The following is a 115,343-nucleotide window of genomic DNA, read 5'->3' as shown; positions in this document are numbered from 1 at the left end:
AAAATGGGTAAATTAACAAATTCCCTTAAGGCCACGACTAAGCAACTGAGTGAGATCAAGCGTGGCATTCATAAAATGCAAGAGCTAGGTCAAGAATTAGCAGACAATACCTTGACTGTGGCGGAAGCAGGACTTCGGACTGGTTACGCTTATGCTAAAGCGGAATTAGAGACAACTAGTGCACAGACAAACCAAGTATTATCAGAACCTCACCAAGCTTTGCCATCCACTTTTACTCCCCTAGATGCACATCAATTAGAAAATTCAACTTACTGGACAATAGAATTACTTAAATCTCGCTTCGGCAGTTATCAAGCAGCAACTAAACATCTTAAAGACGTTCATGGGGTTTCAGTCAAACAGCGTGGTTGGCAGCATGTTGTAGCAGCCTTCAACAAGGGTGTAGACAATAGGGATAAGCTCCTAGAACAGCGGGTTGCTCAGCTAGAAGAAGTTGTATCTCTGCAAAGGCGAGAGATTGCTGTTTTAGAAGCAAGGCTTGATGAAACGGTTGTCCAATTGAAAAAACTAACAGCCACAGTTAAGCAGTTTGTCAAACCTTAACAGGTGAAAACTACTAAGATTTAGCCCCCAGATTGAGTATGAACAAGTAGTGTGGCGATCGCTCTGCTAATGGTAGGCTGCTAACGGTTGAGTTGCTGGTCTTATGCCTGTTTTTGCTGAGATACAAAATGCCAACGCCTTGATTGTGGGTGCAAATGGAGGTATTGGTTTAGGGTTTGTGCAGAAGTTGTTACAGGACGATCGCGTTGCCAAAATCTACGCCACCTATCGTCAACCGAAGTCTGCAAATGAACTATTGGCGCTAGAACGCGAGCAGCCTGAGCGGTTAGTTTGTCTCCCGCTAGACATTACAGATGAAGTTCAAATTGCCGAATGTAGCGATCGCATTAGAGGCCAAGTAGACAAACTACATTTGGTGATCAACTGTGTCGGCATTTTGCATGAGGGGGATTTGCAGCCGGAAAAGAGCTTGCGCCAAATTAATTCCGATCATTTAATGCGCTACTTTCAGATCAACAGTATTGGAGCGGTGCTTCTGGCTAAGCATCTATCGCCTTTGTTCGCTCATAGCGAGAGAAATGTCTTTGCCACGATCTCCGCCAAAATTGGCAGCATTGGGGATAACCAATTGGGCGGCTGGTATGGCTATCGGGCCTCTAAAGCCGCCTTGAATATGTTGATGCGGACTGTCGCGATCGAATATAAGCGCAAAAGCCCCAATACGATTGTAGTGACGCTGCATCCTGGCACCACTGATACTCGCCTCTCCAAACCATTTCAGCGGAATGTGTCGCCCGAAAAACTGTTTTCAGTAGAGCGCACTGTTGCTCAGTTGTTGGCTGTGATGGAAAATCTAGAGCCTAAAGACAGCGGCGAGTTTTTCTCCTGGGATGGTAGCCGCTTGCCTTGGTAAAAGCTTGGTAAAACCAGGCTTGGCGTATTCAGCATTACAACCAGGTTTTACGAGTGAACAATTCTCTAGATAGAATCTTGTCTCTGCCTGTAGTGGAAGTTAGGGCTAGCGATCGCCACTACGCTGCATAGAAGTAGCTGCTAACAAAGGTTTCACTATGCAAACGAACACCTCTAACTTACTTCAGCGCCTTGACGGTGCCGAACGACTTTTTGCCATGATTCTTGGTGTAGTCTTTTTAGCCGTTGGCATTGCTGGATTTATCCCCGGCTTGATTGCTATGCCAGTGGTGGCGGGGGATGCACCGCTCCATGTTCCCGACTTGTCTTTCCCAGATGGGTATGGCAACGTCTTTGGTCTGTTTCCTACTAACTTCCTGCATAACGCGGTTCATATTGCGGTCGGTGTTTTAGGTTTGGCTGCTGCCACCAGTTTCTCTGGATCATTGGTGTTTAACCAAGGGTTTGCGATCGCTTATATTCTGATTGCCATTATGGGCTTGCTGCCAGCGACTAATACCACTTTTGGCCTCATGCCTATCTTTGGTAACAACGTTTGGTTCAATGCTCTGACTGGATTGGCTGCCGCTTATTTTGGTTTCATTAAGCCCCTCAAAGTTCAAGAGCAGATCACTTCTGCACCTAAAGCGTAGGTATGAGATAAGCGCGAAATAAATACAAGATAGGTAATAGGTGCGATCGCTATCTTGTAGAGTTTTCAGCATAAAGCTTTTGATTTTATTTCAGTTGACTTAATCAACTCTTCTTTTTAACTTTTCTCTCCCTCCGCTCTCCCCGACAATAAGTTTGTGGGAGAGATTTTCTATGCTTCATCGAAAGAAGGAATTGGGGCGATTTGAGGCAATAAATTCTTTGGAAAATTTGTCTTTGCAGCGTAGGCTACATCTCTGGATTGATGAGTTGCCTCAGCGGAATCATAACAATGTAGGGGCTATTAACAATTCTGCAAGCGTTGCGCTGTAGCCAACTTTGCAGATAAAGAAAGTGATGGAAGGAAGTATGACTGATAATCAACAAAAACGTGCCCTAGGAGCTTTTTCTACTCGTTCAGCGGTCGAAACTGCGCTCCATGAGTTGCAAGCTACTGGTTTTCCGATGAATCAAGTGTCTGTGATTGCTAAGAACGCAGACGAAAGCCAAGAAGTGAGTGGCGCTCATATGCAAAGTCAGGTTGGCGATCAAGAAGTCGGAGCGGGAAACGCCACTGCTTCTAACTTGGCCTATGGTGGGGCTGCCGCTACAGTGTTATTGGGTCTGACCAGCCTCAGCATCCCTGGAGTTGGTGCCGTATTGGCTGCAGGTACCTTAGCGGCTTCTCTGGTGGCTAGCGTCGCAGGTGCTGGGATTAATGCCGCTTCAGCAAATAGCGTAGTGCAAGCGATGGCTGCGTCAGGAATTGCTAAAGAGCAAGCTGAGATCTACAGCGATCGCTTGTTGCGAGGTGATTATGTGGTGCTAATCGAAGGGAGTGATGCCGAGATTCAGCAGGCAGCAGATGTCCTCAGTCAGAAGAGTATTCAAGATTGGGGCATCTACGCAGCAGCAAATGCTTGAGTTATGCTTTGGGTGTTCCTAGGCTAATCGCACACGAGGCTCAGTAATCGTGACATCAGATTCAGCTAAGTTTGGCGAACAAACCCTCAATAAGATGGCGACTATGGCGATCGCTAGCATGATTAAGGATGCCGAAGAAGTGGATGTCCAGATCAAAACCGATGTGAGCAAACTAGCTCAAGGGCAAGTTGATTCGATCGCCATTAAGATCCAGGGTTTATTGATGCAATCTAGCTTACGTCTGGAGGAATTTTACCTCCAGATCAATCGAGTAGCAGTTAAGCCTTTCAGTGCAATGTTCGGCAAAATTAAGCTGATGCATCCGGCTGATGGCACGATTCGCGTAGTCGTTAACGAAGCTAGTCTCACCCAAGCTCTGAATTCTGCCTCGGTGCGGAAGCAGTTGCCATCGCTGCCCCAGCTGACTAAAACTCAGGCAGGAGATCACTCAATTCAGCAAGTGAAATGTTATTTGCTGAGTGATGGCCATCTGGCTTTTAACGTGGGCTTGAATACACCAGATCCATCACTGCCGTCTATGTCTTTTACAGCGACACCTGAGATTGGCAACGATGGGCAAGCGATTGTGCTGCAAAATCTATCACCTGTGGATCATCCAGGCTCTTTGGCTGAAATCACGACGGCTTTAGTGGCTCAAATTAGTGACCTCCTCAGTTTGCCTGAATTTAAGCATCAAGGTATGTCTGTGCAAATTCAGCAACTGGAGGTGGTCACTGGCAAGTTAAGCTGGGAAGCGATCGCTTCCATCGATCAATTTCAGTCTACATAAGATTTGCCTCCCTCTATCCTTAGATTAAAGCTTTATCTTGTAACCTCCTTCTAATCCGCCTGCATCCCTGCTATGACTCACTTTGGTATTATTTGTCCGCCCTATCCGGGGCACTTGAACCCCCAAGCAGCCCTGGGTCGAGAGCTACAAAGTCGGGGGCATCGAGTGACATTGCTGCAAATCCCGGATGTTGCTCTCAAAGTTCGCTCGGAAGGGCTGGAGTTTTACCCGCTTGGAGAATCTACTTATCAACCTGGATCGTTAGCCAAAACGTTTCAGCAATTGGGGCAGTTGAGTGAAATGGAGGCGCTTAACTACTCTGTGGATTTTTGCCAACAGGTGACGGAGATTATTTGTCGGGATGCGCCAGGGGCGATCGCTGAATTAGGCATTGAGGCTTTGCTAATCGACCAGTTAGAACCAGCCGGAGAAACGGTAGCAGAAGGCTTGCATCTCCCTTTTGTGACTGTTTCCTGTGGTCAAGCAATTCATCGACGAGCAGATGTACCTCCTTTTTTTACGCCTTGGCGCTACCGAAAAGCTTTGTGGGCCAAGCTTCGTAATCAAGTCGCCTACTACATGCTAGACCGCAACTGCCAACCAATTCTCGATACCATCAACCACTACCGCCAGCAGTGGAATTTGCCACCTTATCAGGGCTTATATTCCACCTCAACTCGCTTGGCTCATGTTAGCCAACAGCCTGCGGCCTTTGATTTTCCTTGCCCCAATTTACCCATAGACTTCCACTACACTGGGCCTTTTCGCAATCCGTCTCCCTGTGGCGTTAATTTTCCGTTTGAGCAGTTGACGGGACAGCCACTAATTTATGCCTCATTAGGAAGCATCCAGAACACTAAAGCTGCCCTGTTTCGGGCGATCGCGGCGGCTTGTGAAGGCTTAGATGTGCAACTCTTAATTGCCCATGGAGGTGGCATCAGTGCAGAAGATATCCAGAGTTTCCCTGGTTCTCCTTTGGTGATGGAGTATGTGCCGCAGGTAGAAGTATTAGCCAGAGCTAGCTTAACGATTACTCATGGTGGTCTCAACACAGTTCTTGATTCTCTCACTCATGGTGCGCCTTTAGTGGCGATTCCCATCACTTTCGAGCAACCCGGAACAGGAGCGAGAATCCGCGAAACAGGAGTTGGAGAAGTATTGCCGTTGAAGCGTTTGAGGGTAAAACGTCTAAGAAAAGCCATCCAACGAGTTCTCACCAAAGAGTCCTATGCCCAGAATGCTGCTAGAGTTCAACAGTCTATCCGTGACTCAGGAGGTGTGCACAGAGCGGCTGAGATTATCGAGCACGCTGTGAAATCTCAGGTGCGAGATTTATCTGAAGTGGCATCTCGTGTACCTGCGAATGTTCTACCCAGTGCCCAAGCAACGTTGTCAGAAAAGTAGATTGCTGTGGTTATGGATAGAGACCGCCTCCAGAGACTAAAAGAAAATGCTGGTAAACGTTCAATCGCTTGCCAGCATTCTACCTACAGCTCCAAAACTTCTTGGCACTCTACAGAAAACGCAGAAAACAGAGACTAGCCATGATGTTGTTTAAACAAAGCGGCCATTCGACTGCTTCCGTCTAATGCCGATCACTGCGGGCTTGGGTGGGCCTTCGGGATTTCCCTGGATATTGCTGGGCCAGTTGCTTCCCCGTAACAGCGATCGCCGTTGAGTGAACAGAGTACCGTCCAAATTCAGCATCTCAATATCCCGGCTGAGAGGTACTTGAGGGCTAAACGGACAATCTTCCCCAGGATGCTGTACCGAAAGAATTAAGGTATCTCCCACAAAAGTGGGTCCTGTCATTTCACAGCGGAAAGGACCGTAGGCGAAGGGCACCACTGTTCCAGCATCTGGGCCGCTCATGGGAATGAAGAAGAGCCAGTTGTTGCCAAACACACCAATCAAATTAGAAGTCTGGACATTTTTGTTGGAGTCGGTTTGGCTCGGTGCGGTTGCCCCCACCACGCTATGCTCGATCAGGAGTGGATTTGCGGCTGCCCCTACATCAAAACCATTGTGAGCGGCTGTAGACATATCGGTGACACCCCAGACATTCCCTTGACTGTCAAAGGCAAGGTTATCCACATTGGCAAAGCCATCACCATTCTCGGTGCCTGCTTCTCCCCCCTTGGCTAAGCGCTCCCAGCGGAAAGAGGTGCCCGTGCCATCAGCGCTGTTCTCTATAATCTTGAACAGTTCGCCGGAAGGTTGGTCGTCTCTAACGTCAGGGCTGTATTTGGAGACGACAAAGATGCGGGAATCCGGATAGCCATCCCCACCTGGAGCCCCGTCGGTATAAGCGATGAAGACTTCTTTGGTGCGGGGGTGAACTTCGATGTCTTCGGGGCGGGCTGTGGGAGTCGCTCCGATCAAGTTGGCGGCTAAGAAGGCATCCACCAAAACCGCTCCTTGACTGGTGTAGAAGTCTGATAACTTCTTGTTCCGGTAGTCAGGCAAGAATGTCGCTTCGTTGGTTGTTTCAACGTTGAGCGAACCTCCACTGCTGGTTTGTCCCGCAATGCCACTGCGCTTGGGTAGCGGTAAACGACCATTTCTGGTAGCAGTGCCCAAAGCCGCAATCTCAACCGAGGCGAGCACAGAGGGAGAAATGGGGTTGGTTGGTGCATTCAGCAGCAGCGGAATCCATTCTCCAGTGCCATTCGAGTTGTAGCGGGCCACATACAAAGTGCCATCTTCAAACAGGCGACTGTTATTTTTGTCGTTAGGAGACGTGACTCGGCCACTGCTGACAAACTTATAAGTATGGCCACCTCGGCGATCGTCGCCCATGTAACCCACTAATTGCTTGCCCGCTTCCACTCGCATCGCAATGTTTTCGTGGCGGAAGCGACCCAGCGCCGTGTGCTTGCGGGGACGGAAATCAGGATTTGCTGGATCTACTTCTACCATCCAGCCATATTTCTCACCCACTAAGCCAAAGGCCTCGCCCGTGGTGCCTGGAGTGTAGCTGGCTTGAGTACCATTGGGTTGTACCGCTTCTGTGACCCCGACAAAGAAAGCTGCCGCTCCTTGGAAGTTTTCCTCCGCCGAAAGCACCGTGCCCCAAGGTGTAGTGCCACCAGAGCAGTTGAAGCCTGTACCAATAATCTTAGTTCCTAACCCGTCTGTACTGAGGTTGAAGACCTGAGTGGCAGCAGGTCCCGTACCGAGTAGATAGTTTTGATCGCCTTGCTGATAGCTCTGAGTGCCCCAGGCTGTGATCGCTTTGTATGTGTCCGATCGCTGGCTGTTGATTCCTAAACCAGATAAACCATGCAGGCGGCGGTTGTTGGCATCTCCTTTGACGACACTAAAGCGATCGCTACGGCTTTGACGAGAAATCCGGACCACAGAACCGCCGATGTTATACAGAAACTCACCGAACAGTTGCAGGTTTTTGGTGTTAGGCAAATCTTGGCCCACAACTAACGGATAAGAGCTAGGCGTTGCCTGAACATCAGCGGGCGCTTCTGGAGCCAACCCAGAGAAGGGGAAGGAAATATACTCGTGGTTAACCCAGAGATAGCCATCACTCAAACTTCGGTTGGTAGGGATGAAGGCGGTGTAGTCATTGTTGTAGCCAAAATAGTCTTCTGGATTGGGGAAGACGCGATCGCCCCAACTCACAATGATGTAGCGCTCATACTCTGGCGGCACTACCACATCGTCTAACACGGTGTAGCTAGTAAGCCTGGTGTCAGTCGTTGGATTTAAAGTCTGACCTTGATTAATTCCTGTCGGTAGGTAGCTGGGCTGCTCTTGGTAGATAGGCAGAGGATGCGGTAAGCGTAGCGGGGTTAGTTTCAGAGGTTGAGCTGCTTCAGCAACACTAGTGTCAGTGCCAAATAGTTTATTGCCGAGGGTAGGAGCCAGCACGGCAGCACCAGCACTGCTCCCGAAGAAAATTAGCAGTTGTCTGCGGGTGAACTTGGACATGAAACTCTCTCTTTAAGGATCACTAGGAACTTTTGGGCTCAAAGCATTCTTCGCATCCAAGCTGAGCTGTGACAGGCAAAAACCAAGGTTGGGTGGTTTATTGACTGGCCCTCATTGGCTTACTCAATCCGTATTTTTTACGAATTGGGCGCTTGTAATTGATACATTTATTTGCCCCTCAGAAACCATATCTTGAAGAAATTAAGGTCAGTTAATCTTCGGGTTAATGAGGACTTGAATTTCTATTAATAACTTCTTAATATGCGATCGCCCTTCAGCAGGCCCTTCCGGCAAGAACCCATATCCATTTCTTTAGATAGACTAACTTTTGCTGTAACTATTCCAAAAGTGTGGTGTTTGATAATAAAGGCAAAACTTGACTTGGCATTAATTCAAGATTAATCAGCTTTTAACCCATTCATCCTTTATTGAGGAGAGGTAAGTAAAATTGCTGGCATCATTTTATTCAAAAACCCATGATCAAAAATACTTTCAGTTTTACGGCGCTCGTTCTTCTAACCAGCCTGGCTTTTCCTACAGCCGGGAAAGCAGACGTGGTTAACGGTAGTTTTGAAGAGGGTTTTAAAGGTTGGGAAACCATTGGTGAAACAACGATTGAGACGGAGCAATTTGGCAGTGGTCCAGTAGAAGGCAAATCCCAAGCTTTCTTGTCTACTGCTTATCAAGAGTTACTTGGTTTTGATACCCAAGGAAACGAGATTATCGGGGGTGATGCCGCGATCGCATCTTTTGTCACAGGCTTTGAAAACTTGGAAGAGTTTTTGAATCTACCCTCATCTTTTTTGTCCGACAATACTTTGTCTAGTCTGGCAACCGGAGAAATTATTGAAGGCTCAGCAATTAAGCAAACTTTCAAGGCTAACGCAGGCCAATCGCTCACCTTTGCCTGGAATTTCCTGACTGAGGAGTTTACTCAGGCAGTTGATAACAGCTCTTTTGAAGATTTCAATGATTTTGCTTTCGTGTCTCTACAGCGCCGATCTGACTTAAATACTGTGTTGCTTCCCTTAGCCGATACCCTGAATAGCTCTTTTCAATTTGCTAACCATAGCTTGTTCTTTGGGGAAACTGGCTTCCAGGAGTTCTCCTACACCTTTGAGCAATCAGACACTTACACCCTCGGAATTGGAGTCGTTGATGTGGGGGATGGCGACTTCGTTTCTGGGTTACTTGTGGATCAGGTAGATGTACCTGAAACAAGCCCAGCCGTAGGTTTAGTGGCCTTAGGTGCTTTAGGTAGCTTATCCATCATGAAGCGTCGTTGGAAAAACAGCTAGAGTCCAAAATTGATCTGGTGCCTGATCGATTGCCGCAGGCGTTAGGAGCTGAGAACGGACGACAACAGCTCCTAACGCAACAGTTGGCAGTAAGCTGGTTTACGGCACTTGTATCAATCCATCATGGCAACGATTAACGATAACTACCTCAAGCTCAAAGCAGGCTACCTGTTCCCTGAGATCGCTCGCCGAGTCAATGCCTTTGCTGAGGCCAATCCAGCAGCAAAAATTATTCGACTGGGGATTGGGGATGTCACCGAACCCTTACCTGAAGCTTGTCGCGCCGCGATGATTCAAGCGGTGGAAGACATGGGCGATCGCAGTGCCTTCCGAGGCTACGGTCCAGAGCAAGGCTACGCTTGGTTGCGGGAGAAAATTGCTCAGTTCGACTTCCAAGCTCGCGGTTGTGACATCAGCGCCGATGAGATTTTTATCTCGGATGGCTCGAAGTGCGACACAGGCAACATCCTAGATATTTTTGGCGACAACAATATCATTGCAGTAACGGACCCAGTCTATCCCGTCTATGTCGATACCAATGTCATGGCAGGCCATACAGGCGCAGCCAACGACAAAGGCGAGTTTGAGGGCTTGGTGTACCTCCCTGTCACCGCAGAGAATAACTTCACCGCTGAGATTCCCACTCAGAAGGTAGACCTAATTTACCTGTGCTTCCCCAACAACCCTACAGGCGCGACTGCTAGCAGAGAACACCTCCAAGCTTGGGTAGACTACGCCAAAGCCCACGGCTCGATCATCTTCTTTGATGCTGCTTACGAAGCCTTTATCACCGATCCAACCATTCCTCACTCCATCTACGAGATCCCTGGAGCCAAGGATTGCGCGATCGAATTCCGCTCCTTCTCCAAGAATGCTGGCTTTACCGGAACTCGTTGTGCCTTGACTGTGGTGCCTAAGACCCTCATGGCTAAAGCCGCCGATGGCTCGGATGTAGAACTGTGGAAGCTGTGGAACCGCCGCCAATCCACTAAGTTCAATGGTGTATCCTACATTGTGCAGCGAGGGGCTGAAGCGGTTTACTCAGAAGCAGGCCAAGCCCAAACTAAAGCGCTCGTCAGCTTCTACTTAGAAAACGCCAAAATCGTTCGCGAGCAACTCACTGCCGCAGGATTAGCGGTATACGGTGGTGTGAATGCACCTTATGTGTGGGTGCAGACGCCCAACAATCTCTCTAGCTGGGACTTCTTTGATAAATTGCTACAGACCTGCAATGTCGTCGGCACTCCTGGTTCAGGCTTTGGAGCTGCGGGTGAAGGCTACTTCCGCATTTCTGCCTTTAACAGCCGTGAAAACGTAGAAGAAGCCATGAAGCGCATCACCGAGAAGTTCAAGGCATAATCAATCCAGCCAAGATATAGGTAAGGCGATCGCGTACATCCATCAACGCAAGATGCCTAAATTAGACTCGGCACATTCAGTCTAAAAACTGAGGTGGGCACTATCCAGCCCACCTTGTAGTCCCCGCAACTTAGCCAGAGATAGCAATCCGCAACAGGTTACAAGAACGGGTTGTAAGGATAAGAGAAAAAGCCGTAGGCAGGCTTAAACCTTTGGCTAGCAAGTTTCAAGGTTTCATACAGAAGTACATGCAGAAATGACAGTAAATTACATAGAAATGTAACTTTTCTGCCTTGCCATCCAGTATTTCTACAAGACTATGATGACTGAGTACTGAATATTTCACGACCTAGCATGAAGCAAGCTGTATTAGATTGCTGTTTAAGCAATGTGGAGGGGTGGATATGGACGTAAGCCTGATTATGTCTAACATCTTGAATCCACCAGTGCTGTTTTTCTTCTTGGGAATGACAGCGGTTTTTGTGAAGTCAGACTTGGAGATTCCGCCACCGATTCCCAAGCTCTTTTCACTGTACTTGCTGTTTGCAATCGGCTTTAAGGGAGGGGTAGAACTTGCTAAAAGCGGTCTGAATCAGGAAGTATTCCTGACAATGCTAGTAGCGATCGTGATGGCGTGCTTAGTGCCCATCTACACGTTCTTTATTCTGAAGATTAAGCTTGACGCTTATAATGCTGCCGCGATCGCTGCAACTTACGGCTCGATTAGTGCCGTCACCTTTATTACCGCTAGCTCATTCCTACAACAACTAAGTATTGACTTTGATGGCTACATGGTGGCTGCCCTAGCTCTGATGGAGTCTCCAGCGATCATTGTGGGATTGATCTTGGTCAATCTCTTTACTCAGGATCAGACAGAGCGTGATTTTTCTTGGCCTGAAGTTTTGCGAGAAGCATTTCTGAATGGTTCAGTTTTCTTGCTAGTTGGTAGCCTGATTATTGGCTTTTTGACGGGGGAGCATGGCTGGAAAGTCTTATCTCCCTTTACACAGGATATGTTTTATGGCGTCCTGACCTTCTTCTTGCTAGATATGGGTTTAGTCGCTGCCAAAAGAATTAAAGATTTAGAGAAAACTGGTCCATTTCTGATCTCATTTGCCATACTGATCCCAATACTTAATGCTGGAATTGGACTGCTGATTGCCAAGCTGATTGGGATGCCTCCAGGAAATGCCCTCCTATTTTCTGTGTTGTGCGCTAGTGCCTCTTATATCGCTGTGCCAGCCGCCATGAGGTTAACGGTTCCAGAAGCTAATCCGAGTCTATATATCTCTACGGCTTTAGCTGTGACATTCCCCTTTAACATCATTTTCGGCATTCCTTTGTATTTGTACGGGATCGATTTGCTATGGAGATAAGATCATGCATGTGGTAAAAAAAATTGAAATTTTTTCAGACTCCGTAGAGTTAGGCAAAATCATTAGCGCCTTGGAACGAGGCGGGGTTTCTAGTTACACCGTGATTCGTAATGTAGCAGGCAAGGGAGTGCGTGGCGGCGTATTTGATGACTCTGCCGTGACGATGTTAGACAACGCTTATGTCATCGCGTTTTGCTCGCCTGACATCCTTAAATCTGTTGTGGAAATTGTGCGACCTATTCTGAATAAGTTTGGGGGATCTTGCTTTATTTCCGATGTGATGGAGATCCGCACTATGAAGTGTGTGTCTTCTCTATAACAGGGCGATAACAGGGCGATCGCCTGTTAGTTGATTGCTAAAAATAATCAGTCATTCGTGAAGAAAGGTGAGAGACGCGATGAAACAAATGAGTCAACGGACGAGTCGCCGAGAGCTATTAAAGCTATTTGGAGTCGGTGGAGTTGGCTTGGTCGCTGCGACAGCTACTAGCTTGAGATATGCTGAGCCTGCCTATGCCGATCAGTCCACCGCTGAGACTGAAAATTCTGAGGCAGTGAGTTCAGAGGCGGCATTACAAAGACTGCTGGATGGCAATCAGCGGTTTATGCAGCAAAAACGGCAATACCCGCATCAAGCAGCGGGAGATTTACAGGCAGTGGCAACGGTACAGCATCCCTTTGCCACTTTGCTGACTTGTGCTGACTCACGGGTACCTGGAGAAATTATTTTTGACCAAGGTATCGGTGATTTATTTGATGTGCGTGTTGCTGGCAATGTCGTGACCCCAGAGGTCTTGGGCAGCCTAGAGTATGCGGCAGCTCTCTTAGGAACTCGCTTGATTATGGTGGTTGGGCACGAACGCTGCGGCGCTGTGACAGCGGCGATTCAAGGAGGGGCGCTTCCGGGCCACGTCAGTACGTTTGTCAAAGCTATTAAACCCGCACTGGCCAGCATTAAAACTAAATCGGCTGATGTCAATCAGCAAATTGATCAAGCGGTGACTGCGAATGTGCAGTATCAAGTTGAGCAGCTAAAGCAAAATTCTAGTGTGTTAACCCAGCTAGAGTTGGAGCGCAAGCTAAAGATTGTGGGGGGACGATACGACCTGGATACAGGAGCCGTGACTCTCGTTACCTAAGATTTCTCAACAAATTTCATCGTTCAGCGTAGGCGATCGCCCTTTGAGTTGGAGGTGGATCGCCTACGCTCTTTTGTAGAGGCAAATTTGTCAGAACTGGAAGGCTAGCAGGCTCAAAACGCTACTGAGGCCGAGATGCACTTGCGAGCAGTTGGGATACGTCTGCGTGCAGCAAAGCAATCTCTGGCTCCTGTTGGATAGCGCGATAGTACCGCTTTTCTAACGTGGTCCTCCCATCCTGAGCAGGTCGCAGCATTTGGCGAGCTTGACTAAGCAGCTCATTAGCGGCACCGACTGTAATTGGCTCCTTCGCACTGAGGGCTTCATCAATCTGAACAATAAATTGAGAAATGGGACGGAGCCAGCTAAACCAGTCGTGATTTACAACCAGCTGAAAGTACTCACCCTTGGACTGGATGCGGCCAAAGAACTGCTCATAATTAACCCGTTCAAACTCTAGTAGAGCTTTGTGTAAGCGTAGTAGAGCAGCACGAACTTCCCGTAATCTTTCAATGCTGTTTTCTAGGGGTAAATTGTACACAGACATTGGTAGTGGCTCGATAAACACTGCTTTGATCTTGGCACATTCCGACGGGTCTAGAGGGAGGTTTTCCCTACAGTCCTACTACCTAAACTCGCATGGTTCAAGACTGATTAGAAAGGTTCATTGGGAGAGAAAACCCACGAACAGCAAGGGTAAAAGAATCAGGGCAGATACGATCAGCAATAGAGTTCCAGGTTCGAGCTTGATGATATTTTTCTCAGGATTTGGCATTGTGTTGCTTTCCTTCGCGATCGCCATATTGTCACAGCCTACCTGATCCTGGCTGGCCAATTCAGCGCCGTTAGGTTGAAAAGAATCGAGTGACCTCAGGCGATCGCTCAACTTGCTTAACCGCAAATCAGGTAGGCTAATCTACGGGCGATTTTGTGGCGATTGTGCGGCAGCTAGCCCACGCTAATGCGCAGAGGAGGGTTGAGGTGATGAGGCAGCTTTACTTCTTAGTTCCGGGGACAGGCGGCAAATTTGCCTGTGGTGGGCTGTGGGCAGAATTAAAGACTCTCAATCTCGCTCAACAAATTTGCTCTGCTGAAGTCGTTACGTATCGGCAGCGGGAAAACACCACGCTGTTTTTAGACGATGTGCTACAGCAGAAAAACTTAGAAGAGATTATTTTTGTCATTAGTTGGGGCTTTGATGTCGGGAAATTGGCTACTAGGCTCAAACCCTATCATGTGATTTATCATGCCCACAGTTCTGGTTATCCGTTTAACCTGCCGCCTGGGATTCCGATCATTACCGTGAGTCGTAATACGATGGGTTATTGGGGGCAGCGATCGCCGAACTCGTTAATTTATTACCTGCCCAACCAGATTTCTGATCAGTTTCAAAATCTCAATCTTGAACGCGATATTGATGTGTTGGTTCAGGTGCGAAAATCTTCAGAATATCTGCTACAAGAACTCATTCCAGCCTTGCAACAACAGTGTCATGTTTGTGTGGTTGATTCCTACGTCGCAGATCTAGATAAGCTGTTTAATCGTGCCAAAGTCTACCTCTATGACTCTGCAGAATATTGGGCGCAGCAAGGAGTAAGCGAAGGATTTGGCTTGCAGCCGATGGAGGCAATGGCTTGTGGCTGTCAAGTTTTTTCCAGCGTCAATGGTGGCTTATCCGATTACTTGGACCCTGGATTTAATTGTCATAAAATTGCTGGCTATTCCTTGGAGTACGACGTGCAACGCATTCTTAAATTGGTTAAGATGGCAACACCAATTAATTTGTCAGAGCAGTTTTTCTCTGAGTATCGTACTGCGAATATTATTCAGCGTCTAACAGTGATTTTGCAAGAAGCTAATGAGTTTTTTGATCACAAGCAAAATCACTCCTCCAATATTCCTAGCTTGACCAAAACGCGAGTTAAAACACTGCAACTACAACGCATCTGGAGCAAGCTAAAACAGAAATATTTTCGGTAGTCGTCAGCAAACTGATGTGGATGGTTGCAGTCGTTTCGATCTTAACCCTTCGTATTTAAACCTTCGCGTTAAGTTAGAGATATTGCCAGCCCTGGTCAACTCAATCTTTCCATCTTTGGTGCCATGTCCCAACCCACTCCTACCCCAACCGCATCCAGCGAAGTCAAGCCCCCATCTGTTAGGACGGCAAAAAAAAAGCGTAGAGCTCTGCCACCCAAACTGATCATTCAATTTGGGAAGTTTACCTGGAGTACCATGTGGCACCTGATGATGTCCCAACTGGCCCCTCGGAATCAATCGGGAGCTTATGTGCGACCCAGCAGCCAATTTCGCAACTTTATTAGTACAGCGATAGACAATCCTTACCAACCTGCAACTGGTCGCTACAAACTCTATGTGGGACTAGGGTGCCCTTGGGCGCACCGGACTCTCGTGGTACGAGTCCTCAAGCAACTCGAAGATGCGATCGCGATCACCATTGTCTCTCCTTCCCCCACGGAGGGAGGTTGGGTACTCAACCAACCAGAGTTAGGATGTCGCAGCTTGGCAGATCTGTATGAACTCGCGCAACCAGGTTATAGCGGACGCTGTACGGTTCCGGTGCTTTGGGATACGGAAACCAACACTATTGTGAATAACGAAAGTGCCGAGGTCATCGTGATGTTGAACTCGGAGTTGAATCAGTTTGCTCAACAACCAGCTTTGGATCTCTATCCCTCAGATCTCCAGAAAAAGATTGATGCTTGGAATGAGAAAACCTATGACGCTGTGAACAATGGCGTGTATCGTTGCGGTTTTGCCCAAACCCAGGCTGCGTATCAAGAAGCTTGTGAGGAGTTGTTCGGAGCTTTAGATGAGATTGATGCGGCTTTAGAAACGAGCCGTTATCTCTGTGGCGATCGCGCAACTTTAGCAGATGTGCGTTTGTTCACTACCTTATTCCGCTTTGATGTAGTGTATTACGGGCTGTTTAAATGTAATCAGCGTCGAATTCAAGACTATAAAAATTTAGGGCCTTATTTGCGCGACCTTTACCAACTTCCAGGTGTAGCAGATACCTGCAATTTAGAGGCTGTAAAGCAGGACTACTACGGCAATTTGTTTCCACTCAATCCTGGTAATATCATTCCTCTAGGGCCTGATATTACCAATCTCCGGGAGCCGCATGGCCGCGATCGCCTCTTTGAGTAAATCTCTAAAAGAGAGATAGCCCTAATACTTGCAGCAACCAATAATAGCTACCCAAGGTAAGCAAAATTGTCAGCCCAAAGGGTGTCAGCAAGAAGTCTACAAACTCTAATACAACTAACAGTGACTTCAGCAGTCCTAAAGATAGTTCCATCGCATTTCCTTGGCAAGTTAGCGCTTAAAGTAAGAGAGATAAATAATAAAAGATTCATCTAAAGATATTCTTTCCTTCACCATGCCAACTGTTCCCATGCTGTCGCAGTACCCTCAAGGGTGATTTTTCGGTCACTATAGCCTGGTGTCTGCTCTCCCAATGGAGTGAAATGTTACAATTCTGGTTTTTGAAACTTTCATGATAGACCGCGATCGCCCTACCTCAGTTAATTTTGCTTCTCGTCAGATTCGTTTGTGCCTGGATACTGCTGATCCAAAGCAGTGGCAGATTTGGTTACCTACAGGTCTGTTTTACGGCATCACTACCAATCCGCTGTTGCTAGAGCGATCGCAGGTGCCTTGTACAGTGGAGCAATTAAAACTGTTAGCTGAGCAAGCTTTCGCCCTAGGAGCCCAGGAAATCCAACTGCAAACGTGGGGTGATACTGTAGAGGCATTGGTGAGTACAGGCCAACGCTTGGCAGCAATTGATCAGCGAGTCGTGGTGAAGGTTCCGATGACCCAAGTTGGAGCGACAGCGGCAGCACAGTTAATAGCAGCAGGCATTCCCATCACTTTGACTGCTGTTTATGCAGTCCACCAAGTTCTGATTGCTGCGGCGCTAGGAGGTGCCTATGCGGCTCCTTATTTGGGTCGGATTAATGATCTGGGCCGCAATGGACGAGAAGATTTAGTGGCAATGCAGCGATCGCTCGCTGGGATTAACAGTGCCACTCGTCTCCTAGTTGCCAGCATCCGCAGTGTAGACGACATCACCTTTCTTGCCACTCAGGGGTTAGATACGTTTACCTTCTCTCCCGCGATCGCCGCCGCCTTTTTTGAAGTTGCTGCTACTGAGCAAGCCGCCACAGATTTCCAGCAAGCAGCATTACGCATGGGAGCCAACTAGCCGGATTACGATCGCGTTTCTAACGGTCCTCGCGTTACCCCTAACTGATTTTGAAGTCGTAATTCTCGCCAAAGTTGGGCACCCGTGATCTCTCCTTGCAGCAGTTGTTGATAGCGCTGGATGGTTTGTGCGACCTGCTCTGACGCTTCATTAACAAACTCAATTCGGAAGTGCCGCACTCCTAGCTTCAGGAGATGTTGCACATATTCAGCTCCAGTTTGGGCTGTGCCATTGAACACAGTGTTACGACAGCCCGCATCGGCTTGCAAGATATGTTCTGTGCCAACGCGATCGCGTAGTGTTACTTCATGTTCCTCACAAGGTCGGCCACAGTTGGTATAGTCCGTGCCCTCAGAGAGAAACGCGCAGAACACACAATGCTCCATGTGAAACATCGGCATATGTTGATGCACAGTCACCTCAAACCAATCCGCAGGGCAGCTAGTCAGCAGCGCTTCTAGCTGAGCCATGTTCAAGTCATAGGAAGCCGTGAGACGCTCCAACCCATAGCGCTGCTTGAAATAGCCTGCGGTCAAAGGATTGGCAACGTTGAGAGAGAAGTCACCAATACAGCGATCGCCTCCAAAAAATTGCAACTGGTCGTAATTTCGCACCAGATAACCATCCGCATCGCAAGCTTTCACCTGTTGCAGAATCCAGTTCTCCCCAGCTTTGGTAATGCGCGGTGGGGCGACATAGATACAGGGAAAAAATGAAGAAGCTTTTTGATTCTTCTCCTTCCTCACCATTTGAACTGCGTCTCGGTAAGCTCTTGGATCTTCAAATTCGCAGTAAAGGGTTTGAATTCCTGCCGCCAAAGCTGCTTGTAACTGTTTCAGGTTTCGGACTAGAACTACAAGTTCGGGTGTTTGTACCTGTGAATTAGCCTGAGCTTTGAGCGTAGAGAGAGGTTGAGATAATAGCTCTTGCCAAGAAGCGGGCGATCGCAACTGCCAACGTTTGGGTTGTGCTCTCAATTCCTCTAATTGAACTACCATCTCCCGCCGCAGCCGATTCAATTCGCTCACGGGCAGCATCACGTTTCCAGTTATGTGGTTGGTTAGTCCTCCTAGCTCGAATGGAGTGTTACCCAGCCGCCCTAATTGTTCTTGCAAGCGCTCTGTGGTCAAAGGCTTGTTGTGGGCTTCTACCAATGACATGGTGGATTCCACCTGAACCACATGCCCCAATCCATCACGGGCGATCGCAATTAGGGGTTGCCCGACCTCACCATGAACTTCCACCTGAATAGGCCGCTGAAATTGGGGATGCTCGCCGGAATAAGTTTGACGGATCTCCCGGTCGAGTTCGGGGTCATTGGTTTTCCAAACGCGATCGCCCACGTGAATACGGCGGAGGTTCAGAGCCTCGCGACCGAAGGTTAATGTAGCTTCTGGTCCGCGCAAATCAACAGTATAGATCCGCCCCCCTTCTTCCTTGGCTTCGGGATGACCACTGTCAAACACAATGCCATCTCCAGGTTTCACCGGAGCTTCCAGCCGCACTGTAATCTGCTCTTGACGGATACGAGTGATTTCGCCCAAATACACTCCCCGTTTCTTGCCAAAGCGAGCATGCACGAGTTCTTGATTATCAATGCCTCGAAACCAGCCCGTCGAAAGCCCCCGCGAGAAAGCCATCTCCAAGTTGTAATGGTCTTGATCTCCTCTTTCGGTTAGCTGAGAAACTTGTCCGTTCCCCCCTTCCTTCTCAGGGAAAGGGGCTAGGGGGTTAGGTTCTCCCAGATCAGCCATAACGCGATCGAGAGCTTCACGGTAGACGCGGGTGACATTCGCCACATATTCCGGCGCTTTCAGACGGCCTTCAATCTTGAGGCTAGTAACTCCCGTTTTTACAAGTTCTGGCAACACATCCAACCCTGCCAAGTCTTGAGGGCTGAGTAAGTATTTGCGATCGCCCAGATCCACCGTTTGCCCATCGGCAATCAGCTCATAGGTCATGCGGCAAGCTTGAGCGCACTCACCCCGGTTGGCCGAGCGTCCCCCTAGTGACTCACTAGTTAAGCACTGACCTGAATAAGCCACACAGAGCGCCCCATGCACAAACACTTCCAGCGGCAACGCCACTTCTTGCTCAGCAATCTGGGCTTGAATTTTGTTGATTTCTTTCAGAGAGCATTCCCGCGCCAACACGACCAAGTGGCAGCCGAGATCTTTGGCGAATTCCACTCCTGCGGCGCTGGTGACGGTCATTTGAGTGGAGGCGTGAATGGGAAAATCGGGGGAGAGATGCCGAATCAGGCGACAGATCCCTACATCTTGCACGATCGCTGCATTCACTCCAGCGGCAATGATAGTGCGGAGATACTGCTCAGCTTCGGTGAGTTCGTTGGGAAAGATCAGGGTGTTGAGCGTGACGTACCCTTTCACGCCGCGTCGGTGCAGAAACTCCATCAGCTTTGGCAAGTCAGCTTCGGTGAAGTTTTGCGCTCGCATGCGGGCGTTGAAGCGATCTAAGCCAAAATAAATCGCATCAGCTCCATTCTCTACAGCAGCTTTGGCACAGTCCCAATTTCCCGCCGGAGCCAGCAGTTCGGGGCGGTGAAAGGTAGATGAGCTACGGTCAGTGGCTGGGTGAGCAATATTCATGGGAACTGGCACGAATCAGATGGCGATCGCCAACCGCGAGGGAGTCTTTAGCCATCATATCGTTGTTAGTTTTGAGTCAGGGGCGATCGCTGAGGATTGTTAATTTGAGATTGCGCGATCGCCCTTTGACTAGTTTGGCTAAGCTGCACCCTGATTGCATGGTGGAACTACAGGTTGGTGACCACGCCTGCAAATTTCAGCAAATCAACCATTGTGAACTTGCCACCGTTGCCCAAGGTTGGCTGCCATGCCGGGTCTTGCCGCACGTAGGAATGCCGATCTCCTTCTAGCAGACCAATAAACACCTCAGCCACAATGCGACCCCCTACTGGACCCAAACGCTTGCCATCATCACCGAGCACATCCGCTTCTCGCAGAATATAGAACCACAAAGGAGTCCGAGTCTCCAATTGATAGGGTTTGAGGTCATCTAAATCTCCTGGGGAGAGGATATCTTCTTTCATGGCCTTGGCTACCCGCTGTCCTGACGGCATACTGAAGGTAAGTTGCCGTAGCAAGTTGCGCTGGGCCAATGATTGCGGCTCTGCACCCGGAATTCCGGGCAGGTCAAAGAGCACCGAAGAAAGCTGAGTATCAATTTTTTTGTTGGGGCGAACTCGCTTATCCCCAAAGTCAAAGAAGGTTTGCCAGTCGATAAACCGACGTGCCGCGCGTTTGCCACCCCGTAAGTCATTGGGGTCAGAGGCATCTGAACTGGGTGAACCTTGCCGTCCATCATCAAAGATTAAGGCGATGAATTGACCGCTATCGTCTGCCTTGGGGCCAAAGTTAGCGCGGTAGCTGGGGCGCACCTGAGAATGTCCAAACCGATAAGCTGCGACAGAAAACTCAACCGGGATAAATGGTAAATTGCGCCAATCGTAGAACTTCCGTCCTTTATCCAGTACCTTCTCCACTATTTTGTGGCCGACTGTGGCAGGGAGAAATTCATGGATAATAATCCACTGGTAATGCCATCGTACCAAGCGCTGGGCCTCGGCAAATATCTCCATTGGGTTGGACCAACCCGTTTTTGCTTTCACATGATCCACCACCGCATTATGGAACTTGAGAAACGCTAGATGGAGCTGCGAGACAATCAGGTTTTCATCGTTGCGAGGATCGCCAATCAAGGCAGTATTCTGGCTATTTCGTGGCAAATCGAATTTTAGTTTGCCATCACGAGCGATCGCATCGGAGCCAGGAATCGGTTCTACCAAGAATTTGATGCCCCCACCGTTGCTGGATTGGTCGTACAGGTGAGGCGAGGCATTTGGCCCAGAACCATATAGATTATCGAGTTCTAGGAAGGGTGCCCGGAAGTTGGCGATCGATTCCGGGTCTTGTTGTCGCTCTAGGCTGGAAGTTGTATCAAAGGTCATATCATGATCGAGGAACTGACCCAAAAACGTGATTCCAGCCGTCAAATTAGGATTATTAGGATTCTCTACATTCTTCGCTGGGTTAGTGATGAGACCGACTGGATCGTCTAGATCGTCTTTGGGGTCCATAATGCCACCCTTTTTGCCAATGTCCTTCAGGACTTCTCGGAGCTGGGGGCTATCCATTGCAAAAGGGGGAAGTGAAGGAAAAAGCCGTCCGAACTTGCCTTGGTCATAGTAAGTGGAGCGAGGAGGATTCTCACCACCGAGAGGTATCTGCCCATGACGAGTCATAATTTATTCTCCTAATGTTAGATCTCTATTCAAAATTTGCTGTTGGGGGGTTGCCCTCACCCGAATCAGCGAAAAGTGTATCGAATCTAACTATTTGGACTCAGAAAAAACAAAATCATGACAAGTCTGCACAGTTTTTAACGCTACGCAAACTCCCTGGACCTGCCACTCACCTGCCACAAAGTTATATTAAATTTGTCTGCTCAGCAGCGATCGCTTCAGGCGCACATTTCCCTTTCAACAGATAAGTGTTCATCTCTCCTTTTCCCTTAATGGCGATACTGCCCCGCTCCTCAAAAACATACTGCTGTTTCAAGCACTCATATGTAGTCTCGCTGACCTGAATCTCTCCTGGTAAGCCTTGGGATTCCATGCGACTGGCGGTGTTGACGGTATCTCCCCATAGGTCGTAGGCAAACTTTTTCAGGCCAATGATTCCTGCCACTACGGGCCCAGTATGAATCCCTGTCCGAATCTCTAGCGTATGGCCTGTCTGAGTGTTGAGCTGCTTCAGCGCTTGGTGCATTGCCAAGGCCATTTGGGCGATCGCGGAGGCATGATCGATGCGGTGTTGGGGCAGCCCAGCCACCACCATGTAGGAATCGCCAATGGTTTTAATTTTTTCCAGCCCATGATATTCGGCTAACTCATCAAAGCGGGAGAAGACTTGGTTGAGCAGATTAACCACCTCAGACGGTGACATTTGGGTTGAGAGCTGGGTAAAGCCGACAATATCGGCAAATAGCACCGTCACTTCCGCGAAACTATCGGCGATCGTTTGTTGTTGTTTGAGCAAGCGCTCAGCAATGGAGGGAGGGAGGATGTTGAGGAGTAACTGTTCCGATCGCTGTTGTTCTTGTCTGAGCCTGTACCGAGTTTGGAATTCAGCTTTAGATAGGCGCTCATAGAGATACACCACCAAAGTTGACATGAGACAAATCCATCCCATGTCGAACAGAAAACCTGTGGCTGAGATGTTGGCAGGCAAAAACTGCTGGCTCACAAGCCAACTGGTCGAAAAGAAGAAGGCATAGGCTCCCAGTTGTGAAAGGAGATGGAGCCGCCAGCGAAACGGAATAATTGTGGCTTGAGCAAAGAAGGTAATTGTCCAACCCTTGAGATCCGGAATGAGCACCGGATCGAGCGCTGAAGGGACATTGGTGAGCATGGTTATGGACCAGGAGAGTCCCAGAAAGGCGATCGCTTGCTGGCGCTTTCCGACAGGCAATTGCAGCCAGACCAGCCAGCTCGCCATGCTCAATGCTGTCAGTAAATTCTTGAATACAACCGCATTCAAGGAGCGATCGCCCAACATCATCTGGATTAGGTACAGCCCTGTCAACCCTGAAAAGTAGAGCAGTCCCAAACCCAAACCTAAACTTAAACGCTTGTACAGAAAGCGCCGTCGCCACGCCCAGTAGTTATTAAACTCCACCTCGCTAGGCGCTTCCAGTAGGGTGGGTAACCATTGCCTGAACTGGTGAATGAATTTTCCCACGGGCTTCTTCACACTCTTTGGCTCTCCAATTGGATGGGTCCGCTACCACCCTAAATATTGGCAGTATTCCCAACTCAAAACCCTATAGATTCATTTCCGGGCCATCCTCGGAGATACTAGAGAAGTAACTAGTACAAATTGGCTGCACCAAGCCAGGTATCTAGCCGTTTTCTAAAGGATCGAGTCCTGTGTCACTGATCGCTGCGATTGAGACTGTCTTTCACAATCCTCCCATTCCCTTTGAGCCAGCCAAACACTCTCTAAAGGCTTGGGCGACTTACTGCCTTAGAGATCGGGGTTTTAAGGTGGTGTATGCTCAAAATGCTGACTTTGCGATCGAACCTCGTACTGGGGAAAAGCTCTACTTTAAGGTCAGCCAGAGTGAACCCGAAACTGAGGATACTTGTGGTTGGATTGTTTGGAACAGCTCCACTAGCCAGGCAACAGTAATTCCTCCTGCCTCAGCTTAAGCAGGGTTTAGGCTGGGGCGATCGCGCACTAAGCAAGCTTACGAAAAATCATTAGATGTTGTTGCGGTAGTAAGTTTTTGGTTTCTTGCCAAACTAACCCTACCGCCTGCATCTCTTTTTTGACCTGCCGCTGAGTCATTTTGTGGAGCGCTTTGATCGCAATCAGGGGATTCTCACCTCGGTATTCTACGAGTACCACTCTGCCGCCAGGTTTGAGCGATCGCGCCAGGGCCGTCATCATTTCTTGAGGATACTCAAATTCGTGATAAGCATCCACCATTAACGCCAGATCTACGCTGGCAGGAGGAAGATGCGGATCTTGCACCGTGCTGAGAACAGGTTCAACGTTGGTTGCTTGGTTTTCCTGCTTAAGAAAGTTGAGGATGTCAATCATCTTCGGTTGCACATCAACCGCCAAAACTTTCCCGGTTGGCACCAACGGACTGAGCCGAAAACTAAAGTAGCCAGTGCCCGCTCCAATATCTGCCACTACATCCGACGGTTGGAGATCCAGCGCTTCTACAACTCGTTGCGGTTGCTCTTCCCAACTGCGACTAGAACGCTCTAGCCAAGCGGCTCCCTGATGGCCCATCACCTGAGCAATCTCTCGGCCCATGTAGATTTTGCCGATGCCGTCAGAACGGTGGCGATCGCGCTGCTGGTAAACACTGGCAACATCTGCACTAGCGGCAGGCGGGGGACTGGCAATGGCGAGCCATAACCCCAAGCCGATGATGACCAGAAACGCGATCGCTCGTTTAACAAGAGCTTTTGATAGCAGAGGGCGATCGCTAACGCCACTCACGCTCATACTTTAGATGCTTCAGCCTCGAGTGCTTCTGCCTCTGAGGCACGTACCTCACTGACCACCTCATAGGTTCTCAGGCTCGGCGGACTGACAAAGAGAGGTAGCAGTTTCTTCAGGATCGATTTATAAGCATCGTTGACGTTGGCTTTCATGCTGTCTTCGCTATCCCAAAGAATCACCGAGATGCCTTTATCAGTGCCTTGTTCTTGCAGCAAATAAGCTTCCTTAAACCCTTCCCCGTAGGTTGAAACTGCTTCGTCATAGAGGCGTTTCGCTTCGGCAAAGGTGCCCGCATGGAACTCGCCAATCGCAACTTGGGCGATGCGATGGTTTAAACAGTCGTTGAAATCTGTCATGGTAACTTTCGCAGTGAAATCAAAATTTAGATTTGGACAGGGATAAAAATAGATGCTGGCCCAGCCTTCTAGAACCTTCTGGCTCAGCGCAACCCCACCAGTCTAATGTGGTGTAATACTAGCAATCATCATTCCTGAGACTGCCATCTGGCATGATGGTGTTACAGAACTTAGCGTCACTTAAGTCTGCGCCCTCTAGCTGAGCTTGGTGCAAATTCACCTTGCGTAGGTTGGCCCAAGATAAACGAGCATGGCTCAAATTGGCCTTTCTCAAGTCCGCGCCGCTGAGTTGAGCGTGATTTAATACCGCTTTGCTCAGGTTGGCGGCACAAAGATCCGCTTGAATTAAACTAGCTCGGTGGAGATTGGCTTCGCTCAGATTGGCCTCTCCCAAAATTGCCTTGTTGAGGTTGACACGCTGCAAACGAGACTTGCTTAAGTTAGCTCGATACAGGTTGACGCCATCGAGGTTGGCATCTTCTAGGTTCACTTTCTGCAAGTTGCTCTTAACCAAACTGGCACGGCTGAGGTCTACTGCCCCTAATTTCAGCCGTTGCAGGTTGGTTTGGTTTAAGTGAGTTTGGCTAAAATTGCGTTCCCCAGATTGATAGCGCTGCTTCAGTTCTTCAGTATTCATAGCGATCGCTTTCACCCAGTTAAAGATCTCGCTTTTGTAGTGGCAATCCAAGTGGCAATCCAAGTGGCAATCCACTACAACCTTCCAGCATTAGCTGTTGATTTCTAGCGTACTGCGAAGTTCACTGGGTAAAGACGATTATTGTAAAAACTCAACTAACTGCTCCAACTTGGCCCAAGCAGCTCCACTTTGCAGAATATCTTGAGCGATCGCCACGCCTTTGGCATAAGCTTCCAGTGGATCAGCGGTTTCAGGTAGTTGCTCTCCCACTTGCAAAGCCAAGGCCGCATTCAGAGCCACCGCATCCCGTTGAGCGGTTGTACCTTTTCCTTGCAACACTGCTTTCAAGATCGCAGCGTTTTCTGCTAAGTCCCCGCCTTGCAGCGCACTGGTGGGCGCAAATTCTAGCCCCAAATCTTGAGGATTTAGCGTTACTCGCTGCACCGTTTGGTTAGCCAGCACCGCCAAATCTGTCACATCTGCTAAACCCGCTTCATCGAGTCTTTCCCGCCCATGCAGCACGATTGCTCGCTGGATGCCGAGTTGATTCAAAGCGTCCGCGATCGCATCCACCAGATGCGGCTCGCACACGCCAATGACTTGCCCAGTGGGTCTAAGCGGGTTGACTAAAGGCCCCAACAAGTTAAAAATGGTACGAACTTTTAGGGTTCTACGCAGTGGAGCCACTCCCTTCAGAGCTGGGTGCCAGCCCACGGCAAACAAGAAGGTAATGCCCACGGTTTGTAGAGCCGCTTGCACCTGTTCTGGACTAGCAGCGAGATTGACTCCTAAGGCTTCCAAGACATCTGCCGACCCTACTTTGCTAGAGGCAGAACGGTTGCCATGCTTGGCGACAGACACCCCAGCCGCTGCCGCCACAAATGCCACTGCTGTAGAGATATTGAACGTTGAAGCGCCATCTCCCCCGGTACCGCAGGTATCGATCAGGGGCGTTGAAAATTTTGGCAAAGTCATGCCACTCGCCGCAGACTGGGACTGCAATACCTGGGCCATGCCTGCCAGCTCTGTCGCCGAAACGCCCTTGGCTTGAATCGCCGCCAAAATCGCCCCTGACAACACGGGTGGAATTGTCTCGCTCAGCCAGCCACGCATCAGCGTTGCAGCCTCCTCTGTTGCTAGAGATTGACGGTCTAGCAGTTGTTGGAGCAATTGAGGCCACAATGGCGAGTCAGCGGTTAACAAGCTAGAGTCAGCAGCCGAGGTGACAGACATAGGAGAGACAATTAAGGCGATGAGTTCCTTACGTATAGTACAGGCTGCTGGGGCAGGTTGCGAGGGTAGCTCTAAGCGATCGCAAGTGACAAAAGTTCGGTTAATCAATTCTTTACTTGCTGTTACTAAAGTTCGGGCAAAAGTTTAGTTCTAAAACTCAGACAGGATGATAACTTCAGAGTAATTAGCCCCAGTCGCGTGAGTGCGTGATGAATCGATTTTTGGCCCTAGGTGTTGGCAGTTGGATTACTTGGAACTTCCTCCTCTCTGGGGCACAAGCCCAGCCTATTTCCTACCTGCCCTGTCAACCCATCGTGACTGGCTTCAATACCACTCAGCAAGGCGATGTGATCGTGCTTGGGCAACGGAGTGGCTATTCCTATGTGGTCGCAATTCCTTCGCAAAGCCGAGCCACCTTGGATGCAGTGCGGCAATGTGTTCCTGATGCTTTCATCACTCGCTCTAAACTAGGCCCTTATGTTCACGCGGGTTCTTTTCCGACTCGGGCTGGAGCAGAAAGTTTATCTTGGTTCCTGCGATCGCGAGGCTTAGATTCACGAGTGGTCTACGTTCGCTAATCCCAATGACGGCTGCTAGGTGGCTTTTGTTGGCTCAGGTACGTTCATTTACGTCGTGTTAACCCAGCCTTACTGCCTCATTAATCTCCAGTTGCTAATCTGATCAAGGCCTCTGTGCTACACCGACCTTTGCAGAAGTGAGTGATGGAGTTGGTTGTAATTGATCAGCAATCAACTTCCTCCCTGGAGATGAATGAAACGATTGCAGCCCCAAACGAATTTTCGTCGCTGTCGAGCTATAGGTGGCTTGAAGCATCTCGCCTTAGGCTTTTGCTGCCTGTTAGGAAGCTTGAGCGCGATCGCTCCTGCAACTTTAGCGGAAACCCAACAACTCAGTTTTACGCTCAACACCGTCGGCAACCAAAGCTTTGATGATTTGATGCAGCAGGCGGAATCGTTAGCTCGAAACACAATTGAGCAAACTTTTGCCAACAACCCTGAGACAACAGCCGTTGCCGTGAGTGTGCTAGGGGAGCGCAATGGTCAGGAAGTGCCGCTCCTTTTGACCAACGTCTCGCGTGTGAGTTGGCAGCAACAGCCAAGATTGCAACCCTGGACCAAATATTTCAGCCGTCCTTCCATTACGCTCCTAGGCTTCCTGGAGCCGCAAACTACTCAACCTGCCACCGCAACGGCTAGCTTCGTCTCCCAAACCGCCAGAAGCCGATTGGAAGATACCCCTGGCTTTCGAGATGATTAAACTTGAAGATAGGGCTAGTAACAATTCGCAGTTCGTAATTCGTAATTTGAAATCCTAGCGAGTGAGTTGTTACGCTGGAATGAACTGCTGCTAGATCTCGCGAGAGGGAGACATGGCACCTCATCTAGGCCAAGATACGGGGCAAGATCCGAGGCAAGCAGATATAAGTGCCTTGCAGTCGGCGATCGCGACCTACTTAGACGCTCATTTTGCCACCGAGCGATTTATGGGCGCGGTATTGGTAGGGCGAAGAGGAGAGATCCTGTTTAGCCAGGGATATGGGATGGCTAACTTGGAACATAGCGTGCCCAACACAACCCAGACCAAGTTTCGCTTAGCCTCGCTTACAAAGCAGTTTACTGCTGCCGCAATCCTGCAATTACAAGCACAGGGTTTGCTGGATGTGCAAGCAGCGATCGCTACTTATCTTCCTGACTATCCGAATGGCGATCGCATTACCATTCATCAATTGTTGAATCATACGGCTGGCATCCCTAACTACACTGCCTTTCCAGACTATGCAACCCAAAAACGTCTATCTATGTCTGTGGCAGAGGTGGTGGCTTGGTTCAAGGACAAACCGCTGGAGTTTGAAACTGGAGATCAACATCGTTACAGCAACTCTGGGTATACCTTGTTGACCCACATTTTAGAAACGGTTTCTGAGCAGCCCTATGCAGAGTATGTGCGATCGCACCTTTTTGAACCTTTGGGAATGACGAGTTCAGGGTATGACACTGATTGGGATATATTGCCGCATCGCGCCTCTGGTTATGACTTGACGGATACAGGGTACGGTAATGCTGAGTTTATCGACATGTCAGTGCCAACCGGGGCGGGGGGACTGTATTCAACGGTGGAAGATCTCTATAAGTGGGACCAAGCATTGGATACAGAAGCCGTGTTGGGCGATCGCGCCAAAGCTCAGATGTTTGCCGCAACAGTGCCAGTGAGTGAGGCAGGGGAGAAGGTTTATTACGGATACGGCTGGATTGTGGCTGAGCAATTGGGCCGTAAACATATCACTCATGGCGGTGGCATTGATGGATTCTGCACGATTATTTCCCGGTATCCCGATGACCAAGTAACGGTGATTGTGCTGTCTAACGTGAGTAATGCGGCAGTGGCGGAGATTGGTGCTGGTTTAGCAGCGATCGCATTCGGAGAGCCTTATAAGTTGCCTAAGGTATATCAAGAAGTGGCGATCGATCCGGCGATTTATGCAGGTTATGTGGGCGAATATCAGTTAGCCCCAGAAAAGATTTTGGCGATTACGGCAGAATCAGACCAACTTCTTGTTCAGCTTACTGGCCAGGGAAAACTCAAAATTTACCCCACTTCTCCAACGCACTTTTTCTTGAGGATTGTGGATGCTCAGTTAACTTTTGAGGTAGATGAGCAAGGTCAAGCTCAGAAGGTAACTTTGCATCAATCTGGTCAAGATTTACCAGCGCCTAGAATGCCTCAATAGGGTAGTTGTCTCCAAACTTTAGATCGCCTAGGAGTCAAGGCTCAACGGCTAACACGAAGATTAGCAACCAAAGCCACAGATCTTTATCGAACACCGATGTTTAGTTTAAAGCCGCCTGCGCCATCGCGTCGTGCCTCTGCCCGCACCAACCCTACACGTACCAAGTAATCTCCATTGCTGGGTAAGTTCCCTGTCCAGTTCGTCCCCACATATAGGGTTTCTCCTTGGGGGCTGAGCACAGCAACCTGCATAAAGGTGGTGTTGCTGCGTAGATCAACAGTCATCCGCTGGCCTGCTCGCGCATTCAAAAGATAGTCTCGCGTTTCATATCCTCGAACACTGCCGTTAACAGTGGCAGCAGAAGTTCCTGGCGCAAAAGAAACTCGCTGAACAGGATTGCCGTTGCCACTGTCGAGCATCAGCAAGTCATTCCGCACCCATCCTCTAACTTTGGATTTGGAAAACTCTACATAGTGCCAGGCATAGCCATCTGTACCACGAGCTGATCTCAGAATTTGGACGCGATCGCCTGGTATGCCATAACTAGGGGCAGGCGCACTGGTAGAGGGTTGCGATCGCACGTTGATTTGGCTTCCTGGGGTGCCTCGCAGCGTTCCCATTTCTGCTTGTGCCAATGCTGGCAAAGCCAAACATAGAGACAATACCAGACCACCCGCCATTGATGAAATCGATCTCAATTTCATAACTTATCCGTTTGAACTGTATTCCACCTATGGAATCAGCAACGTACAGTTCTTTTTCGGGAATGGCTGGGGTTCTTAATAAGATCGCTGTCACTAAATCTAGCTGCTGTGCATTCAGTCAATTTTGCCCAGACACAAGCTCAAATGTTAATTGAACCAATCTGGTCAAGATCTACCAGCCCCTAGAGGCCTTGAAGCAAGATGGCTATGCTTCAAACTTTAGTCTTTCTTCAAGGCTAGTTCATCTGAGCTTCTAAAAGACCTTAGATTTTTCTACTAAGACTGGGATAACTTAAGTGTATCTGCATACAACAAGCTCAGGCTGAGACAAAAATGCCCACGAAGCAGCAAGCCGTTGATTTTGCCAAACAATTTAAGTGGACAGGAAAAGACGCAGAGCGAGCTTTTGTCAGTGTAGATCTACAAAATGCTGATAATGAGGCTTTATTACTAGCTCTAGTAGAATTTGCTGGCTCTGAGCTAGCAGAGCGGCAGCGTTTGCAAGGTGCCCAAAAAGCTCAGGTTACTAAGAAGACTAAGTATATCAAAAAAATTGAAATTGAATTTTCTCAAAAAACAAAGGAATACGAAAAAGCCCTCAATCAAGAGCGTAGTAATTTCGTTGAAATAATCCGTAGATTCTATAATGTTGCGAATAAATTTGGGTTTAAAGATCCTTGGATAGAAACTCTACTATCACATTATGAGGATTATCAGATTAATGCTTCGGAAGCGAGCTGAAGGAAGGTTTAAGCAACAAGATATAAGTACTTAAATTAGTTTAGATAAGCAAGAAAAAGCATGCCACTATGAACTCCCATAAAATTACTACTCGGAAGCAACTCCAAGGGTATGGTGCCACCACTTATCAAGCGCGAGTTTTAACTCAATCCTTATCACCAGTCGCTACCCAAGGTAAAACTTATACTTACGAAATCACTGGTGTAATAGCTTCGATCCGAGAATACTTACAGCGTCCTCGCATTAAACTCGTTACGTGCCAAAAGCTCGAATCTGTTTTAGAGGCTTTGCTAAACCAGCTGGGAAATATCATTGCAATCCCTTTTGGCAAATCCAGTGATTTAGAAATTAGCAGACTAGCCAAAAATTTAATACAAAGCATGGCTAAAACGGATCAAGCCCTTGCTGAGTTAAAGGCTACTGCCGCAACAATTAAAGGAAAATATGTTGAATTAAGTCCAGACTAAGTCATTGGAGTATGTAAATGTCAGATTCTTCCCTTCCGGAACTCGTTCAAACCTTATTTAAGTCAACTAAAAAAACTGATAAAATTCTTGCTTCACTCAAGAAGATTACTGAAAGAATTGATGGTTGGTATGAACCACGTGCTGAATTTGAACGTTGGCGTGACTCTGTTGAGGGAAAAGCTTGGAAATGCCAGAAATTTAAGGCCCAAAAAGGTCTGTGTGCTATCTGCAAGGAAGCTATTGAATTAAAAGGATCACATATCGCTCACAGAAAACCGATTTCTTTACATCCTGAGTTAGCATTGAGTATTGAAAATCTTCAAATTGCTTGCCCTGACTGCAATATCTCTAAAGGTAGTGCAATACATACATAGATGTACGTATGAAGAGGAAGTCGAGGATGTTAAATCTGTGACAGAGCATGAATATCTACTGACAACGTTAGCTCCCGCCAGGGGACTGGATTAGTGGTAGTTTTCAACTGAAAATTATGTTCTGTTGCCAGTTCAATAAACTTCTTGGCGATCGGGCGTTGGGGGTCGCTGATATAGGCAGTGCCGCTGGGAGTTAGCAGTTGAGCGATCGCCTGCAAAATGGGCAAATGATTGCGCTCCTCATAAAGCACATCGGCGGCGAAGATGTAGTCGAATTGTTGGGTTAGGGTGATGTCTCGCCAGTCGAGCCATTGGGTAGCGATCGCGACTTGATTAGCGGAGGCGTTGAGTTGGGCAAAGTCTAGGGCTTCGGTGAAGTAGTCGGTGGTGAGCATCTGTGCTCCGGCGATCGCGCCTGCCACACTCACCACTCCCACTCCAGACCCTAACTCCAAGCAATGAGCTTGCTGAAATTGACTCTTGGTAAGAACAAATTCAGCCAAAGCGATCGAAGCAGGCCAAATTTCTGCCCAGTAAGGCATCCGCTCGTCTTTCTGGAAGTCGTCGGGGTCAATTTTGTCTAGGAGTTCGTAGTTATTGGCGACGTTAAAGATGGTCAGTTTTTTACCCGCGATCGCGTAGGTGGTTTCAGCTAATTGATAATCACTTGCTAGCTGTTTCTGAAGTGCTTGATTCATGCTCAGTCTCTGCTCTGAGCCTTTATTTTATCTGGCTGGGTACAACTTGACTGACCGACTGCCAGAAGGATAGCGATCGCTAAGGAGAATAGGGTTATAGATAGCGATGAATTCTCAAACATCTCAACATTGTCAGTAGCTCGTTACTCAAACGCTAATTTTGCAAAACCCTCGTAGCAAACTTTCTCACCTGTTCGTCTGAATCATTCTCAGCGCGATCTTTTAGTAGTGCAAGTACTTCAGGTTGATTATGGAAGTGCCTGATTATTACTCCTAGCGCAATTCGTCGAGGATTGACTTCCCATTCTTCCTTACGTTCAAAAGGATCGCTAACCGCACGATTGTATAGAAGCTTATATATTCCAGCTGCTTGTCTCCAACTTTTAGCCAATTCTTGTAGTGCTGTCCGTCGGACATCTCCATCATCGTCTTGAACACAAGCTTTGAGAATGGGTAGGGTATCTGGATCATCCTTCCAGCCTCTAGCCAATTCTTGTAGTGCTGCCTGTCGGGCATCTCCATCATCGTCTTGAACACAAGCTTTGAGAATGGGTAGGGTATCTGGGTCATCCTTCCAGCCTCTAGCCAATTCTTGTAGTGCTGCCTGTCGGACATCTCCATCATCGTCTTGAACACAAGCTTTGAGAATGGGTAGGGTATCTGGATCATCCTTCCAGCCTCTAGCCAATTCTTGTAGTGCTGTCCGTCGGACATTTCCATCATCGTCTTGAACACAAGCTTTGAGAATGGGTAGGGTATCTGGATCATCCTTCCAGCCTTGTGCTAGCTCCCGCATTGCTACCCACCGCACATCTCCATCATCGTCTTGAACACAAGCTTTGAGAATGGGTAGGGTATCTGGATCATCCTTCCAGCCTCTAGCCAATTCCTGCACTGCTGCCCGCCGCACATTCGACTCATCATCTTGAAGATAGGCTTTGAGAATGGGTAGGGTATTTGGGTCATCTTTCCAGCCTTGTGCTAGCTCCCGCATTGCTAGCTGTCGGGCAAACCAGAAGTTATCATTTTGAATACAAGCTTTGAGAATGGGTAGGGTATCTGGGTCATCTTTCCAGCCTTGTGCTAGCTCCCGCGTTGCTGTGTATCGTATAGTCCAGAAATCACCGACCTGAGCTTGAGCTTTGAGAATGGGTAGAGTATTTGGGTCATCCTTCCAGCCTTTAGCCAATTCCTGCAACGCAACTTGTTGCACATTTGTTTCACCAGTTTGAGCCCAAGCCTTGAGAGTGGGTAGGGTATTTGGGTCATCCTTCCAGCCTCTAGCCAATTCTTGTACTGCTACCCGCCGGACATCTCCATCATCGTCTCGAACACAAGCTTTGAGAATGGGTAGAGTATTTGGGTCATCTTTCCAGCCTCTAGCCAATTCTTGCAACGCAGCTTGTCGTACACTTCCTTCATCATCAGTTTGAGCCCAAGCTTTGAGAGAGGATAGAGTGTCTGAATCATCCTTCCAGCCTCTAGCCAATTCTTGCACTGCTACCCGCCGCACACTCGCTTCATCATCAATCTGAGCCCGAGCTTTGAGAATGGGTAGAGTATTTGGATCATCCTTCCAGCCTTTAGCCAATTCCTGTAACGCAGCTTGTCGTACACTTCCTTCATCATCAGTTTGAGCCCAAGCTTTGAGAGAGGATAGAGTGTCTGAATCATCCTTCCAGCTTTGCGCAACGATGTGAACTACTGAACTCGGTATATAAAATAGTCGACTAGCTTTAATACAGGCTTTAAGCCAAGGTAAAGTATCTGGATCATCCTTCCAAATAGTTGCGATTGTACTAAGAACCTTTAAAGTCGTTTCTGACCCTAGGTTGTATTCAGTTGCTACTTCCTTTAATTCATTTAGTATCTTAGTCGCCGTGTTCCTAACAGTTGCACGATTACGAACCTCTGCAAAGCACTCAGTTGCTAACAACAAATTCAAAAAATTGTCTGATTCATCTGTTTGCGCCATCAAGAACTCAATTAATGCTGCGGCTACTGCTTCACCTGTCATGCCACAAATTAGGCGTAGTACTTCATGCCAAGTTTCATCCTCCCAATGCTGGCCAAACACCTCAGTTTTTAGTTGTTCTTCAGTAAGCTGTTCTTGAGGGTTAGTGCGTCGTTTCTCTAAGCGATCTACAAATTCCCACGCGCAGAAAAACTCAAGGAATGTGCGATGGACAAAGGCATAATATTCATCGCCTAAGTAACAGAGAATAAAATTGCGTTCTCGTAGCTGCTTGATAATTAAGTCTGCTTTTTCTCTAGGTTTTTCAAAATCTCGCGCTTTGAGAAATTCTGTAATAATTTCCTGAAGCTTTTCTCCACTAATTAGGTTTCCTGCCAGCCCCTTTTCTCCAGACTGCATTTCATAAGCAATTCGCCGCAACATTGCCTGCTTTTCTGCTCGTCCAATCGCATCCGCTGGAAGTTGCAGACTTTTGTAGTCTACATCCCAGTTATAGAGCAGCACCCGCGATGCCTGATCATAAAGCTCAGCCCTATCTCTGGGTAGCTCCTGCCTGCGGTTTAGAATTGCCATCATCGTCAGTAGCAGTGGGTTTCCCGCTAGCTCACCAATGGCCGCAGAATTATTAATGGCATCTTGCAGCCGAGTTTCTAGGCGTATTCGTTCTGGATCATTACCGAGGGCTAGGTCATGCCACCGTTTGATAAAGTCTTGGATTTGCTCAGGTTCCAAATCTTGCAGCGTAAAGTGACGAAATCCTGCGCCTCCCAACCGCTCCGAGTTATAGCCTACAATTCTTGATGTCACTACCACTCGCGCTTCGGCGTATTCATTCGTAAAACGAATGATCTCTGTAATCACCTTTGCTCTGATGCTAGGGTCAAAGACCTCATCCAGACCATCAAACAACACCCAAGTCTGACCTTCCCGCAACTGCTTATCCAAGTCGAGTTGATCTAACCGACAAAAGGTGCGAGTGCCTTTATGGAAGTACTCTACGAAGCTAGTAATGGAGTTGTGCTCCTGCGTATACTCCCGCAACTCAACCAGTAGCGGTAGCTCATCACTAGGATTTTCTGCCCAATTTAGGGCTAAGTATTGCAGCAGGGTTGATTTGCCTGAGCCAGGATCACCCAAAACTACTGCATACTTACAGTCCACTTCAGATAAAACATCCAATACTAGACGTGCAGGTTTTTGGATGTAATCTTGCTTGTACTTCTCCATATCTTCAGGAGAAAAGTCTGACTCTAGCTGATTTGCTTCTCTTAGTCTCCGCTGTACCACGGTGGTAAAGCCTCTCGGACGTTCTGCGGAATAAACATCCTCCACAGCCGCAGTTTATACTGTTGGTCGGTACTATCCAGAGTGTTCAGTTTGAGATAGCAGTAGCAATCTTGTAGACTCTCTTGATAGCGATTGATATTAAATCCTGGTGAAATACCTCTTAACTGAGTCGTGTTACGTTCAATGGCCTCTGCACTAAGAGCGATCGCTTCATTACTCCGCTCGATTGCCTCTAATGTCTCGGTTTGTAGAACATCCCTTAGTTCAGGCGAGGCTTTAATGATTTTTCGGACTTCCCGCACATATTGATCGGCAACTCCTTTCCAATCAAACTCATCAGGCATGTCCGGAAACGGTTGCTGCTTGAACTTAGACTGCTGCCAAATACCCGCTAACGCTTCGGCATCAATTGCTTTACAGCCCTTTTCAAAAGCTCTCCCTAAAATTGGTTTTACCTGGTCATTCCGAATAAATTGCTCAATTTCTCTTTCGTAATGATCCCGAATATCAATCGGTGAAACGTCCCGAAAATCTAGCTCCTCTACAATTAGCTGCAAGAATTTGCCGACTGCTTCTCCAACCCTCTGCTGCACGAAGGCTCTCTCCGCTAGCATCACGCCCTCACCCATCCAGTCTTTAAAGAAGTCTTTGGTGTAGTCTTCCAACGCCCCTTGCCCTAGCTTCAAGACTTGACCAAAAACAAAGCCAGCTAGCTCTTTTGTCCCTACGGCTGCTAAACCTTCCAGCATGTAGCGGTGTCCAAAGCAAATTTAGTTCCCCACCAATATGACACTGGCAACAACAAAATGTCTTGAGACGGTGTCAAAACAGGCGATCGCCCTCCAGCCCTCACTAACCCTTACCCTTCGATTTCTGATCTCCAACCTCCAAGCTCTGAGCCCGGCCGCATCTCTATTACTCTGAATCAATGCCGCGCTAATCGGTGTCACGCTCATCCTAAACAGCTTCCTAAGAGATAGAGCTTTTTCAGAATTCCCAAATCAAAATCTGACAAATCGAGGCTGCGTGATCGCTAACTTGCCCTGATTTGCCTGATTTCCTTCTCAAACTCCTGTAGAGTCACTTGGTTTGTTTTGAGAAAATAAAAATGGGTTGGTTAGATCGCATCTTTGGCCAAGAAAAAGCCGCTGCCGTACCCGCAGCAACTCCATCTGCTCCTACCTCAGCACCCACACAGACTGCCGCTCCTGCCCCAGAAACCATTCCGCCCGAACGAATTGGATTGAACGGCGAATATGACCAAAGCGGCCTAGCCAAGCGAGTCGCTCAAGCCTTCGATCGCAACCCTAACGTTGGCGACATCGAAACCCTCTGGGTCGCTCAAACAGGCAGCACCATCGTCCTCAAAGGTACAGCCCCCAACGAGCAAGAACTGCAAACAATGGTCGCGATCGCTCGCACCATCAACGGAGCCACAGACGTAGACACCAGCCAAGTCACCATCGGCGGATAAGAAAAAGACAGTTCATAACTAACGAACAAACATCGAAACACCCACAAAAAATCTCGGTTGGAGGGGGTCTGGGGGACGCAACCGTCCCTCAGCGGGGGGGTGGGGGCAAGCGCCCCCAAGCATTTGGCTTTCGTCAAGAGACACAACTGTAGATAGATGGGGTTGTGTTGAATAGGCTTTGCCCGTCCAACACGAACATAGTAGGCACTTACCAAGGACTCCCAATCATCGTAAAAGCCGACCAATAGTAAGGATTAGAGAGATCCTTCGTGCCCAACTCCGCCAACTCCGGTGGCAACGTTACACTCTCACCAGCACTCTCCAACTTACCTCGGTCTACTCGAACCTGACCGCGAATCATTGCCAACTGCGCTTGACGTAACGCTTCCGTCTTAATTGGAGCAGTCTTGAGTTTTTGATAAAACTCCGTCATCAACGCCAGCGTCCCCTCATCATCCACTGCCCACAAGCTTGCCAGCACCGACTTCACCCCCGCCTGGTACGCTACCCCCGCAAACCCTAACTCCGCCTGGCGATCGCCCAATGCCGTCCGACAAGAACTCAGTACCAACAACTGCACAGGCGGATCATTCCAACCCAACTCAGGCAAATCAGTCAGACTTAGTTTCCGATCCCAAAGCTGAATATAAGAGTTGCTAGGGCTACCTGGCTGAAACTCCGCGTGAGTCGCCAAGTGGATAATTTCAAACGGTTGTTTTTGGCGCTGCGCCTCCAAATTTCTTAGCGTAAACGCTTCATTCAAGAACGATTGTCCCGCCCAGCCTGCTTGAATCGCTGACAACTCCACAGGCACCGCAGGCAACGGTTTTTGGTCCTGAAACTCGGAAGCTCCCATCGCTAGCACTTCGGACTGCTTCAAGCCCTGGTAAAGCGTTTCAGTCAAGCTCAAGCTCGGCATGATGCCCAAGCTATATTGCTCCACCAAGAACTGCTGCCCATTATGCAACGCCGCAATCGGCAGCGATCGCAGCCCCTCATCCATAATGAAGGCAATATTTTCCACCTTTCTGGCTTGCAATTCTGCCCCCAAAGGAGCCACTAGCCAGCGATAAAGTTGCTGAGCGGCGGGTAAATAATTCGTCGTATCGCGGTTGGCAGGGTCCGTCAGGTCGTCGCGAAACTGCTGCGCCATCTGTAACACTTTCGCTCGCGATACTCCCGGAATGCGCTGGCGGATTGGGTTGCCCTTGGCCGTAATCAGAATCAGCTCCAGTTGATCGTCGTCGCGCGGTTGAGGCTGACTAGGATTAGCCGCTAAAGCTTGACCCGGTAGCAGAGCCGCTGGCACGAACGTGGCATACAAGATTGCGGGTTTCACTCCGGTGGCTCGCTCAACCAAATCCAGGTGCTCGCAAATATCAGTCAAATTGTTGTTGGGGCCGCGCCTAGGTTTGCTGAGATAAGTCTCAAATTCCTGGCTCAGCCGCTCCTCCAAAGCGTAAATGTCCAAATCCAACGAGTTGCAAGGTAAACTGGCTAATTCCAAAGACAACTGTCGGGGTGGACCTTCTAGAGGGGCCGCTAGATCTGAGCGGAAAGTAGGTGGTGGCGGTGACACTGGTGGCTCTGGCTCTGGCGGTGGTAGTGGTGACACCGGCGGCTCTAGCACGGGCGGTTCTGGTACCGGTGGTGGCACTGGTGGTAGCGGTGACACCGGCGGCTCTGGTGGTGGCGGCGGTGGCGGTGGACTGCCAATGTTGATAGCGATCGCTGTAGGAGTTGAGAGCGACACAGCATCACTCGCCGCAAGGGTAAAGGCAGTGGCTGGCCCTGTGGCCCCCGGAGCAGGAGTATAAACCAACGCATCGCCGGGAGCCAGCGCGGTTGTCCCAGGTATGACAGGCACTCCATTCACGGTCAAGGTTCCAGCCGGAACAGAGTTAATCACCAGCGCCATATTGTCTAAGTCAACGTCAGCCAAGGTAGGAGCTAAATCGGCGTAGGTGAAGGTGATCGGCGTTTCAAACGCGGTGTTCGGCAGAGTGGGAGTAGATCCGAGAGCGGGGGGCGTATTCACCGAAGTGATGCTGATGCCATTGGGTGTGCCGCTGGCTAAACCACCCGTCTCTAAAATTGGAAAACTTCCTGTCGTTAAAGGAGCAGTCCCCGCATTGACTGTTCCTAAGAGACCATTGAGTGGAGTTTCGGCGTTGACAGTGAAGGGAAGATTAGCGGCACCGCCCGCCGTTTGAATCGCCACCCCAGCATTGTCAGCCGAGCCAGTGGCATCGATTGTGGCTCCATTCGGTAGTACCACCAACCCGCTCACCGTTCCCCTAGTCGTGGCGATCGCGACATCTCCCCCGGCTCCTCCGCCTAGCCCCAGGTTGATGCCACGACTGTCGATGGTGTCGAAACGAATGTCACTAATGGCGCTCAGGTTAACTGGTCCCCCAGTCGGTGTCGTTAAGCCACTAGCAGAGGTATTGATTGCTCCCACAGTGAGGGTGTTGGTTGCAGATAACTGAACTGCCCCTCCCGTAGTGGTGCTGCTGGTGTCAATATTGCCCAGGTTGAGATCAGTTCCAGAAATGGTCAGCGATCGCCCACCCGTCCGAATCGTGTTGTTAGCTGGCATAGAGAAGGAACCTCCTCCCACGCCATCGACATCAGCAGTGAAAGTAATGGCACCCACACCGATCGCAAAGCTGAGATTTGTATCAGAGAGCGGGTTGATCAAAATATCATTGGTCGCCTGCAAAACCACATTGGTATTACCTGCCAAGCTTTCTAATGCTGCCTCCGAAATGGTGAAAGGAGCTGCGCCGCCATCTCCTGCCAATATTTGCCCATCGGCTAGTTGAGCATCATCTGGGCCACCTGCCCCCGCCACGACTGTAATGTTGATAGGGTCGAGCAGCAGGGTGCCTGTCTGGCCCTGAGGGGCACTGAGGTCTGCTTCCCCGCGAAACAGCAGAGTTTGCTTACCCGAAACCTCTGCCGATCCGCCCTGACCCGTACCTGCACCCCGCGCATTAATTTTGCCAGAGAATCCGGTCGTGCCATCTGCCCAAACTACAACCTGGCCGCCGTCCCCGTTTTGGTTGGCGTTGGCATTCAAAACCGCGTCAGAGCTGATGTCAGTGCGAGCAGCATTGGGCAGGGGGCCTTTGCCTTGGTAGTTGCCTCCCACCAAGATATTGCCGCCTTTTGTCGTACCCGATGCTTCCAGGGTTGCGCCAATTACACCGACGCGATCGCCTAACACTCTCACTGTGCCGCCTACCGCCCCAGTCGTATCCAGCTTCCCTGCGACCAAAGCGGTTCCCGGAGCCACATCCAGCCCAACGCCAGAACCGCTGAGCCTAACTTGACCATTGGCATTCACACCGATCTGGGTAGCATTGCTGCCGTCGCCGCCTGTGAGTAGTTCTGGCAACGTCGGAATCGGGAATGTCCAAGCGGTTGAGTTGGCGCTAGTCGGAGGCTGAACTTGTAAGGTCAGTAGGCTTCCAGATTGACTTAGTTGCACCAAACTCTGACCTGGGACAGCCGCGACGGTAATTTCACCCGCTGGCGCTGTCAGGTTTCCGGTGTTAACCACGGTGCCCCCGATCAAGCTGAGCGGCTGACCTGAACCGACCGTTAAATTGCCACTATTCGCGATCGCCCCTGGTTGCGACATCGTAAAGGCCAGGCTGGTAGGACTGCCACCTAAAGTTGCATAGTTGTTGCTGCCCGCCGCGTTGAACCATTGGTCACCAAAACCCACAGCATTCGCGCTTGTCGCCGTAAAGGCAGCAGGCAAGTTAAGACTGGCGTTGGAGCCAAAAATGATGCCAGCAGGATTGATCAGATACAAATTGGCATTGCTGCCACTGACCTGAATTAAGCCTTGAATCCAAGAAGCTTCACCTCCCACCACGCGCGCCAGAATATTCTGAATGTCAGGAGTTGCGAGAAAATTGGCAATTTGGTCTGGGCTTAACCCAAACCGACTAAAACTCTGAAAGAGATTGCTGCCATCGCCAGAACGCTGTCCCCCGGTAATGTCGTAGCGATCGCCGCTCGGTGTGACGACAGTTCCTACCCCATCTCCCGCCGGAACAATGGCCTGCGCTAGAAGTTGAGTCTCCTCAGGGCTAGCCAGGGTATTGCTGCTAGTGATTGTTTCAGGCCCAAAGGTTTCGGGAGCGCTGGGGTTAGCCAGAGCGCTAGCGGGCGGGAGAGCGATCGCTGTACTTTGGGAGGGCATTGCCGAACTGAGCGCGATCGCTTTTGCAGTTGGGGCACTTTGGGCAGTTGGGGCAGCAGTAGCCGCCAGGGGCAGTTCGGGCGGCAGAATTGGGTAGAACATACTTCTCCAGTGTCTAGGACACGCCAGAACCGTTTTTCGGTCGGGATTCAGTTTACTAGATCTGGTTATTAGATCTGGATATAGATACGGAATCAACCTACCCCATCAGGACTGAATGGTTCGTGGAGTGTAGAGAATTACAGCATTCTTAGTTTAGAGGTGGTTAAAGTTAAAAGACTGATGATTTCAATCGGTTTTCGCTAGGTTAGACAGTCTAAAGTACAAATACTCGCTATTTCACCGTGGTACTGCAATTGATTTTTTCCTTGCGATAGAACTTCCTGAATGCCGCGTTTGGCTGAGAAATAATAAGTTACCGTCTCCTACAGTCTGCACTTGCAGGATTGACCTTAGAGAGCGTTGAGTCTAAGTGCTTACAATATCCTAATTGCCTACCCAGACCTGATTACCAACCGGAATTACCAACCGGAGCAGAATCATCGCTGCATCCCATTTCCGCGAAACTGTCGAGATCACGCATAGCCTAGCTGTGTCGGTTGAGTTAGATTCGAGCAGGTTGTGAGCAAATCACACAAATAGCTTTAGTCCTTGGCTTAGCACCGATTCAGCCCTCATTGAAATCAGTTCCTTAATTCGCTTGAAGACCTGTGCTATGTGGAAAGCTTTTCAGCAAAGGGTGATTAGTCACTGGTGGCAACCACGATGGTGGCAACAGGCGAACCAAGCCAGTGCGAGAGTGCGATCGCAGTTTGTTCCTGGAATCCCCACAATCGCGATCGCTAGCTTGCTAGTGACTGGAGGGCTATGGAGTATCAAGCAATTGGGTTGGTTGCAATCCCTGGAACTCGTAACCTTCGATCAAATGATTCGGCTGCAACCAGATCGTGGCGTTGATCCCCGTTTGTTGATCGTTGCGATTACCGAAGCAGATATTAGCGATCGCCGTAAGTGGCCACTTCCCGATCAGGTAATAGCGCAGGCATTAGCCAACCTCCAGCAACACCAGCCCAGCACCATCGGGTTAGACATTTTTCGCGATATCTCTACGGCTCCGGGGCAGCAGGCTTTGGCAAAGCAGTTGCAACAATCTAATGTGTTTGCCATTACCTACCTGGGGAACAACAAAAGCGAGCGAGTATCAGCGCCGCCTCAAGTTCCAGAAGAGCGCATTGGTTTTAACGATCTCCTGACCGATCCAGATGGAGTGGTGCGCCGGAGCTTGATGTTTACTGCAGATGACAGCGAGACTAGTTTCACCTCATTCTCGCTCCAACTCGCTGTCGATTATCTCAAGCGCAGTTGTGCTCCACCTCAAACTGCAACGAGCCAAAGCAGCCAGAACAGCCAGAACAGCCAACAACAATCTGTGGCGTCAGCTCCCAGCCCTTGCTCTAACCCACTCGAACAATTGACCAAGACAGAAGAATATCAGCTAGGTAAAGCGATTTTTCCCAAGTTGCAAGCAGATTCAGGTGGCTACCAAACGATTGATGCCCGTGGCTACCAATTCTTGCTGCGTTATCGTTCGGCTAGCCAACCCGCTCGGCAAGTCACTTTACAACAAGTGTTGCAGCAGCAGCTAGATCCCAGTTGGGTCAAAAACAAAATTGTTTTGATCGGGACGACTGCTAACAGCGTCAAAGATTTGATTTACACCCCTTATAGCAAAGTGGCGAGTGAACAGCGGCAGATGCCAGGGGTGATGGTTCACGCGCAAGCCGTCAGCCAAATTCTCGATGCTGCCAATGGCGATCGCTCACTGTTTTGGTTTTGGCCTCAGTGGGGGGAGGCTCTGTGGATTTGGGGTTGGGCGCTGACAGGAGGGCTTTTAGCGTGGCGTTTGCGGCACCCGTTAGCTTTGGGCTTGGCGAGTGCGATCGCCATTGGCAGCGGTTTTGGCGTGTGCTGTTTCATTGTGGCGCAAGTTGGTTGGGTGCCTTTTGTGCCACCTGCCTTGGCTTTAGTCATGACTGGAGGCGCGATCGTGACTTATCGGGCGCTCTACGCCAGCCGACACGATACCCTCACAGGGTTGCCCAACCGTACACTGTTTCTCAAACAGTTGCAGCGAGATTTGCAACGCAGTCAAGCTAACTCTGAACTTGGGCCTACCCCAGCAGAAGCCTGCTTAGCGGTTCTGTTTTTAGATTTGGATCGCTTCAAGGTGGTAAACGACACTATGGGGCATCAGATGGGCGATCGCTTACTGGTGAATGCGACTCAACGAGTGCGAACTTGCCTGCGATCGCACGATCTATTGGCCCGCGTAGGCGGAGATGAGTTTGCCATCTTGCTCAGATCTCTGCGAGATGTGCATGAAGCGACCGCGATCGCCGAGCAGATTCAGCAGGTGATGATACCTCCTTTCCGCTTGAACGGTCAGCCCGTCTTCACCAGCGTCAGCATTGGGATTGCCTTGAGCGAAGCGGAATACAACTATCAATCAGAGGACCTGCTACGGGATGCTCACACTGCTCTCTACCGAGCCAAAACTTCCGATAAAGGCGGCTACGAAGTGTTTGCCAGTGGGATGCACCTACAAGTGGTGCAACGGTTTCAGCTAGAAGCAGATCTGCGTCGTGGTCTGGAGCGGCAAGAATTTCAGTTGCACTATCAACCGATCGTATCGCTTGCAACAGGCAGAATTGTTGGATTTGAAGCGCTGGTTCGGTGGCGACATCCTCAGGAAGGGTTGGTGTTTCCAGCCGCGTTCATTCCCGTTGCCGAAGAAACCGGGTTAATTGTGGCCTTAGGACAGTGGATTTTGCAAGAAGCCTGCCAACAGTTACGTCACTGGCAAGATCAATTTCCCAGCGATCCTCCCTTGATGATCAGCATTAATCTCTCTGGGTGCCAGTTCGCTCAACCTGATTTAGCGGCTCGGATTGAAAAAATCTTGCATACCAATGGCTTGGATGGGCACAGCGTCAAGCTGGAGATTACCGAAACAGTAGCCATGAAGGATGTGGAATCAACCATTGGGCTACTGCTGCAACTCAGGTCGTTGAATCTACGCCTAAGCATTGACGATTTTGGTACAGGCTATTCTTCACTCAGCTATTTGCACCGATTCCCCGTGGACACGCTCAAAGTAGACCGCTCTTTTGTGAGTCGGATGAGTGATACTAGCGAAGATGCCACCATTGTTCAAACCATTACGATGCTGGGGCATACCTTGGGGATGGATGTGATTGCCGAAGGTGTGGAAACCGCTGCTCAGCGGACTAAGTTGCAAGCCTTGAACTGCGAGTATGGTCAGGGCTATTTGTTCTCCAAACCCCTAGATCCTGAAGGAGCTACCGCCCTCTTAGCCGCCCAGTTTCAACCTTGGGGCACTCGTTACCTCACTAACTAGCTGCTTTACTGGAGGGATTCTAGTCAACAGTGCGATCGCCTGCATTCCGTTGCGTTTCATCCAGTGGCCACGATGCTTGCTAGTGCTAAGGAGGATGAAACTATTCGTTGATCAGATGCGTCTGGGGGAGAGTGCCTAAATGCGCTCAATCCTGGCTCTGAGCGATGTCAAAACGGGGCCTATCTCCGGAGGGGTTTTGAGGAAGAAATTCTATGTTTAAGCTGGTAATTACTTCCTCCTGCTGTAGACGATTGAGAAACTGTCCTGTATTAGACAATTTCTTTTAACAATTATTTTAAGATCTGCCTCATCTCGTTAGCTTGGCTGAGCTACTTCAGGAAGCATGTTTCGGCCCAGTCTCTTCTATCCTCTATCTGGACTTGGAGGTGCTAGCCAAAGTGAACCACATGATTAGCCCACAGGAGCAAAAGCTCTACAATCACTTGCTGGAATGTGCTGAAGCAGAAACGCCGCGCCAATTGATCGAGCGGTTTCGTTGCTTATTCATTTATGGCAGGGGCTATCCAGATGCAGATATGCAAAAGTTGGTGGAGCAGCTAGCAGCTTCCGAGATAGCCGAGCACAGTTTTCCGTTTATTCTGAATCGCTGTTGCTATATCTGCATTAACCGTTGGCAGTGGCAACCCCGGACTCAGGCTGCGATTCCAGAGCTAGTCGCTCTTTTTGATATTGCGCCCAAGCAAGTCTACTGTCGGGTTGCGAAGCGACTGCAAGAGTTAGCCCAGCGCTTTGTGCAAACCGATCTCTATGCGGCCTTACAGCTTCTGGCACAAGTAATGCAGAGACCGCCAGAACCTTGTACTCCTGTAGGCAATCAACCGCTGAAAGACCTGATTCACCGTTATCCCTATTTATATGATCACTGCTTGCTGACAACTGGAAGTGAGGGAGAGCAACAGCAAGTGATTCGGCAACTGAGAGCCCAACGGCAGCGCCAGTTTGACTTAGATTTGTCCAAGTACATCATTGGTCAAATTCGTCAGTCTCAAGGCATAGGGAAACTGAACCGTGCTGGAGATGGCCTGGGCGATCGCCTGATTGTAGTACCAGCCAAAAACCCAACTTTACTAAGTGATGTAGAGCTGGATGTGGCCTTAAAGCAGTTTGCGGGTGGCACTTATCGAAATGCGGCTCAGCAGTTTACGACTTACAGCCGTACCGCGCATTCTTATCACGAATTCAAAGATGACTTTTATGAGTATCTAACTGCCGCGATCGATCCTCGCTATGGCAAGCGCTACTTTAACGACCAGTTGTATGCCCAGTTGCAAAACATCTTGCCAGACCACCATACTGAGGCGCTCAATCATTTACTGATTGTCAGCACTTGCCGTAAACTCCTCAATTTCTTGGTGGTGAATAACTCTGACCAAGTTCAGCATTTTGTTTTAGTCGACCTCATGAGTAACATGGGAGTGACCTCCACGGTTGGGCTGTTGCTGAAGATTGTCTTGTTCTGCGGTGGCGCTAAATCTTATCTAGAAAAGCTATTCGCTATCTTGTTCCAGCATTACCAGAGACACACCACGGATGGAGTTGAGTGGCTGGTCAAGGCTTTGGAAAATTTGAATGTAGCTTTTAGCACTCATTTTAATGGCGCTAACTTGAGCTATTGATTCAGAGCCAGAGGCCAGGAACCAGAATAGCTCGGATCGTCTGGCTCCTTTAAACCTTGGAAAAGCTCCAACTGCTGACACGAATCATTAAAAATCCTTAACAATGGAGAAGCAAACCTTCTGGAAACCGCAGCGTTCACCCATTGTTATGGCTACTAGTTCAAACGATCGCAAAAAACGGATTATGGAGCATCTAGCTCGCAGTACTGGAAAATTTACCCAGCCTAGTTCGCAAAACTCGGACCAACGCAAGCAACAAATTCTCGACCACGTTCGCAGAACCAAAGGCTAATTTCTAGGCTCAACCGAGTTATTTGCTAGTCATTTACTAGTTGTTGACTGTCATTTATGTTTGCGATCGCTGTTTCTTGGTGCAGAGCCAGGAAGGAGCGATCGCAAAGTTTTAAGTAGAGATCGCGTTGTAGCAACTGAGCACCGAACTTACTCGGTTGGGGCAGGTAAAGGTTCGGGCACGACGGAGACTTGTAAGGAGCGATCGCCTCGTTGAAGTTGAATCGGTAATGGACGCCCCACGCCACTCTGCTCGACTAAGCGCTGGACTTCATCGGGTGAGCTGACAGGCTGGTTGTTAATTTGCTGGAGCACGTCTCCTGGCTGAATCCCCACTTTATCGGCGGGCGAATTCGGTCCTACTTGCAGAATTAGAATCCCTTCCTGGGCTGGAATCTGAATGTTGCGACTCTCTAGTTTCTCTCGCACTTCTGGGGTCAGGGCTACCAGTTGCACACCCAGGTAAGGATGTAGAACTTTTCCTTGAGTGATCAGAGTTTGAGCGATTTGTTGCGCTGTATCAATCGGAATGGCAAAGCCAATGCCTTGAGCGCCGCCAATGATGGCCGTGTTGATACCAATTACTTGACCGCGAGCATTCAGCAACGGCCCGCCGGAATTGCCTGGATTAATTGCCGCATCGGTTTGGATAAAGCCAATGCGTTTGTCTGAAACTCCAATATCGCTGCCAGAGCGATCGGTGGCGCTGACGACTCCTAAGGTTACGGTTTCCTGCAAGCCTAAGGGGTTGCCGATCGCGATCGCCCACTGCCCTGGCCGGACATTTTTAGAACTCCCCATTTCTACCGTGGGCAGATTGGTGGCCGGAATCTTGACGACAGCAATGTCTGTCACTGGGTCCGCTCCTAACACCTTGCCCTCATAGCTCTGCCCGCCTGGGAAAGAGACCGTCACGACATCCGCTTGGTTAACCACATGAGCATTGGTCAAAATTTGGCCGTCAGCACTCATGACAAAACCAGAACCTGACCCGCGAATCACTCGTTCTCTCGGTGCTTCTGGCCGCCCACCAAAAAACTCTCGTAGAAAAGGATCATTCAAGCCACTTGGGGCTCGGTTTCTTACCCTTTGCGCTGTGTCGATCTGCACGACCGCAGGTTCTACCCGCTCCACAACTTCTACAACAAAGTTGGTGTCTTCAGCAGTGGGAGTCAGCGGACGGTCAGGAGTTTCATTCTTGACGTTGCCTACTCCTTGCTCTGTGCGCGGCTGCGAGGGTAAAAGCCTACTTGCTGGTGTGCAACTGCCCAGTAGTAGCATGCTCATCCCCACCAGCGGTAGGAAACGGGAAAGCGTACTTTTAGAGACTGGGTTGGAGTTGAGCAAAACTTTCAGCAACGCAGGTTTCATCTTCATCAAAATTTGGCTGGCGATCGCGACAATGATGCTCACAAAGCATCAACTAAAACTTAGCCTTTTTGTAGCAGTCGTGACTAAACTTCTTGCCTGAAAGGGAATTGCTCCCCTCCTGGTGCAAAAAATGGCCCTGGTTCAAAAAATTGGATTTTGACCTGGATTGACGGCGCAGATAAAGTCACTGCCCAGCTCTAGCCATCCTTGCGGATAAGAAGTTGCTGGCCGTTGATTGGCTCCGAGCTGCAAAATGACTTGTAGGAAGTCTACGCGCTCGTGTTTGCTGAGGCCCACCCAATCCGCTCGTTGGGCAATCGGTAGAACCTCGCTGGCAGTAATGCGATCGCTTTCTTTGCCGTGATTAGTCACTAAATAAAAATCCATCCCAACTGTGACTTGAGACCAAAAATCTAAAATTTTGGGCTTGGCTTGCTTCAGTACTGCCACGTCATTAGGGAGCGCAACAAGCTGCTCTGCCACTTCTGGAAACTCCAGGGTTTGGTCTTGCACGCTTAATTGTCGCCATACAATTCCAGAGACTTGATGCTCAATTTGGTAACGGTGCACCGCAGCCCGGAAGTCTCGGTAAGCACTAAATTTTTGAATCGCTTCTGTATTGAGGAATGGAGCCACAACTGGATTCGCTTCCACACCAGTGGCAGCCAAGTTGAGCCGCTGACCATTGAGACAAGCGCGGTACTCCTCTGCCAAAATCCTGAGCAAATCTTCTGTGGTATAAACCGTTGACATCAACCTAATTTGTTTTCATAAAAAGCAAATCGTTGAATTGGAAGCAGTCACAAGCCCTACAGCACTACATTAGTGTGAGCTACAAGCTGTTGTACAGCATTTGCTCCATCACATAGCCTGATCCAATGATCGCAAAATTTCTTGGGGATCTCAATGGACACCAAGCGTCGGGGCCAGGACTGAGTTTTGTTCTAGCTTTTTTGGGTAAGCCAAACTTTAACCAGCTCATCAAGGCACGATTCCAGCGATTAGCCCCCTGGTAAGGGCGCAACGTTTAGAATAAAGCTGCCATGCACTAATATCAGCGGCACTGGCAAAAGCAAATTAGTGGCTTTATACAGGCACGACGCAATCATGCAGGCTGGACAAATTCTCCAGGGGCGCTATCAACTCCGACAACCGCTGGGGCAACCATCAGGGCAGACTAGCCAGCAAAATGCTGCCCGCCAAACGTGGCTAGCGATCGATTTGGCACCTAACCAAGCCACAGAAACCCCAGAACCAGTAGTAATCAAGCTCCTAGGCTTCAACCCGCAACTGCAATGGGACAACTGGAAGTTATTTGAGCGCGAAGCCCAGATTTTGCAACAACTTGACCATCCACGAGTGCCTCGCTGCCATATGCAGTTTTCGCTGGAACCAGTAGCAGGTGTGGCTTGGTTTGGTTTTGTTCAAGACTATATCCCTGGCACTTCTTTGCAACAGTTGCTAGATCAGGGGTATCGCTTCACGGCAACTGAAGTCCACCGATTTGCCAGCCAAGTTCTCGAAATCTTGGCAGATTTGCACAGTCTGTGCCCACCTTTATTACACCGAGATCTCAAGCCCAGCAATCTAATCTTGACGCCAGAACAGCAAATTTATCTGGTGGACTTTGGCTCTGGACAAAACCAAGCGATCGCCCCAGGCAGTAGCTTCACGGTCGTAGGCACTTATGGCTATACCCCGATGGAGCAGTTTGGCGGTCGCGCTGTCCTTGCTTCCGATTTATACGCATTGGGTGCAACTTTAGTGCATCTGCTCACAGGCGTTGACCCGGCTGATTTACCTCAGCAAAATTTGCGGCTGCAATGGCAGGCTCAGGCTCCTAGTGATCTCAGTCCTGCCTGGACTCAGTGGATTGATGCCCTAATCGCTCCTGCGGTAGAGCAACGCTTTTCGACGGCTCAACAAGCTCTAGCGGCCCAACCCTGCTTAGAGGCGATCGCTCATCCGGTAAGCTTGGTAGCTCATACTGTTACAGATCAGAGGGCGATCGCGGCTCCACCCACTACCAGTCAGATTCGCATCCATCAGTCTTCTACCACCTTTCAAGTTGAAATCGCTCCTACAGCAGCTTGGTCTGCCCCAGCGCGATTCAGTGGCAGGCTATTACTAACGATGGGGATGCTGTCTTTACCGCTCTGGCTAGCGGTGCTGGCTATTGTGCCCCTGGCTCCTCTGGCCGTCTTTCCAGAAACAATGCTGCCGTTGGTCGTTAGCACACCATTTCTCCTGTTCTTACACGCATTTTTCCTGGCTGGGTTGGGGGTCTTTAGTTCCTTGGGGCAGGAGGCGATGCAGCTAGGGCAACTCATCCAAGGTCAGCAGTCGCTATCTTTAACTCAGCATTGCTTAGCGATTGAGTCTCGTTTGTGGGGGATGAGCTATCGCTGGCAGCATGAACCCACCCGAAATATTCAGCAGGTCAGAAAAGCGGCTCTAGGTAGCATTGCTTTACAAGCCCTTGGTAAAACCCATCTCTTTGGCCTCGGTTTAGCAGCTGCAGAACAAGAGTGGCTGGTTCAGGAAATGCAAGCCTGGCTCCAAACTTACGTTTCGGTGCCCAGTCAAGCAACTGAGTTAAATGAGTTGTAGGCTTATAATTCCATTTGCCAGGTTGGGCGATGGAACTGAAGCAGCTAAGTCTCAGGAATAGACATACACTCGTGAAAATGCTACGAATGCTAAGTTAAACGCTAAGCTCAAGACTAGAGCAATCCCAAGGGATTGTAAAAGGTGCATCCTACCAACCTGACAAATTATTTAGGACTGCTATATCACCTTAAAAAGTGGCGATCGCTGCTTTAAAGTGTCAGTAGATAGTGTAGATTCTTACAGTCTATAGAGTTAAAATAGCGAATCTAGATACCGCTTCATTGTCCTTACTACTGGCTTGATTGATTGCAGCGACTTGACATGAATTTAGGAATAAGTTTTTGCCGAAAAACTGCATTGAATGATTCAAAAGCATAAGAGATTGTGAAAAACTTTTCACTATGAAAACGTCTACGTTGGCAAAACTGAGAAACTATGTACTTACTGCCAGCAGTTGGCTGTTCAATACACCTGAAAGATCCCTAGATCAAGCCTACGATGCTGCTCTCATGATCAAAGCCATTGAAGATGAGCACTTTCAGGGCAACAGAATCTCTGTCCGCTCAGATGGTTTTAGCAGTAATGTTTCCTCCTACTTTCAAGCCGAGCTGAGAAAATATCTCAATATTGCTAGATTTAGGCTGACCGAATTTAAAGCAAGTCGCCTATTTGTTGATCTCTCCAATCAAACGACCAACGGCTTTAAATCTACTAATAACTCTCCTGAACAGTTAGCGTATGAAGCGAGAGATAAGGCAGCTATTATCCTCGAAAAGCTAAGGTTTATTGATGAAGTTTTAGCTCGCTACAGCCCACAACGTCCAGCTCCAATCCCTCAGGCTCCACCTACTACTTCCTTGGTGCCTGTAGCACCAACTCTGCCAACAAGAGTGGAGAACCCAAATAATACAAATGAGTGGGTCCGTTCATCTACAGTGCCTGCACCCGCTACTAAAGTTGATAAAGCCTCGGAAGGACCGAATATTGTTCCTCGATCGATTCTGAGAACTTTTATCCGCTTGAGGCGAGATTTAGACCCTAAATCAGAAGCAGAAGTAGTAGAGAATTTTCGCAATACTAAAGCGAGAACTATCATCTCGATTCGGTTTATTTTATTAGTTATTCTGATTCCCCTACTCACCCAGCAGGTTACTAAAAACTTCTTCATTGGGCCAGTCGTCGATCGCTTTAGAGATCATAAATCTGCCGAAATCTTCTTGAATCCAGATATGGAAGAAGAGGCTTTTATTGATCTGCAAAAATTTGAGGAAAGGCTGAAATTCAAGAGTTTAATTGGTACTGCTCCCAGACTGACTGGGGAAGACATTGAAACCCAAGTCAAAGAGAGAGCGGTAGAACTGGCAAGAGAATATAGCGATCGCAGTGCCAACGCGATTAAGAATGTCTTTGCCGATCTTTTATCCTTGATTGCTTTTGCTTGTGTGATCACCGCCAGTAAGCGAGAAATTGCAGTCGTCAAAGCCTTTATGGACGAAGTCGTTTATGGCCTGAGTGACAGCGCTAAAGCTTTTATCATTATCTTGTTTACAGATATCTTCGTCGGGTTTCACTCTCCCCACGGTTGGGAGGTAATTTTAGGGGGAGTTTCCAGGCATTTAGGATTACCAGAAAACCACGATTTTATCTTCCTATTTATTGCCACTTTCCCAGTAATTTTGGATACGGTATTTAAGTACTGGATCTTCCGTTACCTCAACCGAATTTCTCCCTCAGCAGTTGCGACTTACCGCAACATGAATGAGTAGTTTTTGGTCTGGTGGGGTGATGTGGAAGCGGGACAAGGCTCAATTCCACATCACCCTCACCGCAAAATTAACAGGTCATTTGTCTGGGGTAATGAGGCCGACAAGGCGTACCCCAGCAAACCTGACCCTCAGGTAAGCTACTAAAGACACTACTGCGCGCACCCACTACAGCATTAGCTCCCACTTGCACGCCAGGAGCGATAAAACAGTCGGTAGCGACCCAAGCCCCGTTGCCAATTATAATCGGGGCTGTCACGAGCCCAAAGGCCGTGTCTTGAAAGTTGTGGCTACCAGTGCAAAGATACGACTTCTGCGAAATGACAGAGTGGTGACCGACTTGAATGCGATCGAGGCTGTAAAAAACCACATCATCCCCAATCCAGCTATAATCCCCGATCGCGACCTTCCAAGGGTAAGTAAACCGAGCAGTGGGACGAATCACCACTCCTACCCCAACGTCTGCCCCAAACAGCTTGAGCAAACTCCGGCGTAACCCATTGGCTGGGTGAGGCGTGAGCGGAAAGGCGATCGCCTGCACTAACCACCAGATCAGCACGTACCAGCCCGGACGACCGCGATCGAACCTAGATTGGTCGTAGCGCCGCAGATCCATCCAGGCTTCAGGTTCTTGCGCGGTCAGTTGATTGGTTTCGGCTGGAGGATTGGCGATCGCGTCGTTGAGCTGAGGTTCTAGGCCAGGGTTGGGAGTAGAAGTCATAGAGGAGACTGGGTAGGCGCGGCTTCCGGTTGAGGTGCAGGTTGCACAGCTTTGGGCGTGCTGCTCGTGTTGAGCTTGCCACCACAATCACGTAATTCGTACAACTTGACGCCGATTTGGTACTCATACTGGCTCAACAAGCGCCCGTAGATGTAGCCCGCTTTGCCATCCAAAAAGCCTAGACGGATGATGTAGAACAAAATAAAGCGTAGCAGCGGCTTAAAGGGTAACTGTACCCAAATCTTTTTCAAGAAACGCTTGCGCTGGACTGAGTCGCCGAACAAGTTAGCGCCGATCGTGCCATCCTCACCATTACCCGTAAGCAAGTTGAGGTAAACGCGAGCTTCCCAGTTGGAGTAGCGGTTGTGGCGCTCTAACCAGTGGAACAAGTCGCGGAAGTCTTCGTGCAGCATGTCGTTTTTCAGGTAGCCGACCTTGCCTTCTAAAACCACATGCTCGTGGACTTCGTTGTCCCCTGTGTTGCGGATTTCTTCGGTATTGAGGTTCTCGTAACGGCCCTTGGCGTGTCGGAATAAACGCAGGTTCCAGTCGGGATATTTGCCACCATGACGAATCCACTTACCCAGGAAAAACACGCGGCGATTCAGGTAGTAGCCGTTGCAGTCGGGTTGCTGAATGACAGCCGCAATTTCATCCCATAGCTCAGGTGTAATCCGCTCGTCACAATCGACGATTAGCACCCACTCGTTGCGGAAGGGTAGATTTTCTAAAGACCAGTTTTTCTTTTTGGGCCAGCGACCATTGAAGTGGAATTGCACCACATTCGCGCCCAGGCTTTCGGAAATTTCGATCGAGCGATCGCTACTTTGAGAATCGACCACAAACACTTCGTCGGCTCTAGCAACGCTAGCCAGACAAGCTGGAAGATTTTCTTCTTCGTTTTTAGCCGGAATTAGAACGGAGACTGGAAGCTTGGAGAGCTTGGAGGTCATGGTAACAATGCCCAGGGTGAACGTGACAAAAAACGAGAAAAAGTAAATGGGAGATTAAACGGGGTCTATCAGTGACAGGTCCGATGGCGCTTCTGATGCCACTGCCAAGCGTGAGACAGAATATCATGCAGGCTGGAATATTGGGGTTGCCAATTCAGCAGCGATCGCGCCTTGTCACCACTGCCAATCAAACTGGGGGGATCACCCGGGCGGCGATCGTGCTCAACGGCGGCAATAGATTTCCCAGTTACCTGTTGAGCAACTTCAATCACCTGTCGCACCGAAAAGCCATTCCCGTTCCCCAAATTAAATACCTCACTGTTACCACCTTGCAGCAGATACTCTAACCCTAAAAGATGAGCTGTAGCCAGATCAGCGACGTGAATGTAGTCGCGAATGCAGGTCCCATCGGGCGTCGGATAATCAGTGCCAAAAATTGACACAGACTCTCGTTGGCCCAAGGCGGTCATGAGGACCAGGGGTAGTAGATGGGTTTCGGGGTTGTGATCTTCTCCTAGTAGGCCACCCGGATCGGCTCCTGCTGCGTTGAAGTAGCGGAAACACACAGACTTGAGACCATAGGCGACATCAAAGTCTGCTAATATCCGCTCCACCATCAGCTTACTCGCCCCATAGGGATTGATCGGCTGCTGCGGGTGATCCTCCGGAATCGGTACCGTTGTAGGAACGCCGTAGGTGGCACAAGTAGAGGAGAAAACAAACTGTTTAATCGAGGCGGCTAGCATCGCTTCTAGCAGCGTCAACGTCCCCATGACATTGTTTTGGTAATACTTGGCGGGATCTGTGACCGATTCGCCCACATAGGCATAGGCGGCAAAGTGCATCACCGCTGCAATGTTGTGAGTAGCAAAGACTTGGTCTAGGAGGGCGCGATCGCTAGTATCTCCCACCACAAGCTCAACTTTTAGCACCTGTTCTACCAAATCCCGGTGTCCGTAGACCAAATTGTCTAGAACTACGACTTCGTAGCCTGCTTGCTGGAGCGCTAAGACCGCATGGGAGCCGATGTACCCTGCTCCACCTGTCACCAAAATTGTGGGTTTGGCTTCTGCCACGTGCAATCCCCCTTAATTTCCAGAACTTTGTTACGAGTCAGGTCGCTTAGTTCCTGAAGCACTGAGTTCAGGTTGTTTGCTGTCTGAGGTGGCTAGCATGCCTTGAATGACAGCCTGTAGATAACCAATTTGACAGTAAGCGTAGACAAAATTATCAAAGCGCTGAGCTGGGTCAGCAAAATATTTGAGGGATTTATACAATCCTCGCACTAGACGCTCTCCACCCCGTCGTAACTGACCTGCTCCGGTACGGCCTGATACTTTTTCGCGGTAATGCTCACTAATTCCCTGCCACCAGCCTCGATTCAGGAACCAAGCAGCTTTGGTGCGCTCCAAAGAGACGTTGTGGGCTACTAGCGCATCGGGAATGTAAGCGACCTGCCAGCCTCGCTTTAAGGCTTGCTCAGTCAGGTAGAGTTCCTCATTGGAGAGGAGGTTTTTGCCTACTCGCCCTAAGTTGATGTCAAACCCACCAATTTGATCTAAGAAAGTCCGACGTACCGAGTAATTGAGGCCACGTGGGGTGAGGTTGGGGTTTTGAATTTGGACGATCGCATCACCCAAGTCATAGTCGCCCAAATTTGCCGCCAATCCGGGAGACAACCAGCGCGGAGCTGTGACATTTGGAGGCCAAAGCAACGTCACCTTCCCGCCCGCGATCGCGAGTCTTTCATTGCTTTGGTAAGCTCGATAAAGCGCACTCAGCCATCCTGGGCTAGCTTCCGCATCATCATCTAAATAAGCAATAATGCTACTTCTAGCCACCTTCGCCCCAGTATTGCGGGCGACCGAAAGACCGGGAACTGGCTCGTAAATGTATTGCAAGCGGGGATGAGACAAACGCGCTTCCACAATCTCGCGGGTGCGATCGGTAGAGGCGTTATCCACCACAATCACTTCAAAATGGGGGAAATCCTGCTCCAGCAGGCTATCAATTGCTGCACCTAAATATTGCTCCCGGTTGTGGGTACAAATTACGGCAGAAATCTGCGGATCAGGCATATAGTCAAGCTCCTGCAAGTCAGCTCTCAACACTTACTGATACTGAGTGATGCACTTGATTCAGTGACAACTCAGCTACAAAGTGGCTGTCTCAGCTATTTCTATTTACCTCATAAACCCGCAGTTACTAAGTCAATTTTTGATGAAGATATTTAAACTAGCGCAAAGATCCGACGAGGCGGCTGGATCAAAACAGGTCTAAAAATAGAGCTAAAGCCTTACGTAGTCAATACTTAGTGCTCTTGGATGTGACTGTGAAGCACGATCAGAGTTTTTGCGAGGCGACCTAGACGAGCTTCGAGTTGTCGCTTACGAGCTAAGAGTTGGCGGAGGCGTTGGTGACGAGCGATCGCTAAACCCACACTGGCAACCTGCTCTGGCGGACAAGGCTTGGACCAAACTTTGCCATCCCCGTCTAGACCACAGAGTTGATAACCGGGTTGAGGAGATTCACAAGTCACGCTAGTTTGCGGCATGTCGCAAAGTTCTGCCACGTAGCTCATCAGCGAGTCTACCTCTGCGGGTTGTACTCCTGCGGTTTCCTCAGAGCCTGCCTCTGGTTTGCGTGGGTGGGACTCTAGCCAACCGTCTACAATTGGCCCTTCAAGGTAAAGCTCTTGGATTTGCTGCACGACTTGATTCAGCGCCGTATACCAACCGGAAGCAGTCCCTTCAATTTCCTTGAGCAAGTTCAAGGCTAGCGCGGGATTAGCAGCATGGCGATGACTGGTAAAGTTAGGAACCTTGAGCCGCGGCAAGCTAGGAGTCTTGTCGTGGTCGGCGGGAAAAGGCTGCACCGCGATCGCTGCCTGACCTGGAGCAGCACTTTGGGGCTTGGAGCCGACCGTAAACGAATAGGCACGATTTCCAGAAGAGGCAGGTTGACCCGGTGCAGCAGCGGGACCTTTTAGCTGATGGAGGGTTGCCTCGATTCGTTGTAGATCTGGGTTCATAATTTCGTTACCTTACTCCTAGAAATCCGCCCTGATGCGTCGCTCAATCTCTCTGCCGAAATTTCTCTGCTTAGGAGTTGAGTTTATCGTAACTTTTTGACTCCGCAAGCTATTTAACCGACATTAACCTTGACGGCATTGTAACTGGTGGCGATCGCAGAAAATTATAATTTTCTCTGAGTTCGAGCAATTCTCATCTGACCTCAAACTTTGCCTTGCCACTCCCGCTCCCACTGATTTTCAAGCCTTGCCATGAACTTACTGCCTCATTCCACTTCCTCACTATGCTTAGTCACTGGCCCCGCTCGCTCTGGCAAAAGTGAATGGGCCGAAGCGCTGGCAATCCAGTCAGGCAAAGCCGTGGTTTATGTAGCTACTGCTCAAACAAACCCCAATGACCCAGAGTGGCAAGCTCGGATCGAACGGCATCGCGATCGCCGTCCAGAAACGTGGCAAACGGTTCAAGAGCCTGTTGAGCTAGCCAGAGTGCTTCAGCAGGCGCAACCAGAACAATGCTTGCTGGTGGACTCGCTAGGAACCTGGCTTGCTAACTTGCTAGAGCAAGACGAGACGGCTTGGGAGCAAACTCAACAAGCTCTGCTACACAGCCTGCAACAAACCCAGGGTCAAATTATTTTAGTGGCCGAAGAAACGGGCTGGGGCGTGGTGCCTGCCTACCCGATCGGACGAACTTTCCGCGATCGCCTCGGCACTCTAGTGCGATACATAGGAGCGATCGCGGGTGCTACTTATCTGGTGACAGGTGGTTACGTGCTCAATTTGACTCAGCTAGGCACTCCACTATCTAAGGCCTTAGTGGAAAGCGCTAAAGGGGACGCTGAAAAGCGCGAGAGATAAATCGTAATTAAATCTAAAGATATTAGTGACTTCAGGCTGAAGCTAAGTTGCGAGAATTACAATCAGGTGCAGATAGCAATAGCATGGGACTAATCCTTGCTATATAAAGACTTTGGTACCTCAAGCTCAACCTTAAGTGAGAAGTCTAAATGTTAAAACACGTGCCATAAATTTAAGCAAATCAAATCAATTTATTCAGCAGTATTAACCTCTTCATGACTTGGTAGAACCAAGCGTTGGTTGCACTTATGGCATCGGAACAGCAAGTTAGACAGTATCTGGCCTACTGGTTTCAGTTAGGTAAGAAAGTTGTGATTGATAATGGTCAAACTGCTTTACTGCCAGAACCTGTCATTCAAGGCGATCGCTACAGCCAAGAATTTGAAGATTGCTGGCAACTCGTCCGCGCTCCAGAATCAGGAGACTGCCATCTGGAAGGCACCCATCAAACCATTGCCGAATTGCTCTCTCCTGCCTGGGACATTATGGGTTGTGCCCGTTGCTCCATGCCCGTACCTCTACCCATCATTGGCACCCCTGACTTAGAGTGCCCCTGCATCGACCTACCCAACTGGCCGAACATGGAAGTGCCCCTGCCCCGCGCCCCTATCAGTAGCCAATCCCGCTTGATTGAAATTCGCGATCGCTTAATGAAAAGTCAGCGCCAGCGGGCAATCGCCGAAGATAACGAGTCGAGAGCTAGTTAAAAATCAGCTAGAAATCAGCTAAGCCTCAGGCAGCAGGTTATGAGGTAGAAATCAGCTCTGTAGCCTGCCGTCGTGGCACTTCATAGGTGAAGAAATCGTAGGCCATTTCTGTGTTAGGAAAAATAGCCCGTGCTTCATCTTGCAAATCACTCAGTTGAATGGCATTGCCCGGAGCATAACGGGGGCTAAAGTGCGTCATGATCAACCGCTTTGCCTGAGCTGCTAGTGCGACTTGAGCTGCCATTGTGGAAGTGGAATGTAAGCGTTGATAAGCCAACTCTGCATCCTGATGGGCAAACGTAGCTTCATGGATCACCACATCTGCTTCTTGAGCTAGCTCCACCGCCCCCTCACAAAAAATTGTGTCTGTGCAATAAGCAATCTTCCGACCCGCTTCTGTGGGGCCACAGAGCTCAGCTCCATTAATTTTGCGACCATCGGGTAGCGTCACCGCCTCACCCCGCTTCAGCCTGCCATAGAGCGGCCCTGAAGGAATACCCAGAGCCTTCGCCTTTTCTACATCGAAACGCCCCACCCGATCCTTCTCCACCACGCGATAGCCAAAACTCGTAATCCGATGCTTTAGCGGCCCACAACTGACCACAAACTCATCGTCCTCATAGATCACTCCCGGCTGCACTGTGTGGACCTTGATCGGATAGGAAAAATGCGTTTGTGAGTAACGCCCGCTGGCTCGCAGGTATTCATCCAGTCCAGGTGGGCCGTAAATATCAATCCGAGTCGGACTTCCTGCCAACCCACAACTCGCCAACAACCCCATCAAGCCAAAGATGTGATCTCCGTGCATGTGGGTGATAAAAATGCGGCACAACTGACTAACTTTGAGGTCACTGCGTAGGAACTGGTGTTGAGTGCCCTCCCCACAATCAAATAGCCAAACTTCTGCTCGTTGCGGTAAACGCAGGGCCACGCTCGAAACATTGCGCGATCGCGTGGGGACTCCAGAGCTAGTTCCTAAAAACGTTATCTGCAAAGCCGAGTTAACTCCAATGTTTCTAGTTGTGGCGTTTTGACGGATGGCGTTTCCACTTCTGGCATGTTCACTTCTAACAACGTGCCAATTGCTTTCCCAACTATAGCGGAGAATCCTGATGCCACGGCAAAGAGAGCATTTAGGGCAGCGATCGCTGTTTCTCTACCACCCCCTGCCTAAACCCCACCACCACAAAGATATTCGACAGAGTCAAGAAAAACTCCGCCCCCCCATGTAGCCAATCAATATCCGCCAAATTTGCCCCATAAGCCACCTTGGCATAAATCCCCGCCGGAATCGTCACCGCCACAAACAGCAACGTCAAATAAAACCCAATCAAAGCCAAGCGAGGCGTTTGCCCAGAACGAGTCAAAAACCAGAGAAAGCCCAAGTAGGGAAAGAGCGATATAGCGAAAAGAGATTCTTTAGACATGAAAGTGGTGAGGAGTGAGGGGTGAGAGGTGAGGAGTGAAATGTGAAGGATGAGGAATGAAAGAGGAGTTATGAGTTGGGGTTCGGAATCTGCTTGGATATCGAAACACTCACAAATAGACCCGTCTGGAGGGGGTCTGGGGGACGGCTGCGTCCCCCAGCGGGGGGTTGGGAGCGAGTGCCCCCAAGGTTCGGATTTTAGAGTTGGAACTATCACCAAAACTATTCTGAATCTAGAGGCGTAACCACATCACCCTTCCGGCTCGCTCGCCAAATCCACCACCCCGCCAAGCACAACGTAAAATTCCCTACTACTGTCATTGCCGCTTGCAGCGTCACCAACCACTCCAACGCAGCCACATTATCAAAAAAGTGCCAAGTACAAGCACACATCGCACTCACCAAAGCAGGCAACATTCCTAAGGAAAGCGATCGCCAAGCTCGATTTTGGCTCACCTCCGCATAAGTCCAAATCAACCAAATCGCCGCCATCCACTCCAGCACACTAGAAATGTGAATAATCCAAGTGGGAATTGAAAGTGCGTGCATGTCAGCCACCCATCACCCAAACTGCAAGTTCAGACACAAACTTGTGTCCCTAACTTTTTATGCTACCGCTTCCGGAACTCCGGTATTGTAAGGGTGACAGTACGGGAGTCAGAGGATGGAATCAGTACGGGCGGTCTTGTGTGGCTATTATGGCAAAGGCAATGGGGGAGATGAAGCCCTGCTAGCCTCGCTGCTGCAAATGCTCCCTAACCATGTCACCCCAATCGTGCTGTCCGGCGACTCTGCCCAAACTCAAGCGGCTTACGGCGTAGAAGCCTGCGATCGCAAAACGCCTCAAGTTCTAATTCCCGCCCTCAAGCAAGCCAACGTACTCATTTGGGGAGGTGGTAGCCTGATGCAAGACGTAACCAGCGCCGCCAGCCCAGTTTATTACGGTGGGTTAATGGGACTCGCGCAGCGGTTTGGCCTCAAGACCATTGCTTGGGCGCAAGGTATTGGCCCTCTAAATCGCAGCTTTACCCGCTGGTTAGCTCGTCAAGCCTTTACCAACTGTGACGCGGTGAGCGTGCGGGATCAAGGGTCTGCTGCTCTTTTGTCTGAATGGCAGGTACCATTCCTGCTCGCGCCTGACCCCGTGTGGGCCTTAGAAGCCAAACCTGTTGAAGGACTGTGGGATCTGCCAGCCCCACGAGTGGCTGTGGCGCTGCGATCGCACTCCTCCTTGACCCCAGAGCGACTCGCAATCCTGACCCAAGCTTTGGTGGATTTTCAAAAGGTAACCCAGACTTGTATTTTGCTCGTACCCTTTCAAGCTGCCCAAGACTTAGCGATCGCCGAAACCATTCAGCCTCAACTGCCTGGACCCAGCAAAATTCTCAGTTTGAGCGATCCCCAGCAGCTTAAGGGTGTGTTTCGGGGTGTAGAAATGGCGATCGCGATGCGCTACCACGGGCTGATTATGGCCGCAGCCGAGGGGTGTCGCTGTTTTGCCCTCAGCTACGACCCTAAAGTGAGCCAACTGATGAGTGAACTAGATATTCCGGGTTGGGATTTGCTTGGCAACTCGCAGCATGCCCCGATCCCAAGCGATCCCCGCATCATTAGTCAAGCTTGGGTCGAGCATTATGCCAACGGCGGTCCTCTCTCGGCGAATCAAATTCATTCCTTGGTGGGTCGGGCTTTAATGCACCGCGACTTGTTGCATCAAGTCCTACAAGGTTTGTAGAGTCTGCCTGCCCCAGCTGACTAATATCAATTTAAAGAATTCAGATGGCTGAAGAGTTGATGCTGAAGTGAGAAATATTTCTTGGATTTGGGCTTCCTAATCAACGTTGGATTTCGGACAATTTTCAACCATTGAGAATGACCTTAATCAATTTAATCTTGAGAAAAATTAATAACAACTTTCAAAATCCCTGATTTGAGGCTAGACCTAGAGCCTTGATTCCGCTAGATTTTTTAATGTTCGGTGTGCTCTCTCTGTTGAAAAACTCCTTAACCCTGAGTCGATCGTCCGTCCTTAACGTTTAGTTTCGGCTAATTTTCAATTTTTAATAATTTCTTGGGCAATACAGCCGTAATGGTTTTCGGATGCTAGCCTACAAGATTAACTAACAATTTGCCTGTGTTGCAGATACTGAAGTTCTGACTTGGTCGAGCTGAGGCTGCAACGTAGGTCAGGCTATCTATTTAGCTTGTTACGGATTACGGAGAATTGAGTGGCTCCTGCCTGCTAGTCCCGAAAAGGCGGTGCTCAATCTGGACTAGGATTCCTTACCTTTTGGATGAGAGTGATGAGTGAAGCTGACACCCCAACGAATGGCCCAGAGCTACCGAAGCCAACCGATTTCAACGTTGTTGATCCTGCCCCTGCTGAGTTCAGCGCCGAGCCGACGGATTTGCCGCCCCAGCGGTCAGAGATGCTAGAAGAAGACTGGCAAACCGTCGATTTCCCGAATGCTATCAGCATTGATGCGATCGCCCATCCTATTGTTGAAGTTGCATCGGAGAACCGCGAGCCTGAATCTGAGTTGGAGGAGTCGCTGGTTTCCCTCTCCCTCCCAGAGGTGAATGAAATTGTCACCATCATGCAAGAGTTACAACAGCGCAACGGCTACTTGCTGAGCCGCGTGACTCAGTTGGAAGTAGTTCTAAACGAGTGCCAAATCACGCTAGAAGCTCAAGCCAGCCGCACTCAAGAGCAAGAAACCATTCTGGCGCAGCAAAGCGAAGAACTGACCGCAGCAGACGAGCATATTGCCCGCTTGATGCACGAATTGGAATGCTCTCATCAAGCGGCTCAGCGCCAACAGATTTTAGTAGAAACTATCACGGCTCAACTGGAGAACAGCCAGGAGCGAGTAGCTCAGCTAGAGCGCGAATGTGCTTTGACACAACAGCGCTACAACGAGCAAACTCACGCTGTGATGCAAGCAGAAAATATTTGTCGAGACTTGCGATCGCGCTTGCACCGCCAACAGCGCTACACATTGCAATTCAAAGCAGCTCTAGAAAAGTGCTTGGATGTTAGCTCTCCTTGCCATGAAGCGCATCCTGACCTAACAGCTTCTAGTGCGATCCCCAGCCCGACTAAAGCTCGTTCCACCCAAAAACCTGCTGCCTCAGACCCCGCCTTTTTGCCCAAAGTAGACTCAATTCAACCCTGGTCAGCGCAACCTTGGCTGCTGGATGCCGATTTAGAGGGTGAGGGAGACTTTGCTGCGTCAGCGTCACATCTGAGTTCTACAACCGCTGATGCTGTCTCTGATTGGTCAGGAGTTGGAGCTGACTTGGCAGACGATTCCTTGCTAGAGCTGCCATCCGCGATCGCACCTATTTTGCAAGATTTGTTGTCATCTCCCGCTACCGATACCTTAGATCCTGATGATCTCAGTGCCAATCATCCCCTGTGGGATCAGGCGATCGCGGATTCTCAGGCTCAGCTTTCGATTAGTTACAACCTTAAAAAGAAAATATCAGAAGCCACTGAGACCGCAGAGCAAGCACTTTCTGAGCAATCCTCTGCTGAAGTGATTGTGACCTCTGAAACCACCGAATCTGAAGCCGCTAAATCTGAAACCGCTAAGTCCGAAACCATTACATCTGAAGCGGTTGCAGAAGACGAACTCATCATTATCGATGATGAATTGATCAGTCCTACCGTCATCGTTGAGGCTAACCCGGTTGAGGCTAACCCGACAATTGAGGTAGAGGCGCTCGCCCCATTTGATGTAGCAGGTTGGCAAGAGGATTTGCCAGAGGAGCCAGAGGATCTCGTGGAGGCTACATTGCTGGAGCCAACTGCGGCTGGAGAAGAGGTCGTCACCCCACTCACGTTCGGCACCAATCTTCCTGAAGAAGAGGAACTTTGGCACGATTTAGCCAAGCTGATTGATGTTGCAGAAGTAGCACCTGCTGCTACACCTAGCGCTACGGCAGAGACCGTCGAGCCACTCACAGACAAGTCGAAGGCGATCGCAGACCCAGGGGAGTCAACCAGTACAGCCTCTTTTACCTTTTCCTCTAGTTGGCCCTCCCCCACCCTGTATCCCCTGCGATCGCACAAAAAACGCGCTTCAATGGCGGCGGTAGAGCTACCCAGCTTTCCCCAGCCTCGTCCTTAGTTGGATTGAGACCTAACCTCCAGCCCCTTCCCTACGAGGGAAGGGGAGCAAGATTTGCAGAACTCACGTTATCAACCTTTCTTGCCTGCTAAAGGGCTACTCGTGCCAAGGTTGGCAGATGGTGATATCTCAGGTGGCTCAGACTGAGAGGCAGAGAGGTTGGACAGCGATCGCTTGAGGCTAACTTGAGGACGACCTAGGCCCGCCGTTAGCGCATAGTTCCAGCTCAAAAACCACAACCAAAAGCCAGGGTAGTGCGTCTCTAGCCAAGGTTGGCTCCAGCGGGTCAGTGACGGTAGCCAACTACCCACTAAGCTACTCATTAGGGCGGCAACGGTAAAGTTTACATAGCTACCAATCCAGCGGAAAAAGTCTTTTGGGCCAGCCAGTTGCCAGATCCAGATCAATAGGGCAGGGTTTTGCCATGCGGCTTGGATCGCCATGCGGTTAAATGATACCCAATCAGCTCGGTCCTTAATAAAGGCATCTGCTACCGCTGGAGATTCCGCTGCTAGGATGCCAAAGAAGGTATTCAGCATGGCGTTGATGCGCTCTGGCGGCAGGAAGCGGTGGGTGGGCACCATCATGCCTTTAGAGAACAGCCATGTAACGGAGACATTGCTTTGAAACGTATGGATGCGGTTGAGGTGCTTAGCGCTGAGCAAATCATGCTGCAAAGCCGTATCGAGCAAGTGAGTTAAACGGCCCAAATTCCGTACTAGAGAGCCGAATCCGGTGAAAACCAAAGGAGACTGCAACGAAGCCGCATCCCCGATCGCTACCAACCGATCGAAAGCCACCTGGCGATCGCGACTGCCGACCGTGAAGTGACCTGGAATATAACCAAACGTCGGTTTACGCCACACTAGCTGATCCATATCGCAGCGGCGGTACTCAGGCAGAATCGTAAAAAAGTCCTCGTACATCTCTAACAGCGAGCCAGGATTATCAGGATGTACCTGATGGTAGTGGAATAGATAAATCGTGAGCTCCTCGCCGTGAGCGGGGAACAACTCCCAAATCAGTTGTCGCCCTTTAGAAATGTCGCCATGACTGTTGAGGACATCGCCATACTTGGCATCCCACACTTCCGGCTCGAAACCACTCGCGATCGCGGCTCCCACCGTGGGGCAAACGCTATCAAAGGCTCGACCGCCATTCAGTTGCCAAGCGATCGGGGAAGCCGTACCCATTGCATCGACGAGCAAGCGGCCTGTGACTTGTTTGGGCGATCGCGTTGGTAAGTGAGTCAAGGTCACAGTCACTTGCTCAGCGCTGACATCAGCTCGGACAAACTCAGTTTCGTCCCAAACTTCACCCCCTGCCGCTCGGAATTTGTCGCCACAAACTCGCAATAGCTTCTCAGCATCAATCCCTACATTCAGAACAGTCGGCGTGTGCAGAATTGGAGCCTTGGACTGGGGCGGATTGTTAGCATCAAAAAATTTATGAAATCCGTCGATATATTCTCTGGCAATCACGGATTCAAAGTCAGCAGGCGTAAACAGTCCCAAATCAATCAAGCTCTGGAATTCATCACGAGAAATATTCCATTCTCGGTTCATGCGACCAAAGGGCAAGCGCTCCACCAACAGCACCCGGTAGCCCAGCCGAGCCATCACCGCTGCATGAATCACTCCCAACGCGCCACCAATGTAAATCAAGTCGTAATCGACATTGGGGTTTTGCGAATCTGAATTCCTAGCTTCTCGCCCTTCCCGACTCGCTTCTGAGCGAAAAATTACCTGTTGCGGCTGCTGAGGATTACGCACTCCCTCGCGCCAGCGCTGCTCCCACCAGTAAACGCGAGTTAAGTCATACTCCCCATTCGGCATTTTCTGGAAGAACTTCACCGTTTGGGGATAGCGAGAAGCCAAAGCTTCAAAGATCGATTGCTGCGTTAGGTCGATCGCAGGTGGCACAGGATATTGATTCGGAAACTGCTGCCTAATCTCGGTCGTAAGTTGCTGGAGAAATTTCTGCTCTCCCGGGATTGCGATCTCTGCCCACCGGAAAATCTTTAAGTAAGTTGTTCGCTGTAAAGACCAGACAAAAACTGACAGCTCTGAGTCTAGGGCACTCGCTGAGTCTGAAATTGTCTTAGATGCCGTTGTAGTCCTGGAACATCTAACGCGGAAGCCATTGGGCGTCACAATCTTCTCACCCAGCTCTGAGTGAAAGTCTTGTTGTAGCCACTGACACACAGCTTCTGTGTCTGGGGTAGGAACTTCAAGGTAAAGAATTTCTTTCATCGTGGGGATTATTTGGGGGATTTACTCCAGCAAATTACGTAGCAAGGCAGGGTTGACAGAACCCCAAATTACGTTAAACTTCCGAATACTAAATTACTTAAGAAACTTTACAACATTCTCATATAGCTTCTAGGCGGCGATCGCCTTAATTAACTAGCCATGAATTATCCCATCCCTGTGAATTCTGAAGAAATTGTTGCGCTTCGCCAAGAGCCAGTTGACGAAGAGTTGGTGGCCGCCGCGATCGCGGGTGTGGTCCTGATTACACGCTCTGAAGGTCGTTCTCTAGAAGATTTAACAACAGAAGTGCTTACAGACGACAGCTTGCTCGATGCGGCTCAGCGCCGTTGGCTCAGCGACATCGTGGCTCAAGCCTGGCAAAGCCTACCATAGTTCTGGAACGAGTTCTTTACTTATGCAATTAAGAGCGTTAAAGCGAACCAGCGGCTAATGCAGGATCTGAGTGCCCAAATTATTCGAGCTTGGCGCGATCGCGTCGGCCCTAAACTATTGCCGCTGCTCTCTACAGTGCGACTCGGTGGTTTAGTGTTGGCGGGTTTAGCTCTCTGGGGCTTTGCCGAAATAGCCGATGAGGTTTTAGAAAAAGAAACGCAAGCATTCGATACGACAATTTTGCTGAGCCTGCGGGAGCTACATAACCCCCTGCTCGATCGCCTCATGATCGCGATTACGTTTCTGGGAGAGCCAACAGAACTAACTATTATGAGCTTGGCCCTAGGCGCTTGGCTGCTCTGGCGAGGTCAACGCTCTGAAGCGACTACATTGGCGATCGCGGCAGCAGGAGCAGCGGGACTCAATGTTTTGCTGAAGGATGTGTTTGCGCGCGCCCGCCCCGCCTTGTGGGCCAGGATTGTGGATGTGAGATATTACAGCTTTCCTAGTGGTCACGCCATGCTATCGGTGGTGGTCTATGGGTTGCTGGGTTATTTGCTAGCGACTCACTTTAAGCGGTGGCGTGTTGGAATTCTGATCTCGATAGCGGTTTTAATTGCCGCGATCGGGTTTAGTCGGCTGTATTTAGGTGTTCACTGGCCCACAGATGTTTTGGCAGGTTATGCAGCGGGTTTGGTCTGGTTACTAACCTGCATCCTCAGCATCGAAATCTGGCGACACCGAGGCACAATGCGAACTCAAGAGGCAGCACGCCCGAAGTCAACCAGTATTAAGTGAGTAAACGCGAAGTAAGAAAAGTGGTCATTCTACCAGCCCTCACCTTAGGCTGGAGAAGAAGAGAGTCTCCACAGCTATCTTGGTTAACCCAGTTAGCAATAGAGCAGTTGCGCGGCCTTGAGGCCCTCTTGAATACAATGGACAGTTCATCTTCCAGTTAATATGCAGAAAATTTTCACAGCTCACGAATCTGACACTCTCTTTGCAGGCAAAACTACGATTGGGGTGCAGACGCTATTTTTAGGTGAGCGGATTGACATCAAAGTCTTAGAAAAAGGCGATCGCTTAGCCGTTTTACCTTTAGTGGTGACCGCAGGAGAGCAAGGTTATGCAGTGATATTTCGTTATGGAGCTGTGGTGCTCTTTAACTTAACTCCAGAAGAAACTGACGGTTTTCTAACCAATCTCAAGCCTTCTGTAATTGAACCGTTTGAAAAACCGGAAACGGAAGCCGATCAGATTCAGCTCAGCCCCGCTGATGCCTCTCGGGTCAAAGACGGCATTATTCTCCTGAGCGAGTTTACAGTAGAGCGACTGCAAATTGTAGCTGATGTTTTGGCTAAAAGCGTGGTTCTGTCCCACTACGAAGCCAGCATTTCTGATTTCTTCGATCGCATTGAACCCCTAGCGGCTGACCTGCAATACCAAGGCCGAGGCAAACGCCAAGACCGAGAACTGCTGCGCCATATCGGGGGCACATTGTTGATTCAGCACAAAATGGTGGGACTGGTAGCCTTTGGCGAAAAGCCAGAAACCCTTTGGGAGCGCCCAGAATTAGAGCGCCTCTACCTCCGCATGGAAGATGAATATGAAATTAGCGAACGCAACTTAGCCTTACAACGCAAATTAGAGTTGATTTCGCGCACCGCTGAAACTGTGCTGGATTTGCTGCAACGCAATAGTAGCCAGCGAGTGGAGTGGTACATCGTTATTTTGATCGTGGTCGAAATTCTGCTGACCCTGTATGAATTGTTTTTCCGAGGCTAACCACGCGGCTCAAACCGCTTCAACACAGTCAGCACAAAAAGCACCATGAGGGCAGCGATTAAGCTGAGGGCTAGCAAACCACAACCTGCGGCAATCCCTAACCCTGCTGAAACCCAAATTGCCGCAGCAGAAGTCAGCCCTCGGATACGTACCTGCTCAGATTTGTGCTTCGCCTGCTGGAGGATTTCCCCTGCTCCCAAGAAGCCAATTCCGGCGGCTATACCTTGAATGACGCGACTAAGAGCATCGGCACTGGCTTCGGTTTGCCCTAATTGGATAGGAATGAGCACTAAAAGCGCCGAGCCAAAACTAACGAGCATGTGGGTTCTCAGGCCAGCGGGTTTATGGTGAATCTCCCGCTCAAAGCCAATGACGCCACCAACGAGCAAAGCCAAACTCAGTCTGGCAACGATGTTGACTAAGGCGTCCCAAGTAATTGGATGAATAACAGTCAAGGTTTACCAACAAGCAATCAGGATTGTAGCTCTCCACTGTACTATTCTTTCGAGCCCTCAGGTGAGCTAGCGATCGCCTCTGGAATCATACATAGCTGAAACCAACGCACTTCTGTAGTGGTCAACATCAGTTCCCTTGCCTGTCAACCCCAAAAAACATGAATTAATCTCTTGCAAACCTGGAAGAGCACAGAAAGGTGCAGGTGACGCAATTTATACAATCAACTTTATTAATAGTTACTTTCTGAAACATTTGAATAAATTAAAGAAAGTTCATTTTAAGATAGGGCTAATGTTGAAGCTTTTCACTCTGGAGGAGTCTCCACTTCCCCCCAGAGATAGAAGCAGTGGAAGAGCATAAACGCTGGTGAGTTGGGTGCATCTCCGTGTCCAGTTGTTTTTCTGCCACCGTCCTCTAAATAACTGCGAAGTTTCCGGGAGGGTCAGTGTCATAGAACAACTTATTAGTTGACAGGAGTAAATAGTGCACGTAGAAACCCAAACGGCAGCAGTAAAAGCAACAGCAAGTTTTGATCAACCGTTATTAGACCCTTTTTTTACGCTATCTCTGGATTTGCTTTGTGTGGTGGGTTTCGACGGCTATTTCAAGCGCTGGAATCCAGTTTGCGAAAAAACCTTGGGTTTTACTGCTGCTGAGCTACTCGCCACTCCTGCAATGCAATTTGTGCACCCTAGCGATCGCGCTCTGACTAAAGCTTATATTCAGCAATTACTCCTGAGTGCAGAACCTATTTGTTTTGAGAATCGCTGCTTGTGCCAAGACGGTTCCTATCGTTGGTTATCTTGGAAAGCGCAAGCGCTGCCAGAGCAAAAATTGATTTATGCCACCGCCCACGACATTACGGAACGCAGGCGATCGGCAAAACAACTACGCTCCAGTGAGGAAAGATTTCAACTCCTGGTAGAAAGCGTCAAAGACTATGCCATTTATATGCTTGACTCAGATGGCGTAGTCATTAGTTGGAACACAGGTGCAGAGCGGATCAAAGGCTACAGTGCTGAAGAAGTGATTGGTCGGCATTTCTCTTGTTTTTATCCGCCTGAACAAGTCCAAGAAGGCAAACCTGCGTGGGAGCTACAGCAAGCTGCTACCTTGGGTCAGTGCGAAGTAGAAGGTGAGCGGGTCCGCCGAGATGGCTCCAGATTTTGGGTGAATGCGCTCATGATCGCGCTGCGAGATAACCACGGCCAACTCCAAGGCTTTGCGAAAGTAACGCGAGACATTACGGAGCGCAAGCAAACGGAATCGATTTTGCAACAAGCCTTTGATCAACTAGAAAAGCGGGTCCACGAGCGGACTAGCGAGCTATCCCAAGCAAACTTCATGCTCAAGCAAGAAATTGCCGAGCGGGAGCAGATGGAAGCAGCGCTCAGGCAGTCAGAGGCGCAACTGAAGCAGCAAGCTCAACAGCTAGAGTCCACCTTACATGAGCTACAACGGACTCAATCTCAACTGGTTCAGTCGGAAAAGATGTCCAGTTTGGGCCAGTTGGTCGCAGGAGTCGCGCACGAGATCAATAACCCAGTCAGTTTTATTTACGGCAACGTCAAGTATGCCGACGAGTATGTCCAGACAGTGCTGCATTTACTCACGCTCTATCAACAACAATGTCCCGATCCGGTGGATGAATTGCAAGCGGCCCTGGAAGGGATTGACTTAGAGTTCCTAGCCACAGACTTACAAAAACTGCTGCAATCGATGAAAGTTGGGGCGGAACGGATTCGCGAAATTGTCTTGTCTCTGCGGAACTTCTCGCGCTTAGACGAGGCTGAAATGAAAGCGGTGGACATTCATGAAGGTCTCGACAACACGCTTTTGATTCTGAAAAATCGGCTCAAAGCCCATGCGGGTCATCCTGGAATTACGGTGCTGCCAGAATATGGCGACCTCCCCCTCGTGGAGTGTTACGCCGGACAGCTCAACCAAGTCTTCATGAATATTCTGAGTAACGCAATCGATGTTTTGGAGGACTCTCAAGACCAGTCTGCTGAGCAGCCAGGGGTGATTCATGTTTGCACGACCGTGCAGGCCGATCAGTGGGTAGTCATTCGTATTGCTGACAACGGGCCTGGCATCAGTGAAACGGTGCAACGGCGACTCTTTGATCCCTTTTTTACTACCAAACCAGTCGGGCGTGGGGTGGGATTAGGCTTGTCCATCAGCTACCAAATTGTGGTGGAGAAGCATGGAGGTCGCTTAAAGTGTCACTCCATTGCGGGTCAAGGCACAGAATTTGTAATTGAAATTCCTAGCTCGGCAGCTCTCAGGTCCAGCCCACCCCTGGCTGAACCAGTGCACATCCTGCCGCGATCGCGAGATAAACAACCCGCCCTAAACCCTCTGCCCTCGAAGCAATGTGTGTAGTGCTGAGCCTGGTGGAGGATTTGTCCTAAAATTGGACAACGAGCAGGTCAGTTAGGGAAGTAGTGGTCATGGGTGTGTCTATTGAGGTTAGTAGCGAAAACTTCGCCGCTGAGGTCGTGCAAAAGTCCTACGAAAAGCCAGTTGTAGTCGATTTTTTTGCTCAGTGGTGCGGCCCCTGCCAGATGCTGAAGCCAATCTTAGAGAAGTTGGTGCAGGAGTACGATTTCGTCTTAGCCAAGGTTGACATTGACCAAAGCCCAAATTTAGCCAATACCTACGGCGTGGAAGGGGTGCCAGATGTCAAAATCTGGATCCAAGGTGAAATGCGAGATGGCTTTGTTGGTGTTTTACCAGAACCCAAGCTGCGATCGCTGCTCTCAGAGTTAAGCCTAAAGTCTGAGCTAGAGCAAGGGTTAGAAACGCTACAAACTGCGATTCAAACGGGCGACGTAGCTACAGCTAAGCAACTGCTGCAAGCACTGAGCGAGGAATATCCTGAAGATCGCCGCTTAATTTTGGCGGGAGCCAAGTTTCTAGTTAGCCAAAATAAGTTCGAATCAGCGACCAAGTTATTGACGGCAATTCAAGCCGATGACAAAGAGTATTTCGCTCAAGCGCAGGCCATAAAGGCCTTAGTTCAGTTTCAACAAATAGTGACAGAATCCGCCGTTGAAAATGAACTAGATGAACTGTTTTTTAAGGCGATTCGCCTGACTTTAACTGAAGATTATGCCGCAGCCTTAAATCTATTTTTAGAGGTAGTCGGTCGAAACCGGAATTATCGGGGGGATGGTGCCCGAAAAGCCATGATCATGATCTTTGACCTATTGGGGGATGATCATCCTTTGACAAAGGAGTATCGTAAACAGTTACTGCTGGTGTTGTACTAGTTGGCCTGGCCCTGGGTGAGACAACAGATAAGCCATTCAAGTGATAGATACTCTACAAGCTTATGGGTTCACGGTTGAACAATTCGCTACCAAAAACTTCAAGGCAATCAAGCTGACTTACTTGAGCTAAATTTTATCAGTTTTAACTGTTACTTTTAGAGGTTAGCTTTAGTAATCCTTTCATTAATAAATATTGTTAACTTAATGAGATGATTCGACTTTAAGTTTGAGTAGATGTTGATTAGATAAGCTTGAGCGCCAGTGGAATAGTCCGTGAAATAGAAACTAGGCGATCGCTGAATTACAGACTCAGCTTGCGTTAGATAGGCTCTTCTTCGCGTACAAATTTTCTAATGTTTCTATTTGCACAACGATGAAGCTTTGCCAGTAGAATTAGGGGTTAAGTTCCTCAAAAACACTGAGAGAAACCTTTAAAAAGTATAAAACTGTTGTTTAAAATTGGGTTTACTACAAGTGGAATCATCTTTTTTTACGGTTTACCAAACCCAGTCAGGGATTGAACTTCGACCAGGCTGTGATGATTCAACAGCCGAAGCTCGTTTGATTTGTACCTGTAAAAACTACGAAGCTGCCTACGAAACGGCTCAGTCAATTGCTCATACTCGGAGCTTGCCGTTAATAGATTGTGTCTACGCTAACCCGATGTCCTGATATTCATTAACCTAAACTTCATGCCAGCCGCTCCTAAAAGTAGTCCGATGGCTTGTGTCCAGTAACTCCAGCCAGATGGATTAATGCTGCTGGGTATAGTGAAGCTATCTAACCCATAGGTTGCCTGTTGGACGAACCACCAGAACAAGTAAACCCATACAGGTAACTCAAGCGGTACAAAAACGACTACCAAGGGCAGAATGGAGTCAATTTTGGCTTTGGGAAAACCAACTAAGTAAGCTCCCAAAACTGCGGCGATCGCACCATTGGCACCGATAAATGGAGCTTGTAGAGTTGGGTTAATCAAGACTTGTAAGCTACTAGTCATGATCCCGGCTAGAACAAAAAAAACTAGAAACGCTCCATGCCCCAGTGAAGCTTCAACTTGGGTTCCAAAAACTCTAAAAAAAAGTAAATTTCCCAACAGTTGGGCGAAGCCTTGATGCAGAAATAAACTCGTTACTAAGGAAGCAACCAGCAACGGTAGCGCCAACCATTGACCCGCGATCGCGTCTTGACTCAGAGCAGCTACCCGCGATGGCACCACGCCCCAAGTCTGTAAAAAATCATTTAAGGCGGACGAGCCTAACTGCAACTCCCACAAAAATAAACCAACACTAAGCCCAATCAAGCTATAGGTCACGATCGGGTGAGAGCGCTGAGGTAAGTTATCACCGATGGGAATCATGGCTAGAGCAGGCTCAAGGTTTCAACTAGCCTACTCCAGCTCTGCAAATAGGTCAGCTAGAACTTGGTTAGAAAAGAGAAATCCTTCTGGATCGCTGAGCTTGATCCGAGCTTCCGGTGGTAGCGCTTCTAAAGGTAGCTGGGCGATCGCTTCCCATTCCACACCACCAACTTCTACCCAGCCTTGGGCACAATGCGACTGCAAAGAGTGGCAGATTTTATCTAAGCTAGGTTTGCCAAATTGCTGAGCTAACTCCACCAAACTTAAACCTTCGGCAAGACGGAAACCCAGCATCAATGTGTCGAGGAGAAGGTCTTGGAAGGATGAGGTAGAAGGAGAGCTAAAGAGGTTGGATTTTTGGGCTTTGACCCATTCGTAGTATTCGCGGGTTTTGCGGGGGCGGGTGAAGCGTTGGCCTTGCAGGTAACTAGCGGCTCCCATACCAAAACCATAAAAAGGCTGGTTTTTCCAGTAAACGCGATTGTGACGACACTGGAACCCCGGTTGCGCGTAGTTGGAAACTTCATAGTGTTCGTATCCCGCAGCACTGAGCAGTTGTTGGGCTAAGCGATACATTTCAGCCGCCGATGTATCGGAGGGTAGCGGCTGGTCTCCAGGTTGATATTGCCGACCAAAGGCTGTGACAGGCTCCACAATCAGGTCGTAGCAGGAAAGATGCTTCGGAGCCAAAGCGATCGCGGCTTCGATGGAGGCTTGCCACTGATCTAGGGTCTGATGCGGCAATCCCGAAATTAAATCTAAACTAAAGTTAACCATCTGCGCTTGGTGGATTAGTTCCACCGCCGCATAAACATCTGCCACCGAATGGGTGCGACCACAGAGCGCTAACAATTCCGGTTGAAATGCCTGCACACCTAAGCTAACTCGATTGACTCCAGCCGCTCGATAACCTTGAATTTGAGGCAAATCAAATGTGCCTGGGTCGATCTCAATCGAGATTTCGGCATTCGCAGCGATACCAAACTTATGCTCTAACGTTTGCAGAATGCGATCGAGCTGGGCTACAGAGAGTAGAGACGGAGTCCCTCCCCCAAAAAAAATGGTTTCTAAAGGCTGAATAGGAACGGCTTTATCTAATGCAGTTAGCTCTACAGCCAGCTCAATTTCTTGGCAGAGCATTTCTACATACTGGGCGATCGCCCCAGAATTCTCGCCCCGAGCCTGATCCCCCACCACAGATACTGGAAAATCACAGTAATAACACCGCCGCCGACAAAAAGGGATATGCAGATAAGCCGCTTTCGGGCGATCGCGATCGAGGGTTGGAGTCAAAGAATTTGTGTTGTCTAACAGCAATTTAATGAATGATTTAGGACTGTTGTTTTAACCAAAAATCTAATGAAATCAATACATTCACGATTAAGCGTTATCCTGCCAAACTAAAACTGCTGAGATAAAGCAAGCAGAAAAGTTATTTCATGAAGTGCAATTTCATCAAAAGCTAGAACAACAGCTATTACAAAGTTAAGGAAGTCGAAGATATAAAATAGAGCCATGTAAATTTTTAGTAGCTGAGTGAGTTCAAGTCGCTGCTGAAGCCCTTCCAAATATTGAAAGTGAATTCAATCGGCTTAACACGACGCTCAGCGATCGCTTAACTCTCTTCTAGTCCCTCCCAGAGCTTGTCTATTGGGACTAGACATTCATCCCATCCATCCCAATGGGCTATACATATGCTCGATGCACTGATCATCTTCTCATTCATACTAGCAGGGGGGGGGATAGGCTTCTTCAGCGTTGATCTCCTACCCAACACAGCCTTAGCTCAAGTTAGTAATCGTGAAGGTTTGAGCTTAGTCACCGCTGGCTTCGGAGCCTTGATTGGCATGGCTTTTGGCCTTGTGGCTCAGACTGCCTATCGGCGGCTAGAAAAACAAGTTCGGCAAATGCCCGTTGATATTTTGCTCAGTCGTTCTGTCGGGCTAGTCTTGGGGCTTTTGGTCGCCAACCTAATGCTAGCGCCCATTTTCTTGCTACCGATCCCCTGGGAATTCGCTTTTATTAAGCCATTAGCAGCCGTACTTGGCAGCATTTTGTTTGCGTTCTCTGGGATGTCCTTGGCCGATACTCACGGTCGAGCCTTGCTACGGCTGATCAATCCCCACTCTGTAGAAACTATGTTGCTGGCAGAGGGCACCTTGAAACCTGCCGCCACCAAAGTTTTGGATACTAGCTGCATCATCGACGGACGTATTGAAGAACTTCTCGGTACGGGGTTTCTAGAAGGCCAGATTTTGATCCCGCAGTTTATTTTGCTGGAACTGCAACAAGTGGCTGATGCCTCTAGCGACCAAAAACGGGTGCGCGGACGACGAGGTTTAGACATCCTCAATCGCATGAAGGAATCTTATCCTGAACGACTGGTGATTCATTCGGCAGACTACGATGATGTCTCGACTGTCGATGCGAAGCTGGTACGGTTGGCCCAGGAAATCAACGCGACTCTGCTCACCAATGACTACAACTTAAATAAAGTCGCTAGCCTTCAGCGTGTGCCAGTCTTAAACATTAACGAATTGGCCCAATCGCTACGACCTGCTTATTTGCCAGGGGATTACTTAGATTTGAAGATCCTCAAAGAGGGCAAAGAACCTGCTCAGGGTGTGGGCTACCTGAACGACGGCACAATGGTGGTGGTAGAGGAAGGCGGCAACCGTATTGGGGATGAACTGCAAGTGGTGGTCACGGGAGCCTTACAAACCTCGGCGGGTCGGATGATTTTTGCTCGACCCAAGTCTTCAATTGTGGCTTAACTGATGGCACGAGCCACTAGAGTCAAGCTGTGCGATCGCTGTGCTAATTCTGTGGCTGTGCTCTACCGTGTCAAGCTAGATGAGTATGAGCAATGGCGGTTTGTCTGCGATCGCTGCTGGCCTGAAGTGAGCCAAGGCAATCCATTTTATGTCTATGGCGGCACTTGGAAAGCCCAGAAGCGTCGGTAGCAGCCATTTTCTTTTATTCTGATGCCAGGGCATCTCCATAAGTTCGAGATCAGTTTGAGGAATCAGGGATGAGCGATCGCTCGTCCCTTTTTGCTAGCGGCTAACTGTGACGTGGAAATCGGGAGTTACGTGGAAATCGGGAGTAGGAGCGTTGAGTAACCCAGCGGGTCAGGATTCTAAGTGGCTCAATTTAGATTTAGGTTGGAGCTTGGGGCTACTAGTTGCGGCATGTGGTCTTTGGGGGATCAACTTGGGTGGGGTGCCGCTGCGAGACTGGGACGAAGGTACTTATGCAGCGATCGCCAGAGGGATGTACCGCACTGGCAATTGGCTCTACCCCATGATCAACGGTAGTCCTTATCTCAACAAGCCACCGCTGCTGGAATGGTTGATTGCCAGTAGTTACCAGCTATTTGGGGTGAGTGACTTTACGACTCGCCTACCTGCCGCCTTCCTCAGCGCCTGCGCCGTACCGCTGTTGTATTGGGTGGGGCGGCAAGTTTTTAGCCAGCACCTACCAGCTCTGTTCTCGGCTGCCGTATATCTCACTCTCCTACCAGTGGTGCGGCATGGACGACTGGCGATGCGAGATGGCATCACTGTCACCTTCTTGCTGCTGTTATTGGGATGTCTACTGAAAGCGCGACAGGAACGCCGTTGGGCTTTAGGAGTGGGCATCGCACTAGGCTTGTTGGCTCTGACCAAAGGAATTTTGGCGCTGCTTCTAGGAGCGATCGCGTTCAGTTTTCTGGTCGTAGATCGGCAGTATGCTTTGCTTCGGAGTCCCTATTTGTGGTCTGGAATTGCTTTGGGATCAGTTCCAATCTTCGCTTGGTATGCGGCGCAAGTGCAGCACTACGGCTCTGTTTTTCTACAAGTGCATTTCCTAAAACAATCAGTAAATCGGGTTTGGGAATCGGTCAACAGCAACACTGGCCCTGTTTGGTATTACCTTTTAGAGTTGCTGAAATACACTTGGCCTTGGCTGATCTTCTTACCCAGTGGATTGATTTTGGCGTGGCAGAAGCGGCAACTGACTTGGAGCCGTTTGGTTTTAGTAGGAATCGGGATCTATCTGAGCGCTGTTTCAATCATGACGACCAAATTGCCTTGGTACGTGCTCCCGCTCTATCCCTTCGTGTCCTTGGCCTTGGGAGCTCAGCTCGATCAGCTTTGGCACCGCGATCGCCCTCATTCCAGAGTAGCAGCGGGTTTCTTAGGATTTTTAGCGATCGCTGGTTTCGCGGGGGGAGCTTATGGCAGTTGGGCTGATTCTCAACCTGTTTTGTTGGCGATCGGTGTAACGGTCGGTGTGAGCTTTGGTTGGGCTGCTTGGTGGATGCTACGGCAGCAACGGCAGTTCATCACAGTGTTGCTGGTGGGCTGCTACCTCAGCCTAGGACTGCTGATGAGTTCACCGCTTTGGCTGTGGGAGCTGAACGAAGCCTACCCTGTTAAACCCGTGGCTACCCTGATGGCCACTCACACCCCACCGGGAACTACCATTTACACCTCATTTCCCAATCACCGCCCCAGCCTGAATTTTTACAGCGATCGCCTAGTGTTGCCTGCGGGGCTACCAGATTTGCAGCGGCTCCAAGCCACCCAGCATTATCTGTTGCTAGATACCGCGGTGCTCAATAGCTTGCAGATTTCTAGCCAACGAGTTTTAGGCAATGCTGAGGGGTTTGCCTTAGTTGCGCCTTCCACTGCTCCAACTCCTTAAGAAGTCAGTTGCCAGATTTTAATCGTGTTGTCCCAACTGCCACTGGCAAACAACTGCCCGCCCGCACTCACCGCGATCGCACTCACAGGGTTGGAGTGGTTAGTTAAGTTGCAGATTAAGTCTCCTGTGCCAATACTCCAGATTTTGATCGTCTTGTCGCTACTGCCACTAATCAGCATGCGGCCATCCGGGGTAATGGCGATCGCGTTCACCATATCGGAGTGCCCTGTGAGCGTGCGGACCAACTCCCCTGTATTCAGATTCCACAAGCGAATGCTTTTGTCTTTACTGCCACTCGCCAAAATTTGACCGTCCGGGGTAATGGCCACCGAATTGACCGAGTTGAAGTGTCCATAGAGCGTACGAGTCAACTCCCCGTTGCCTAAGTGCCACAGCTTAATTTGGTTGTCTAGCCCGCCACTGGCCAACAACAAGCTATTGGGACTGATCGCAACCGACTTCACCATGCCCGCAGTTCCAGATAAGGTGCGGAGCAGCTCTCCCGTTCGCACCTTCCACAACCGCACTGTTCTGTCTTCACTGCCACTAGCCAAAAGCAGACCATTGGGGGTGATCATGACAGAGTTGACATCTCTAGAATGTCCGACCAGATTGTTGAGCAGATCACCAGTCTGGAGGTTCCAAATCTTGACCGTCGTATCATCACTACCACTAACCAGCAGTTGTCCGTCCGGGCTAATCGCCACAGAATTGACCGCCTTAAGATGACCTGGCAAGGTGCGGATCAAGCTGCCCGTTTGCAAATTCCAGACCTTGATTGTGTCATCCAAGCTGCCACTCGCAAGAATTTGTTTGCGAGAACTCATAGCTAGTGACATCACCCAAGAAGAGTGCCCTGTCAACGTGCCAACACACCGCCACAAAGCTGCTTGGGACTGGCGTGACCCCGAAAAAGTGCGCCCCGCAGAGGGGTTTGCAGTTATAGGTTGAGAAACTGGCTGGGAAACTGGCGTTGACGAGCTTGGTCCAGAAGTGAAACTAGAAATAGAGTAGCCAGAAGGCCGTGATGTAGGTGGCTGGGAAGTTAGAGGTTGCGATCGCGGTGGTTGCGAAGTGGGAGGAATACTGGATAGTGGTGGGTTAGATGGTTTCGGTGCCGAGTCCGGTAGGGGAGCGGCCACAGCTTGTAAATCTTGCAGCACTTCGTCCACTGACTGATAGCGATCGCTAACTAAATCCTTGAGCAGCTTGTCCAGAATTTGTCCTAATTGTTGGCTGATATTGGTCCCTTTCTTAGCCAGGTAATCCCGCCACAGCCATCGTCCTTGCAAAGGATCGTAGAGATCCTCTGGCTTCACGCGGGTCATTAAGTAAAGACAGGTCGCACCCAAGCTGTACAAATCACTAGCTGGGTAGGCTTTGCCGCTCCGCAGTTGCTCAATCGGTGAATAGCCCTCAGTGCCAATTTTGGTGCCTGGTTGCGCCAAGGTGACATCCCTCAGCAGCTTGGCCACACCAAAATCAATTAGCACCAATTTGTGGTCTAACTTGCGCCGCACGATATTGGATGGCGTAATATCGCGATGCACCACTTGGCACTCATGCACAAACCGCAAAACGGGCAGAAGATCAGCCAAAACATCCCGAATTTTTTGTTCGCTAAACCTGCCTTGCTGATGGAGTTCTTGAGTTAAATTCAGCCCTTCAATAAATTGCTGCACCAAATACAAGCGCTGCTCTTGCTCAAAGTAAGCCAGCAAAGCTGGAATTTGAGGATGCTCACCCAGCTCATGCAGCCGTACTGCTTCTTGATCAAATAAACGAATTGCTTTATCTAACGAGCGGGCACTCTGCACCTGAGGCGAAAACTGCTTCACCACGCAACGAGTCTTGAGACGGTCTTCATCGATCGCTAAATAAGTGCGACCAAAACCACCTTGTCCAATCGGCTGCAAAATCCGGTAGCGATCTCTGAGTAAGGGAATCAACTTTGTCTCACAGCTCTGGCAGACAGCGGCACTATCAGAATTTTGGGGTTGCTTACAGTTCGGATTCAGGCAACAAATCATACTCAGACGGCACCCAACGGATCTGCATTAATCTTCATTGTCCCAGGGGGATTCTCACGCTGACTTAAAATGTAACGAAATAGTACGAGGCAGCGTGATAAACCCAGATTTCACGAAAAAACCCCTGAGCGTAAGGCTACAAGGGTTAAATCATTCTATATTTCTGCTGGGAGTACCACTAATTTCACCTTAACGGCAAGCTGCGATCGCTCAAACTCAACCACCTGCGATCGCTGGAATGATGCTCACTTCGTCACCATCGCTCAGTGGAGTCTTTTGCCCATCCAAGAACCGGATGTCTTCGTTATTGACGTAGAAGTTGACAAAGCGGCGCAACTCACCTTGGTCATCACAAAGACGAGCTTTGATGCCAGGGCAGCTTTGCTCTAAAGACTCCAAGAGTTCACTAATGTTACTACCCGCACACTCAACAGTGGCTTGGTTATTGGTCAGCTTTTGCAGAGGAGTCGGAATCAGAACTTTAACGGACATAGGACAAATTGAAAGAATGAAAAAGGATGAGGTAGGTAAAGATAGAAGGACGTTAGCGTCCTTCTATCTTTCTAGACTAATACTTGTTGCCACTCTAGGCGATCGAGGGTGCGGGAGCGCTCTAAAGCTCGCTCGAAGCTGTCGAGTTTGGGTTCGATAGTCAGGGGTTCGTTAATGCAGCCTTGTAACGCTTCTTGAGTCTTGAGGCCATTACCCGTAATGTAAACAACGGTGGTTTCATCAGGGTTGATCTTACCTGCTTCTACTAGCTTCTTCAGCACTGCGATCGTGGTGCCACCTGCGGTTTCGGTGAAGATGCCTTCAGTTTCAGCCAGCAGTTTGATCCCTTCAATAATCTCTGTGTCGTTGACCGACTCGATATTGCCGTTAGTTTTCTTCGCCACGTCTACCGCATAGACACCATCAGCAGGGTTACCGATCGCGATCGACTTAGCGATCGTGTTGGGCTTGACAGGAGAGATAAAGTCACGACCTTCGCGGAAAGCCTGAGCAATCGGAGAGCAGCCTTCAGCCTGAGCGCCACTGAAGCGAACTGGCTTCTCATCCACTAAACCAACTTTAACGAATTCTTGAAAGCCTTTGTAGATCTTGGTAAACAGAGATCCAGAAGCCAAAGGAGCGACTACATGATCGGGGAGTTCCCAACCGAGTTGCTCAGCAACTTCGTAACCGAGGGTTTTGGAACCCTCGGAGTAGTAAGGGCGCAGGTTGATGTTGACGAAGCCCCAACCGTGGGTGTTAGCAACTTCTGAGCAGAGCCGATTTACTTGGTCGTAGTTACCTTGCACTGCCATCACCGTCGGGCCATAGATCAAGGTACCTAGGACTTTTCCTGCTTCTAGGTCAGAGGGGATGAAGACGCAGCAATCCAGACCTGCATGAGCCGCGATCGCAGCCGTGGAGTTTGCCAAGTTGCCTGTGCTAGCACAAGAGACAGTGGTGAAACCCAGCTCACGAGCACGAGTCAGAGCGACAGAAACGACCCGATCCTTGAAACTCAAGGTGGGCATGTTGACGGCATCATTCTTGATATAGAGCTTTTTGAGACCGAGGCGACGCGCCAAGCGATTGGCTTGGACAAGAGGAGTCATGCCAGTACCGACATCGATGGGGTTGTCGGTGGCTACGGGTAGGAAGGGCCGATAGCGCCAAATGGAGTTGGGGCCAGCTTGAATACTGGCGCGAGAGACTTGCCGTTGGATAGCGCTGTAGTCGTAGGCAACTTCCAACGGCCCAAAACAAAACTCACAAACGTGGGTGGCTTTAAGTTCGTACTCTTCGCCACATTCTTTACACTTCAATGCCCTGAAGGTGGCAGCAGTGGATAGGGTGGGTGTGTGAGTTGCCTGGGTCATGGTCACAGCTCTCTTGTAATCAAGAATTACGGTCTTTGAAGTTCTGTCGCGTCGGCAGTGGTTCAGATAGTAACACGCCTTTTAAAACAGCGTCAAATATATCCGACTTATTTTGTCGGGATTAAGCTAAGTTCTTATGGGGTAAAGCTTTTAGCCAATTCCATCAGGATTTGGCCTATACTTTACTTGCAATTGACTAAGTAATGCAGAGAAATTTTTGTGAGCGATCGCTCATATTGCTGTTAAAAACCGCAACGCAATTCATCACCCACCGCTGACAGGCGGAATTAACACCACTTCATCGCCCGCTTGTAACAAGGTATTGGGTTCGACAAATTGCAAATTCACACCGAAGCGAGTTAAGTCACGCCAGCGCTCTAGTTCTGGATGCTCTTGGATCAGGCGATCGCGCACCCCAGCCACCGTTGCCCCGGTTGGCAGCTCTAAAGCCAGTTCTGGTAATCCGTAGGCTTCCTGGTAAGCCGCGAATAGTTTTACAGTCACAGTCACCGTTGCTTCAGCCATAGCCACTTATCTGTCAGATCTCATTACATTTACAGTAAGTTGCGATCGTGACATTCAACTCGTTTATGGAATTTGCTGAATTACTCTGAGCGTAGAGCTTTTACTGGATCGAGTTGACTGGCGCGTAAAGCAGGAGGCAAACCAGCCCCAATTCCCACTAAAACCGCTGAACCTAGCGCCAAAGCTGCGGTGCCAGATTCAAACTGGTAGGGCAACTTAAAAGTTTTTGCCACCGTTGCCGTCAGGCCGTGCACCATCCCTAAAGCCACAACACCACCTACCACGCTGAGCACTGCCGCTTCCAAGACAAATTGCAGCATGATGTCCTGCTGAGTCGCTCCAATCGCCCGACGTAAGCCAATCTCAGCCGTTCGCTCTGTCACCGAGGCGATCATAATGTTGGCGATGCCTACACCACCAACCAGTAGCGAGATCAGTCCTACCACAGCGAGTGCCTGCGAAGCGAGTTCCAAGGTTTGCTGCTGCTCCACAATATCCTCGACATTGTTCCAAGTCCAGAACTTCTTACCGGGGAATTTCTGCATCAGTAGTTGCTCGGCTTGCTTACCTAGATTCTCTAAGTTTTGAATTTCGTCAGGGCGAAGCCGTAAACCACCGACGTCCTGGCTGCCTGTCAGCGCACTGTGCAGCGCGATTGAAATCCAAATTTCGCCTTCTGGTGGTTCCTCGCTCTCTGTTCGAGTTGGCACTACTCCTACCACAATGTAAGGACGACTATCCACATAAATCCGTTGACCGATCGCGTCTTGGGCCGCAAATAGCTTTTCGGACAGAAACTGATCGATCACCACAACTGGACGATAATTGGCAAAATCTGCTGCCGTAAAAAAGCGACCTGCCACCAAATTGCGTCCAGAGGTCAGCAGAAATTCTTGAGATACCGCAGTCATAAAAGGATTTGCTTCTCGGTCTTGAGACAGCACTTGAGCTGGGCCTGACCAATCCGCTGCGCTAATTGCCTGTAAGTGGGTCAAGCGCGATCGCAAAAACTCCATGTCTTCAGCTTTTAACTGGGCAGGTGCATCACCTCTACTGTTCCAGCTAGGATATAGCGTGATTTGAGGGGCATCTCGCTTTGCCAACTCTGCTGCAATGATCGCTCGGCTAATGCTGCCGACTTGCAATGTGGCATAAACCGCGCCAACACCCATAAATACTCCTAGCAGGGTCAGAGCAGAGCGTAGTGGATTTCCGGCTAAAGAACGGCAGGTTAATTTCAACAAATCAGCTAAAGCAAGACTCATGACACCACCTGCATTTCATGGTCAAATTTGCGATCGCGCTCCATCATGACTAGGGCGAAGCTGGAGTAACACTGGGTTTAGCCTCGGTTTGCGGTGTGACCTGCATTCCTGGTTCTAGCGGTGGTTCTGGGGGTGGCAAAATGACTTTCTCGCCCGGTTGCAATCCTGATTTCACCTCGACCGTGACTAGACCCTCCAAACCCAAATCAACCGATCGCTTTTCAGCTTTGCCCTCAGCGTCTCGAATCCAAACAAACGGGGTCGCTCCAGTGCGCTGAATTGCTTCGGTATTGAGCGCCACCACATTGGGACGTTCTTCAATCACCAGTTCTACATTCACCTGACTGCCTGGAATTAAACTGCGGGTGGGCCTATCTAGGCGAACCGTCGCGGGAACCGTGGCTTGATTCGACTGGCTAGAACCACGACGGCTGTTTTGTTCTTGGGTGTCAGGAGCGATCGCTTGGGGATACAAACTTTGCACCCGTCCGGTAAATACCTGTTTATCTGGCCCAATCACGGTAATTCGGGCGGGTTGATTCACCTTTACTCGTACAGCATTCAGCGTGGAAAGTTGCAGCGTTACCAGCTCTTGACTCGGATCACCTAAGGTCAGCAAGTCGGTGCGTAACTCCACACCATCCCCATCTTTAACTTTCACGTCCAGAATCAGGCCATCAATTGGTGCAGTCACCACCGTATCCCGCAACTGCTGCTGAATCCGCTGTTTCTCTAGCTGTAGACTTTCCAGTTCCAAGGCTCCTGTGCGGATACCCGATTCTGTATTGCGTAGCGTGGTTCGCAGTTCTCGCACCTGAGTTACTTGCTCTTGCACTCTTTGCTGAGCCAGTGCTCCTTGTTTTGATAAGTTTTCGAGTTTTTGCTGTTCGCGTTCTTCGTCCGCGAGTTGTTCTTGCAGTTCTAAAATCTTTTGGCGATCGCGTTCTAGGGTCAGGGTTTGCTTCTGAATCTTGACTTGTTGGTTGGCTAAAGCCGTTTGGCGTTCGGGGTACCGCAGCACCACCAGTGTTTGACCTGCTTTTACAGTGTCTCCCGGTTGCACCAGCACTTGCTCGACCGCGCCTTCTGTAGGTGATTTTAAGGTTTGTTGCGATCGCAGTTCTACAGTGCCACTTTCGTTAATCGTGGTTTCGATCGTGTCTCGCTCTACCGTCACTAAAGGTGCTACGACAGGCTTGGCTGCTTGGCTCCAAAATTGGCTATAAACCAGCCAACTTCCTATACCCGCGATCGCTAAAATCCCTGAAACGGCAAGCGATCGTATACCCCGCCTAAGCTCTTTTTGACTTCGTTCCGCAATCATCAGCACCCCACCTCTGGCCTACGTCTAGGCACTGGAGATTGCACTATAGCTTAGTGAAGCTTGAATAATTTCACATCACCTAAATAGGTTAAGGTTTAACCGCTCAACAGCTTTAAAGCATCTGTTCTATGCGGCGAAAATCGCGTTCTACTTCGGCCCAGAGCGATCGGTTGTGAGGATCTGTCCGGAGAGCTTTTTTTAGGTAAATTCTGGCTTTATCTAGCTGCTTTTGGCTGACCAAGTGCCGACCCAAGCGTTGATACACGATCGCCTGCCACTGTCGCACTTCTGGGTCTTGGGGGATGCGTTGGGCTAACCCTTCTACAATTGTGACAGCCTTGGGAAAGCGCTGATCCCTCAGTAATTGCTGGAGCTGTTCGTAAACTCTCTGCTTAAGTTTTTGTTCTGTTTCCGAAAGCTGCGGATTAAACTCAACTCCAGGTTGCTTCTTGGTTACCTTAACCTGAGTTTCCGATGTGGCTCGTTTCACCGTCACTTTTGGCGTGGGAGGCGGAGACTTAGTGGTAGGAGAAGTTGCGGCGGTATTGCTAGCAGCCCCTTGGCCCTGACTGGCTTGTCCCTCTGAGGACTTCACTGTAGTCAAGAGGAGTTTGTAAGCTGCCGTCAGCTCAATAAACTTTTCCTTAGCACGCTGATCCCCTGGATTGACATCAGGATGATACTGCCGCGCTAGACGGCGGTAAGAAGCTTTGATTTCGGCAAAGGAAGCACCGGAGCGCAGTCCTAGAAGACGGTAGCAATCTGCAACGTTCATCGAAATGAAAAAATGGCAGAATTATCAGGTTCTGCCATTACTAAAGATAGATTGACATCTCAGCAAGAATCAAGAAATCCGTGCAGGCTTCACAGGTGCTTGACTCCTACTGGGTAGTTAAGGGGTGCGATCGTCTAGGACGCGGTCGACCAAGCCGTATTCTTTGGCTTCGTGGGCTGACATGAAGAAGTCCCGATCCATGTCTTTCTCGATCTTCTGCAAGGTTTGGCCCGTCTTGTCAGCGTAGATTTGGTTAAGCTGACGACGGATTCGCAAAATTTCTCGCGCTTCAATCTCAATGTCGGTAGCTTGACCACGGGTACCACCAGAAGGCTGGTGAATCATGATCCGCGAGTGGGGCAGGGCTAAACGCTTCCCTTTCGTTCCGGCGGCTAGCAGGAAGGAACCCATTGAGGCCGCTAGACCTACACAGATAGTCACTACATCGGATTTAATGTGCTGCATGGTGTCGTAAATCGCCATGCCAGACGTAACCATCCCGCCAGGGGAGTTGATGTAAAGGTAAATATCTTTGCCAGGATCTTCTGAATCCAGGTACAGCATCACCGCAATGATCTGGTTGGCAATCTCATCATCCACATCTCGCCCTAGGAAAATAATTCGTTCGCGATAGAGGCGGTTGTAGATGTCGATCCACTGGGTAAATTGTTCCCCCGGCATCCGGTAGGGAACCTTAGGAACGCCAATAGGCATAATATGCTCCGTCAGTCAATGAGGTGAGAGGTGGGCAAGTGGAGGGGTGAGCAAGTGAGCGGATGAGTAAGCGAGGGGGTTCAGTTAGTTCTTAACACCTCATTCCTCTCTCCTAACTCCTCACAGTCTAGATAACGCCTGCGGGCAGAGGAGGATGAGCGAGGTCTTCTTTTTCTAAAACTCGATCAATCAAGCCGTAGGGGACAGCTTCCTGAGGAGTGATATAGAAGATCCGATCCATGTCCTTGATAATTTTTTCGGGAGATTGGCCAGTATTTTCTGCCAAAATATCGACCATCGTTCTTTTGTTAGCCAGCACCTCTTTCGCCCGAATTTGAATATCGGTCGCTTGGCCGCGAGCATAGCTCTTGGGTTGATGCAACACAATGGTGGCATTGGGTAAGCTAGCTCGGCAGCCTTTGGTCCCAGCGGACAAAAGCATGGCCGCCATCCCCATCGCTGAGCCTAGGCAGATGGTGTGAATGGGGGGCTTGATGTACTTCATGGTGTCGCAGATGGCAAAAGCTTCGGTTTCAAAGCCGACGGGCTCGCCATTGTAGCTAGAAGTCCCAGTGGAGTTGATATAGATTTTGATGGGTTTTTCTGGGTCTTCGTACTGTAAGTACAACAATTCCGCAATGATCAGTTCTGTCACAGCGGGAACTAGCGGCATCCCTAGATAAACGATCCGCTCCTTGAGCAGCAAGGAAGGTAAATCGGGTGGGGGGGTCCGAGAGAACGCATCTCCATAGTAGGGAGATTGAACGGCTTGGATCGGTAAGTTCATAGCCTGTGCGTGTCTTTGCCTGTATTAATGGCGCTATTTTTAACAATAGTAGCGTGCCCTTGACTCTGAACGCCGGACTGCTGTTTTCCGAGCCGAAATGGCGCGGTTGCAGCTTGATTCATGGAAGGAATCGCCTCCTGATTCCGTAGCGTTGGGTGTGGATGGTGAGGTTACTACTACCCTCCTCTATTTGCCTGCCCAGGAGCCTCGGTTATGAAAGTCAGCCTGCAACCTGCCCTTAATGATCGCCATCTAGATGCGACGCAATCGAGTAGCCAGCGGCAATTGGCGATTTCGGTGTCGGCCATTCCAGAAGCCAGCGATCGCACAGTGCCTCTCAATTTGTGCTTGATCTTGGATCACAGCGGTTCAATGAATGGGCGGCCTCTAGAAACGGTGAAGCAGGCGGCGCAACAACTGATTGATCAATTGTCTCCGGGCGATCGCATTTCGGTGGTTGTGTTTGACCACAAGGCCAAAGTGCTAGTTTCCAATCAGGTGATCGACGATCCGGTGGGCATTAAGGGCAAAATTGCTCAACTCAAAGCTGGAGGTGGTACAGCGATCGATGAAGGGATGCGCTTGGGCATTGAGGAATTAGCCAAGGGCAAAAAAGACACGGTTTCTCAAGCTTTTGTCCTGACTGACGGCGAAAACGAGCACGGGGACAATCAGCGCTGTCTCAAGTTGGCCGAATTAGCTACTAGCTACAATCTGACTTTGAATAGCTTGGGCTTTGGCGATCACTGGAATCAGGACATTTTAGAAAAAATTGCTGATGCCGCTGGGGGCAGTTTGTCGTACATCCAGCATCCGGGCGAGGCAGTGGAGGTCTTTGGTCGCTTGTTTAGTCGGGCACAAGCGGTGGGCTTAACTAATGCTTATTTGCAATTGTCTTTAGAACCGCAGGTACGGTTGGCCGATCTAAAGCCGATCGCGCAGGTGGCTCCTGATACGGTGGAACTACCTGTGCAGCATGAAGGCTCTTGGTGTACGGTGCGGCTGGGCGATTTAATGACCGATGTGCCACGAGTGATTTTGGCGAATTTGTATGTGGGGGCGTTGCCTGAGGGGCAGCATGCGATCGCGCGGGTGCAGGTGCGCTATGACGACCCAATGCAAGGTCAGGAGGGGCTGGTTTCGGAAATGGTTCCAGTCGAAGCGGCGGCGTTGAGTGTGTTTCAGCCTGCGATGGATGCGGAGGTGCAGCATCACATTTTGGCGTTAGCGAAGTATCGGCAAACTCAGATTGCGGAGGCGAAGTTGCAGCAGGGCGATCGCGTGGGGGCGGCAACGATGTTGCAAACGGCGGCGAAAACGGCTCTACAAATGGGCGATCAGGGGGCAGCAACGATTTTGCAGACGAGTGCGACGCGGTTGCAGTCGGGTGAGGAGTTGTCGGAGGCGGATCGGAAGAAGACTCGAATTGTTTCTAAGACGATTTTGCAAGCTTGATTTTTGGGTGTTTTGGTATTTGAGAACCGAGCCTTGGGGGCACTCGCCCCCAAACCCCTGCTGAGGGACGGCTGCGTCCCCCCGACCCCCTCCAGAAGGGCTTTCAACTCACGCATTTACCCTCTTAGATTTTAATTTTTCTTTCTAGATAACAGGCTCTCTCTGATTCTCCCGAGGTTGAGGGCTAGGGGCTGTTCAGAAAAACCATCCTGCATCAACTTGGTTGCCCTGTTACCCAGTGTCCAGGGCGTTATAGCTTGGGCTTAACGCTGGGTAGTGGCGAAGTTAGACTGAACGATACCTGCCATTTCTACCAAAGGATACTGGTGTCACCACAATTTCGGTTAGATATACTACTAAGTAGATGCACAACGACTTCTAATCGTCAAATTTTAGTACTCTTCAGGCTCCTCAACGGTAGTCGTGGTCTAGGTTGCCGCTACTGAGTTGCCACTTATAGATAGAAGCAAAATTATTTGTTGCTGAAATTGGCTTCTTGCACAACCGCTGCTAATGGCACAGTGGCAGTAGGTGGGAGAGGCTAGCTTTAAGTCAGCGGGATGCCGTTCTGGCAGAATTTTGCCCAGGATAGGTATCTTTTAGCTGCCTAGCTATAAGCTTCGAGTAACTTAACCATGCATCCTAAAACCACAACGATATCAAAACGTTCGTGGAGCATTGTGATGAGACATATTGAAGGGAAGTTCAAGGGATTTGGTGGGCTTGACCTCTATTACCAAAGCTGGCATCCAGAAGGGCAGGTTCAGGCTGTAGTTGTCATGGTACATGGCTTAGGAGCACATAGCAGTCTGTTCGGCCAGGTTGTGCAGTATTTGGTTAAACAGGAATATGAGGTTTATGCCTTTGATCTGCGGGGTCATGGACGTTCCCCTGGGCAGCGAGGACACATTGGCGCTTGGGCTGAGTTCAGGGAAGACCTTCAGGCATTTCTGCAACATATTCAGACTCTACGCGCCAGTTGCCCTTGTCCTTATTTTCTTTGGGGCCATAGTTTGGGTGGCACGATCGCGCTGGATTATGCCTTGCGATCGCCAAACTCCTTGCAGGGGTTGATTGTATCTGCTCCAGCTCTAGGAAGAGTCTCTGTATCTCGCTGCAAGCTGATCGTGGGGCGGCTTCTATCAGGGGTGTTTCCCCGCTTTAGTTTACGGCTAGGGATCCCCTCAGACCTAGGCTCCCGTGACCCAACGCTTCTCTCAATTTACACTCAAGATCCACTGCGACATGAGTATGGTAGTGCCCGATTAGCCACAGAGTTTTTTGCGACCGTAGATTGGATCTACAAACATGCCTCGGATTTGCAGATTCCTCTATTACTGCTGCATGGCAGTGCCGATCAAGTGATCCACCCCGAAAGCAGCCGAGTTTTCTTTCAGCAAGTTATGTTTTCTGATAAAGAACATCATGAGTATCCAGGGTGTTATCACGATCTTTATGTGGATGTTGATTACCAAAAGGTATTCACCGACTTAGAGAACTGGCTAGAACGACATCTGGCAGGAAGTCCATCCTGTGAGGCTTTAGGGCTGTGTGTGGTGCGCTACTAATTTACCGTTGCCTGAAGTGGGCGTTTGAGCTGGCCTAAACTCTAGTAGGTTCGCTTGGTAGATTCGTCTATCAAACCCTTCAGAAAATCGTTAAACTTCATGATTTTTCAGGTGATGTTGCGCTGAGAAACTATCACCTGAAAATCTATGAAGGAAGATAATTACTCTGGCTTAACTGGTCTTGTACCTTATATGTAAACTGTTTTTAAGCTTAGGATTAAAGTTTAATTACAAAGAAAATGCGATCGCTAAATCTTAGAATTCTAAAGAAGTAGGCCTAGTGATATACATGATTTGTTTATCTAGTTACCAGCTCAATCGGAACAGAAAAAACGCACTTACAGGCCGCTTCAAGTCTCTCTTTTGGAGGATAAGATATTGGGGATCAAGAAGAAAGGCTATATATAGCCCTTAGCTTTAACTTTGCAAAAGGTTGATTTGCTTTTAGTTTTGTTCAAGAAATGTATAAAAATCAGCGAATTGATTTTCTTATGGCTACACTAAATATTATCTGAAAATCTATTGCTGTCAGTTTGTTAGGTATGGTACTGCCCAGACTGAAGCTGTATAGAAACTACTGCTAATTACTACCAAGTTATAAGGAGACACTGGGAATTGACTAAGACTCCGGCCTTAGAAGTCGTGTTCTTTACTTTCTAATGGGTCTGCATCTAGCATCTCTGAAGCGTTGTTGAATCCTTGACGATTAAACCTCGATCAATTGTTTAACTTTTAGGATAGTTTAAGAAACTTGTAGCGCACTGTTTTCGTTGCATCCTTTGCGCTTCCAAATTTCTCTTTAGAACTATTACTTTGGAGAGCTGAAACATATCATTCGTGAGGAGAAGGGTTTTTACTCTTCGAGGAGATCTTCTACATGAATAAGACTTACCAGGCTCCTCCTAGCTCTGGCAGGGTCGTTCTGGGGCGCACAATCCCCTCATTACTTGATGAGGCTTGTGCTCAAGCCCCAAATGCTCAAGCTTTGAATCAATGGACTGGCACAAATTGGCAATCTCTTTCTAATCAGGGCTTTCGGGCGGCTGCTGAAGCCTGTGCGTTGGGTTTGCTAAGGTTAGGGTTAGAGAGCGGCGATCGCGTCGCTTTATTGATGTATAGCGATGTCAAATTTGGCTTGGCTGATATGGGTTGCCTATGGGCAGGGTTGGTTGATGTACCCATCGATCTCACTCATACCCTAGAGCAAATTATTTTTGTTCTCCAACACAGTGAAGCTAAGGCTTTAGTCATTGCCGACCTAGAGCTGTTGGTCCAAATCACGCCACATTTAGGAGATACTCCTCACTTACGGCATATTATCGTGGTGGATGTGCCTGAGGACTGGGCAGAGCAGCGATCGCACTGGCTCCAATCGTTTCCCGTTTCATTGATGTCTCTGGGTGAGTTGCAAAGTACCAAACCCATCCTAGAGACAAGTGAAGCAACGCCAGATCTACAGGCAAATTCAAAACCTGAGGATTTAGCCACAATCATCTATATCCCGGATGAGGCGGGGCAACTGCAAGGGGTCATGCTAACTCATGAAAACCTCTCTATGAACGCTTTTGCCGCTTTCTCAGGCATTACTACACTGGGCAAAGGTAATGAGGAAACGGTGCTTTCCTTTCTGCCGTTAAACCATGTGTTAGCGCGGACGATGCTCTATGGACATATCCTCTATGGGCACAGCATCTACTTCTCCAGTGCTAGCCGTCTCACCAAACATCTCCAGGAGGTTCAACCCACCATCTTAGTGACTGTACCCATTGTGTTAGAAAAGACATATAGCAAGATTGTCGAGAGGGGGAGTAAAGCTAGTTCTCTATTCACTCGTCTGATCTTTCTCTGGGCGCTAGGTTTAGCCAAACGTTATGAAATTGGCCGCCAACCTAACCTTCTATATGCTCTACTGCTCAGGGTAGCCGATTGGCTGGTGTTGTCAAAATGGCGATCGCTCTTGGGGGGTCGCCTTAAATATGTGATCTGTGGCGGAGCGGCGCTGAAGGCAGAATTAGCCAATGTCTTTGCCGCCGCTGGCATCCCGATTCTACATGGGTATGGTCTCACCCAAGCCAGTGCGGTGGTGTGCTGCAATCGTGGCTCCTTTAACCGAGCGGGAACGGTGGGACTACCGATCGCAGGGATAGAGGTGGCGATCGCGGAGGATCATGAGGTTTTGGTGCGTGGGCCTTGTATTACTTCCGGATATTACAAGAACCCAGAAGCAACACAGAAACTCGTTGATCAGCAAGGCTGGTTGCATACAGGCGATTTGGGCGCGTTTACAGCAGATGGATTTCTGAAAATTATAGGTTTGAAGAAATCTCTGTTTAAACTTGCAACGGGTAAATATATTGCACCACAACCGATTGAGCAACGCTTACAACAGTTTCCGTTGGTGGCTCAAGCGATCGCCGTGGGTTCCGCCCAAAAATTCTGTGCTGCCTTAATTGTTCCAGACTTACAGGCTCTCCATAGCTATGCCTTGGGAGTGGGGATTGATCTCCCACCCGATGCTCTCCTCACACATCCTCACGTCATAGCGCTTTACCAAGCTTTGGTCGATACCGCCAACTGTCATTTACCTTACTGGGCGATCGTCAAGCGCTTTCAACTAATCAACAATCCATTCACCGCAGAAAACGGCTTATTAACTCCAGCCGGGCAACTGAACCGTACCCAGATCAATAAAACCTTTAGCAAAGAAATTGATGCTTTGTACGGGGAATCAGAGCCAAGCCGTGGAAAAGATCAGGATAAGCAGAGAGCAGCTTCTACATCTCCTCAAGCTTCTGGAACTGACCTGTCGAGCGTGTATCCGTCTGTTTCGCCTGCTGCCTGTCCTGCCTTTGCCCAATCCCTACCTCGGATTAATCGTTTAATCACGTTCATCCTTTGGACGAGTTTGACTGCGCCTCATTCACTCACAAAATTGCCAATCTATTAGCTCATAACCCTCAACGCAAGGGAGAGTTCCTCAATGTTTAAGCCATTTCGAACCGCCGCCGTCCTGGGTGCAGGTGTAATGGGAAGCCAGATTGCTGCTCACCTCGCCAACATCGGTTTAACTGTGCATCTATTGGATCTACCTGCCAAGACAGGGAATAAAAATGATTTAGTAGAAGGCGCGTTTAAGAAAGCCCGCAAGCTATCTCCACCGATCTTCTTTACGGATAAGGTGGCTCATCGCGTCATCCTGGGTAACTTTGAAGAAAATTTTGATCGTCTAGCCAATGTAGATTGGGTCATTGAGGCTGTTGTTGAGAATCTAGACATCAAGCAACAACTGATGCAACGGCTGGAAGCGGTCATGCGGTCAGATGCCGTTATCTCTACTAATACCAGTGGATTGCCAATCCATGCGATCGCGGAAGGTCGATCAGTATCCTTCCGCCAACGCTTTTTAGGCACCCATTTCTTCAATCCACCCCGCTATCTAAAATTGCTAGAAATCATCCCGACTCCAGAAACCGCTCCGCAAGTAGTCGCACGCATGCGCTGGTTCGGGGAAACACGGTTAGGCAAAGGTGTGGTGATTGCCAAAGACACGCCCAACTTCATCGCCAACCGCATTGGCATGTATGCCACGATGCAAGGCTTACGAGCATGGACGGAGCAAGGATACACCATTGAGGAGGTCGATACTCTCACCGGGACTCTGGTAGGACGACCCAAATCAGCCACCTTCCGCACCGCTGATTTGGTGGGGCTGGACACGCTGATGTATGTGACGAAGAACCTTTATCCTGCCATTCCCCACGATGAAAGCCGCGAGATGTTCCGGGTGCCAGAAGTCCTGCACAAACTCGTTATGGCAGGGGCGATCGGAGCCAAAGCAGGACAGGGATTTTACAAAAAACAGAAGGGTGAAATTCTCTCGGTTAATCCAGAGATGATGAGCTACGAGCCTACTAAGCCGATGGATTTGGGCGAGGTAGAGAAGTTGGGTAAGGTTTCAGGTTTGAGCGATCGCCTGCAAGCTCTGTACCAAGATCCTGGTCGTGCAGGGCAGTTCTTCCGCACCACCACACTGGACTTACTCGGATATAGCGCCCGTCGTATCCCTGAAATTGCTGATAGCCCTGCTGATATCGACCGAGCTATGTGCTGGGGGTTTGGCTGGGATGTTGGCCCCTTTGAGATTTGGGAGATGCTAGGCTTTGAAACCGTACTGGCAGATATGAAAGCAGCCAATATCTCGGTGCCCGACTGGGTGGAAATCATGTATAGGGAGGGCGAAGGATTCGGAAGTAGGCATAGCAGTCAATCGCAAGGATTATTGACCGAATCCTTCGCCCCTACGGTGGACAAAATCAATTTGGGAGAGATCAAAGCAGATCCCCAAAAGACGTTATGGCAGAATGCTGAAGCCGCTTTGCTGGATTTGGGTGATGGTGTAGCGCTGTATGAATTCCGCTCTAAAGGCAATACCCTCAGCTTCAAAGTAGTACAAGGGTTAGCTGAGGTTCTAGATCTCCTAGAAGAGCGGGACGACTTGAAAGGCATGGTGATTGGCAACGGTAGCGCTCATTTCTCTGGCGGTGCCAATCTCGCTGAAATGGGAATGACCGCCCAATCGGGTAACTTACAAGCGCTGGATGACCTGATTGTGGAGTTCCAGACAGTTCTCCAGCGCATCCGCTATGCCCCCAAACCTGTAGTCATTGCCCTGCAAGGGCGAGCCTTGGGAGGTGGTTGTGAGCTAGTCATGGCTTGTCCTCATGTCGTTGCTGCCGCCGAAACCTATATTGGTTTGGTAGAGGTAGGCGTGGGTCTAATTCCAGGGGCAGGCGGCATCATGCGGACTGTGGCACGAGTGGCAGAACGAGCTGCTAGCGATTCTCCCAGCGACATTCAACCGTTCCTCAAGGCCGCTTTTGAAACGATCGCGATGGCTAAGGTTTCTACCAGTGCCTACGAAGCCCAACAAATGGGATACCTCCCTTGCGATGCTCGAATTTTGATCACTGGAGAGAACCGCCTAGAAGTGGCTAAAGCTGAAGTCATCCATCTCGATCGCGCTGGGTATGCGCCGCCTCCAGAGCAGACCGCCATTATGGTTTTGGGTCGCCCTGCCAGAGCCATGCTAGAACATATTGCCTACGTCTTCCAGCAAGGCGGTTTTGCCAGTGAATACGATCGCTACCTAGCAGGAAAGTTGGCTTATGTGATGACAGGTGGCGAGCTCTCCGCTCCCGCTCTAGTGCATGAAGATTACCTGTTGCGCCTAGAACGGGAGAACTTCTTGCCGCTCCTCAGCCAACCCAAAACCCAAGAGCGGATCGCCCACATGTTGAAGACGAAGAAGCCACTGCGGAACTAAGGAGAAACGACCATGCAAGATGCATATATTGTGAGCAGCATTCGGACGGCAGTGGGCAAAGCGCCTCGCGGTACCCTCCGCAACATGCGTCCTGACGATATGGGGGCGATCGCAGTGAAGGGAGCGATCGCCAAAGTCGAAGGACTAGAACCCAAGCAGATTGATGACATCATCATTGGTTGCTCCTTCCCGGAAGCTGAACAAGGATTTAACTTGGGACGGGTGATTGCTCAACGGGCGGGATTACCCGACACCGTCGCAGGCTGCACCGTGAATCGCTTCTGTGCTTCGGGATTACAGACGATCGCAATGGCGACTCAAGCGGTGATGACAGGACAAGCGGACGTAATGGTGGCAGGTGGTGCAGAAACCATGAGCCTGATCCCTATGGGCGGTCATGCGATGGTTCCCAACCCAGACCTGATGACTTCAACGCCGCAAGTCTACTGCACAATGGGGTTAACGGCTGAAAATGTGGTGCAGCAGTATCACGTTTCTCGCGAGGATCAAGATGCCTTTGCTCTGCGATCGCACCAGCGAGCTTTGGCCGCCATTCAAGCAGGGAAATTTGAGGAAGAAACGATTCCGCTTCCCATCCACGAAACGCTATATGTAGATGGCGAAGCCAAAACAGTAGATATGGTCTTCCAAGTAGATGAAGGTCCACGTGCGGATACCAGCATGGAAGCTTTAGCCAAACTGCCTTCTGTATTCCGGATGGGAGGCAGTGTCACGGCTGGCAACTCCTCACAAATGTCCGATGGGGCCGCTGCCACAATCGTCATGAGCCAGCGCAAGATGGATGAGCTGGGTGTAAAACCAAGGGGACGGTTGTTAGGTTTCAGCGTGGCTGGCGTACCTCCGGAAGTGATGGGAATTGGGCCTGTAGAAGCAATTCCCAAGGTGCTCAAACAAGTCGGTTTAACCCTAGATGACATTGGCTTAATTGAACTCAATGAAGCCTTTGCCGCCCAATCTCTAGCTGTGATTCGTAAACTAGGTCTCAACGAGGAGATCATTAATGTCAATGGTGGCGCGATCGCTCTAGGACATCCTCTCGGCATGACTGGAGCTAAACTCACCGCTACAATTCTCCACGAGATGAAACGACGCGGTGTACGCTACGGCTTGGTGACGATGTGTGTCGGTGGCGGCATGGGCGCTGCTGGCGTGATTGAAAACTTGATGCTTTAAGCAAAACTTGAGGGATGTTGCCATTTTGTAGGGGCGAAGCATTCGGACCAAATATTTTCAGCTTCTTCCAATGGCAATCTACCGAATGCTTCGCCCCTACCGTTGCACAACGATCATCGGTCATTTATCCGCATTTATTTGGATGAACAACCATGATATCTATTCCATTCACGATCGCCCTCTCTCTTTCCTTCGTTCTCTTCTTAATTCTGGGTTATGTTGGAGTGCCGCTTTGGGCTTGGTCTCTCTATACAGCAGGCGTTTTGGCAGTTTTTCAAGCCCCTACTTGGCTGTGGATAGGATTCGGAATTGTAGCTTTGGTGCTGAATCTCCCTCTGTTGCGGCGATCGCTCCTTACAGTTCCCTTGATGAAAGCAATTCAAGCACTGAAGCTATTGCCCAGTATTTCTGAAACCGAGAAAGCCGCGATCGAGGCAGGAACAGTTTGGGTCGATGGAGAATTTTTCTCTGGTGCACCTGACCTGAAACGGATGAACAGTGAACCCTATCCAGAACTGTCCACCGAAAGTCAAGCATTTCTAGATGGGCCTGTAGAGCAAGTTTGCCGGATGGCGACGGATTGGGAGATCAATCGCCGTAAAGACTTGCCGCCAGAAGTGTGGCATTATCTCAAACAAGAGCGCTTCTTCGGCATGATGATTCCGCAAGAATACGGCGGGTTGGGTTTCTCCAACTTGGCCTACAGTGCGGTGATGGTGAAATTAGCATCGCGATCGTTTATCCATACAGCCACCGTTGGAGTCACCAATTCTCTTGGCCCCGCGAAACTGCTACTGAATTACGGCACCCCAGAGCAAAAAGAGTATTATCTGCCCCGATTAGCTAAAGGCGAGGAGATGCCTTGTTTTGCCCTCACCGAACCTACTGCTGGTTCTGATGCTGCCAGTATCACCTCAGAAGGCATTGTGTTCCGGGGTGGAGACGAAAAACTGTATCTGCTGTTGAACTTCCGCAAGCGATATATCACCTTAGGTGCGATCGCCACCCTAATCGGCTTGGCTTTCAGGCTCCGTGACCCCGAAAATCTCCTGGGTAAGGGTGAGAATGTCGGTATTACCTGCGCCTTGATTCCAGCGGATACTCCTGGTCTAGTACTAGGTAAACGCCACGATCCTATGGGAGTGCCGTTTTACAACTCTCCGGTAGAAGGGCAGAATGTGGTCGTTTCCATTGACCAAATTATCGGTGGCAGTGAGCAGGCGGGCCAAGGTTGGAAGATGTTGATGCAAAGCTTGGCGGCAGGTCGAGGCATCAGTTTCCCCGCATCCTGTACCGGAATTGCCAAATTGGTCACGCGAGTTACTAGTGCCCACGCAGTAGTACGAAGACAGTTTGGGCTATCGATTGGGCGGTTTGAAGGCGTGGAGGAACCCCTAGCCCGGATTGCTGGGCTGACCTACCTCATGGAAGCAGCCCGCATCTATACTTGTGCTGCCGTAGATAACGGAGAAAAACCAGCCGTTGTTTCCGCGATCGCCAAATATCAATTTACCGAGTTATCCCGTAAGTTAGTCAACGATGGCATGGATATTCTGGGCGGTTCAGGGATTTGCAAAGGCCCGCGAAACCTTTTAGCCAACGTCTACACCGCTATGCCCATCCCAATTACAGTAGAAGGCGCAAATATCCTCACTCGCACCTTGATGATCTTTGGACAGGGAGCCATTCGTTGCCATCCTTACATTTATCAAGAAGTTACGGCTTTGAATGAGGGAGATGCGATCGCCTTTGACCATGCGCTTTGGCATCACATCGGCTTGATGGTCCGCAATACCATTCGGTCGATTGCGCTAAGTTTTTCCCGTGGAACATTGGCTCAATCTCCCGTATCTGGCCCCACGGCACAGTATTATCGCAAACTGGCTTGGGCATCTGCTACCTTTGCCACCCTCACAGACATCGCTCTGATTGCTTTTGGTGGTTCCTTGAAGCGACGGGAGAAGCTGACGGGGCGTTTTGCCGATGTGCTCTCCTGGATGTATCTAGGTATGGCTACCTTACGCCGCTTTGAGGCAGAGGGACGCAACCCAGAAGATCTCCCTCTGGTGCATTGGTCAATGCAGTATGCTTTTGCGCAAATTCAACTGGCATTTGAAGGATTATTTGTCAATCTATCAATCCCTATCCTTGGCCCAGTGTTCCGAGGGCCGATCCTTTGGTGGTCTCGGCTCAATCCTATCGGCACCCTGCCAACAGATGAACTCGGCGGCACACTGGCTAAAGCGGTGGAGATGCCCGAAGGAGTACGCGATCGCCTCACCACTAATATCTATGTTCCTTCTCATCCTGATGAAGCCTTAGGACGATTGGAACAAGCCTTCCAGCTATCTATCCAAGCCGAAGCGATCCTCAAAACCATTAAGGCGGCTATCCGCGATGGTAAACTCCCACCTGCTAAGCCCGAAAAGCTGATTGATGCCGCTTTAGAATCTGGAGTGATTACAGCAACAGAAGCCACCCTAATCCGCGAAGCCGAATCTGCACGTAATGAAGCCATTCAAGTAGATGCCTTCTCATTGGAGGAATACCAGCAAGGCGCACAACTCACCGCTTGGCCCACCAAAGAACTGACGCATCACGCATAATTCACACTTTCTAAAAACTCGTAGGGACAAAGCATCCAGCCATCCGTGTGAAATACCAACTGTAAACTCTGATCTGAATGCTTTGTCCAGTGCAAAGTTGAGCTAACTCAATAGTCTCGATCTGTCCTCAAGGACATAGCATTTGGAATAACACTCAATTGTTTTCCCTTTTAATCACTGTTCAAATGCTACGCCCCTACAAGTGAGGTTTAAGGTGCTATGTCTTCTGCCATCAATGCCACGCATGATCCAAATTTGCGGAGTTGGGTGGAGTCCGCTAACCAACCCAATACAGACTTTCCCATTCAAAACCTACCGTTGGGGGTGTTTCGCAGACGCAATAGCACTGAATATCCTCGGCTGGGTGTGGCGATCGGCGATCAAATTTTAGATCTCCTCCAGTGTCATGAACGTGGGCTTCTAGAAGAGTTGCCTGGAGATCTGCAAGCAGCTTGTGTAGACTCTAACCTCAATGCTTTGATGGCTCTGGGCAATCAAGCGACATCGACGTTACGGCATCGCTTGAGTGAACTATTGCGATCGCCTCAGCAGGATGCTTCCGTCAATCCCAATCTTCTCTTGCCCATGTCGGAAGCAGAGATGCTATTACCTGCCGCGATCGCGGACTATACAGACTTTTATGCGTCTATTTTTCATGCGACCAACATCGGCAAGTTGTTCCGTCCCGACAATCCTTTGCTGCCTAATTACAAATATGTACCGATTGCTTATCACGGACGCGCGTCTTCCATTGTGGTCAGCGGTACAACCATCAAGCGCCCCAACGGTCAACGCAAACCACCAGAAGCCACAGCGCCGAGCTTTGGCCCCAGTCAAATGTTGGACTACGAGCTGGAAGTCGGAGCTCTCATAGGAGTTGGCAATGAATTAGAGGAGGCGATCGCCATCGATCAGGCTGAGGATTATCTGTTTGGGCTGTGCTTAGTTAATGATTGGTCGGCTAGGGATATTCAAGCTTGGGAATACCAACCTCTAGGCCCATTTCTAGCTAAGAACTTTGCCACTAGCATTTCTCCTTGGGTCGTGACTACAGAAGCTTTGGCTCCTTTTCGGAGTCCAGCGTTTCAGCGGCCTGAAGGAGATCCAGAACCTTTACCCTACTTAGCTTCTGAGCGCGATCGCCAACAGGGAGGCATTGCCATCACTGTAGAAGTATCTCTATGTTCTGCCCAAATGCGAGAAGCAGGCATTGCACCCTTGCGGCTTAGTCAGGGTTCGTTTCAGCAAATGTATTGGACCCTAGCTCAGATGCTTACTCATCATGCTAGCAATGGCTGTAATCTCCGTCCTGCTGATTTGCTTGCCAGTGGCACTATCTCTGGGGCAGAACCAGGCTCTCAAGGATGCTTGCTAGAAATTACTCAACGCGGCTCCCAACCCATCGAACTACCCACTGGAGAACAGCGATCGTTCCTGGTGGATGGAGATGAAGTGATTCTACGGGGTTACTGTGCAAGAGCTGGTTATGCTCGCATTGGTTTTGGCACCTGCCAAGGGAGAGTAACAGGATGATGTTTAAGGGCAAACACAAGGGATTGCCCTATAGCTTTCAATCTCACATTGTGCAAGGCATTTTTCTGAATTAACCAGGAGGATCGGTTACGCTGCCACCTGGATTGCGGGTTCTTCAGAAGAGGCTTCTGTGGGAGCGCCATCTTGCACTAAGGAAGGCATCTGCCCACTCTTCTGTACTAGGCTCCCAACCATTGCCAATAAAGCATTAACTTTGCGCGATCGCCATTCATCCACGAGTGCAGCCACTTGAGCAGCAGGTAAGCGACGCTCTAGCGCTTCATACAAATAAGCCGCATGTCCAGTTTCATCCTTAGCGATACTGAACATCCCTTTCTTTAGGCTGGCACTCCGTAGATCATCATCAGGGAGAACTTGAGCCATTCGGGCAAAGTCTTTGCTGGCATCGAGTTCCAAAATATACGTACTGGCCATAAATACAGCCCAATCTATGTTTTCTGGCTTTAGGTCAGCCTGGGCATAGCCTTCAAAATAGGCAGCAAAGAAAGGACTACGGCGCTCTTCAGGTTTGCGATCTTCGGATTGCTTCGCCAGTTGTTTGAAATCGATCACTTGCTTGTTGAGTTGCTTTAGTGCTTGAGCAAAAATTTGCCCATGTCGCCGTTCATCTGCGGCATGACGGCCTAACTTTTCCGCCAGCCAAGCATCTCCTTCGGCAGCGGCGCGATCGCGTAATGCTTCTAGAAACGGCACAGAGCCCGACTCAGCCAATTGAAACCCCGCAACAATATTAGGCCGTGTTAGGGGATCGCGAATTTGGCGAGCGTAGACATACGCTGTGGCCGCAGATCCGACTAAATGGAGGGCATAAATAAAAATATTCATTCTGGAGTTCACATTAAACAGCTGCCATCTCTTCCTGCTCGTGCTCAATCTTGGTACCGAGGGCTTTGAGAAACTCAGCCAACCAGCGCGGATGAGCAGGCCAAGCAGGAGCTGAGATCAAATTGCCATCAGCGATCGCGTCATGCACAGCAATTTCTACATATTCTCCTCCAGCCCGATTCACGTCGGGGGCGCAAGTAGGATAAGCCGCACAACGCTTACCCGCCAACACACCAGCCGCTACCAAGACTTGCGGGCCATGACAAATCACCGCGATCGGTTTGTTGTGACCCGCAAAATGGCGCACAATCTCAATCACCCGCGAGTTGAGGCGAATATACTCTGGTGCTCGTCCCCCTGGGATCACCAAGGCATCATAGTTGGCTTCGTCAATATAGTCGAAGGTGGCGTTGAGTTCAAAGTTGTGCCCAGGTTTCTCGCTGTAGGTTTGGTCACCTTCAAAGTCGTGAATCGCGGTTCGAATTTTGTCGCCTGCTTCTTTGTGTGGACAAATTGCGTGCACCGTATGCCCAACCATTTGTAACGCTTGGAAAGGCACCATCACTTCATAATCTTCGACGTAGTCACCCACCAACATCAAAATTTGCTTGCTTGCCATCGTGATTAACTCCTGCCAGATGCCCTGAATGCTTGCAGCTCTAAATTAATGTCTAATCTAATCGGTTTGCTGCGTTATAGATGACATTGGTTAAAACTTGTATCGTTGTGCTACTCATTCATGCTAGCTCGCGATCGCATCCATAACCACCCAACCCTTAAAGGTGCTAGCGGTGCCGCTTGTAAGTGTCCCAGTCATGGAAAGTTAGGTACAAGACCCGCCTCTACCAAACCCGCCAAACTTTTAGCAACGTCAACCCAACGATTGGTTAGAACCTGCACAATTTTTGCAGTTCGACTCAGTTAACTTGGTAGCAGAAATCTCAGTAGTTGGCTTGGCAGAAAAGGAAGCGAGAGTTTGTTCGATAAAGTTTAGGCGCTGGCGATGCTGCAACCAAATGCGGCAAGCTTCTTCAGTCAGTTGAGCTTCTTCAGGGGGCAAGGATTCTTCGAACTGATTCTGGGCTAGAACCTTGGCTACCCGACTTGCTTGTTGATACTCTACCCCTGCTTTAACCAGCTCCGCATGGAATAGCCGTGTTTTTTCTTCAACGGATACAAAAAATCTAGTTGACATGAACAACTGGCGCGATCGCGGTTAGGAGGGGGCAACTACTACATAGTTTCGCTACTAGTTGACACGATTCGCATCCGCCTAAAGATTAACTTCTGACCCACATCAAAATCTACTCGTTATGGCCCTCTCATGGTTGCCCTAGATCTCCCCTAGATCTCATAGTGCCAAACCTCTTCTTCTTGCAGCACAATGCGCTGAAGGGATAGACGACGAATCAAGCCCTGTTGCTCTAGCTGATTGAGAGTGCGGGTAATGGTGACGCGAGTGGAGCCGAGCATGTCAGCAATATCTTGGTGGGTGAGGCGGAGATCGATCAGTTGTCCTTGCTCAACTTGACGACCAAACTTTTTGCCTAACCAATTCAGCAGTTTCAGCAGCATCATATCAACGCGGCGATGGCTGCGAATTAGCGTCAACTCTCCAGCTTGTTGAATATGAGCCAGCAAAGCGGATTGAGTTTGCAGCCAATTGTCGGTTTGCAGGCGAGTTGCCTCTACTTTTGTCAAGCACTCCAATTGATAGGGATCGATTTGGGCTAACGTTTTGCCCACGATTTCTCCTGCTCCCCACAAGCCCAGTGTGACGACAGTGCCATCCTCTAACCAGCTCAAGGCTCTAACTACACCCGTCTCGATCTTCCAGCAGCTCTCCATTTCCAAAGGCAACAGCGATCGCGGCGCAAAATGCCGGGAATTCGTTGATGAGGTTTGAGTTCGAGGTAGCACGGAGATAGACATAGTCTTCAAAAATACTATATCCCGATAGACTAACCGGGGTTTAGATAAATGTCAATTTTTTGATAGCAAATCTGAATGAGTTTATTCAAGTTTTTTATCTGTAGCTTGAGAACCAGCTTCAGAAGACAGGTACGAAAGCTAGATACCCGCTCCATTAAGAAATTCTTCAATCATCGAGTCAGAGTTGGCTTTCTCACTTGAGACCCCTGCTTGGGTTGAGGCAGGAAGTGAAGGAGCAGACGCTTGCAACTGCTCGATCTGTTGTTCTAAGAATTTAACTCGCTCAAACAATAGCTGAATTACTTCCGCTTCCACATCTCGTAAGCCGCTATTGCCTGGTATTCCCACACTTGTACGATCTTGAGGAATTACCCGCCCAGGAATGCCCACGACAGTACTGTAGCTAGGAACATTTCGCAGCACCACTGAGCCTGCACCAATCCGAGTGTGATGGCCAATTTGGATATTGCCTAACACCTTGGCTCCCGCGCCCACCACAACATGCTCTCCTACGGTTGGGTGCCGCTTACCCGTTTCCTTGCCCGTTCCACCTAAGGTAACTCCTTGATAAATCAAGGCATAGTCGCCCACTATGGCTGTTTCCCCAATCACCACCCCCATCCCGTGGTCAATAAAGACTCCTTTGCCAATCTCGGCTCCCGGATGGATTTCGATTCCAGTTAGAAAACGGCTGAGTTGAGAAATGAGTCGAGGTACCAAAGGCACTTTCAGACCATATAACCAGTGGGCTAAGCGATGGAACTGTAGAGCTTGAAGTCCGGGATAGCAAAACAAGATTTCCAGCCAATTCCGGGCCGCTGGATCTCGCTCATAAATTGTCCGAAAATCCGCTAACACCATAGTTGCTCGACCTCTCAAAAGCTCAGGTATTTTTCGCTGGAGACAAGAAACCAGCTAAACCCGCATAAAATATACGGTAACTCTATCAAGTTATAGTATTTTAGATCAATGACATCCTATCATGCCTTGCAGTTGTAGAGCGAGCTGGCCTAGAAAACCAGTGATTGTGGAGAGCGATCGCCCCTCCTCTTCCACCAAACAACCGTCATTCTTCAGATTTAGCTTCTGTAGAATGAAAAATTCCTGACTTTATTTAGAGCTTGTATTTAGCGATACAACATTCAGCTAGATAGAGCATTTCTATAGAAGAAATATATTGACTCAATCGTTTTGTTTATCGATGCCAAGCGTTCGCGGATTGGTTTGTCAGCGGAATTGCTTGAAAGCTATACACTTGCGGTTTTCCTGTCAGTAAATTTAACTGAGTTCGCAGCTTGAACTACTTGATTGAACTTTGGTTTTGCCTATGGCATTGTCTTAATCAAGCACTAACTACAAAAAACCTATCGATTAACCGTAGTTTCAAGGTATACTGCCTAAGATTCTACTGGAGAAGGTCCTGTTAGTGCCTACATTCATCGCTTTGGGGCAGGCGGCAATCAAGTGCAGTAGGTAAGCTCCTGTACTTCTAGAGCCACTGAATCATTGCTCAAAATTTAGTTCTTGCTGTGAATTATGGACTCAATTGTTCGGAGAAGTGCTGTTTCCTGCTTGATTACAGTGTCCTTACTGTTTAGTAGTGGCTGTTCCAAAGAAGCTACTAATAGCTCGGGTGCTGATACAGGAAAAAAAGTAGTTCGTATTTCTATTGGCACTCAAGATCAAACCATCAATACAGTGACAGGTGGTTCAGTAATTCGTGAAGAAAAACTGCTAGAGAAATACTTACCTAAAACCGGAAAATACGCCAATACAGAATATAAAATTGAGTGGTCTAGCTATACTTCTGCGCCACCATTGACTAACAAAATGTTGGCGAACCAAATTGATATTGGGATGATGGCAGACTTCCCTTCTACCATTAACATCACTACATTTCAAAAGAAGGGAAATGGGGTCAAAACTAAATACATTGCTACCCTCGCTTACAGTCCCAACGGCGCGGGTAACGCGGTAGTGGTCCCCAAAGATAGCCCTTACAAAACGCTGCAAGATCTGAAAGGTAAGACGATTTCTGTACCGTTCGGTTCTTCGGCCCACGGCATGATCCTGAAGTCACTCAAAGATGCAGGAATTGACCCGCAAAAAGATGTCACGCTCGTCAGTCAGTCTCCGGAAGTGGGAGGCAGCAGCTTACAGAAAAGCCAGATTGATGCCCATGCGGACTTTGTGCCTTACGGCGAGTTGTTTCCATTTCGCGGTTTCGCCCGCAAGATTTTGGATGGTGCCCAAGCAGGCACACCCACTTTTCACGGGGTAGTGGTGCGTTCAGATTTTGCTGAAGCCAACCCAGAAATTGTGGTGGCTTATCTCAAAGCCGTGCTGGAAGCAAACAAACTCTTCCGCGAGCAGCCAGAAGTTGTAGCTAGCAACATTCAGAAATGGTCTGGGATTGAAAAAGAAGTGGTTTACATGTTTCTGGGGCCTTCTGGCATTCAGAAACTTGATCCCAGAATTCAGTCTTACCAGTTGACAGCGCTCAAAAATAGCGTCACCACCCTCAAGCAAATTGGCAAGTTAGATGCCAGTGTCAATCCAGATGATGTCGCAACTTGGGCGGATGACAGCTATCTGAAACAGGCAACTAAAGAACTGGGCGTGAGTGAGGCGGAACTTGGCACTCTTGCTGATCAGAATGTGATCGGTGGTAAAGATGCGCTGACCCAAGAGCCGATTACAGAGCCTAAGTTAGCCGCTCAAGTCTGGGTCAAAGGTGAGGATAAGGTAGTTAACTTTGCCTCAATCAAAAACATGGTGACGGCATTGGACAAGTTCAAAAAAGAGGGTAAAACCCCTAGTGTCATGTTCGTCCACGATCGCACCAATGGCTGGAAGTTGTTTGCCGAAAAGTCCTTCTACGTGCAGAACGGTGATGAAGTAGCGGCTTTCCTGTTAGAACCCGATGCCCAAGCCTTTGCCGAGAAAGCAGGTGCTAAGGTCGCTGACTTTAATGGCCTACAGACGCTCTATGCTCAAAGTGCTCAGCCCGCCGCGATCGCTGCTAAGTAAATCGTATTTATCCTGAAACATCACACTTTGTCTATTTTGGGTATTGCCTGAGTTCCTTTCACGGAAAGATGTCGCATGTCTAGCTCCTCTTCTTCTAAGCGTTCTAGCAAAACTACCTGGCTCAGCAGCTTAAGTGGCTTTGTAAGCCAACTGCGAAGCCAATCTCAACGTAGTCAGCGGTCTGCCCGTTTGCCCTTCCCTACAGGTAAAGTACTCAGGCAATGCCTTTCTCTGGTTCTCTTTTTTGGGATTTGGCAATTGCTCTGTATGGCGAAGTTTAATTTCTTTGTCAGCTTTGAGTTTTTGCCATCTCCATTAGAAGTCTTTCACGCGACTGTGGAATTCTTCACGGGCAACGCAATGGTGCATGTTAAGGCCAGCGCAATTCGAGTGTTAGTTGGCTTTAGTGTTGCCACTATATTAGGGGTGAGCTTAGGAATCTTAATCGGCTGGTTCCAGAAACTAGAAGATTTAATCTTTCTGCCTCTAGAAATCCTGCGGCCTATCCCAGCCGTTGCCTGGATTCCCTTAGCAATTTTGATGTTTCCTACGTCCGAAGCAGGGATGATCTACATCACCTTTTTAGGAGCCTTCTTCCCTATCCTCATTAGTACAATTCGGGGGGTGGAGGGAACCGATGTGATTTTGCTCAGAGTGGGGCAATGTCTAGGAGCTAAGCAGTGGCATATCTTTAAGGATATTGTGGTCCCTGGTGCCATGCCTTGTATTGCTAGCGGTCTGGTGATTGGCATGGGGAATTCCTGGTTTTGTTTAGTAACGGCTGAAATCTTGGCAGGTCGCTACGGTGTGGGTTATATCACTTGGGAGTCTTATGTCACTTCTAACTATCCCCCCATTGTCATGGGTATGTTGTTGATTGGTTTGATGGGATTGTTTAGTACTTACTTAGTCGATCGTTTGACTGGCTTACTCATGCCCTGGCGGATCACTCAGAAACAACGAACTTAGCTTCATAGCGCTAGGGATTGCTAATGAATTCGTGAGTGTGGAGAGATGGCAGAACTATGACAAAGTTAATAGAAAAAGCGAGCAAGCCTTCGGTCAAAGGGCTAGTGGAAGTTGAGCAGTTGTCAGTTTCCTTCAAGCGTCAGGGGCATCATATTCCGGTTCTGGAATCGATCGATTTAAGGATTAATCCTGGTGAATTTGTCTGTTTACTCGGCCCCTCTGGTTGTGGCAAGTCTACAATCTTAAACTCTATTGCTGGCTTCATTCGACCTAATCGAGGCTATATCTCGGTTGATCAACGCTTAGTCGATCAACCTGGAGCCGACCGAGGTTTTGTCTTTCAGCAATATTCGCTATTACCTTGGAAAACGACATTTCAGAATATTGAGTTTGGCTTAAAGATTCGCGGTTTATCTAAGACGGAACGCGAAGCACTGGTACATGAATATCTAAATCGAGTTGGGCTTTATAAGCATCGCCATTCTTATCCCCACCAGTTGTCCGGCGGAATGCAGCAAAGAGCCAGTATTGTGCGAGCCTTAGTGAATTCTCCTTCTGTGTTGCTAATGGATGAACCATTTGCGGCACTAGATGCCCAAACCCGACACATGATGCAGGAGCTATTGCTCAGCATTTGGAGCGACTTAAAGACAACTGTTATTTTCGTAACTCATGACATTGAAGAAGCGATTTTTCTAAGCGATCGCATCTTTGTCATGGGTGTAAATCCAGGCCGTATTAAGACTACCTTGACGGTGCCATTACCTCGCCCTCGCCACACTGATGACATCTTATCTCCCGAATTTGTGCAACTCAACCGTCAGATCTTTGATCTGATTCGAGAAGAAACGTTGAAGAGTATGGATATTTAGAAGGAGGAAGGTAGTTCAGAGCTGAGCTTTGGCGGTTTGAAGGAGGTCTGATTGAACCCATTGGTTGAGATCGATCGCTTTTAGGTTCTCATTGCCTGGAATCAAGCTGAGTTCCGCGATATGTTGGGCGATCCAATCAGGTCGAATGGTCATTTCTGAAAAGAAACGTCCTGGTTGTTGCTTCTGGAAGGTACTGCTGAGCAATTGCACAATGATTTCGGCATCAAGTTGGGTCCAACGACTAATCAAGGGTAAAGCCGCAGAGGTGTTAGCGCACCAATATTGAGCCGCTTGCAAGGCTTTCAAGTAAGCAATCACGATCTCTGGATGTTGTTCTGCTAAGACTTCGCTCACTACGACAGCATGAAATGCCGGGAGACCGCTTAAGTCATCGTCTAACAGATAGCGGAACTTCCCTTGCTGGCAAGCGATCGCGTGGAAGGGAGCAAAGTGAGCATAACCATCGGCGAGTTTGGTTGGGTGTTGGAAAGGACGATTTAAGTTTGCTTGATCGAGTGCGGCAATGGTTACGTCTGACAAAAGATTAGCCGCTTGGAGCGATCGCATCACCATGCCATGAGCGGAGGAACTGAAGGGAACCGCAATCACTCGCCCCCGTAAATCTTCTACACTCTGCAATTTAGATTCATGCGGCACAATCACAGCATTGCAAGAGCCATCTGGATTAGCTGAGACAAAACTGACCAAGCGAGTTTTAGAGACTGGATGAGGAGAGTCTGAGGGAGACGTGGCACTGAGCAGAGAAGGATAATCACCCAATAAGCCAATATCTAGTTGCCCTGACTGTAACCCTTGAATAATGGGGGCACCCAGGGAGAAATCTTGCCACTGAATTTGATATTGAGTAGAACTGTAGCGACCGCTCCTGGGTAAGAAATGTTCTAGCAAGCCCAAGCGCTGAATTACTAAACCTCCTGTCACCGTGGGAATCGTGGCATTCTGTATACCAATTCGAATGGTGATCGTTTCAGGGTGGTGAGTTTGATGAGATCGCGTAATTAAGCTGGGCGATCGCAGGCGCACTGAGGGTTCAGTTGCAGGAGACGCAGCCGTTAACTCAGAAGTAGAAGTTTGAGCGGGTTGAACGAGAGCCACAAACTTTTGGATCGGATTTAAGCTTGGAGATTTACGACTGGGGCGATCGCTGGGTGGTATAACTGACTGACTTAAGCGTTGGGGTAATAACAAAAATACATTCCCTGGCAAAGGAAATTCTTGGAGCGGAATGCTCGTCAAAATACGGGATTGTCGCTCAGATTTGAATTCTAAATCTGAAGCAAATCCCACATAGTTTCCTTGGGTTAAATAAGTCCGCACCAAGCTTAAAGTATCAACGGTTTCAATTTGAGGAAAATCAGCAAGCGATTGCCCCAATTCGGTTAGCCGAGATTCCAAAACTAGTCGATTTGCAGAACTAGCAGGTAGCATTACCCATTTTTGCTTTTGCAGCTCCTTTAAACTTAACCATTTCTGTTTGGTTAGAGGATGGTTTGTTGCCACGATCAAAGCATAGTGAATGGGGGCGATCGCTGTAGCCGAGATTTCAGCAAAATCACCCAAATCAATTTCTGAAACACCTAGATCAATTTGGTTGCTCGTTAAAGCTCGATGCAGACTTTCGGCTGAGTCAAACACAACACACTGAGTTTGAATATCAGGATACTGCTGACGATAGCGAAAGAGTACCTCTGGGAGCCAGTGTTCCGCGATCGCAGTAGTGCAGCCAACCTTCAGCTGACCTAATTTCCCTTGTTTAATTTCCTCAATTGTTTTGAGTAAATGGTTCTCTAGATCAATTAGCTTTTGGCCTTCGCTAAATAGAAATTGACCCACTTCTGTAAGCTGGACCTTGCGACCTAAACGGTGAAAAAGTGAAGTGCCAATTTCTGACTCTAAAGATTTAATTTTGGCGCTCACCGCAGGCTGAGTTAAGTTCAGAGTATCTGCCGCCTCAGTAAAACTTAAATATCGAGCAACTTCCAGAAAAACTCGAACTTGATAAACCTCCACAGCCCCACAATCCTTATTTGAAAATTTTTTGATTTTGCCGATATCAAAGTATTCTATCAGTCAATAAAAGATGTGGATAGAGGAACAGTGATTCTTGATTCAAAATAAAAACATGAGTTTTAGTTTTTTTGTTGTTTGAGATTCAGTAAGATTTAGCTCAAAGATATTCTTGCTAACAATTTTTACTGTTGAAGTAATAGATTATCGCTACTAGAGGGATAGGTTGAGTGGATACTCAATGGCTGAAGACGGATGTTCTAGTGATTGGCGGCGGTACGGCGGGAACAATGGCTGCGATCAAGGCTAAGCAAGCAAACCCGGAAGGAGATGTGTTAGTCCTGGAAAAGGCTAACATCCGTCGTAGCGGGGCGATCGCGATGGGCATGGATGGCGTCAATACCGCTGTGATTCCTGGTCACTCTACACCTGAGCAATATGTGCGAGAAGTGACGATCGCCAATGATGGCATTCTAGACCAACGAGCAGTCTACCAAACGGGCAAACTTGGCTACGAGACGATTCAAGAACTGGAGAGCTGGGGCGTTAAGTTCCAAAAGGATGCTCAAGGCAACTATGACTTGAAGCAAGTGCATCGGGTGGGCAAATATGTGCTGCCGATGCCCGAAGGGAAAGATTTAAAGACGATTTTAGCTCGCCAAGTGAAGCGCCACAAAGCCAGAGTCACCAATCGTGTCATGGCTACGCGGATTTTAGTCAAAGACGGTCGGGCGATCGGCGCAGTTGGGTTTGATGTCCGCAATGGTGATTTTGTGGTGATTCAAGCCAAGGCTGTCATTCTCTGTACTGGAGCTTGTGGGCGCTTGGGCTTACCTGCTTCTGGTTATCTCTACGGCACTTACGAGAACCCTACCAATGCAGGAGATGGCTACTCAATGGCCTACCATGCAGGTGCCGAGCTATCTAACATCGAATGTTTTCAGATCAATCCTTTGATGAAGGATTACAACGGTCCCGCCTGCGCTTATGTAGCTAGCCCGTTTGGGGCTTATACCGCTAATGCAGAAGGACATCGCTTCATTAGCTGTGACTACTGGAGTGGCCAGATGATGCTGGAAGTTTGGAAGGAACTGAACTCTGGTAAAGGCCCTGTGCAACTCAAGATGACTCACTTAGATGAGGACACAATTTCTGAGATTGAGTCGGTTCTTTGGGCGAATGAGCGTCCTAGCCGAGGGAGATTTCACGAGGGGCGAGGTGAAAACTATCGCACCCACGGAGTCGAAATGAACATCTCCGAGATTGGTCTGTGCAGCGGTCATAGTGCTTCTGGTGTCCGGGTAAATGAAAAAGCTGAAACCACGGTACCTGGCCTTTATGCGGCGGGGGACATGGCGAGTGTGCCTCACAACTATATGATTGGAGCCTTTGTCTTTGGTCGCTTGGCAGGTACCAACGCCGTGGAATACGGCCAAGATTTAGAGCATGTTGAGCCTGATCAAGAGTTTCTGGAAGCCGAGAGACAGCGCATCTACGCTCCTTTAAGCCGCCCCGACGGTATCCCGCATACGCAAGTAGAGTTTAAGCTACGCCGCTTGGTGAATGATTATCTGCAACCTCCGAAAGTAGATCACAAAATGGAGATTGGCCTCAGACATTTTGTGCGTTATCACGAAGCCCTAGACCAAATGGGAGCCCGCGATCCCCATGAATTAATGCGCTGTATGGAGGTTCATTTTATCCGCGACTGTGCAGAGATGGCGGCAAGAGCTTCTTTGTATCGTCGAGAAAGTCGCTGGGGTCTGTATCACTATCGCGTAGATTGCCCAGAAAAGAACAATGAAGAGTGGTTCTGCCATGTCATTGTGCAGCAAGATGAGACAGGGGAGATGAATCTGTTCAAGCGGCCTGTAGAACCTTATGTGGTGCAGGTAGATTTGGAACGAGAAGTTTATGATGTGGCGGTTCGTTGAAACCGAGCCTCGGGGCACTCGCCCCCAACCCCCGTTGAGGGACGGTTGCATCCCTCAAACTCCCTCCAAAAAAGGTTCGACAGCGTAAGTGAAGCATAGAAAAGGTGGCTACTTAAGAGTTGTAGCAACAAATAGAGAAATGGAATGTAAGTTTGGAGAATATATTATATGGCGTTAGCGACACAACGGGTAGATGTGCCTGTGATTGTGGATGAGTCGAAGTGCTTGGAAAAGTGTACAGCTTGTATTGAAGTATGTCCGCTAGATGTCTTGGCGAAAAACCCTGAGACGGGGAAAGCCTATATGAAATATGACGAGTGTTGGTTCTGCTTGCCCTGCGAGAAGGAGTGCCCTACCAATGCGATCACTGTGAAAATTCCATTCTTGTTGAGGTAAGGAAGAGAGATGTCTGTGGAGACGAATCAAGAACTAAAACCGTGGTTGGAGATGTTGCGATCGCCTGAGGTAAGCGATCGCTTGGTAGCTGTCAAAACTCTGCAACATTTGGGAGATGAGGCAGCGCTAACGCCCCTGGTGACAGCATTGCAAGATGAAAGTACTGTAGTGCAAAAGTTGGCGGTGACAGCGCTTTGGGAGTTGGCGAACCCAGCCGCAGTGCCAGCATTAATCAGTTGTTTGGCTTCTCCTGATGAAGAAATTCGCGAGGAAGCGCAATCAGCTTTAGGCGAGTTGGTTTCTCCCGGTCATCTACTGTTGTTGCTGGATGCTTTGCAGCAAAAGGATACTAACTTACAGTTCCATGCAATGGTGCTGCTGCGTAAAATTCATGATGTGCAATCTCTTCCTTATGTGTTGCCATTTTTTGCTGCCGAGCTGCCAGAACTACGGGAAGCGGCAATTACGACCTTGCGCTACCTAAACCAAGTCGATCGCTGCCAGCCTGCTTTGGCACTCCTACAAGATGCATCAGAAACGGTACGACGATCTGCCGCTTTAACTTTGGGGCATTTGAGCGATGCAGAAGTGGTGCCTTTGTTGAGCCAAGCTCTGACGACTGACGCTGATTGGCAGGTACGCCGGAATGCGGCTAAATCTTTAGCAATTCATGCAGCACCAGCCGCTACCCCAGCGCTTCAGCAAGCCTTGAGTGATGAGCATTGGCAGGTGCGAAAGGCTGTGGCCCAAGCACTTCAGCAGACACCTGATGAACAGGTGATGCCTGGCTTAATTAGGGCCTTGGCGGATGAGTATTCTGATGTGCGGCGAGAAGCGGCGATCGCTCTGGGCAACTTATTGCATCCTGCGGCCATCAATCCCTTGAAACAGGCGCTAGATGATCCAGACAGGGATGTATGCATCTACGCCCAACGAGCTATCCAAAAAATTCAGAACTCCCTCAACGCGACTCCTAATGTTTAGCCACTCTTCTCCTTTTCGTTCTCCTAGTCTCGCCGAAGCACCCCCTGAAGCTGCTTCTGATCCATCATTGCTAGCACGTAAATCAGAGGTAGTGGCTCGCCTCAAACAGGTAGTAGAACCTGTTTTACAGAATGACATTGTCAGCCTGGGTATGGTGCGGAATCTCCGCATTGTGGAGGATTATGTTTATCTGCGGCTGTATGTCGGGGCTCATCAACAGGAACTAGAAGCCGAAGTGCGATCGCGTTTGTCTGACTTAATCTGGTGCAAAAAGCTCTATATTCAGCTTTGCACGATTCCAGGTGTTAAGACCACGTTGGCGATTTCTAGCGGCAAAGGAGGTGTGGGTAAATCAACAGTGTCGGTAAATTTGGCAGCAGCACTAGCCCAACAAGGAGCGAAGGTTGGAATTTTGGATGCTGATGTCTATGGTCCTAATATTCCACAGATGTTGGGTCTCGACCAGACAGAAGTACAGATTGTGGAGACTCCAGCAGGACAAAGATTTGTGCCACTGAAAGCTTACGGTATCAAGGTGATGTCGGTGGGACTATTGGCAGAACCCGATCATCCCTTGGCGTGGCGGGGGCCTGTACTTCACAAAATCATCACTCAGTTTATCCAAGAGGTAGAGTGGGGCGAGTTGGATTACTTATTGATCGATCTCCCACCTGGCACTGGTGATGCCCAAATCACGATTATTCAGGAGAGCCCAATTCGGGGTGTCTTGTTGGTTACGACTCCTCAGCAAGTTGCAGTTGCGGATGTCCGCCGGAGTATCCATATGTTTCGACGGGTGGGAGTTCCGGTGCTGGGCATTATCGAGAACATGAGTTACTTGGTTTGTGGTAGTTGTGGCGATCGCACCCCTATTTTTGGCAGTGGCGGCGGCCAGCAGTTAGCAACTGAGTTGCAAGCGCCTTTACTCGGAGAAGTGCCGATCGCGGCTCCTATTTGTCAAGGCGGAGATGCAGGCCAACCGATTGCGATCGCAGACCCCAACGCCTTGGCGAGTCAGGTATTTCAACAGATTGCAGCTGGCATTCACCAAACTTTCCAACTTCCGGGGATGGGTAACTAATGGGGAACGGTAGCTGTGGGAGTTGTGTCTACTTCTACAACTCTCCTCTTACC

Annotated in this window: 99 protein-coding genes; 54 read left to right on the top strand and 45 right to left on the bottom strand. The window is 49.3% G+C overall.

The genetic code is table 11. The features are described from left to right. Positions 1-3 precede the first annotated feature (3 nt). The 6 genes from NDA01_RS17160 (at position 4) to NDA01_RS17135 (ending at position 5,206) form a co-directional block, all read left to right on the top strand. Positions 4-564, top strand: coding sequence for a hypothetical protein (locus tag NDA01_RS17160; protein ID WP_348228892.1), 561 nt, complete (start codon positions 4-6; stop codon positions 562-564). Between the two features lie 103 nt (positions 565-667). After that, positions 668-1,438: an SDR family NAD(P)-dependent oxidoreductase gene (locus NDA01_RS17155; protein WP_348228891.1), complete on the top strand. Its 771-nt coding sequence runs from the start codon at positions 668-670 to the stop codon at positions 1,436-1,438. 157 nt (positions 1,439-1,595) lie between these two features. Continuing rightward, positions 1,596-2,090 (top strand): DUF4383 domain-containing protein, encoded by a 495-nt coding sequence (locus tag NDA01_RS17150; RefSeq protein ID WP_348228890.1) that lies wholly within the window; start codon positions 1,596-1,598, stop codon positions 2,088-2,090. A 367-nt stretch (positions 2,091-2,457) separates the two neighbouring features. Further along, the gene (locus NDA01_RS17145; RefSeq protein ID WP_190437676.1) at positions 2,458-3,012 is read left to right on the top strand and encodes a hypothetical protein; all 555 of its coding nucleotides are present in this window, start codon (positions 2,458-2,460) and stop codon (positions 3,010-3,012) included. Between the two features lie 49 nt (positions 3,013-3,061). Continuing rightward, positions 3,062-3,802: an LmeA family phospholipid-binding protein gene (locus NDA01_RS17140; RefSeq protein ID WP_348228889.1), complete on the top strand. Its 741-nt coding sequence runs from the start codon at positions 3,062-3,064 to the stop codon at positions 3,800-3,802. A gap of 72 nt (positions 3,803-3,874) precedes the next feature. Further along, complete coding sequence (locus NDA01_RS17135; RefSeq protein ID WP_348228888.1) at positions 3,875-5,206, top strand: nucleotide disphospho-sugar-binding domain-containing protein; 1,332 nt, start codon at positions 3,875-3,877, stop codon at positions 5,204-5,206. Between the two features lie 150 nt (positions 5,207-5,356). On the opposite strand, the gene NDA01_RS17130 is transcribed toward NDA01_RS17135, so the two are convergent. Beyond that, complete coding sequence (locus NDA01_RS17130) at positions 5,357-7,747, bottom strand: PhoX family protein (protein ID WP_348228887.1); 2,391 nt, start codon at positions 7,745-7,747, stop codon at positions 5,357-5,359. 476 nt (positions 7,748-8,223) lie between these two features. Here NDA01_RS17130 and NDA01_RS17125 point away from each other — a divergent pair, with 476 nt between their 5' ends. The 5 genes from NDA01_RS17125 to NDA01_RS17105 all read left to right on the top strand — a co-directional run bounded on the left by NDA01_RS17125 (position 8,224) and on the right by NDA01_RS17105 (position 12,919). After that, a complete protein-coding gene (locus NDA01_RS17125; RefSeq protein ID WP_348228886.1) occupies positions 8,224-9,045 on the top strand; it encodes a hypothetical protein in 822 nt (273 codons plus the stop codon). A gap of 123 nt (positions 9,046-9,168) precedes the next feature. Beyond that, on the top strand, positions 9,169-10,404 hold the full coding sequence (locus tag NDA01_RS17120) for an LL-diaminopimelate aminotransferase (protein ID WP_348228885.1): 1,236 nt from the start codon (positions 9,169-9,171) through the stop codon (positions 10,402-10,404). A gap of 404 nt (positions 10,405-10,808) precedes the next feature. Beyond that, positions 10,809-11,780: a sodium-dependent bicarbonate transport family permease gene (locus NDA01_RS17115; protein WP_190437690.1), complete on the top strand. Its 972-nt coding sequence runs from the start codon at positions 10,809-10,811 to the stop codon at positions 11,778-11,780. Between the two features lie 4 nt (positions 11,781-11,784). Then, on the top strand, positions 11,785-12,099 hold the full coding sequence (locus NDA01_RS17110) for a P-II family nitrogen regulator (protein WP_190437693.1): 315 nt from the start codon (positions 11,785-11,787) through the stop codon (positions 12,097-12,099). 79 nt (positions 12,100-12,178) lie between these two features. Then, the gene (locus NDA01_RS17105) at positions 12,179-12,919 is read left to right on the top strand and encodes a carbonic anhydrase (RefSeq protein WP_348228884.1); all 741 of its coding nucleotides are present in this window, start codon (positions 12,179-12,181) and stop codon (positions 12,917-12,919) included. A gap of 121 nt (positions 12,920-13,040) precedes the next feature. Here the strand turns inward: NDA01_RS17105 and NDA01_RS17100 are convergent, their stop codons facing one another. Next, positions 13,041-13,466 carry a hypothetical protein gene (locus NDA01_RS17100; RefSeq protein WP_190437695.1) on the bottom strand — a complete coding sequence of 142 codons (426 nt, stop codon included), beginning with the start codon at positions 13,464-13,466 and terminating at the stop codon, positions 13,041-13,043. 117 nt (positions 13,467-13,583) lie between these two features. Beyond that, positions 13,584-13,820: a hypothetical protein gene (locus NDA01_RS17095; protein WP_348228883.1), complete on the bottom strand. Its 237-nt coding sequence runs from the start codon at positions 13,818-13,820 to the stop codon at positions 13,584-13,586. A gap of 83 nt (positions 13,821-13,903) precedes the next feature. On the opposite strand from NDA01_RS17095, the gene NDA01_RS17090 reads away from it, so the two are divergent. Next, positions 13,904-14,899 (top strand): glycosyltransferase, encoded by a 996-nt coding sequence (locus tag NDA01_RS17090; protein WP_348228882.1) that lies wholly within the window; start codon positions 13,904-13,906, stop codon positions 14,897-14,899. Between the two features lie 255 nt (positions 14,900-15,154). After that, positions 15,155-16,090 (top strand): glutathione S-transferase family protein, encoded by a 936-nt coding sequence (locus tag NDA01_RS17085; RefSeq protein ID WP_348228881.1) that lies wholly within the window; start codon positions 15,155-15,157, stop codon positions 16,088-16,090. Between the two features lie 4 nt (positions 16,091-16,094). Here the strand turns inward: NDA01_RS17085 and NDA01_RS17080 are convergent, their stop codons facing one another. Beyond that, positions 16,095-16,241, bottom strand: coding sequence for a hypothetical protein (locus tag NDA01_RS17080; RefSeq protein ID WP_348228880.1), 147 nt, complete (start codon positions 16,239-16,241; stop codon positions 16,095-16,097). A gap of 198 nt (positions 16,242-16,439) precedes the next feature. Between NDA01_RS17080 and NDA01_RS17075 the strand changes: the two genes are divergently transcribed. Then, on the top strand, positions 16,440-17,150 hold the full coding sequence (locus tag NDA01_RS17075) for a transaldolase family protein (RefSeq protein ID WP_348228879.1): 711 nt from the start codon (positions 16,440-16,442) through the stop codon (positions 17,148-17,150). A gap of 5 nt (positions 17,151-17,155) precedes the next feature. Here NDA01_RS17075 and NDA01_RS17070 read toward each other — a convergent pair whose 3' ends face one another. The 3 genes from NDA01_RS17070 to NDA01_RS17060 form a co-directional block, all read right to left on the bottom strand. Then, complete coding sequence (locus tag NDA01_RS17070; RefSeq protein ID WP_348228878.1) at positions 17,156-19,759, bottom strand: U32 family peptidase; 2,604 nt, start codon at positions 19,757-19,759, stop codon at positions 17,156-17,158. A gap of 167 nt (positions 19,760-19,926) precedes the next feature. After that, positions 19,927-21,435, bottom strand: a complete 1,509-nt coding sequence (locus NDA01_RS17065) for a peroxidase family protein (protein WP_348228877.1) — start codon at positions 21,433-21,435, stop codon at positions 19,927-19,929. Between the two features lie 184 nt (positions 21,436-21,619). Next, entirely contained in the window at positions 21,620-22,945 is a 1,326-nt protein-coding gene (locus NDA01_RS17060) for an adenylate/guanylate cyclase domain-containing protein (RefSeq protein WP_348228876.1), read from the bottom strand. A gap of 176 nt (positions 22,946-23,121) precedes the next feature. On the opposite strand from NDA01_RS17060, the gene NDA01_RS17055 reads away from it, so the two are divergent. Beyond that, positions 23,122-23,403, top strand: coding sequence for a hypothetical protein (locus NDA01_RS17055; RefSeq protein ID WP_348228875.1), 282 nt, complete (start codon positions 23,122-23,124; stop codon positions 23,401-23,403). 28 nt (positions 23,404-23,431) lie between these two features. Here the strand turns inward: NDA01_RS17055 and NDA01_RS17050 are convergent, their stop codons facing one another. The 4 genes from NDA01_RS17050 to trpD form a co-directional block, all read right to left on the bottom strand. Continuing rightward, positions 23,432-24,214 carry a class I SAM-dependent methyltransferase gene (locus tag NDA01_RS17050; protein WP_348228874.1) on the bottom strand — a complete coding sequence of 261 codons (783 nt, stop codon included), beginning with the start codon at positions 24,212-24,214 and terminating at the stop codon, positions 23,432-23,434. Continuing rightward, the gene (locus NDA01_RS17045) at positions 24,211-24,567 is read right to left on the bottom strand and encodes an antibiotic biosynthesis monooxygenase family protein (protein WP_348228873.1); all 357 of its coding nucleotides are present in this window, start codon (positions 24,565-24,567) and stop codon (positions 24,211-24,213) included. The genes NDA01_RS17050 and NDA01_RS17045 overlap by 4 nt, the downstream gene beginning before the upstream one ends. 118 nt (positions 24,568-24,685) lie before the next feature. Beyond that, positions 24,686-25,204, bottom strand: coding sequence for a pentapeptide repeat-containing protein (locus NDA01_RS17040; protein ID WP_348228872.1), 519 nt, complete (start codon positions 25,202-25,204; stop codon positions 24,686-24,688). A 138-nt stretch (positions 25,205-25,342) separates the two neighbouring features. Next, a complete protein-coding gene (gene trpD, locus NDA01_RS17035) occupies positions 25,343-26,545 on the bottom strand; it encodes an anthranilate phosphoribosyltransferase (protein ID WP_431193429.1) in 1,203 nt (400 codons plus the stop codon). A 101-nt stretch (positions 26,546-26,646) separates the two neighbouring features. Here trpD and NDA01_RS17030 point away from each other — a divergent pair, with 101 nt between their 5' ends. The 3 genes from NDA01_RS17030 (at position 26,647) to NDA01_RS17020 (ending at position 29,186) form a co-directional block, all read left to right on the top strand. Then, positions 26,647-27,015 (top strand): hypothetical protein, encoded by a 369-nt coding sequence (locus NDA01_RS17030; protein ID WP_348228871.1) that lies wholly within the window; start codon positions 26,647-26,649, stop codon positions 27,013-27,015. A 193-nt stretch (positions 27,016-27,208) separates the two neighbouring features. Beyond that, positions 27,209-27,715 carry a hypothetical protein gene (locus NDA01_RS17025; RefSeq protein WP_348228870.1) on the top strand — a complete coding sequence of 169 codons (507 nt, stop codon included), beginning with the start codon at positions 27,209-27,211 and terminating at the stop codon, positions 27,713-27,715. Between the two features lie 112 nt (positions 27,716-27,827). Then, on the top strand, positions 27,828-29,186 hold the full coding sequence (locus NDA01_RS17020) for a serine hydrolase (RefSeq protein WP_348228869.1): 1,359 nt from the start codon (positions 27,828-27,830) through the stop codon (positions 29,184-29,186). An 83-nt stretch (positions 29,187-29,269) separates the two neighbouring features. Here NDA01_RS17020 and NDA01_RS17015 read toward each other — a convergent pair whose 3' ends face one another. Continuing rightward, on the bottom strand, positions 29,270-29,890 hold the full coding sequence (locus NDA01_RS17015) for an SH3 domain-containing protein (RefSeq protein WP_348228868.1): 621 nt from the start codon (positions 29,888-29,890) through the stop codon (positions 29,270-29,272). 333 nt (positions 29,891-30,223) lie between these two features. On the opposite strand from NDA01_RS17015, the gene NDA01_RS17010 reads away from it, so the two are divergent. From NDA01_RS17010 to NDA01_RS17000, 3 genes are all read left to right on the top strand, one after another. Then, on the top strand, positions 30,224-30,631 hold the full coding sequence (locus NDA01_RS17010; protein WP_348228867.1) for a hypothetical protein: 408 nt from the start codon (positions 30,224-30,226) through the stop codon (positions 30,629-30,631). A gap of 68 nt (positions 30,632-30,699) precedes the next feature. After that, complete coding sequence (locus tag NDA01_RS17005; RefSeq protein ID WP_348228866.1) at positions 30,700-31,098, top strand: hypothetical protein; 399 nt, start codon at positions 30,700-30,702, stop codon at positions 31,096-31,098. A 17-nt stretch (positions 31,099-31,115) separates the two neighbouring features. Then, the gene (locus NDA01_RS17000; protein ID WP_348228865.1) at positions 31,116-31,472 is read left to right on the top strand and encodes an HNH endonuclease signature motif containing protein; all 357 of its coding nucleotides are present in this window, start codon (positions 31,116-31,118) and stop codon (positions 31,470-31,472) included. Between the two features lie 29 nt (positions 31,473-31,501). Here NDA01_RS17000 and NDA01_RS16995 read toward each other — a convergent pair whose 3' ends face one another. The 3 genes from NDA01_RS16995 to NDA01_RS16985 all read right to left on the bottom strand — a co-directional run bounded on the left by NDA01_RS16995 (position 31,502) and on the right by NDA01_RS16985 (position 36,181). Further along, on the bottom strand, positions 31,502-32,170 hold the full coding sequence (locus NDA01_RS16995) for a class I SAM-dependent methyltransferase (protein WP_348228864.1): 669 nt from the start codon (positions 32,168-32,170) through the stop codon (positions 31,502-31,504). A gap of 154 nt (positions 32,171-32,324) precedes the next feature. After that, entirely contained in the window at positions 32,325-35,477 is a 3,153-nt protein-coding gene (locus NDA01_RS16990; RefSeq protein ID WP_348228863.1) for a HEAT repeat domain-containing protein, read from the bottom strand. Beyond that, positions 35,414-36,181 (bottom strand): hypothetical protein, encoded by a 768-nt coding sequence (locus tag NDA01_RS16985; RefSeq protein ID WP_348228862.1) that lies wholly within the window; start codon positions 36,179-36,181, stop codon positions 35,414-35,416. The genes NDA01_RS16990 and NDA01_RS16985 overlap by 64 nt, the downstream gene beginning before the upstream one ends. Before the next feature lie 359 nt (positions 36,182-36,540). Here NDA01_RS16985 and NDA01_RS16980 point away from each other — a divergent pair, with 359 nt between their 5' ends. Then, entirely contained in the window at positions 36,541-36,906 is a 366-nt protein-coding gene (locus NDA01_RS16980; protein ID WP_348228861.1) for a BON domain-containing protein, read from the top strand. 208 nt (positions 36,907-37,114) lie between these two features. Here NDA01_RS16980 and NDA01_RS16975 read toward each other — a convergent pair whose 3' ends face one another. Then, positions 37,115-41,224 carry a CHAT domain-containing protein gene (locus tag NDA01_RS16975; protein WP_348228860.1) on the bottom strand — a complete coding sequence of 1,370 codons (4,110 nt, stop codon included), beginning with the start codon at positions 41,222-41,224 and terminating at the stop codon, positions 37,115-37,117. Positions 41,225-41,837: 613 nt separating this feature from the next. Here NDA01_RS16975 and NDA01_RS16970 point away from each other — a divergent pair. From NDA01_RS16970 to NDA01_RS16960, 3 genes are all read left to right on the top strand, one after another. Beyond that, entirely contained in the window at positions 41,838-44,540 is a 2,703-nt protein-coding gene (locus NDA01_RS16970) for an EAL domain-containing protein (protein ID WP_348228859.1), read from the top strand. Between the two features lie 407 nt (positions 44,541-44,947). Next, entirely contained in the window at positions 44,948-46,177 is a 1,230-nt protein-coding gene (locus tag NDA01_RS16965) for a hypothetical protein (RefSeq protein WP_348228904.1), read from the top strand. Between the two features lie 148 nt (positions 46,178-46,325). Beyond that, on the top strand, positions 46,326-46,469 hold the full coding sequence (locus NDA01_RS16960) for a hypothetical protein (RefSeq protein ID WP_190437752.1): 144 nt from the start codon (positions 46,326-46,328) through the stop codon (positions 46,467-46,469). Positions 46,470-46,618: 149 nt separating this feature from the next. On the opposite strand, the gene NDA01_RS16955 is transcribed toward NDA01_RS16960, so the two are convergent. Together NDA01_RS16955 and NDA01_RS16950 are read right to left on the bottom strand one after the other, a co-directional pair. Beyond that, positions 46,619-47,881 carry an HhoA/HhoB/HtrA family serine endopeptidase gene (locus tag NDA01_RS16955; protein WP_348228858.1) on the bottom strand — a complete coding sequence of 421 codons (1,263 nt, stop codon included), beginning with the start codon at positions 47,879-47,881 and terminating at the stop codon, positions 46,619-46,621. A gap of 99 nt (positions 47,882-47,980) precedes the next feature. Then, complete coding sequence (locus NDA01_RS16950; RefSeq protein ID WP_348228857.1) at positions 47,981-48,592, bottom strand: hypothetical protein; 612 nt, start codon at positions 48,590-48,592, stop codon at positions 47,981-47,983. 354 nt (positions 48,593-48,946) lie between these two features. Here NDA01_RS16950 and NDA01_RS16945 point away from each other — a divergent pair, with 354 nt between their 5' ends. Both NDA01_RS16945 and NDA01_RS16940 read left to right on the top strand, forming a co-directional pair. Next, positions 48,947-50,449, top strand: a complete 1,503-nt coding sequence (locus NDA01_RS16945; RefSeq protein ID WP_348228856.1) for a serine/threonine protein kinase — start codon at positions 48,947-48,949, stop codon at positions 50,447-50,449. Positions 50,450-50,850: 401 nt separating this feature from the next. Then, complete coding sequence (locus NDA01_RS16940; RefSeq protein ID WP_190437758.1) at positions 50,851-52,215, top strand: proton extrusion protein PcxA; 1,365 nt, start codon at positions 50,851-50,853, stop codon at positions 52,213-52,215. 67 nt (positions 52,216-52,282) lie between these two features. Here NDA01_RS16940 and hpsU read toward each other — a convergent pair whose 3' ends face one another. The 5 genes from hpsU to NDA01_RS16915 all read right to left on the bottom strand — a co-directional run bounded on the left by hpsU (position 52,283) and on the right by NDA01_RS16915 (position 56,917). Continuing rightward, a complete protein-coding gene (gene hpsU, locus NDA01_RS16935; RefSeq protein ID WP_431193428.1) occupies positions 52,283-52,933 on the bottom strand; it encodes a hormogonium polysaccharide biosynthesis acetyltransferase HpsU in 651 nt (216 codons plus the stop codon). Further along, complete coding sequence (locus tag NDA01_RS16930; RefSeq protein ID WP_190441554.1) at positions 52,930-53,886, bottom strand: glycosyltransferase family 2 protein; 957 nt, start codon at positions 53,884-53,886, stop codon at positions 52,930-52,932. The genes hpsU and NDA01_RS16930 overlap by 4 nt, the downstream gene beginning before the upstream one ends. Positions 53,887-53,954: 68 nt before the next feature. Beyond that, positions 53,955-54,962 carry a UDP-glucose 4-epimerase GalE gene (galE, locus tag NDA01_RS16925; protein ID WP_190557610.1) on the bottom strand — a complete coding sequence of 336 codons (1,008 nt, stop codon included), beginning with the start codon at positions 54,960-54,962 and terminating at the stop codon, positions 53,955-53,957. Between the two features lie 30 nt (positions 54,963-54,992). Further along, complete coding sequence (locus tag NDA01_RS16920; RefSeq protein ID WP_348228855.1) at positions 54,993-55,964, bottom strand: glycosyltransferase family 2 protein; 972 nt, start codon at positions 55,962-55,964, stop codon at positions 54,993-54,995. A gap of 233 nt (positions 55,965-56,197) precedes the next feature. After that, positions 56,198-56,917, bottom strand: a complete 720-nt coding sequence (locus tag NDA01_RS16915; protein ID WP_348228854.1) for a hypothetical protein — start codon at positions 56,915-56,917, stop codon at positions 56,198-56,200. 252 nt (positions 56,918-57,169) lie between these two features. Here NDA01_RS16915 and cobU point away from each other — a divergent pair, with 252 nt between their 5' ends. After that, positions 57,170-57,775 carry a bifunctional adenosylcobinamide kinase/adenosylcobinamide-phosphate guanylyltransferase gene (gene cobU, locus NDA01_RS16910; RefSeq protein WP_348228853.1) on the top strand — a complete coding sequence of 202 codons (606 nt, stop codon included), beginning with the start codon at positions 57,170-57,172 and terminating at the stop codon, positions 57,773-57,775. A 248-nt stretch (positions 57,776-58,023) separates the two neighbouring features. Beyond that, a complete protein-coding gene (locus tag NDA01_RS16905; RefSeq protein ID WP_348228852.1) occupies positions 58,024-58,482 on the top strand; it encodes a hypothetical protein in 459 nt (152 codons plus the stop codon). A 37-nt stretch (positions 58,483-58,519) separates the two neighbouring features. Here NDA01_RS16905 and NDA01_RS16900 read toward each other — a convergent pair whose 3' ends face one another. From NDA01_RS16900 to NDA01_RS16890, 3 genes are all read right to left on the bottom strand, one after another. Next, on the bottom strand, positions 58,520-59,476 hold the full coding sequence (locus NDA01_RS16900) for a ribonuclease Z (RefSeq protein WP_348228851.1): 957 nt from the start codon (positions 59,474-59,476) through the stop codon (positions 58,520-58,522). Between the two features lie 139 nt (positions 59,477-59,615). Next, on the bottom strand, positions 59,616-59,909 hold the full coding sequence (locus NDA01_RS16895) for a DUF3593 domain-containing protein (protein WP_348228850.1): 294 nt from the start codon (positions 59,907-59,909) through the stop codon (positions 59,616-59,618). Between the two features lie 221 nt (positions 59,910-60,130). Next, positions 60,131-60,457, bottom strand: a complete 327-nt coding sequence (locus tag NDA01_RS16890; RefSeq protein WP_348228849.1) for a DUF2499 domain-containing protein — start codon at positions 60,455-60,457, stop codon at positions 60,131-60,133. Positions 60,458-60,572: 115 nt separating this feature from the next. On the opposite strand from NDA01_RS16890, the gene csaB reads away from it, so the two are divergent. Then, complete coding sequence (csaB, locus tag NDA01_RS16885) at positions 60,573-61,643, top strand: polysaccharide pyruvyl transferase CsaB (protein WP_348228848.1); 1,071 nt, start codon at positions 60,573-60,575, stop codon at positions 61,641-61,643. Between the two features lie 568 nt (positions 61,644-62,211). Then, positions 62,212-64,041: a hypothetical protein gene (locus NDA01_RS16880; RefSeq protein WP_348228847.1), complete on the top strand. Its 1,830-nt coding sequence runs from the start codon at positions 62,212-62,214 to the stop codon at positions 64,039-64,041. 71 nt (positions 64,042-64,112) lie between these two features. On the opposite strand, the gene NDA01_RS16875 is transcribed toward NDA01_RS16880, so the two are convergent. Then, complete coding sequence (locus NDA01_RS16875) at positions 64,113-66,293, bottom strand: NAD(P)/FAD-dependent oxidoreductase (protein ID WP_348228846.1); 2,181 nt, start codon at positions 66,291-66,293, stop codon at positions 64,113-64,115. A 159-nt stretch (positions 66,294-66,452) separates the two neighbouring features. On the opposite strand from NDA01_RS16875, the gene NDA01_RS16870 reads away from it, so the two are divergent. The 3 genes from NDA01_RS16870 to NDA01_RS16860 all read left to right on the top strand — a co-directional run bounded on the left by NDA01_RS16870 (position 66,453) and on the right by NDA01_RS16860 (position 68,471). After that, the gene (locus NDA01_RS16870) at positions 66,453-66,686 is read left to right on the top strand and encodes a hypothetical protein (RefSeq protein WP_190441575.1); all 234 of its coding nucleotides are present in this window, start codon (positions 66,453-66,455) and stop codon (positions 66,684-66,686) included. 57 nt (positions 66,687-66,743) lie between these two features. Beyond that, entirely contained in the window at positions 66,744-67,484 is a 741-nt protein-coding gene (locus NDA01_RS16865; RefSeq protein WP_348228845.1) for a phosphatase PAP2 family protein, read from the top strand. Between the two features lie 162 nt (positions 67,485-67,646). Continuing rightward, positions 67,647-68,471 carry an RMD1 family protein gene (locus NDA01_RS16860; RefSeq protein WP_348228844.1) on the top strand — a complete coding sequence of 275 codons (825 nt, stop codon included), beginning with the start codon at positions 67,647-67,649 and terminating at the stop codon, positions 68,469-68,471. Here NDA01_RS16860 and NDA01_RS16855 read toward each other — a convergent pair. Further along, complete coding sequence (locus tag NDA01_RS16855; RefSeq protein WP_190441581.1) at positions 68,468-68,926, bottom strand: MgtC/SapB family protein; 459 nt, start codon at positions 68,924-68,926, stop codon at positions 68,468-68,470. The two genes, NDA01_RS16860 and NDA01_RS16855, sit on opposite strands and share 4 nt — an antisense overlap. 484 nt (positions 68,927-69,410) lie before the next feature. On the opposite strand from NDA01_RS16855, the gene NDA01_RS16850 reads away from it, so the two are divergent. The 3 genes from NDA01_RS16850 to NDA01_RS16840 all read left to right on the top strand — a co-directional run bounded on the left by NDA01_RS16850 (position 69,411) and on the right by NDA01_RS16840 (position 72,874). Then, the gene (locus tag NDA01_RS16850; protein ID WP_348228843.1) at positions 69,411-71,312 is read left to right on the top strand and encodes a PAS domain-containing sensor histidine kinase; all 1,902 of its coding nucleotides are present in this window, start codon (positions 69,411-69,413) and stop codon (positions 71,310-71,312) included. Positions 71,313-71,380: 68 nt separating this feature from the next. After that, the gene (locus NDA01_RS16845; protein ID WP_348228842.1) at positions 71,381-72,202 is read left to right on the top strand and encodes a tetratricopeptide repeat protein; all 822 of its coding nucleotides are present in this window, start codon (positions 71,381-71,383) and stop codon (positions 72,200-72,202) included. Between the two features lie 474 nt (positions 72,203-72,676). Further along, complete coding sequence (locus NDA01_RS16840) at positions 72,677-72,874, top strand: hypothetical protein (protein WP_190441585.1); 198 nt, start codon at positions 72,677-72,679, stop codon at positions 72,872-72,874. On the opposite strand, the gene NDA01_RS16835 is transcribed toward NDA01_RS16840, so the two are convergent. Next, positions 72,858-73,562: a rhomboid family intramembrane serine protease gene (locus tag NDA01_RS16835; RefSeq protein WP_348228841.1), complete on the bottom strand. Its 705-nt coding sequence runs from the start codon at positions 73,560-73,562 to the stop codon at positions 72,858-72,860. The genes NDA01_RS16840 and NDA01_RS16835 overlap by 17 nt on opposite strands. A 30-nt stretch (positions 73,563-73,592) precedes the next feature. Further along, positions 73,593-74,855, bottom strand: coding sequence for a radical SAM family heme chaperone HemW (hemW, locus tag NDA01_RS16830; RefSeq protein ID WP_348228840.1), 1,263 nt, complete (start codon positions 74,853-74,855; stop codon positions 73,593-73,595). 401 nt (positions 74,856-75,256) lie between these two features. On the opposite strand from hemW, the gene NDA01_RS16825 reads away from it, so the two are divergent. The 3 genes from NDA01_RS16825 to NDA01_RS16815 all read left to right on the top strand — a co-directional run bounded on the left by NDA01_RS16825 (position 75,257) and on the right by NDA01_RS16815 (position 78,251). After that, positions 75,257-76,336 carry a PIN/TRAM domain-containing protein gene (locus tag NDA01_RS16825; protein WP_348228839.1) on the top strand — a complete coding sequence of 360 codons (1,080 nt, stop codon included), beginning with the start codon at positions 75,257-75,259 and terminating at the stop codon, positions 76,334-76,336. Positions 76,337-76,339: 3 nt separating this feature from the next. Then, positions 76,340-76,525 carry a DUF8622 domain-containing protein gene (locus NDA01_RS16820; RefSeq protein WP_348228838.1) on the top strand — a complete coding sequence of 62 codons (186 nt, stop codon included), beginning with the start codon at positions 76,340-76,342 and terminating at the stop codon, positions 76,523-76,525. Positions 76,526-76,631: 106 nt separating this feature from the next. Beyond that, a complete protein-coding gene (locus NDA01_RS16815; protein ID WP_348228837.1) occupies positions 76,632-78,251 on the top strand; it encodes an ArnT family glycosyltransferase in 1,620 nt (539 codons plus the stop codon). Here NDA01_RS16815 and NDA01_RS16810 read toward each other — a convergent pair. The 9 genes from NDA01_RS16810 to NDA01_RS16770 form a co-directional block, all read right to left on the bottom strand. Next, on the bottom strand, positions 78,248-80,281 hold the full coding sequence (locus NDA01_RS16810) for a protein kinase domain-containing protein (protein WP_348228836.1): 2,034 nt from the start codon (positions 80,279-80,281) through the stop codon (positions 78,248-78,250). The two genes, NDA01_RS16815 and NDA01_RS16810, sit on opposite strands and share 4 nt — an antisense overlap. 216 nt (positions 80,282-80,497) lie before the next feature. After that, entirely contained in the window at positions 80,498-80,773 is a 276-nt protein-coding gene (locus tag NDA01_RS16805; protein ID WP_190550129.1) for a MoaD/ThiS family protein, read from the bottom strand. 71 nt (positions 80,774-80,844) lie between these two features. Then, positions 80,845-82,149, bottom strand: a complete 1,305-nt coding sequence (thrC, locus tag NDA01_RS16800) for a threonine synthase (RefSeq protein WP_190441600.1) — start codon at positions 82,147-82,149, stop codon at positions 80,845-80,847. Positions 82,150-82,413: 264 nt separating this feature from the next. Continuing rightward, the gene (gene moaD / locus NDA01_RS16795) at positions 82,414-82,674 is read right to left on the bottom strand and encodes a molybdopterin converting factor subunit 1 (RefSeq protein WP_348228835.1); all 261 of its coding nucleotides are present in this window, start codon (positions 82,672-82,674) and stop codon (positions 82,414-82,416) included. Between the two features lie 80 nt (positions 82,675-82,754). After that, positions 82,755-83,939 (bottom strand): ABC transporter permease, encoded by a 1,185-nt coding sequence (locus tag NDA01_RS16790; RefSeq protein WP_348228834.1) that lies wholly within the window; start codon positions 83,937-83,939, stop codon positions 82,755-82,757. Positions 83,940-83,988: 49 nt separating this feature from the next. After that, positions 83,989-85,263, bottom strand: coding sequence for an efflux RND transporter periplasmic adaptor subunit (locus NDA01_RS16785; RefSeq protein ID WP_348228833.1), 1,275 nt, complete (start codon positions 85,261-85,263; stop codon positions 83,989-83,991). 112 nt (positions 85,264-85,375) lie between these two features. After that, positions 85,376-86,038: a J domain-containing protein gene (locus NDA01_RS16780; protein ID WP_348228832.1), complete on the bottom strand. Its 663-nt coding sequence runs from the start codon at positions 86,036-86,038 to the stop codon at positions 85,376-85,378. A 117-nt stretch (positions 86,039-86,155) separates the two neighbouring features. Further along, positions 86,156-86,752 carry an ATP-dependent Clp protease proteolytic subunit gene (locus tag NDA01_RS16775; RefSeq protein WP_190441610.1) on the bottom strand — a complete coding sequence of 199 codons (597 nt, stop codon included), beginning with the start codon at positions 86,750-86,752 and terminating at the stop codon, positions 86,156-86,158. Positions 86,753-86,879: 127 nt separating this feature from the next. After that, positions 86,880-87,539, bottom strand: a complete 660-nt coding sequence (locus NDA01_RS16770) for an ATP-dependent Clp protease proteolytic subunit (RefSeq protein WP_190441612.1) — start codon at positions 87,537-87,539, stop codon at positions 86,880-86,882. Positions 87,540-87,752: 213 nt separating this feature from the next. On the opposite strand from NDA01_RS16770, the gene NDA01_RS16765 reads away from it, so the two are divergent. From NDA01_RS16765 to fahA, 7 genes are all read left to right on the top strand, one after another. Next, the gene (locus tag NDA01_RS16765) at positions 87,753-88,994 is read left to right on the top strand and encodes a vWA domain-containing protein (protein WP_348228831.1); all 1,242 of its coding nucleotides are present in this window, start codon (positions 87,753-87,755) and stop codon (positions 88,992-88,994) included. Between the two features lie 683 nt (positions 88,995-89,677). Then, a complete protein-coding gene (locus tag NDA01_RS16760) occupies positions 89,678-90,562 on the top strand; it encodes an alpha/beta hydrolase (RefSeq protein WP_348228830.1) in 885 nt (294 codons plus the stop codon). Between the two features lie 877 nt (positions 90,563-91,439). Continuing rightward, entirely contained in the window at positions 91,440-93,509 is a 2,070-nt protein-coding gene (locus NDA01_RS16755; protein ID WP_348228829.1) for an AMP-dependent synthetase/ligase, read from the top strand. A gap of 33 nt (positions 93,510-93,542) precedes the next feature. Continuing rightward, positions 93,543-95,885, top strand: coding sequence for a 3-hydroxyacyl-CoA dehydrogenase/enoyl-CoA hydratase family protein (locus NDA01_RS16750; protein ID WP_348228828.1), 2,343 nt, complete (start codon positions 93,543-93,545; stop codon positions 95,883-95,885). 12 nt (positions 95,886-95,897) lie between these two features. Further along, complete coding sequence (locus NDA01_RS16745) at positions 95,898-97,079, top strand: acetyl-CoA C-acyltransferase (protein WP_348228827.1); 1,182 nt, start codon at positions 95,898-95,900, stop codon at positions 97,077-97,079. A gap of 152 nt (positions 97,080-97,231) precedes the next feature. Further along, positions 97,232-99,685 (top strand): acyl-CoA dehydrogenase, encoded by a 2,454-nt coding sequence (locus NDA01_RS16740; protein ID WP_348228826.1) that lies wholly within the window; start codon positions 97,232-97,234, stop codon positions 99,683-99,685. A gap of 219 nt (positions 99,686-99,904) precedes the next feature. Further along, a complete protein-coding gene (fahA, locus tag NDA01_RS16735) occupies positions 99,905-101,218 on the top strand; it encodes a fumarylacetoacetase (RefSeq protein WP_348228825.1) in 1,314 nt (437 codons plus the stop codon). A gap of 87 nt (positions 101,219-101,305) precedes the next feature. Here fahA and NDA01_RS16730 read toward each other — a convergent pair whose 3' ends face one another. The 5 genes from NDA01_RS16730 to cysE all read right to left on the bottom strand — a co-directional run bounded on the left by NDA01_RS16730 (position 101,306) and on the right by cysE (position 104,857). Further along, entirely contained in the window at positions 101,306-102,064 is a 759-nt protein-coding gene (locus NDA01_RS16730; RefSeq protein WP_348228824.1) for a ferritin-like domain-containing protein, read from the bottom strand. A 13-nt stretch (positions 102,065-102,077) separates the two neighbouring features. Further along, positions 102,078-102,683, bottom strand: a complete 606-nt coding sequence (locus tag NDA01_RS16725; RefSeq protein WP_190441623.1) for a DJ-1/PfpI family protein — start codon at positions 102,681-102,683, stop codon at positions 102,078-102,080. Between the two features lie 252 nt (positions 102,684-102,935). Then, on the bottom strand, positions 102,936-103,259 hold the full coding sequence (locus NDA01_RS16720; protein ID WP_190441624.1) for a hypothetical protein: 324 nt from the start codon (positions 103,257-103,259) through the stop codon (positions 102,936-102,938). A gap of 149 nt (positions 103,260-103,408) precedes the next feature. Further along, positions 103,409-103,996, bottom strand: coding sequence for a Crp/Fnr family transcriptional regulator (locus NDA01_RS16715; protein ID WP_348228823.1), 588 nt, complete (start codon positions 103,994-103,996; stop codon positions 103,409-103,411). 138 nt (positions 103,997-104,134) lie between these two features. After that, positions 104,135-104,857, bottom strand: coding sequence for a serine O-acetyltransferase (gene cysE / locus NDA01_RS16710; RefSeq protein ID WP_348228822.1), 723 nt, complete (start codon positions 104,855-104,857; stop codon positions 104,135-104,137). 675 nt (positions 104,858-105,532) lie between these two features. Here cysE and NDA01_RS16705 point away from each other — a divergent pair. The 3 genes from NDA01_RS16705 (at position 105,533) to NDA01_RS16695 (ending at position 108,867) form a co-directional block, all read left to right on the top strand. Next, entirely contained in the window at positions 105,533-107,026 is a 1,494-nt protein-coding gene (locus tag NDA01_RS16705; protein WP_348228821.1) for an ABC transporter substrate-binding protein, read from the top strand. 75 nt (positions 107,027-107,101) lie between these two features. Further along, positions 107,102-107,995, top strand: a complete 894-nt coding sequence (locus tag NDA01_RS16700; RefSeq protein WP_348228820.1) for an ABC transporter permease — start codon at positions 107,102-107,104, stop codon at positions 107,993-107,995. Positions 107,996-108,051: 56 nt separating this feature from the next. Continuing rightward, positions 108,052-108,867 carry an ABC transporter ATP-binding protein gene (locus tag NDA01_RS16695; RefSeq protein WP_348228819.1) on the top strand — a complete coding sequence of 272 codons (816 nt, stop codon included), beginning with the start codon at positions 108,052-108,054 and terminating at the stop codon, positions 108,865-108,867. Between the two features lie 15 nt (positions 108,868-108,882). On the opposite strand, the gene NDA01_RS16690 is transcribed toward NDA01_RS16695, so the two are convergent. Beyond that, positions 108,883-110,898 (bottom strand): LysR family transcriptional regulator, encoded by a 2,016-nt coding sequence (locus NDA01_RS16690; RefSeq protein ID WP_348228818.1) that lies wholly within the window; start codon positions 110,896-110,898, stop codon positions 108,883-108,885. 227 nt (positions 110,899-111,125) lie between these two features. Here NDA01_RS16690 and NDA01_RS16685 point away from each other — a divergent pair, with 227 nt between their 5' ends. The 4 genes from NDA01_RS16685 to NDA01_RS16670 all read left to right on the top strand — a co-directional run bounded on the left by NDA01_RS16685 (position 111,126) and on the right by NDA01_RS16670 (position 115,290). Further along, entirely contained in the window at positions 111,126-112,829 is a 1,704-nt protein-coding gene (locus NDA01_RS16685; RefSeq protein WP_190557540.1) for a fumarate reductase/succinate dehydrogenase flavoprotein subunit, read from the top strand. A 168-nt stretch (positions 112,830-112,997) separates the two neighbouring features. Next, positions 112,998-113,225, top strand: coding sequence for a 4Fe-4S dicluster domain-containing protein (locus NDA01_RS16680; protein WP_190554764.1), 228 nt, complete (start codon positions 112,998-113,000; stop codon positions 113,223-113,225). Between the two features lie 9 nt (positions 113,226-113,234). Further along, positions 113,235-114,209 (top strand): HEAT repeat domain-containing protein, encoded by a 975-nt coding sequence (locus tag NDA01_RS16675; protein WP_348228817.1) that lies wholly within the window; start codon positions 113,235-113,237, stop codon positions 114,207-114,209. Beyond that, on the top strand, positions 114,202-115,290 hold the full coding sequence (locus NDA01_RS16670; RefSeq protein WP_348228816.1) for an Mrp/NBP35 family ATP-binding protein: 1,089 nt from the start codon (positions 114,202-114,204) through the stop codon (positions 115,288-115,290). Before NDA01_RS16675 ends, NDA01_RS16670 begins: the two co-directional genes overlap by 8 nt. Positions 115,291-115,343 lie beyond the last annotated feature (53 nt).

Origin of the sequence: Trichocoleus desertorum AS-A10 (genome assembly GCF_039962155.1) — a bacterium.
In the GTDB taxonomy this organism is placed as follows: Bacteria; Cyanobacteriota; Cyanobacteriia; order FACHB-46; family FACHB-46; genus Trichocoleus.
The sequence above is the reverse complement of the archived record's forward strand: the minus strand, read 5'-3'. Positions and strand labels throughout refer to the sequence as shown.

Excerpts from the sequence above, each read along its gene's own strand:
- NDA01_RS17080 (WP_348228880.1), bottom strand. The coding sequence starts at position 16,241 with ATGGAACTATCTTTAGGACTGCTGAAGTCACTGTTAGTTGTATTAGAG.
- NDA01_RS16790 (WP_348228834.1), bottom strand. The coding sequence starts at position 83,939 with ATGAGTCTTGCTTTAGCTGATTTGTTGAAATTAACCTGCCGTTCTTTA.
- NDA01_RS17150 (WP_348228890.1), top strand. The coding sequence starts at position 1,596 with ATGCAAACGAACACCTCTAACTTACTTCAGCGCCTTGACGGTGCCGAA.
- NDA01_RS17135 (WP_348228888.1), top strand. The coding sequence starts at position 3,875 with ATGACTCACTTTGGTATTATTTGTCCGCCCTATCCGGGGCACTTGAAC.
- NDA01_RS16950 (WP_348228857.1), bottom strand. The coding sequence starts at position 48,592 with ATGTCAACGGTTTATACCACAGAAGATTTGCTCAGGATTTTGGCAGAG.
- NDA01_RS16895 (WP_348228850.1), bottom strand. The coding sequence starts at position 59,909 with ATGTCTAAAGAATCTCTTTTCGCTATATCGCTCTTTCCCTACTTGGGC.
- cysE (WP_348228822.1), bottom strand. The coding sequence starts at position 104,857 with ATGGTGTTAGCGGATTTTCGGACAATTTATGAGCGAGATCCAGCGGCC.
- NDA01_RS17065 (WP_348228877.1), bottom strand. The coding sequence starts at position 21,435 with ATGACTCGTCATGGGCAGATACCTCTCGGTGGTGAGAATCCTCCTCGC.
- NDA01_RS16915 (WP_348228854.1), bottom strand. The coding sequence starts at position 56,917 with ATGAACCCAGATCTACAACGAATCGAGGCAACCCTCCATCAGCTAAAA.
- NDA01_RS16965 (WP_348228904.1), top strand. The coding sequence starts at position 44,948 with ATGATTAGCCCACAGGAGCAAAAGCTCTACAATCACTTGCTGGAATGT.
- NDA01_RS17005 (WP_348228866.1), top strand. The coding sequence starts at position 30,700 with ATGAACTCCCATAAAATTACTACTCGGAAGCAACTCCAAGGGTATGGT.
- NDA01_RS16880 (WP_348228847.1), top strand. The coding sequence starts at position 62,212 with ATGAGTGAAGCTGACACCCCAACGAATGGCCCAGAGCTACCGAAGCCA.
- NDA01_RS17110 (WP_190437693.1), top strand. The coding sequence starts at position 11,785 with ATGCATGTGGTAAAAAAAATTGAAATTTTTTCAGACTCCGTAGAGTTA.
- cobU (WP_348228853.1), top strand. The coding sequence starts at position 57,170 with ATGAACTTACTGCCTCATTCCACTTCCTCACTATGCTTAGTCACTGGC.
- moaD (WP_348228835.1), bottom strand. The coding sequence starts at position 82,674 with ATGGCTGAAGCAACGGTGACTGTGACTGTAAAACTATTCGCGGCTTAC.
- NDA01_RS16765 (WP_348228831.1), top strand. The coding sequence starts at position 87,753 with ATGAAAGTCAGCCTGCAACCTGCCCTTAATGATCGCCATCTAGATGCG.
- NDA01_RS16845 (WP_348228842.1), top strand. The coding sequence starts at position 71,381 with ATGGGTGTGTCTATTGAGGTTAGTAGCGAAAACTTCGCCGCTGAGGTC.
- NDA01_RS17115 (WP_190437690.1), top strand. The coding sequence starts at position 10,809 with ATGGACGTAAGCCTGATTATGTCTAACATCTTGAATCCACCAGTGCTG.
- NDA01_RS16720 (WP_190441624.1), bottom strand. The coding sequence starts at position 103,259 with ATGTCAACTAGATTTTTTGTATCCGTTGAAGAAAAAACACGGCTATTC.
- NDA01_RS16905 (WP_348228852.1), top strand. The coding sequence starts at position 58,024 with ATGGCATCGGAACAGCAAGTTAGACAGTATCTGGCCTACTGGTTTCAG.
- NDA01_RS16945 (WP_348228856.1), top strand. The coding sequence starts at position 48,947 with ATGCAGGCTGGACAAATTCTCCAGGGGCGCTATCAACTCCGACAACCG.
- hpsU (WP_431193428.1), bottom strand. The coding sequence starts at position 52,933 with ATGACTTCTACTCCCAACCCTGGCCTAGAACCTCAGCTCAACGACGCG.
- NDA01_RS16760 (WP_348228830.1), top strand. The coding sequence starts at position 89,678 with ATGAGACATATTGAAGGGAAGTTCAAGGGATTTGGTGGGCTTGACCTC.
- NDA01_RS17010 (WP_348228867.1), top strand. The coding sequence starts at position 30,224 with ATGCCCACGAAGCAGCAAGCCGTTGATTTTGCCAAACAATTTAAGTGG.
- NDA01_RS17130 (WP_348228887.1), bottom strand. The coding sequence starts at position 7,747 with ATGTCCAAGTTCACCCGCAGACAACTGCTAATTTTCTTCGGGAGCAGT.
- NDA01_RS17125 (WP_348228886.1), top strand. The coding sequence starts at position 8,224 with ATGATCAAAAATACTTTCAGTTTTACGGCGCTCGTTCTTCTAACCAGC.
- NDA01_RS16870 (WP_190441575.1), top strand. The coding sequence starts at position 66,453 with ATGAATTATCCCATCCCTGTGAATTCTGAAGAAATTGTTGCGCTTCGC.
- NDA01_RS16670 (WP_348228816.1), top strand. The coding sequence starts at position 114,202 with ATGTTTAGCCACTCTTCTCCTTTTCGTTCTCCTAGTCTCGCCGAAGCA.
- NDA01_RS16930 (WP_190441554.1), bottom strand. The coding sequence starts at position 53,886 with ATGACCTCCAAGCTCTCCAAGCTTCCAGTCTCCGTTCTAATTCCGGCT.
- NDA01_RS17105 (WP_348228884.1), top strand. The coding sequence starts at position 12,179 with ATGAAACAAATGAGTCAACGGACGAGTCGCCGAGAGCTATTAAAGCTA.
- NDA01_RS17160 (WP_348228892.1), top strand. The coding sequence starts at position 4 with ATGGGTAAATTAACAAATTCCCTTAAGGCCACGACTAAGCAACTGAGT.
- NDA01_RS16995 (WP_348228864.1), bottom strand. The coding sequence starts at position 32,170 with ATGAATCAAGCACTTCAGAAACAGCTAGCAAGTGATTATCAATTAGCT.
- NDA01_RS16825 (WP_348228839.1), top strand. The coding sequence starts at position 75,257 with ATGCTCGATGCACTGATCATCTTCTCATTCATACTAGCAGGGGGGGGG.
- NDA01_RS16680 (WP_190554764.1), top strand. The coding sequence starts at position 112,998 with ATGGCGTTAGCGACACAACGGGTAGATGTGCCTGTGATTGTGGATGAG.
- NDA01_RS16940 (WP_190437758.1), top strand. The coding sequence starts at position 50,851 with ATGAAAACGTCTACGTTGGCAAAACTGAGAAACTATGTACTTACTGCC.
- fahA (WP_348228825.1), top strand. The coding sequence starts at position 99,905 with ATGTCTTCTGCCATCAATGCCACGCATGATCCAAATTTGCGGAGTTGG.
- NDA01_RS16775 (WP_190441610.1), bottom strand. The coding sequence starts at position 86,752 with ATGCCTATTGGCGTTCCTAAGGTTCCCTACCGGATGCCGGGGGAACAA.
- NDA01_RS16675 (WP_348228817.1), top strand. The coding sequence starts at position 113,235 with ATGTCTGTGGAGACGAATCAAGAACTAAAACCGTGGTTGGAGATGTTG.
- NDA01_RS16725 (WP_190441623.1), bottom strand. The coding sequence starts at position 102,683 with ATGGCAAGCAAGCAAATTTTGATGTTGGTGGGTGACTACGTCGAAGAT.
- NDA01_RS16785 (WP_348228833.1), bottom strand. The coding sequence starts at position 85,263 with ATGATTGCGGAACGAAGTCAAAAAGAGCTTAGGCGGGGTATACGATCG.
- NDA01_RS16960 (WP_190437752.1), top strand. The coding sequence starts at position 46,326 with ATGGCTACTAGTTCAAACGATCGCAAAAAACGGATTATGGAGCATCTA.
- NDA01_RS16805 (WP_190550129.1), bottom strand. The coding sequence starts at position 80,773 with ATGTCCGTTAAAGTTCTGATTCCGACTCCTCTGCAAAAGCTGACCAAT.
- NDA01_RS17045 (WP_348228873.1), bottom strand. The coding sequence starts at position 24,567 with ATGACAGATTTCAACGACTGTTTAAACCATCGCATCGCCCAAGTTGCG.
- NDA01_RS16865 (WP_348228845.1), top strand. The coding sequence starts at position 66,744 with ATGCAGGATCTGAGTGCCCAAATTATTCGAGCTTGGCGCGATCGCGTC.
- NDA01_RS16695 (WP_348228819.1), top strand. The coding sequence starts at position 108,052 with ATGACAAAGTTAATAGAAAAAGCGAGCAAGCCTTCGGTCAAAGGGCTA.
- thrC (WP_190441600.1), bottom strand. The coding sequence starts at position 82,149 with ATGACCCAGGCAACTCACACACCCACCCTATCCACTGCTGCCACCTTC.
- NDA01_RS16755 (WP_348228829.1), top strand. The coding sequence starts at position 91,440 with ATGAATAAGACTTACCAGGCTCCTCCTAGCTCTGGCAGGGTCGTTCTG.
- NDA01_RS17000 (WP_348228865.1), top strand. The coding sequence starts at position 31,116 with ATGTCAGATTCTTCCCTTCCGGAACTCGTTCAAACCTTATTTAAGTCA.
- NDA01_RS16705 (WP_348228821.1), top strand. The coding sequence starts at position 105,533 with ATGGACTCAATTGTTCGGAGAAGTGCTGTTTCCTGCTTGATTACAGTG.
- NDA01_RS17030 (WP_348228871.1), top strand. The coding sequence starts at position 26,647 with ATGAATCGATTTTTGGCCCTAGGTGTTGGCAGTTGGATTACTTGGAAC.
- NDA01_RS16875 (WP_348228846.1), bottom strand. The coding sequence starts at position 66,293 with ATGAAAGAAATTCTTTACCTTGAAGTTCCTACCCCAGACACAGAAGCT.
- NDA01_RS17020 (WP_348228869.1), top strand. The coding sequence starts at position 27,828 with ATGGCACCTCATCTAGGCCAAGATACGGGGCAAGATCCGAGGCAAGCA.
- NDA01_RS16730 (WP_348228824.1), bottom strand. The coding sequence starts at position 102,064 with ATGAATATTTTTATTTATGCCCTCCATTTAGTCGGATCTGCGGCCACA.
- NDA01_RS16975 (WP_348228860.1), bottom strand. The coding sequence starts at position 41,224 with ATGTTCTACCCAATTCTGCCGCCCGAACTGCCCCTGGCGGCTACTGCT.
- NDA01_RS17155 (WP_348228891.1), top strand. The coding sequence starts at position 668 with ATGCCTGTTTTTGCTGAGATACAAAATGCCAACGCCTTGATTGTGGGT.
- NDA01_RS17070 (WP_348228878.1), bottom strand. The coding sequence starts at position 19,759 with ATGAATATTGCTCACCCAGCCACTGACCGTAGCTCATCTACCTTTCAC.
- NDA01_RS16740 (WP_348228826.1), top strand. The coding sequence starts at position 97,232 with ATGATATCTATTCCATTCACGATCGCCCTCTCTCTTTCCTTCGTTCTC.
- csaB (WP_348228848.1), top strand. The coding sequence starts at position 60,573 with ATGGAATCAGTACGGGCGGTCTTGTGTGGCTATTATGGCAAAGGCAAT.
- NDA01_RS16980 (WP_348228861.1), top strand. The coding sequence starts at position 36,541 with ATGGGTTGGTTAGATCGCATCTTTGGCCAAGAAAAAGCCGCTGCCGTA.
- NDA01_RS17015 (WP_348228868.1), bottom strand. The coding sequence starts at position 29,890 with ATGAAATTGAGATCGATTTCATCAATGGCGGGTGGTCTGGTATTGTCT.
- NDA01_RS16770 (WP_190441612.1), bottom strand. The coding sequence starts at position 87,539 with ATGAACTTACCGATCCAAGCCGTTCAATCTCCCTACTATGGAGATGCG.
- NDA01_RS16985 (WP_348228862.1), bottom strand. The coding sequence starts at position 36,181 with ATGCTGGAAGGTTTAGCAGCCGTAGGGACAAAAGAGCTAGCTGGCTTT.
- NDA01_RS17100 (WP_190437695.1), bottom strand. The coding sequence starts at position 13,466 with ATGTCTGTGTACAATTTACCCCTAGAAAACAGCATTGAAAGATTACGG.
- NDA01_RS16835 (WP_348228841.1), bottom strand. The coding sequence starts at position 73,562 with ATGATTCCCATCGGTGATAACTTACCTCAGCGCTCTCACCCGATCGTG.
- NDA01_RS16920 (WP_348228855.1), bottom strand. The coding sequence starts at position 55,964 with ATGCCTGATCCGCAGATTTCTGCCGTAATTTGTACCCACAACCGGGAG.
- NDA01_RS16700 (WP_348228820.1), top strand. The coding sequence starts at position 107,102 with ATGTCTAGCTCCTCTTCTTCTAAGCGTTCTAGCAAAACTACCTGGCTC.
- NDA01_RS16970 (WP_348228859.1), top strand. The coding sequence starts at position 41,838 with ATGTGGAAAGCTTTTCAGCAAAGGGTGATTAGTCACTGGTGGCAACCA.
- NDA01_RS17025 (WP_348228870.1), top strand. The coding sequence starts at position 27,209 with ATGAAACGATTGCAGCCCCAAACGAATTTTCGTCGCTGTCGAGCTATA.
- NDA01_RS17120 (WP_348228885.1), top strand. The coding sequence starts at position 9,169 with ATGGCAACGATTAACGATAACTACCTCAAGCTCAAAGCAGGCTACCTG.
- NDA01_RS16745 (WP_348228827.1), top strand. The coding sequence starts at position 95,898 with ATGCAAGATGCATATATTGTGAGCAGCATTCGGACGGCAGTGGGCAAA.
- NDA01_RS17050 (WP_348228874.1), bottom strand. The coding sequence starts at position 24,214 with ATGAGCGTGAGTGGCGTTAGCGATCGCCCTCTGCTATCAAAAGCTCTT.
- NDA01_RS16860 (WP_348228844.1), top strand. The coding sequence starts at position 67,647 with ATGCAGAAAATTTTCACAGCTCACGAATCTGACACTCTCTTTGCAGGC.
- NDA01_RS16715 (WP_348228823.1), bottom strand. The coding sequence starts at position 103,996 with ATGTCTATCTCCGTGCTACCTCGAACTCAAACCTCATCAACGAATTCC.
- NDA01_RS16820 (WP_348228838.1), top strand. The coding sequence starts at position 76,340 with ATGGCACGAGCCACTAGAGTCAAGCTGTGCGATCGCTGTGCTAATTCT.
- NDA01_RS17090 (WP_348228882.1), top strand. The coding sequence starts at position 13,904 with ATGAGGCAGCTTTACTTCTTAGTTCCGGGGACAGGCGGCAAATTTGCC.
- NDA01_RS17145 (WP_190437676.1), top strand. The coding sequence starts at position 2,458 with ATGACTGATAATCAACAAAAACGTGCCCTAGGAGCTTTTTCTACTCGT.
- NDA01_RS17085 (WP_348228881.1), top strand. The coding sequence starts at position 15,155 with ATGTGGCACCTGATGATGTCCCAACTGGCCCCTCGGAATCAATCGGGA.
- NDA01_RS17075 (WP_348228879.1), top strand. The coding sequence starts at position 16,440 with ATGATAGACCGCGATCGCCCTACCTCAGTTAATTTTGCTTCTCGTCAG.
- NDA01_RS16890 (WP_348228849.1), bottom strand. The coding sequence starts at position 60,457 with ATGCACGCACTTTCAATTCCCACTTGGATTATTCACATTTCTAGTGTG.
- NDA01_RS16780 (WP_348228832.1), bottom strand. The coding sequence starts at position 86,038 with ATGAACGTTGCAGATTGCTACCGTCTTCTAGGACTGCGCTCCGGTGCT.
- NDA01_RS16750 (WP_348228828.1), top strand. The coding sequence starts at position 93,543 with ATGTTTAAGCCATTTCGAACCGCCGCCGTCCTGGGTGCAGGTGTAATG.
- NDA01_RS17040 (WP_348228872.1), bottom strand. The coding sequence starts at position 25,204 with ATGAATACTGAAGAACTGAAGCAGCGCTATCAATCTGGGGAACGCAAT.
- NDA01_RS16810 (WP_348228836.1), bottom strand. The coding sequence starts at position 80,281 with ATGATTTGTTGCCTGAATCCGAACTGTAAGCAACCCCAAAATTCTGAT.